This window comes from Streptomyces sp. NPDC107550 (assembly GCF_055639095.1).
On the sequence record NZ_JBVKBC010000017.1, the window covers coordinates 1 to 114,306 of the forward strand.

The 114,306-nt window shown below is 71.9% G+C and carries 101 protein-coding genes and 1 pseudogene (1 of these 102 only partly in view); 30 read left to right on the plus strand and 72 right to left on the minus strand.

The features are described from left to right. The 7 genes from ACZ7LY_RS21950 to ACZ7LY_RS21980 form a co-directional block, all read right to left on the minus strand. Positions 1-554 (minus strand): flavodoxin-dependent (E)-4-hydroxy-3-methylbut-2-enyl-diphosphate synthase (locus ACZ7LY_RS21950; protein WP_471626347.1); only part of this gene is annotated, 554 nt, incomplete at its 3' end. A gap of 159 nt (positions 555-713) precedes the next feature. Beyond that, on the minus strand, positions 714-2,015 hold the full coding sequence (locus ACZ7LY_RS21955) for a M50 family metallopeptidase (RefSeq protein WP_471626348.1): 1,302 nt from the start codon (positions 2,013-2,015) through the stop codon (positions 714-716). Beyond that, the gene (dxr, locus tag ACZ7LY_RS21960) at positions 2,012-3,298 is read right to left on the minus strand and encodes a 1-deoxy-D-xylulose-5-phosphate reductoisomerase (protein WP_471626349.1); all 1,287 of its coding nucleotides are present in this window, start codon (positions 3,296-3,298) and stop codon (positions 2,012-2,014) included. The genes ACZ7LY_RS21955 and dxr overlap by 4 nt, the downstream gene beginning before the upstream one ends. Before the next feature lie 64 nt (positions 3,299-3,362). After that, positions 3,363-5,303, minus strand: a complete 1,941-nt coding sequence (locus ACZ7LY_RS21965; RefSeq protein WP_471626350.1) for an acyl-CoA dehydrogenase family protein — start codon at positions 5,301-5,303, stop codon at positions 3,363-3,365. 212 nt (positions 5,304-5,515) lie between these two features. Next, on the minus strand, positions 5,516-6,961 hold the full coding sequence (locus tag ACZ7LY_RS21970) for an aldehyde dehydrogenase family protein (protein WP_471626351.1): 1,446 nt from the start codon (positions 6,959-6,961) through the stop codon (positions 5,516-5,518). Positions 6,962-7,168: 207 nt separating this feature from the next. Beyond that, the gene (locus ACZ7LY_RS21975) at positions 7,169-8,818 is read right to left on the minus strand and encodes a PucR family transcriptional regulator (RefSeq protein WP_471626352.1); all 1,650 of its coding nucleotides are present in this window, start codon (positions 8,816-8,818) and stop codon (positions 7,169-7,171) included. 565 nt (positions 8,819-9,383) lie between these two features. Further along, the gene (locus ACZ7LY_RS21980) at positions 9,384-11,513 is read right to left on the minus strand and encodes an ATP-binding protein (protein ID WP_471626353.1); all 2,130 of its coding nucleotides are present in this window, start codon (positions 11,511-11,513) and stop codon (positions 9,384-9,386) included. A 284-nt stretch (positions 11,514-11,797) separates the two neighbouring features. Between ACZ7LY_RS21980 and gabT the strand changes: the two genes are divergently transcribed. Together gabT and ACZ7LY_RS21990 are read left to right on the plus strand one after the other, a co-directional pair. Continuing rightward, positions 11,798-13,132, plus strand: a complete 1,335-nt coding sequence (gabT, locus tag ACZ7LY_RS21985) for a 4-aminobutyrate--2-oxoglutarate transaminase (RefSeq protein ID WP_471626354.1) — start codon at positions 11,798-11,800, stop codon at positions 13,130-13,132. A gap of 364 nt (positions 13,133-13,496) precedes the next feature. Further along, complete coding sequence (locus ACZ7LY_RS21990; RefSeq protein ID WP_471626355.1) at positions 13,497-14,078, plus strand: phosphatase PAP2 family protein; 582 nt, start codon at positions 13,497-13,499, stop codon at positions 14,076-14,078. On the opposite strand, the gene ACZ7LY_RS21995 is transcribed toward ACZ7LY_RS21990, so the two are convergent. The 8 genes and pseudogenes from ACZ7LY_RS21995 to ACZ7LY_RS22030 all read right to left on the minus strand — a co-directional run bounded on the left by ACZ7LY_RS21995 (position 14,066) and on the right by ACZ7LY_RS22030 (position 24,071). Beyond that, a complete protein-coding gene (locus ACZ7LY_RS21995) occupies positions 14,066-15,934 on the minus strand; it encodes a chitinase (protein ID WP_471626356.1) in 1,869 nt (622 codons plus the stop codon). The genes ACZ7LY_RS21990 and ACZ7LY_RS21995 overlap by 13 nt on opposite strands. Before the next feature lie 209 nt (positions 15,935-16,143). Beyond that, positions 16,144-16,601: pseudogene (locus ACZ7LY_RS22000) on the minus strand (hypothetical protein). A gap of 227 nt (positions 16,602-16,828) precedes the next feature. Beyond that, on the minus strand, positions 16,829-18,247 hold the full coding sequence (locus ACZ7LY_RS22005) for an NAD(P)/FAD-dependent oxidoreductase (protein ID WP_471626357.1): 1,419 nt from the start codon (positions 18,245-18,247) through the stop codon (positions 16,829-16,831). Between the two features lie 50 nt (positions 18,248-18,297). Next, positions 18,298-19,086, minus strand: a complete 789-nt coding sequence (locus tag ACZ7LY_RS22010; protein ID WP_471626358.1) for an ABC transporter permease — start codon at positions 19,084-19,086, stop codon at positions 18,298-18,300. Beyond that, a complete protein-coding gene (locus tag ACZ7LY_RS22015) occupies positions 19,086-20,027 on the minus strand; it encodes an ABC transporter permease (RefSeq protein ID WP_471626359.1) in 942 nt (313 codons plus the stop codon). Before ACZ7LY_RS22015 ends, ACZ7LY_RS22010 begins: the two co-directional genes overlap by 1 nt. Continuing rightward, positions 20,024-21,181 (minus strand): ABC transporter ATP-binding protein, encoded by a 1,158-nt coding sequence (locus ACZ7LY_RS22020; protein WP_471626360.1) that lies wholly within the window; start codon positions 21,179-21,181, stop codon positions 20,024-20,026. Before ACZ7LY_RS22020 ends, ACZ7LY_RS22015 begins: the two co-directional genes overlap by 4 nt. A 50-nt stretch (positions 21,182-21,231) precedes the next feature. Next, on the minus strand, positions 21,232-22,485 hold the full coding sequence (locus ACZ7LY_RS22025; RefSeq protein ID WP_471626361.1) for a polyamine ABC transporter substrate-binding protein: 1,254 nt from the start codon (positions 22,483-22,485) through the stop codon (positions 21,232-21,234). A 71-nt stretch (positions 22,486-22,556) separates the two neighbouring features. Next, positions 22,557-24,071 carry a gamma-aminobutyraldehyde dehydrogenase gene (locus ACZ7LY_RS22030; RefSeq protein ID WP_471626362.1) on the minus strand — a complete coding sequence of 505 codons (1,515 nt, stop codon included), beginning with the start codon at positions 24,069-24,071 and terminating at the stop codon, positions 22,557-22,559. A 217-nt stretch (positions 24,072-24,288) separates the two neighbouring features. Between ACZ7LY_RS22030 and ACZ7LY_RS22035 the strand changes: the two genes are divergently transcribed. Beyond that, entirely contained in the window at positions 24,289-24,867 is a 579-nt protein-coding gene (locus ACZ7LY_RS22035; protein WP_471626363.1) for an NADAR family protein, read from the plus strand. Positions 24,868-25,101: 234 nt separating this feature from the next. Here ACZ7LY_RS22035 and ACZ7LY_RS22040 read toward each other — a convergent pair whose 3' ends face one another. Further along, entirely contained in the window at positions 25,102-26,010 is a 909-nt protein-coding gene (locus tag ACZ7LY_RS22040) for an MBL fold metallo-hydrolase (RefSeq protein WP_471626364.1), read from the minus strand. A gap of 206 nt (positions 26,011-26,216) precedes the next feature. Here ACZ7LY_RS22040 and ACZ7LY_RS22045 point away from each other — a divergent pair, with 206 nt between their 5' ends. The 3 genes from ACZ7LY_RS22045 (at position 26,217) to ACZ7LY_RS22055 (ending at position 28,656) form a co-directional block, all read left to right on the plus strand. Further along, positions 26,217-27,281: an adenosine deaminase gene (locus ACZ7LY_RS22045; RefSeq protein WP_471626463.1), complete on the plus strand. Its 1,065-nt coding sequence runs from the start codon at positions 26,217-26,219 to the stop codon at positions 27,279-27,281. Between the two features lie 92 nt (positions 27,282-27,373). After that, positions 27,374-28,066, plus strand: a complete 693-nt coding sequence (locus tag ACZ7LY_RS22050) for a glycerophosphodiester phosphodiesterase (RefSeq protein WP_471626365.1) — start codon at positions 27,374-27,376, stop codon at positions 28,064-28,066. A gap of 29 nt (positions 28,067-28,095) precedes the next feature. Further along, positions 28,096-28,656 carry a YciI family protein gene (locus ACZ7LY_RS22055; RefSeq protein ID WP_471626366.1) on the plus strand — a complete coding sequence of 187 codons (561 nt, stop codon included), beginning with the start codon at positions 28,096-28,098 and terminating at the stop codon, positions 28,654-28,656. Here ACZ7LY_RS22055 and ACZ7LY_RS22060 read toward each other — a convergent pair. From ACZ7LY_RS22060 to ACZ7LY_RS22090, 7 genes are all read right to left on the minus strand, one after another. Continuing rightward, positions 28,595-28,798, minus strand: coding sequence for a DUF6308 family protein (locus tag ACZ7LY_RS22060; RefSeq protein ID WP_471626464.1), 204 nt, complete (start codon positions 28,796-28,798; stop codon positions 28,595-28,597). The genes ACZ7LY_RS22055 and ACZ7LY_RS22060 overlap by 62 nt on opposite strands. Continuing rightward, positions 28,708-28,986, minus strand: a complete 279-nt coding sequence (locus ACZ7LY_RS22065) for a DUF6308 family protein (RefSeq protein WP_471626465.1) — start codon at positions 28,984-28,986, stop codon at positions 28,708-28,710. Before ACZ7LY_RS22065 ends, ACZ7LY_RS22060 begins: the two co-directional genes overlap by 91 nt. Positions 28,987-29,119: 133 nt before the next feature. Next, positions 29,120-30,391 carry an MFS transporter gene (locus ACZ7LY_RS22070; protein WP_471626367.1) on the minus strand — a complete coding sequence of 424 codons (1,272 nt, stop codon included), beginning with the start codon at positions 30,389-30,391 and terminating at the stop codon, positions 29,120-29,122. 224 nt (positions 30,392-30,615) lie between these two features. Continuing rightward, positions 30,616-31,803 carry a polyamine ABC transporter substrate-binding protein gene (locus tag ACZ7LY_RS22075; protein ID WP_471626368.1) on the minus strand — a complete coding sequence of 396 codons (1,188 nt, stop codon included), beginning with the start codon at positions 31,801-31,803 and terminating at the stop codon, positions 30,616-30,618. 134 nt (positions 31,804-31,937) lie between these two features. Beyond that, positions 31,938-34,568 carry an MXAN_6230/SCO0854 family RING domain-containing protein gene (locus tag ACZ7LY_RS22080; RefSeq protein WP_471626369.1) on the minus strand — a complete coding sequence of 877 codons (2,631 nt, stop codon included), beginning with the start codon at positions 34,566-34,568 and terminating at the stop codon, positions 31,938-31,940. 661 nt (positions 34,569-35,229) lie between these two features. After that, the gene (locus ACZ7LY_RS22085) at positions 35,230-35,736 is read right to left on the minus strand and encodes a DUF1990 family protein (RefSeq protein WP_471626370.1); all 507 of its coding nucleotides are present in this window, start codon (positions 35,734-35,736) and stop codon (positions 35,230-35,232) included. Positions 35,737-35,745: 9 nt separating this feature from the next. Beyond that, on the minus strand, positions 35,746-37,188 hold the full coding sequence (locus ACZ7LY_RS22090) for a gamma-aminobutyraldehyde dehydrogenase (protein WP_471626371.1): 1,443 nt from the start codon (positions 37,186-37,188) through the stop codon (positions 35,746-35,748). A gap of 287 nt (positions 37,189-37,475) precedes the next feature. Here ACZ7LY_RS22090 and ACZ7LY_RS22095 point away from each other — a divergent pair, with 287 nt between their 5' ends. The 7 genes from ACZ7LY_RS22095 to ACZ7LY_RS22125 all read left to right on the plus strand — a co-directional run bounded on the left by ACZ7LY_RS22095 (position 37,476) and on the right by ACZ7LY_RS22125 (position 44,005). Then, positions 37,476-37,979 (plus strand): Lrp/AsnC family transcriptional regulator, encoded by a 504-nt coding sequence (locus ACZ7LY_RS22095; protein WP_471626372.1) that lies wholly within the window; start codon positions 37,476-37,478, stop codon positions 37,977-37,979. Next, positions 37,964-39,346, plus strand: coding sequence for an aspartate aminotransferase family protein (locus ACZ7LY_RS22100; protein WP_471626373.1), 1,383 nt, complete (start codon positions 37,964-37,966; stop codon positions 39,344-39,346). Before ACZ7LY_RS22095 ends, ACZ7LY_RS22100 begins: the two co-directional genes overlap by 16 nt. Positions 39,347-39,545: 199 nt before the next feature. Continuing rightward, on the plus strand, positions 39,546-40,289 hold the full coding sequence (locus tag ACZ7LY_RS22105; RefSeq protein ID WP_471626374.1) for an ABC transporter ATP-binding protein: 744 nt from the start codon (positions 39,546-39,548) through the stop codon (positions 40,287-40,289). After that, positions 40,271-41,464 carry a hypothetical protein gene (locus tag ACZ7LY_RS22110; RefSeq protein WP_471626375.1) on the plus strand — a complete coding sequence of 398 codons (1,194 nt, stop codon included), beginning with the start codon at positions 40,271-40,273 and terminating at the stop codon, positions 41,462-41,464. Before ACZ7LY_RS22105 ends, ACZ7LY_RS22110 begins: the two co-directional genes overlap by 19 nt. An 85-nt stretch (positions 41,465-41,549) precedes the next feature. Beyond that, on the plus strand, positions 41,550-41,960 hold the full coding sequence (locus ACZ7LY_RS22115; RefSeq protein WP_471626376.1) for a VOC family protein: 411 nt from the start codon (positions 41,550-41,552) through the stop codon (positions 41,958-41,960). Positions 41,961-41,998: 38 nt separating this feature from the next. Continuing rightward, positions 41,999-43,153 (plus strand): LOG family protein, encoded by a 1,155-nt coding sequence (locus ACZ7LY_RS22120; protein ID WP_471626377.1) that lies wholly within the window; start codon positions 41,999-42,001, stop codon positions 43,151-43,153. Positions 43,154-43,330: 177 nt separating this feature from the next. Next, positions 43,331-44,005 (plus strand): LAETG motif-containing sortase-dependent surface protein, encoded by a 675-nt coding sequence (locus ACZ7LY_RS22125; protein ID WP_471626378.1) that lies wholly within the window; start codon positions 43,331-43,333, stop codon positions 44,003-44,005. Positions 44,006-44,208: 203 nt separating this feature from the next. Here ACZ7LY_RS22125 and ACZ7LY_RS22130 read toward each other — a convergent pair whose 3' ends face one another. From ACZ7LY_RS22130 to rpsB, 10 genes are all read right to left on the minus strand, one after another. Then, positions 44,209-45,039, minus strand: coding sequence for a maleylpyruvate isomerase family mycothiol-dependent enzyme (locus ACZ7LY_RS22130; RefSeq protein WP_471626379.1), 831 nt, complete (start codon positions 45,037-45,039; stop codon positions 44,209-44,211). Positions 45,040-45,048: 9 nt separating this feature from the next. Then, positions 45,049-46,089 carry an ABC transporter ATP-binding protein gene (locus tag ACZ7LY_RS22135; protein ID WP_471626380.1) on the minus strand — a complete coding sequence of 347 codons (1,041 nt, stop codon included), beginning with the start codon at positions 46,087-46,089 and terminating at the stop codon, positions 45,049-45,051. Beyond that, positions 46,089-47,702, minus strand: coding sequence for an ABC transporter permease (locus tag ACZ7LY_RS22140; RefSeq protein WP_471626466.1), 1,614 nt, complete (start codon positions 47,700-47,702; stop codon positions 46,089-46,091). Before ACZ7LY_RS22140 ends, ACZ7LY_RS22135 begins: the two co-directional genes overlap by 1 nt. Before the next feature lie 167 nt (positions 47,703-47,869). Then, positions 47,870-48,949: a thiamine ABC transporter substrate-binding protein gene (locus ACZ7LY_RS22145; RefSeq protein ID WP_471626381.1), complete on the minus strand. Its 1,080-nt coding sequence runs from the start codon at positions 48,947-48,949 to the stop codon at positions 47,870-47,872. 244 nt (positions 48,950-49,193) lie between these two features. Then, positions 49,194-50,300, minus strand: coding sequence for a dual-specificity RNA methyltransferase RlmN (gene rlmN / locus ACZ7LY_RS22150; RefSeq protein ID WP_471626382.1), 1,107 nt, complete (start codon positions 50,298-50,300; stop codon positions 49,194-49,196). 195 nt (positions 50,301-50,495) lie between these two features. Then, the gene (locus tag ACZ7LY_RS22155; protein ID WP_471626467.1) at positions 50,496-51,494 is read right to left on the minus strand and encodes a phosphatidate cytidylyltransferase; all 999 of its coding nucleotides are present in this window, start codon (positions 51,492-51,494) and stop codon (positions 50,496-50,498) included. 647 nt (positions 51,495-52,141) lie between these two features. Then, positions 52,142-52,699, minus strand: a complete 558-nt coding sequence (frr, locus tag ACZ7LY_RS22160; RefSeq protein WP_471626383.1) for a ribosome recycling factor — start codon at positions 52,697-52,699, stop codon at positions 52,142-52,144. 133 nt (positions 52,700-52,832) lie between these two features. After that, positions 52,833-53,606 carry a UMP kinase gene (gene pyrH, locus ACZ7LY_RS22165; protein ID WP_471626384.1) on the minus strand — a complete coding sequence of 258 codons (774 nt, stop codon included), beginning with the start codon at positions 53,604-53,606 and terminating at the stop codon, positions 52,833-52,835. A 181-nt stretch (positions 53,607-53,787) separates the two neighbouring features. Next, the gene (gene tsf, locus ACZ7LY_RS22170; RefSeq protein ID WP_471626385.1) at positions 53,788-54,624 is read right to left on the minus strand and encodes a translation elongation factor Ts; all 837 of its coding nucleotides are present in this window, start codon (positions 54,622-54,624) and stop codon (positions 53,788-53,790) included. A gap of 123 nt (positions 54,625-54,747) precedes the next feature. After that, on the minus strand, positions 54,748-55,665 hold the full coding sequence (rpsB, locus tag ACZ7LY_RS22175; protein WP_471626386.1) for a 30S ribosomal protein S2: 918 nt from the start codon (positions 55,663-55,665) through the stop codon (positions 54,748-54,750). A 295-nt stretch (positions 55,666-55,960) separates the two neighbouring features. Between rpsB and ACZ7LY_RS22180 the strand changes: the two genes are divergently transcribed. Further along, positions 55,961-56,572: a M23 family metallopeptidase gene (locus ACZ7LY_RS22180; protein WP_471626387.1), complete on the plus strand. Its 612-nt coding sequence runs from the start codon at positions 55,961-55,963 to the stop codon at positions 56,570-56,572. A 100-nt stretch (positions 56,573-56,672) separates the two neighbouring features. Here ACZ7LY_RS22180 and ACZ7LY_RS22185 read toward each other — a convergent pair whose 3' ends face one another. The 18 genes from ACZ7LY_RS22185 to proS form a co-directional block, all read right to left on the minus strand. Beyond that, on the minus strand, positions 56,673-57,230 hold the full coding sequence (locus ACZ7LY_RS22185) for a TetR/AcrR family transcriptional regulator (RefSeq protein WP_471626388.1): 558 nt from the start codon (positions 57,228-57,230) through the stop codon (positions 56,673-56,675). A 202-nt stretch (positions 57,231-57,432) separates the two neighbouring features. Beyond that, positions 57,433-58,272, minus strand: a complete 840-nt coding sequence (gene whiG, locus ACZ7LY_RS22190; protein WP_471626389.1) for an RNA polymerase sigma factor WhiG — start codon at positions 58,270-58,272, stop codon at positions 57,433-57,435. Positions 58,273-58,627: 355 nt separating this feature from the next. Further along, the gene (dprA, locus tag ACZ7LY_RS22195) at positions 58,628-59,800 is read right to left on the minus strand and encodes a DNA-processing protein DprA (RefSeq protein ID WP_471626390.1); all 1,173 of its coding nucleotides are present in this window, start codon (positions 59,798-59,800) and stop codon (positions 58,628-58,630) included. Beyond that, a complete protein-coding gene (locus ACZ7LY_RS22200) occupies positions 59,797-61,410 on the minus strand; it encodes a YifB family Mg chelatase-like AAA ATPase (RefSeq protein WP_471626391.1) in 1,614 nt (537 codons plus the stop codon). Before ACZ7LY_RS22200 ends, dprA begins: the two co-directional genes overlap by 4 nt. A gap of 1 nt (position 61,411) precedes the next feature. Next, a complete protein-coding gene (locus ACZ7LY_RS22205; protein ID WP_471626392.1) occupies positions 61,412-61,870 on the minus strand; it encodes a YraN family protein in 459 nt (152 codons plus the stop codon). A 178-nt stretch (positions 61,871-62,048) separates the two neighbouring features. Further along, entirely contained in the window at positions 62,049-62,357 is a 309-nt protein-coding gene (locus ACZ7LY_RS22210; RefSeq protein ID WP_005311352.1) for a DUF2469 domain-containing protein, read from the minus strand. A 55-nt stretch (positions 62,358-62,412) separates the two neighbouring features. Next, positions 62,413-62,922, minus strand: coding sequence for an NUDIX hydrolase (locus ACZ7LY_RS22215; RefSeq protein WP_471626393.1), 510 nt, complete (start codon positions 62,920-62,922; stop codon positions 62,413-62,415). After that, positions 62,915-63,655: a signal peptidase I gene (lepB, locus tag ACZ7LY_RS22220; protein WP_471626394.1), complete on the minus strand. Its 741-nt coding sequence runs from the start codon at positions 63,653-63,655 to the stop codon at positions 62,915-62,917. The genes ACZ7LY_RS22215 and lepB (ACZ7LY_RS22220) overlap by 8 nt, the downstream gene beginning before the upstream one ends. A gap of 92 nt (positions 63,656-63,747) precedes the next feature. Continuing rightward, positions 63,748-64,737, minus strand: a complete 990-nt coding sequence (gene lepB / locus ACZ7LY_RS22225) for a signal peptidase I (RefSeq protein WP_471626395.1) — start codon at positions 64,735-64,737, stop codon at positions 63,748-63,750. Further along, the gene (gene lepB, locus ACZ7LY_RS22230) at positions 64,625-65,752 is read right to left on the minus strand and encodes a signal peptidase I (protein ID WP_471626396.1); all 1,128 of its coding nucleotides are present in this window, start codon (positions 65,750-65,752) and stop codon (positions 64,625-64,627) included. The genes lepB (ACZ7LY_RS22225) and lepB (ACZ7LY_RS22230) overlap by 113 nt, the downstream gene beginning before the upstream one ends. Continuing rightward, complete coding sequence (lepB, locus tag ACZ7LY_RS22235) at positions 65,745-66,476, minus strand: signal peptidase I (RefSeq protein WP_471626397.1); 732 nt, start codon at positions 66,474-66,476, stop codon at positions 65,745-65,747. Before lepB (ACZ7LY_RS22235) ends, lepB (ACZ7LY_RS22230) begins: the two co-directional genes overlap by 8 nt. A gap of 45 nt (positions 66,477-66,521) precedes the next feature. Beyond that, positions 66,522-66,872, minus strand: a complete 351-nt coding sequence (rplS, locus tag ACZ7LY_RS22240) for a 50S ribosomal protein L19 (protein ID WP_128435180.1) — start codon at positions 66,870-66,872, stop codon at positions 66,522-66,524. A gap of 132 nt (positions 66,873-67,004) precedes the next feature. Continuing rightward, positions 67,005-67,826: a tRNA (guanosine(37)-N1)-methyltransferase TrmD gene (trmD, locus tag ACZ7LY_RS22245; RefSeq protein WP_471626398.1), complete on the minus strand. Its 822-nt coding sequence runs from the start codon at positions 67,824-67,826 to the stop codon at positions 67,005-67,007. Continuing rightward, positions 67,826-68,452, minus strand: a complete 627-nt coding sequence (rimM, locus tag ACZ7LY_RS22250) for a ribosome maturation factor RimM (RefSeq protein ID WP_471626399.1) — start codon at positions 68,450-68,452, stop codon at positions 67,826-67,828. The genes trmD and rimM overlap by 1 nt, the downstream gene beginning before the upstream one ends. An 80-nt stretch (positions 68,453-68,532) precedes the next feature. Continuing rightward, positions 68,533-68,772 carry an RNA-binding protein gene (locus ACZ7LY_RS22255; protein WP_003980229.1) on the minus strand — a complete coding sequence of 80 codons (240 nt, stop codon included), beginning with the start codon at positions 68,770-68,772 and terminating at the stop codon, positions 68,533-68,535. Positions 68,773-68,774: 2 nt separating this feature from the next. Then, positions 68,775-69,197 carry a 30S ribosomal protein S16 gene (gene rpsP, locus ACZ7LY_RS22260; RefSeq protein ID WP_471626400.1) on the minus strand — a complete coding sequence of 141 codons (423 nt, stop codon included), beginning with the start codon at positions 69,195-69,197 and terminating at the stop codon, positions 68,775-68,777. A 254-nt stretch (positions 69,198-69,451) separates the two neighbouring features. Continuing rightward, complete coding sequence (locus ACZ7LY_RS22265; protein WP_471626401.1) at positions 69,452-70,048, minus strand: hypothetical protein; 597 nt, start codon at positions 70,046-70,048, stop codon at positions 69,452-69,454. Between the two features lie 309 nt (positions 70,049-70,357). Next, on the minus strand, positions 70,358-71,773 hold the full coding sequence (proS, locus tag ACZ7LY_RS22270; protein ID WP_471626402.1) for a proline--tRNA ligase: 1,416 nt from the start codon (positions 71,771-71,773) through the stop codon (positions 70,358-70,360). 283 nt (positions 71,774-72,056) lie between these two features. Between proS and ACZ7LY_RS22275 the strand changes: the two genes are divergently transcribed. Continuing rightward, positions 72,057-72,929, plus strand: coding sequence for a class I SAM-dependent methyltransferase (locus ACZ7LY_RS22275; RefSeq protein WP_471626403.1), 873 nt, complete (start codon positions 72,057-72,059; stop codon positions 72,927-72,929). 150 nt (positions 72,930-73,079) lie between these two features. Here the strand turns inward: ACZ7LY_RS22275 and ftsH are convergent, their stop codons facing one another. Then, on the minus strand, positions 73,080-75,017 hold the full coding sequence (ftsH, locus tag ACZ7LY_RS22280; RefSeq protein ID WP_471626404.1) for an ATP-dependent zinc metalloprotease FtsH: 1,938 nt from the start codon (positions 75,015-75,017) through the stop codon (positions 73,080-73,082). Positions 75,018-75,139: 122 nt separating this feature from the next. On the opposite strand from ftsH, the gene yhfZ reads away from it, so the two are divergent. The 9 genes from yhfZ to ACZ7LY_RS22325 all read left to right on the plus strand — a co-directional run bounded on the left by yhfZ (position 75,140) and on the right by ACZ7LY_RS22325 (position 84,109). Beyond that, on the plus strand, positions 75,140-76,084 hold the full coding sequence (gene yhfZ / locus ACZ7LY_RS22285) for a GntR family transcriptional regulator YhfZ (RefSeq protein WP_471626405.1): 945 nt from the start codon (positions 75,140-75,142) through the stop codon (positions 76,082-76,084). 88 nt (positions 76,085-76,172) lie between these two features. Then, a complete protein-coding gene (locus tag ACZ7LY_RS22290) occupies positions 76,173-76,547 on the plus strand; it encodes a PRD domain-containing protein (RefSeq protein ID WP_471626406.1) in 375 nt (124 codons plus the stop codon). A 32-nt stretch (positions 76,548-76,579) separates the two neighbouring features. Beyond that, entirely contained in the window at positions 76,580-76,936 is a 357-nt protein-coding gene (locus ACZ7LY_RS22295) for a DUF2620 domain-containing protein (RefSeq protein ID WP_471626407.1), read from the plus strand. Between the two features lie 15 nt (positions 76,937-76,951). After that, positions 76,952-78,298, plus strand: a complete 1,347-nt coding sequence (locus tag ACZ7LY_RS22300; protein ID WP_471626408.1) for a YhfT family protein — start codon at positions 76,952-76,954, stop codon at positions 78,296-78,298. 189 nt (positions 78,299-78,487) lie between these two features. Beyond that, positions 78,488-79,435, plus strand: a complete 948-nt coding sequence (locus tag ACZ7LY_RS22305) for a phosphotriesterase family protein (protein ID WP_471626409.1) — start codon at positions 78,488-78,490, stop codon at positions 79,433-79,435. A 2-nt stretch (positions 79,436-79,437) separates the two neighbouring features. Further along, positions 79,438-80,568, plus strand: a complete 1,131-nt coding sequence (locus ACZ7LY_RS22310; protein WP_471626410.1) for an aminotransferase class V-fold PLP-dependent enzyme — start codon at positions 79,438-79,440, stop codon at positions 80,566-80,568. A 6-nt stretch (positions 80,569-80,574) separates the two neighbouring features. Beyond that, positions 80,575-81,741 (plus strand): YhfX family PLP-dependent enzyme, encoded by a 1,167-nt coding sequence (locus tag ACZ7LY_RS22315; RefSeq protein ID WP_471626411.1) that lies wholly within the window; start codon positions 80,575-80,577, stop codon positions 81,739-81,741. Continuing rightward, on the plus strand, positions 81,738-82,973 hold the full coding sequence (locus ACZ7LY_RS22320) for a phosphopentomutase (RefSeq protein ID WP_471626412.1): 1,236 nt from the start codon (positions 81,738-81,740) through the stop codon (positions 82,971-82,973). The genes ACZ7LY_RS22315 and ACZ7LY_RS22320 overlap by 4 nt, the downstream gene beginning before the upstream one ends. A 185-nt stretch (positions 82,974-83,158) precedes the next feature. Further along, a complete protein-coding gene (locus tag ACZ7LY_RS22325) occupies positions 83,159-84,109 on the plus strand; it encodes an arsenic resistance protein (RefSeq protein WP_471626468.1) in 951 nt (316 codons plus the stop codon). 136 nt (positions 84,110-84,245) lie between these two features. On the opposite strand, the gene ffh is transcribed toward ACZ7LY_RS22325, so the two are convergent. The 6 genes from ffh to nsdA form a co-directional block, all read right to left on the minus strand. After that, positions 84,246-85,805 (minus strand): signal recognition particle protein, encoded by a 1,560-nt coding sequence (gene ffh, locus ACZ7LY_RS22330; protein WP_471626413.1) that lies wholly within the window; start codon positions 85,803-85,805, stop codon positions 84,246-84,248. 179 nt (positions 85,806-85,984) lie between these two features. Beyond that, a complete protein-coding gene (locus tag ACZ7LY_RS22335; protein WP_471626414.1) occupies positions 85,985-88,585 on the minus strand; it encodes a [protein-PII] uridylyltransferase in 2,601 nt (866 codons plus the stop codon). A gap of 23 nt (positions 88,586-88,608) precedes the next feature. Next, positions 88,609-88,776: a hypothetical protein gene (locus tag ACZ7LY_RS22340; protein WP_471626415.1), complete on the minus strand. Its 168-nt coding sequence runs from the start codon at positions 88,774-88,776 to the stop codon at positions 88,609-88,611. A 24-nt stretch (positions 88,777-88,800) separates the two neighbouring features. Then, a complete protein-coding gene (locus tag ACZ7LY_RS22345; protein ID WP_471626416.1) occupies positions 88,801-89,139 on the minus strand; it encodes a P-II family nitrogen regulator in 339 nt (112 codons plus the stop codon). Continuing rightward, entirely contained in the window at positions 89,136-90,512 is a 1,377-nt protein-coding gene (locus ACZ7LY_RS22350; RefSeq protein ID WP_471626417.1) for an ammonium transporter, read from the minus strand. The genes ACZ7LY_RS22345 and ACZ7LY_RS22350 overlap by 4 nt, the downstream gene beginning before the upstream one ends. A 290-nt stretch (positions 90,513-90,802) precedes the next feature. Then, the gene (gene nsdA, locus ACZ7LY_RS22355) at positions 90,803-92,284 is read right to left on the minus strand and encodes a transcriptional repressor NsdA (protein WP_471626418.1); all 1,482 of its coding nucleotides are present in this window, start codon (positions 92,282-92,284) and stop codon (positions 90,803-90,805) included. A 518-nt stretch (positions 92,285-92,802) separates the two neighbouring features. Between nsdA and ACZ7LY_RS22360 the strand changes: the two genes are divergently transcribed. Further along, the gene (locus tag ACZ7LY_RS22360; protein WP_471626419.1) at positions 92,803-93,471 is read left to right on the plus strand and encodes a bifunctional DNA primase/polymerase; all 669 of its coding nucleotides are present in this window, start codon (positions 92,803-92,805) and stop codon (positions 93,469-93,471) included. A gap of 130 nt (positions 93,472-93,601) precedes the next feature. Here the strand turns inward: ACZ7LY_RS22360 and ftsY are convergent, their stop codons facing one another. Then, positions 93,602-94,816, minus strand: a complete 1,215-nt coding sequence (gene ftsY, locus ACZ7LY_RS22365) for a signal recognition particle-docking protein FtsY (protein WP_471626420.1) — start codon at positions 94,814-94,816, stop codon at positions 93,602-93,604. A gap of 261 nt (positions 94,817-95,077) precedes the next feature. Between ftsY and ACZ7LY_RS22370 the strand changes: the two genes are divergently transcribed. Both ACZ7LY_RS22370 and ACZ7LY_RS22375 read left to right on the plus strand, forming a co-directional pair. Further along, the gene (locus tag ACZ7LY_RS22370) at positions 95,078-96,523 is read left to right on the plus strand and encodes a cytosine permease (RefSeq protein ID WP_471626421.1); all 1,446 of its coding nucleotides are present in this window, start codon (positions 95,078-95,080) and stop codon (positions 96,521-96,523) included. 64 nt (positions 96,524-96,587) lie between these two features. After that, positions 96,588-97,562, plus strand: coding sequence for an LLM class flavin-dependent oxidoreductase (locus tag ACZ7LY_RS22375; protein WP_471626422.1), 975 nt, complete (start codon positions 96,588-96,590; stop codon positions 97,560-97,562). A gap of 113 nt (positions 97,563-97,675) precedes the next feature. Here ACZ7LY_RS22375 and ACZ7LY_RS22380 read toward each other — a convergent pair whose 3' ends face one another. From ACZ7LY_RS22380 to ACZ7LY_RS22400, 5 genes are all read right to left on the minus strand, one after another. Then, the gene (locus ACZ7LY_RS22380) at positions 97,676-99,091 is read right to left on the minus strand and encodes a sugar porter family MFS transporter (RefSeq protein ID WP_471626423.1); all 1,416 of its coding nucleotides are present in this window, start codon (positions 99,089-99,091) and stop codon (positions 97,676-97,678) included. A 218-nt stretch (positions 99,092-99,309) separates the two neighbouring features. Continuing rightward, positions 99,310-102,942: a chromosome segregation protein SMC gene (smc, locus tag ACZ7LY_RS22385; RefSeq protein ID WP_471626424.1), complete on the minus strand. Its 3,633-nt coding sequence runs from the start codon at positions 102,940-102,942 to the stop codon at positions 99,310-99,312. 191 nt (positions 102,943-103,133) lie between these two features. Beyond that, positions 103,134-103,328, minus strand: coding sequence for a hypothetical protein (locus ACZ7LY_RS22390; protein WP_471626425.1), 195 nt, complete (start codon positions 103,326-103,328; stop codon positions 103,134-103,136). Positions 103,329-103,705: 377 nt separating this feature from the next. After that, positions 103,706-103,987 carry an acylphosphatase gene (locus ACZ7LY_RS22395; protein WP_471626426.1) on the minus strand — a complete coding sequence of 94 codons (282 nt, stop codon included), beginning with the start codon at positions 103,985-103,987 and terminating at the stop codon, positions 103,706-103,708. A 25-nt stretch (positions 103,988-104,012) separates the two neighbouring features. Further along, positions 104,013-104,243, minus strand: coding sequence for a hypothetical protein (locus ACZ7LY_RS22400; protein WP_471626427.1), 231 nt, complete (start codon positions 104,241-104,243; stop codon positions 104,013-104,015). Here ACZ7LY_RS22400 and ACZ7LY_RS22405 point away from each other — a divergent pair. Then, entirely contained in the window at positions 104,232-105,185 is a 954-nt protein-coding gene (locus tag ACZ7LY_RS22405) for a CAP domain-containing protein (RefSeq protein ID WP_471626428.1), read from the plus strand. The genes ACZ7LY_RS22400 and ACZ7LY_RS22405 overlap by 12 nt on opposite strands. 165 nt (positions 105,186-105,350) lie before the next feature. Then, the gene (locus tag ACZ7LY_RS22410; protein ID WP_471626469.1) at positions 105,351-105,767 is read left to right on the plus strand and encodes a winged helix-turn-helix transcriptional regulator; all 417 of its coding nucleotides are present in this window, start codon (positions 105,351-105,353) and stop codon (positions 105,765-105,767) included. Here the strand turns inward: ACZ7LY_RS22410 and mutM are convergent. The 8 genes from mutM to recG all read right to left on the minus strand — a co-directional run bounded on the left by mutM (position 105,740) and on the right by recG (position 113,239). Then, positions 105,740-106,600, minus strand: coding sequence for a bifunctional DNA-formamidopyrimidine glycosylase/DNA-(apurinic or apyrimidinic site) lyase (gene mutM / locus ACZ7LY_RS22415; protein ID WP_471626429.1), 861 nt, complete (start codon positions 106,598-106,600; stop codon positions 105,740-105,742). The two genes, ACZ7LY_RS22410 and mutM, sit on opposite strands and share 28 nt — an antisense overlap. A gap of 242 nt (positions 106,601-106,842) precedes the next feature. Continuing rightward, positions 106,843-107,649 (minus strand): ribonuclease III, encoded by an 807-nt coding sequence (gene rnc, locus ACZ7LY_RS22420; protein ID WP_471626430.1) that lies wholly within the window; start codon positions 107,647-107,649, stop codon positions 106,843-106,845. A 7-nt stretch (positions 107,650-107,656) separates the two neighbouring features. Further along, positions 107,657-107,830, minus strand: coding sequence for a 50S ribosomal protein L32 (gene rpmF / locus ACZ7LY_RS22425; RefSeq protein ID WP_030361955.1), 174 nt, complete (start codon positions 107,828-107,830; stop codon positions 107,657-107,659). 2 nt (positions 107,831-107,832) lie between these two features. Beyond that, positions 107,833-108,477, minus strand: coding sequence for a YceD family protein (locus tag ACZ7LY_RS22430; RefSeq protein WP_471626470.1), 645 nt, complete (start codon positions 108,475-108,477; stop codon positions 107,833-107,835). A gap of 156 nt (positions 108,478-108,633) precedes the next feature. Continuing rightward, positions 108,634-109,770 carry an ATP synthase F0 subunit B gene (locus ACZ7LY_RS22435; RefSeq protein ID WP_471626431.1) on the minus strand — a complete coding sequence of 379 codons (1,137 nt, stop codon included), beginning with the start codon at positions 109,768-109,770 and terminating at the stop codon, positions 108,634-108,636. 91 nt (positions 109,771-109,861) lie between these two features. Continuing rightward, complete coding sequence (coaD, locus tag ACZ7LY_RS22440; RefSeq protein ID WP_471626432.1) at positions 109,862-110,341, minus strand: pantetheine-phosphate adenylyltransferase; 480 nt, start codon at positions 110,339-110,341, stop codon at positions 109,862-109,864. Positions 110,342-110,367: 26 nt separating this feature from the next. Continuing rightward, a complete protein-coding gene (gene rsmD, locus ACZ7LY_RS22445; protein ID WP_471626433.1) occupies positions 110,368-110,964 on the minus strand; it encodes a 16S rRNA (guanine(966)-N(2))-methyltransferase RsmD in 597 nt (198 codons plus the stop codon). A gap of 64 nt (positions 110,965-111,028) precedes the next feature. Further along, positions 111,029-113,239 (minus strand): ATP-dependent DNA helicase RecG, encoded by a 2,211-nt coding sequence (gene recG / locus ACZ7LY_RS22450; protein WP_471626434.1) that lies wholly within the window; start codon positions 113,237-113,239, stop codon positions 111,029-111,031. A 173-nt stretch (positions 113,240-113,412) separates the two neighbouring features. Between recG and ACZ7LY_RS22455 the strand changes: the two genes are divergently transcribed. After that, on the plus strand, positions 113,413-114,306 hold the 5' portion of the coding sequence (locus tag ACZ7LY_RS22455) for an HSP90 family protein (RefSeq protein ID WP_471626435.1). 975 nt of this gene lie beyond the right edge of the window; only the first 894 of its 1,869 coding nucleotides appear in the window; the start codon lies at positions 113,413-113,415; its stop codon lies beyond the right edge, outside the window.

The window sequence follows — 114,306 nt, forward strand, 5'->3', positions numbered from 1 at the left end:
TCCCGGAAGCCGTGCTCCTCGAACAGGGACGCCTCCCACAGCGCCGACTCGACCAGCGCCTCCGGCGTCGCCTTGCCGTACTTCTGGAGCAGGCGGCGGTCCAGCGAGCCCGCGTTGACCCCGATACGGATCGGCGTGCCGTGGTCGTTCGCCGCCTGGGCGATCTCCTTGACCTTGTCGTCGAACTGCTTGATGTTGCCCGGGTTGACCCGGACAGCCGCACAGCCCGCCTCGATCGCGGCGAAGACGTACTTCGGCTGGAAGTGGATGTCCGCGATGACCGGGATCTGCGACTTCTTCGCGATCACCGGCAGCGCGTCCGCGTCGTCCTGCGTCGGGCAGGCGACGCGCACGATCTGGCAGCCGGACGCGGTCAGCTCCGCGATCTGCTGGAGCGTGGCCCCGATGTCCGACGTACGCGTCGTCGTCATCGACTGGACCGAGACGGGGGCGTCCCCACCGACCGCGACGGTACCGACCTGGATCTGACGGCTCTTGCGCCGCTCGGCGAGCTTGATCGGTACGTCCGGCATGCCGAGTGAAATCGCAGTCATCTGCTGTGCAACCCCAAGGTGTGGATCGAGTCCAGAGGCTTCCGAGATTACGTCACCGCCGCCCGGCACAGCACATCGCGCCCCGCAATCCCACCCGAAGGGTGACGGCCGGACGCCCTGGGCGCCCGGCCGTCCCGTACGCCGTCGCGGCGCCCGTGATCAGGTGATTTTCACCGGGTTCACGACGTCCGCGATGAGCACGAGGATCGTGAAGCAGACGAAGATCCCGGCGACGACGTAGGCGACCGGCATGAGCTTCGCCACGTCGAAGGGGCCGGGGTCGGGGCGGCGGAAGACCTTCGCCAGGTTCCGGCGCAGCGCCTCCCACAGCGCGCCCGCGATGTGTCCGCCGTCCAGCGGCAGCAGCGGCAGCATGTTGAACAGGAACAGCGACAGGTTGAAGCCGGCGACCAGCATCAGCGACATGGCCACCTTCTGGGTGGGCGGGATGTCGAGCGCCGCGATGTCCCCGCCGACGCGGGCCGCTCCGACCACGCCCATCGGGGAGTCCGCGGCGCGCGGGCCGTCGCCGAACGCCGCGTCCCACAGGGCCGGGATCTTCGCGGGGAGGGCGACGATGGAGTCGACGGCGTCGCCGACGCGGTCGGTCATCCAGGTCACCGAGTCACCGAAGTCCTGGTGGACGACGCCGGTGGCGGCGGTGAAGCCGAGGAAGCCGGCCTTCACGTACCCGTCGGTGATCTGCCCGCCCGCGTCCTTCTTGGCGACCTGGTTCGTGGCGATCTTCGCGGTGAGGGTCTGCCGCTTCCCGTCGCGCTCGACGACGATCGGGACCGTCTTGCCGGCGCTGCGGCGGATCTCGTCGGAGAGGGTGTTCCACTTCTCGGTGGTGACCCCGCCGAAGGAGATGATCTTGTCCTTCGGCTTCAGGCCCGCCGCCTCGGCCGGGGACCGCGGGTCGCCGGCCTTGCAGGAGTCGCGGTGGGCGCTGGCCTTGATGACGCAGGGCGAGACCGACTCGACCACGTTGGTCTGCTGGGTGATGCCGAAGCCCATGAGGACCGTGAAGAACAGGCCGATGGCCAGGATCAGGTTCATGAACGGGCCCGCGAACATCACGATGACGCGCTTCCAGGGCTTGCGCGTGTAGAAGAGGCGGGACTCGTCGCCGGGCTCCAGCTCCTCGAAGGCGGCGGCGCGCGCGTCCTCGACCATCGAGCGGAACGGCGAGGTGGCACGCGCCTCGATCCGGCCGTCGGGGCCGGGCGGGAACATGCCGATCATGCGGATGTAGCCGCCGAGCGGGACGGCCTTGACGCCGTACTCGGTCTCGCCCTTCTTGCGGGAGAAGAGCGTGGGCCCGAAGCCGACCATGTACTGCGGTACGCGGATGCCGAACAGCTTCGCCGTCGACAGGTGCCCCAGCTCGTGCCAGGCGATGGAGACGAGCAGACCCACCACGAAGACGACTACGCCGAGGATCATCATCAAGGTCGTCATGCACGAGCCTCCGCGGCCGTCCGGTCCGTCGCTGTCAGTTCCCGGGCCCGGGCGCGCGCCCAGGTCTCCGCTTCGAGGACGTCCGCGACCGTCAGGGAAGTTCCCGCTTCCGGTGTGCCGTGTTCCTCGACGACCCGTGTCACGGTGTCCATGATCCCGGTGAAGGGCAGGGCGCCCTTCAAAAACGCGTCCACACACTCCTCGTTGGCCGCATTGAACACCGCCGGGGCCGTCCCCGCGAGCCGCCCCACGTGCCGGGCGAGTCCCACGGCCGGGAACGCCTCGGTGTCCAGGGGGAAGAACTCCCAGCTCGACGCCTTGGTCCAGTCGAAGGCGGGGGCCGCGTCCGGGATGCGCTCGGGCCAGCCGAGGCCGATGGCGATGGGGCCGCGCATGTCGGGCGGGGTCGCCTGGAGGATCGACGACCCGTCGACGTACTCGACCATGGAGTGGACGTACGACTGGGGGTGGACGACGACCTCGATGCGTTCGAAGGGGATGTCGTACAGCAGGTGCGCCTCGATGACTTCGAGGCCCTTGTTGACGAGGGTCGCGGAGTTGACGGTGATGACCGGGCCCATCGCCCAGGTGGGGTGGGCGAGGGCGTCCTCGACGGTGACCTGGGCCAGCTCCGCCTTGGTCCGGCCGCGGAAGGGGCCGCCGGACGCGGTGACGACGAGCTTGCGGACGTCGGCGCGGGAGCCCGCCGCGAGCGCCTGGAACAGGGCCGCGTGCTCGGAGTCGACGGGGATGATCTGGCCGGGCGCGGCGAGGGCCTTGACGAGGGGGCCGCCGACGATCAGCGACTCCTTGTTGGCGAGGGCGAGCGTGCGGCCCGCCTTCAGCGCGGCGAGCGTCGGCGCGAGGCCGATGGAGCCGGTGATGCCGTTGAGCACGGTGTGGCAGTCGCCGCGTCCCGCGATCTCCGTTGCGGCGTCCGGTCCCGCGAGGAGTTCGGGCAGCGGCTCGCCGGGCCCGTACAGCGCGGTGAGCGCCTCGCGCAGCGCGGGCAGGGCGTCCTCGCGGGCCACGGCGACGGTGCGTACGCGCAGCCGGTGCGCCTGCTCGGCCAAGAGCCCGACCCGGCCGCCCGCTGCGCTGAGGGCGGTGACGCGGAACCGGTCCGGGTTGCGCAGCACCAGGTCGATGGCCTGGGTGCCGATCGAGCCGGTGGAGCCGAGGACGACGATGTCCCGGGGCGCGGCGCCGGCGTGCAGGGGCGCCGGGTCGAAGACGAGGTGCGGGTCCGCGAGGGGGGACGGGCTGACGGAGCTGTCGGTCATCCCCCCATTCTTGCGCGCGGCCGGGGCCGTACGTGACAGGGCCCGGGGAAGGAGAGGCCCTGGTTCAGCCGATCCGGCGGTGGACGTCGTCGCGGGTGCTCGGTCCCGGGGTGGCGTCGGCGATCCAGGGGCCGTCGCCGCTGGGGTCGACGACGCCGTCCTCCAGCCAGGTGTAGGCGCCGCCGATGACGCCCTTGACGACGCGGTTGTCGAGGTCGTCGGTGTTGGTCCACAGGCGTGCGAAGAGTTCGTCGGCGCGGATCCGGGCCTGGCGGCAGAAGGCGTCGGCGAGTTGGTAGCTCTCGCGCCCGTGGTCGCCGGTGGCGCGCAGGTGTTCGGCGCGGACGCAGGCGGCGCTCATGGCGAAGAGTTCGGCGCCGATGTCGACGACGCGGCCGAGGAAGCCCTGTTTGGTCTCCATGCGGCCCTGCCAGCGGGACATGGCGTAGAAGGTGGAGCGGGCGAGGCGGCGCGCGGAGCGTTCGACGTAGCGCAGGTGGGTGGCGAGGTCGGGGTGGCCCGCGGGGTGGAACTCGGCGTAGGAGCGCGGGAGTTGGCCCGGTCCCGCGACGAGTTTCGGGAGCCAGCGGGCGTAGAAGCCGCCGGCTTTCGCGCCGGCCCGCGCCTTGTCGGTGAGGGTCTTGTCGGGGTCGATGAGGTCGCCGGCGACGGAGAGGTGGGCGTCGACGGCCTCGCGGGCGATGAGCAGGTGCATGATCTCGGTGGAGCCCTCGAAGATGCGGTTGATGCGCAGGTCGCGCAGGAGCTGCTCGGCGGGGACGGCGCGCTCGCCCCGGGCGGCGAGGGAGGCGGCGGTCTCGAAGCCGCGTCCGCCGCGGATCTGGACGAGTTCGTCGGCGATGCGGCAGGCCATCTCGGAGCCGTAGAGCTTGGCGAGGGCGGCTTCGATGCGGATGTCGTTGCGGTTCTCGTCGGCCATCTGGGAGGCGAGGTCGACGACGGCCTCCAGGGCGAAGGTGGTCGCCGCGATGAAGCTGATCTTGGCGCCGACGGCCTCGTGGAAGGCGACGGGCCTGCCCCACTGCTCGCGGGCCGCCGACCACTCGCGGGCGATCTTCAGGCTCCACTTGCCGGCGCCGACGCACATCGCGGGCAGGGACAGGCGCCCGGTGTTGAGGGTGGTCAGGGCGATCTTGAGCCCGGCGCCCTCGGGTCCGACGCGGTTCGAGGCGGGGACGCGGACGCGGTGGAAGCGGGTCACGCCGTTCTCGATGCCGCGCAGGCCCATGAAGGCGTTGCGGTTCTCGACGGTGATGCCCTCGGAGCCGGCCTCGACGACGAACGCGGTGATGCCGCCCTTGTGGCCCTCGGACGCGGGCACGCGGGCCATGACGACGAGCAGGTCGGCGACGACGCCGTTGGTCGTCCACAGCTTCACGCCGTCGAGGACGTAGGAGTCGCCGTCGGGCACGGCGGTGGTGGCCAGGCGCGCCGGGTCGGAGCCGACGTCGGGCTCGGTGAGCAGGAAGGCGCTGATGTCGGTGCGGGCGCAGCGCGGCAGGAAGGCGTCCTTCTGCTCCTGGGTGCCGAAGGTCTTCACGGGCTGGGGTACGCCGATGGACTGGTGCGCGGAGAGCAGCGCGCCGATCGCGGGGGACGCCGAGCCGACGAGGGCGAGCGCCTTGTTGTAGTACACCTGGGTGAGGCCGAGGCCCCCGTACCGGGTGTCGATCTTCATGCCGAGCGCGCCGAGTTCCTTCAGGCCCCGGATCGTCTCGTCGGGGATGCGCGCCTCGCGTTCGATGCGGGCGGCGTCGACCTGGGTTTCGCAGAAGACGCGCAGGTCCGCGAGGAACTTCTCGCCGCGCCTGACGTCCTCGGCGGCCGGCTGGGGGTGGGGGTGGAGCAGATCGAGCCGGAAGCGGCCGAGGAAGAGTTCCTTGGCGAAGCTCGGCTTGTGCCAGTCCTGCTCACGGGCGGCCTCGGCGACCTGCCGGGCCTCCCGTTCGGAGACCTTCGCCGGGTGCTGGGGTGTTGCGGACATGAGGTTCACCTCGCCGCGAATCGGGGTCACCGGCCCGTCCCGCTGCCGACCGGTGCTACTCGATCGTATGTACCCGATCCGGGCGGCCTCGGCCAGTGCTGGGACGCCTCACATGCGAAGGCCGGAGCCCCCGCACAGTGGGCTCCGGCCTTCGCCGTGCGGCGCGCGGAACAGGCGCGCGCCGGGTCTCAGAGGCTCGTCTCAGAGGCTCGTCACAGGGCGAGGCCGGTGAGGACGAGGACGCGCTCGTAGGTGTAGTCGTCCATGGCGTAGCGCACGCCCTCGCGGCCGACGCCGGACTGCTTGGCACCGCCGTACGGCATCTGGTCGGCGCGGTAGGAGGGGACGTCGCCGACGACCACGCCGCCGACCTCCAGGGCGCGGTGGGCGCGGAAGGCCGTCTGGAGGTCGTGGGTGAACACGCCCGCCTGGAGGCCGTACTTGGAGTCGTTGACGGCGGCGAACGCCTCGGCCTCGCCGTCGACCTTCTTCACCGTGAGGACCGGGCCGAAGACCTCCTCGCAGGAGATCGTGACGTCGGCGGGTACGTCGGCGAGGACGGTCGGCGCGTAGGTGGCGCCGTCGCGCTTGCCGCCCGCGAGGAGCTTCGCGCCCGCGTCCACGGCCTCGGTGACCCAGGACTCGACGCGCTTGGCGGCGTCCTCGCTGACCAGCGGGCCCACCTCGGTGGCGTCGTCGGCCGGGTCGCCGGTGACCTGCGCCTCGACGGCGGCGACGATCTTCGGCAGCAGGCGGTCGTAGACGGCCGCGTCGGCGATGACGCGCTGCACGGAGATGCAGGACTGGCCGCCCTGGTAGTTGGAGAAGGTCGCGATGCGGGTCGCGGCCCAGTCCAGGTCCTGCTCGGAGGCGTAGTCGGCGAGGACGACGGCCGCGCCGTTGCCGCCCAGCTCCAGCGTGCAGTGCTTGCGCGGGACGCTGTCCATGATCGCGTAGCCGACCGGGCCGGAGCCGGTGAAGGAGATGACGGGCAGGCGCTCGTCCTGGACCAGGGCGGGCATCCGGTCGTTGGGCACGGTCAGGACCGACCAGGAGCCGGCGGGCAGGTCGGTCTCCGCGAGCAGCTCGCCGAGGATCAGCGAGGAGATCGGGGTGGCCGGGGCCGGCTTGAGGATGATCGGGGCGCCGACGGCGATGGCCGGGGCGACCTTGTGGGCGCTCAGGTTCAGCGGGAAGTTGAACGGCGCGATGCCGAGGACGACGCCCTTGGGGACGCGGCGGGTCAGCGCCAGGCGGCCCTGGCCGCCGAGGTCGGTGTCGAGGCGCTGGGCCTCGCCGCCGTTCCAGCGGCGGGCCTCCTCGGCGGCGAAGCGGAACACGGAGACGGCGCGGCCGACCTCGCCGCGCGCCCACTTGATGGGCTTGCCGTTCTCGGCCGAGATGAGCTGCGCGATCTCCTCGGTGCGCTCGGTCAGCCGGTCGGCCACGTGGTTGAGGGCCTTGGCCCGGACGTGCGCGGGCGTGGCGGCGAACTCGTCCACCACGGCGTGGGCGGCGGCGACGGCCTCCTCGACCTGGGCCTCGGTGGGGACGGCGACGGTGCCGACGAGACGGCCGTCGTAGGAGTTGTGGACCTCGAAGGTCTCGTCCCCGGTGGCCTGGCGGCCGGCGAGCCAGAAGGCGTGGGTGGCGGTCATGTTCGTGTACCGGCCTCTCCGTGTCGCGTGGTGGTGATGCGTGCTGGCACAAAGGTAGGGCGGGGTACAGGGCCGCGTGTTTGTCCAGGGTGGAGTGGTGGGGGGTACGGGTTTGTCCGCGGCGGAGTCCCAGGGCGCGTACGGGGGGGCCGGCCCCGGCGTTCCGCGGGTGCCGGGGCGGGGGTGCCGGGCCGGGGGCGCGGGTGCTCAGGCGCCGGTCGCCTTGAGGGCGAGCCACAGTTCCATGCGGACGTCCGGGTCGTCGAGGGAGCGGCCGAGGATCTCCTCGACGCGGCGCATGCGGTAGCGCAGGGTGTGGCGGTGGACGCCGAGGTCGGCGGCGGCGGCGTCCCACTGGCCGTGCCGCGACAGCCAGGCCCGCAGCGAGGCCACGAGGTCGCCGCGCCCGGTGGCGTCGTGGTCGCGCAGCGCCCGCAGCAGGCCGTCGGCGAAGGCCCGTACGGCGTCGTCGGCGAGGAGCGGCAGGACGGAACCGGCGACCACGTCCTCGTGCTCGACCAGGACCCGGCCGCGCCTGCGGGCCACGGACAGCGCCTGCTCGGCCTGTTTGAACGCGGTCGCCGCCGCGATCGGCCCGGCCGGCGCGGAGAACCCGATGACGAGTTCCTCGCCGGAGGAGCCTTCGGTGCGGGTCGCCTCCAGGGCCTCGGCGTACTGCTGGCAGGCGTCGACGGCGGCGCCGCCGTCCACGGCGAGCAGCACGAGCCGTTCGCCGTCGGGGACGACGAGGACGGCCTCGCCCGCGCGAGCGGCGGCGGACTCCACGAGGTCGGCGAGCGCGGACACGGGGTCCTCGCCCGCCGCGGCGACGGCCTCGGCGAGCAGCAGCGCGGTGCCGGCGGGGGCGCTCGCGGGCGTGGCGAGGGCGCGGGGCGGGGCGGCGACGGCCTCGGCGACGACCATCCGGAACGGCGCGTCGAGCAGCGCGCCGTACAGGTCGCCGGCGACGGCGCGGGCGTGGTCGGGCTCCCCCGCGAGCAGCATCCGCAGGACGGCGGCGCCGATGCGCTGTTCGGCGGCGTACAGGGCGCGGGAGCGTTCGGTGGTGAGGGTGAGCAGGGCGATGGCGGAGTGCAGGGCGTAGCGCTCGGCGGTGCCGAGGGCGGCGGCGGTGCCGACGGCGAGGGCGGCGCGCGGGCGGCGGCCGGTGCCGATGGAGTGCAGTTCGACGCGGTCGTCGCCGTCGTCGGAGTCGTCGCCGCCCGCGACGACGGAGCTGGCGGGCGCGGGGCGCTCGCGCAGGCGTTCGACGTCGGCGGTGAGGCGGGCGGCGCGGCGGCCCGCCCACTCGGGGGCGGTGGCGACGACGGCGCCCGACGCGTCGTACAGCGCGGCCCAGCCGTCGATCTGCGCGGCGAGTACGGAGAGCAGGCCCTCGGGGCCTTCGTTCAGCGCCTGCTTGGTCAGCTCGCGCTGGGCGGCGAAACCGGAGGTGACCGCGCGGTACTGGTCGGCGGCGATCGCGGCGGAGACGGCCTTGCTGATCGCCAGGAACGGGGTGCGGGGCGGCACCGCGAGCAGCGGCAGGCCCTCGGCGCGGGCCGCCTGGACGAGTGCGTCCGGTACGTCGTCGTAGTTGACGCCCACCGCGAAGCCGATGCCGACGACGCCGGCGCCGGCCAGCCGCTTCACGTAGCGGCGCATCGCTTCGGGGTCCTCGGCGTCCAGTTTGAGGGCGGTGATGAGCAGCAGCTCGCCGCCGTCCATGTAGGGCACGGGGTCGGCGAGTTCGCTCACGTGGGCCCAGCGGACGGGGGTGTCCAGGTGGTCCTCGCCCGCGCGCACGGTGAGTTTGAGTGCGGAGTGGTGGACGAGGGAGGCGAGCGTGGGCGGCATCGGGCCTTCAAGGTCGTATCGGGGTGGTGAAGCTTTTGAAGCTTTTGGCCGGTGCGTATGAACGACCAGTGCCGATTGTTCCTCACTGTACGGGAACTCTGTGCAGCGCCGGCTTCACCGTTCCCCGCGCCCTCGTGGGGCACGACCGGTGCGTGGTCATCTTTCGGCCGGTGGGGGCTGAGCGCGCAGTTCCCCGCGCCCCTGGAGGGGCGACTGCGTCGCCACCTCCCCCCTGGGGAAGCTGGGGCGAAGCCCCGCTTCCCTCCGGGGGAAGCTGCACGCAGTGCATGCTTCAGGGGCGCGGGGAACTGCGCGAGAAGCCCCACCGGCCCGCGGATGACCACGCACGGTAGTGCCCCGAAGGGGCGCGGGGAACTGCGCGCTCAGCCCCCACCGGCCCGCAGGTGACCACGCACAGGTCCACCCCGACAGGGGCGCGGGGAACTGCGCGACCAGCCCCCACCGGCCCGCAGGTGACCACGCACAGGTCCGCCCCGACAGGGGCGCGGGGAACTGCGCGAGTAACCACGGCGTGCCGTCAGACCAAGGACCCGCCCGCGAAGCGCTACCCCCGCAAGTTCACCAAGAGCGGCGGCGCATGCTCCCCCCGGACGCTGGTGAGCGAAAGCACCGCATGCCCCGGCGGCACCGCATGCGCGAGATCGGACGCCGACCACCTCTCCCGCTCAACCTTCCGCACCGTGACCGCCCGAGCCGTGGGCGCCCGCCCGGTGATCACCCTCCGCACGGCGTGCAACGCCTTCCCCGCCGGCGTCTCCGCGATGATCTGCCGGTCGGTGACGTCGCGCGTCTCCGTCCACTCCTTGCCCCAGACCTCGGCGAAGTCCTGCCCGTCCCAGGGCGTGAGCCCCGACAGCGCCATCCGGCACCCCACGGCCCCGAGCAGCGGCGAGCGCAACGGCCGGGGCACGTCGTCGAGGGTGCGCAGGGTGAGGACCGCGCCCGCGTTGGCCGAGCGCAGCCGCTGGATGCCGCGGACGGCCTGCGGGGTGACGGTGCCGGTGGCGTCGTCGAGGACGAGGCACGCGAACAGGGAGCGGTCCTCGCGCGCGGCGACCCCGGCGATGAACTGGGCGAGGACGAGCCGGGCCAGGATGCGGGACGCGTCGGCGTGTCCGCGTTCGGGCAGGTCCACGCGGACCCGTACGGGCCGGTCGAGCAGGGCGGGCGTGAAGGCGCTGGTACGGCCGGTGGTGTCGAAGAACGGGGCGAACGCGGGCCGGTCAAGGAGCGCGACCCGGTCGGCGAGGACGGCGCCCACGTCACCGGGGTGGCCGAGCTGACGCTCCCGCGCGTCGAGTTCGCGCAGCATCGCGTCGTGCCCGGACCCGGTGAGCGCCTCGCGCAGCGCGTCGAGCGCGGCGGGCGTCCCGTCGAGCAGCCGGCGCAGCTCGGGCACGGGCGGGAAGCGCCCGTGGACGGCGCGGTAGGGGCCGAGGAGCTGGGCGAGGACGGTGGTGGCGCGGCGGCTGTCGCTGCCGGGGTGCGGGTCGGCGAGGTCGCCGACGAGCGCCTCGGCGAGCACGGCGGCGGCCTCGTCGGGGTCGGTGCTGCCCCCGTACAGGTCGAGGTCGTAGGCGGAGTCGGGGCTGCCGACGCGGACGACGAGGTCGTAGGCGTCGGCGGCGCCGAGGCCCGCGCCGGCCGCGCCGACGACGACCACGGCGGCCCGCCCGGCGAGCGCGCCCAGGCACAGCGACTCGGCGAGCGGCCAGACGACGCTGCCGGTCTTGCCCGCGCCGGGCGGCCCCACGGCCAGCAGGGACGTACCGAGCAGGTCGGGTCCGACGCCGAGGCCGACGCCCCGGTAGCCGTACGGGTTGCGCTCGTCGTCGGCGGCCGTGCCGAGGCGGACCTGGGCGGTGGCGAGGTCGTGCGGGGCGGAGCGGTGCGGCAGGTCGCGGGCGCTGGAGGGGTGCGGGCAGGCGGCGGCGCCGTCCTGGGTGACGGCCGCGACGAACCCGGCGAGGGTGTGCCGGCCGCGCTTGACGCCCTGCCAGGCGCGGGTGATACGGGCGTGGTCGACGTCCCGCATCAGGCCGGCGCGGGCGTCGGCGGCGAGCCGTTCGGCGGCCTCGACGGCGCCCGCCTCGCGCAGCTGGGGCCAGCGCGCCGGGTCCTCCTCGGGCGCGGGCGGGCGCTCGACGGCGGCGGGGGCGGTGCCGCGCCAGGCGGGGTAGCCGAAGCGGCGCCAGATCTCGCCCCAGCGGCCGAGGCGCCCGACGCCGACCATGATGCCGACGGCGAAGATCGCGTAGTAGAGGTACACGACGACGACGGAGGCGAAGGAGTGCGGGGAGGCCCAGGAGTCCGGGACCATCGCGTACAGCGGCAGCAGCCACCAGCCGCCGAGGTAGCCGTTCCACAGGAGCGACCAGACGAGCCAGCCGACGAGGAAGGCGATCAGGGCGCCGCTGACGAGCTGCCGGGTGGGGGTGCGCTCGGGCTCGCGCTCGGGGCGCGGGCGGTGGCCGAAGCGCCACACGCCGGGCGCGGCGGCCGGGCGGGGGGTGCGCAGCCAGGTCAGGAAGGTGGTGCCGGCCCCGATCCCGCCGTCGTCGCCGTGCGCCTGCCCCGGGGCGTAGGAGGGCCTCGGCGGGGGTACGGCGGCTCCGGGACGCAAGCCCGGCTCCCCGGCGCCGCCGCCCGCGCTCTGCGTTCCCTCGGTGTCCATGACCTTGCCCCCTGCTCGGCGCGCTGCTCGTACGGCGGATCGGCCTCAATTTAATGCCCGCGCCAAGGGAGTTCACCGCATACGCGGCCCATCGGCCGGTCCTGGTCCCCGGCGTACCGCTCCCCCGATGTGTCCAAGTCGGACAACACTGGCCGGTAATCCCACCCCGATGGAGCATGACCGGCCCCCGACCCCGCACCTAACCTGCGAGGAAACCCCCGTACAACCCGGCGAAACCGGCACCGCACCGGTGTCCACGCCCATCCCGGAACCAGGAGCCCCGCATGAGCGACATCCCGCAGGAGCGCCGCGTCGTCACCGCCATCCCCGGCCCGAAGTCGCAGGAGCTGCAGCAGCGCCGCGTCGCCGCCGTGGCGGCCGGTGTGGGATCCACGCTGCCGGTCTTCACCGCCCGGGTGGACCGCGGCATCATCGAGGACGTCGACGGCAACCGTCTGATCGACTTCGGTTCCGGGATCGCCGTGACCTCCGTGGGCGCCTCCGCCGAGGCCGTGGTCCGCCGCGCCTCCGCGCAGCTCCAGGACTTCACGCACACCTGCTTCATGGTCACGCCGTACGAGGGGTACGTGGCCGTCGCCGAGGCGCTGGCGGAGCTGACGCCGGGCGACCACGCGAAGAAGTCGGCCCTGTTCAACTCGGGCGCCGAGGCCGTCGAGAACGCCGTCAAGATCGCCCGCGCGTACACCAAGCGCACCGCGGTCGTCGTCTTCGACCACGGCTACCACGGCCGCACCAACCTGACCATGGGCATGACCTCGAAGAACATGCCGTACAAGCAGGGCTTCGGCCCGTTCGCCCCCGAGGTCTACCGGGTGCCGGTGGCATACGGCTACCGCTGGCCGACCGGCGCCGAGAACGCGGGCCCCGAGGCCGCCGCGCAGGCGATCGACAACATCACGAAGCAGATCGGCGCCGAGAACGTCGCCGCGATCGTCATCGAGCCGGTGCTCGGCGAGGGCGGCTTCATCGAGCCGGCCAAGGGCTTCCTGCCGGCGATGGTGAAGTTCGCCAACGACAACGGCATCGTCTTCGTCGCGGACGAGATCCAGTCCGGCTTCTGCCGCACCGGCCAGTGGTTCGCGTGTGAGGACGAGGGCATCGTCCCGGACCTGATCACGACCGCCAAGGGCATCGCGGGCGGTCTCCCGCTCGCCGCCGTGACGGGCCGCGCCGAGATCATGGACTCCGCGCACGCGGGCGGCCTCGGCGGCACCTACGGCGGCAACCCGGTGGCCTGCGCCGGCGCGCTCGGCGCCATCGAGACGATGAAGGAGCTCGACCTCAACGCCAAGGCGAAGGAGATCGAGGCCACGATGAAGTCCCGCCTGTCGGCGATGCAGGAGAAGTTCTCCGTCATCGGTGACGTGCGCGGCCGCGGCGCGATGATCGCCATCGAGCTGGTGAAGGACCCGGAGACCAAGGAGCCGCACGCGCAGGCCGCCGCCGAGCTGGCCAAGGCGTGCCACGCGGAGGGCGTGCTGGTCCTCACCTGCGGCACCTACGGCAACGTGCTGCGCTTCCTGCCGCCGCTGGTGATCGGCCAGGACCTGCTCAACGAGGGCCTGGACGTCATCGAGAACGCGCTCGCCGCTCTCTGAGGGCGTCGGGCCGTGTGAAGAAGGTGTGCGGGGGCGATGGCGTGTTGGCCAAGCCGCTGTCCTCCCCGCACACCCTGCCGTACGGTTTTCGCAGATGAGAGAGACACCTCGCCCACGGGGGACTGTGGGCGACGCCGGGTCGGAGCCTCCCCAGCCCCGCCCTGGTCGTGCCCTCGCGCACACACCCGGAGCTTCACGTTCCGGAACTCCTCACCGATCGGACGGCCGCCCGCCCCACACCCCCCGGGGCGCGCGGTGCACCGATCCGTCCGGCCGGCCCGGAACCACCCCCCCTGTTCCGGGCCGGCCGGCCCTTCTTCTCGCCGCCTGTGCGGCTCTCGCGTTCGCCCTCCTCACCTGGCAGGTGGCGGCCGGCGGCGCGCTCCTCGGCCCCGACGAGCGCCTGGGCGACGCGGTCCGCGCCTCGTGGCTGCCCGCCGGGCCCGCCGAGTTCTTCGCCGACCTCGGGAACATGCCGGTCGCGCTGCCCGTCCTCGCCGCAACCCTCGCGTACACCTTCTGGCGCACCCGTGACCGGTGGGCGCTCGCGTGTGCCGTGCTCACCATGGCGCTGGTCCCGGCGCTCGTCGGACCGCTCCAGGCGCTGCTCGCCCGGCCGGGCCCGCCGCCGATGGCCCCGGCGACGGGCTTCTACCCCTCAGGACACGCGGCCACGGCGGCGGTGGCGTACGGACTGTGCGCGCTGCTGCTGCGCCGCCGCGCGCTGAGCGTGTGCTGCGTGGTGGTCAACGCGTGCGTGGGCGTCGGCCTCGTACGCCAGGGCTACCACTGGCCCCTCGACGTCGCCGGGAGCTGGTGCCTCTCGGCGGTCCTGCTGTACGGCTGCGCGTACGCCCACGCGCGCGTGGCCGCCCGCACGCCCCGGGAGCCCGGCGAGCCAGCTGAGCCCGCCGAGCCCGGTGCCTCGCGGCCTCAGCCGAAGTAGGCGTCGAAGTTCTTCTGGAACTCCCCGTTGTTGTAGCGGTCCCAGTTGATCGACCACGTCATCAGGCCGCGCAGCGCGGGCCAGGTGCCGTGCGGGGTGTAGGAGCCGCAGTCGGTCTTCTTCGTGAGGCAGTTGAGGGCTTTGGTGGTCTCGGCGGGGCTGACCCAGCCGTTGCCCGCGTTGGTGGAGGCAGGCATGCCGATGGCGACCTGGTCGGGGCGCAGCGGCGGGAAGACGTTGGCCGCGTCACCGGCGACGGGGAAGCCGGTCAGGAGCATGTCGGTCATGGCGATGTGGAAGTCGGCGCCGCCCATGGAGTGGTACTGGTTGTCGAGGCCCATGATCGAGCCCGAGTTGTAGTCCTGGACGTGCAGCAGGGTCAGGTCGTCGCGCAGGGCGTGGATGACGGGCAGATAGGCGCCGGCGCGCGGGTCCTGGCCGCCCCACTTGCCGGTGCCGTAGTACTGGTAGCCGAGCTGCACGAAGAACGTCTCGGGGGCCATCGTGAGGACGAACGAGGCGCCGTACTTGGCCTTGAGGGTCTTCACGGCGGAGATCAGGTTGACGACGACGGGCGTCTTCGGGTTCTTGAAGTCGGTGTCGTCGGCGTTCAGGGAGAGCGAGTGGCCCTCGAAGTCGATGTCGAGGCCGTCGAGCCCCCAGGTGTCGATGATCTTCGAGACGGAGGCGACGAACGCGTCGCGGGCGGCCGTGGTGGTGAGCTGCACCTGCCCGTTCTGGCCGCCGATGGAGATGAGGACCTTCTTGCCCGCGGCCTGCTTGGCCTTGATGGCGGCCTTGAAGTCGGCGTCGGACTCGACGCCGGGGCACTCGGTGACCGGGCAGCGGTTGAAGCGGATGTCGCCCGAGGTCGTCGAGGTGGGTTCGCCGAAGGCGAGGTCGATGACGTCCCAGCTGTCGGGCACGTCCGCGAGGCGGGTGTATCCGGCGCCGTTGGCGAAGCTCGCGTGGAGGTAGCCGACGAGCGCGTGCGCGGGCAGCCCCCCGGAGCCAGGCCCGGGCCCGGGGCCGCCGCCGGAGCCGGGGGCGGTGGTCGCGGTGACGGTGGCGGAGCGGGCGGACTCCCCCGCGTCGTTGACGGCGGAGACCTGGAAGGCGTACGCGGTGGCCGGGTCGAGGCCGGTGACCGTCGCCGAAGTGCCCGTGACGGTACGGGACTTGGTGCCATTCACGTAGACGTTGTAGCCGGTCGCCCCGGGTACCGCCGCCCACGACAGGGCCGCGCTCGAGGCGGTGACCGTGCCGGCGGCGAGGCCCGTGGGGGCGGCCGGGGGCGCGGGCGTGCCGGCGCCGGGTCCGGTGAGGGTGATGTCGTCGGCGCCGTAGGCGGGGGTGCCGTACCAGCCGTGGGTGTAGACGGTGACCTTGCTGGTGTTCGGGCCGGTGCGGAAGGTCGTCGACAGTTTCTGCCAGTCCGGCGCGGAGGGCGTCCAGGTGGAGACGTCGGTGGTGCCGGTGCCGCTCGCGCCGAGGTAGACGTACGAGCCGCGGACGTACCCGGAGAGCGTGTACGTGGAGTCGGGTTTGACGGTGACGGTCTGGGCGCACTGGGCGTTGTCGGCGGCGGTGGGGGTGGCCTGGAGGGCCGAAGTGCCGCTGTGGACGGGGGTGTTGACGGCCTTTGCGGTACCGGCGGTGCAGGTCCAGCCGTCGAGCCCGGACTCGAAGCCGCCGTTGCGGGCGAGGTCGGTGTCGGCGGCGCGGGCCGGGGCGGACAGGGCGGTCAGCCCGGTCGCGGCGAGCGCGGTCGCCGCGAGGGCGGTCACGAGGGTGCGGGGCCCGGTGCGGGATCTGGTGCGGGCGGGGGCGGTCAGGGGTGTGCGGGCAGGGGGCATGGGGGCCTCCGGGCGCGTCGGGGAGCGGGGCGGGAGAACTCAGGGGGAACGCGGGAGAGCACTGCGCAGCGCGCTCAACTTGGTCCAGACCAATCTGCTTGTCAAGGGTTCACGCACCGATCGGCCCCGGAGCCCGGCCCGCGTCGGTCCCCGAGACCGGCCCGCGCAACGGGGTCAGCCCGTCCCCCGCCTGTTCCGAAGGAGAGGCTCTACCCGCGCCCCTCCCCCGCGAGCCGCGCCGCCGCCTCGTGCATGGCCAGTTCGAGCAGGGCGGGGTCGGTGAGGGTGCCGGAGCCGTCGGGGGCAGCAGCCAGCGCACGTCGCCGCTCGCCCGGCCCGGGTAGGGCACCACGATCCAGGTCCCGCGCCCGGCGCAGCGCACCCCCGTGCCGAGCCAGCGCCCCGCCGTCCCCGCGGGCACGAAGAACCCCATGCGGGAATCGCCGAAGTCCGCGAGCACCGGCCCCGGGCGGTCGATCACGCGGGTGAGCACGTCGAGCGTGGGGTGGCCGAGGTCCCCCGGCAGGATCAGCACGTCCCAGCGCAGCCCGGCCGGCAGCAGCGTCACCCCGTGCGGGCTGCGCTCCCACTCCCAGCGGCACGCCCCCGGGTCGGGCGCCGCTCCCGCCAGCCACTCCACGGCCGCCTTGACCTCCGAGCCCGTCATGGCGGGTCCTCCCTGTCCGTCGCGTGTGTCGGTCACGCAGGCGAGAGGGGCGGGGGGCGGGAAGCATTACGCGACTTGGGCGCCCGACTTCCCGGCGCACCGGATCTACGGGCGCGGCGGGGGCGTACGCCGGGCGCATTCCATGTGCGGCGCCCGTACGCACCCGGACACGGCTCCGCCGCCGCGCGGGAGGTCCGGGCGGCGGCGGAGTCGGCGGGCTGCGGAGGTCAGCTGTCGAAGCCGAAGCCCATCCGGTCCATGGTGCGCAGCCACAGATTGCGGCGCCCGCCGTTGTCGTCGGCGCGGGCCAGCGACCACTTCGTCAGGCCGATACCGGTGGACGCGAACGGCTCGGGCGGGAACGGCAGCGGCTTGGAGCGGACCATCTCCAGCTCCGTACGCTCGGTGCGCTCCCCCGCCAGCAGGTCCAGCATCACGTCCGCGCCGAAGCGGGTGGCGCCGACGCCGAGCCCCGTGTACCCGGCGGCGTACGCGACACGGCCGGAGTGGGCCGTGCCGAAGAACGCCGAGAAACGGGTGCAGGTGTCGATGGCGCCGCCCCACGCGTGCGTGAAGCGCACCCCCTCAAGCTGCGGGAAGCAGGTGAAGAAGTGCCCGGCCAGCTTCGCGTACGTCTGCGGCCGGTGGTCGTACTCCTCGCGCACCCGCCCGCCGAACGGGTAGATCGCGTCGTAGCCGCCCCACAGGATGCGGTTGTCGGCGGAGAGCCGGAAGTAGTGGAACTGGTTGGCGGAGTCGCCGAGACCCTGCCGGTTCTTCCAGCCGATGGAGTCGAGCTGCTCGGCGGAGAGCGGCTCGGTCATCAGCGCGTAGTCGTAGACCGGCACGGTGTACGGGCGCATCCGCTTGACCAGCGACGGGAAGACGTTCGTGCCGAGCGCCGCGTGCCGCGCGAAGACCCGGCCGTACGGCGTGCGGACGGCGACGCCCGCGCCGTTGGAGGCGAGCTGCGTGGCCGGCGTGTTCTCGTACACGCGCACGCCGAGGTCGAGGCAGGCGCGCTTGAGGCCCCAGGCGAGCTTCGCCGGGTGGAGCATGGCGACGCCGTCGCGGTCGTAGAGCGCCCCGAGGAACGTCGGCGAGTCGACCTGCTCGCGCACCTGGTCGGCGTCCATCAGCTCGACGCCGTCGGCGAGCCCGGCCTCGGCCAGCTCGTCGTGGTACTCGCGCAGTTCGGTGACCTGGTGCGGCTGCGTCGCCACGTCCAGCTCGCCGGTGCGCTCGAACTCGCAGTCCAGGGAGTAGCGGGCGACGGCCTCCTCGATCGCGTCGAGGTTGGCGGCGCCCAGCTCCTCCAGCTTCTTGATCTCGCCGGGCCAGCGGGCCAGCCCGTTGGCCGTGCCGTGGGTGAGGGAGGCGGCGCAGAAGCCGCCGTTGCGCCCGGAGGCGGCCCAGCCGATCTCGCGGCCCTCGACGAGGACGACGTCGCGGCCCGGGTCGCGCTCCTTGGCGATCAGCGCGGTCCACAGACCGCTGTAGCCGCCGCCCACGACCAGCAGGTCGCACCGCTCGTCGCCGGTGAGGGCGGGGCGGGGCTCGGGGCGGGCCGGGTCGTCCAGCCAGAACGACACCGGCTTGGCGTCGGCGAGTGCGTGTGTCCAGCGATTCATGGCGCCAGCGGCCATGATTCCAACTCCCTCAAAAAAGGTGCGGGTGGTACCGGTCGCCCGGAGGTTCAGGCGACCTTGTTCTTGCGCTTGCCGGCCATCATCCCGGCAAGCACGCACAGGACGGCGACGAGGAACATGGCCGTACCGATGACGTTGATCTGTACGGGCGTACCGCGCTGCGCCGATCCCCATACGAACATGGGGAAGGTGACGGTCGAGCCCGCGTTGAAGTTCGTGATGATGAAGTCGTCGAAGGAGAGCGCGAAGGCGAGCAGGGCGCCGGCCGCGATGCCGGGCGCCGCGATCGGCAGCGTGACCCGCAGGAACGTCTGCACGGGACCGGCGTAGAGGTCCTGCGCGGCCTGTTCGAGCCGGGGGTCCATCGACATGACGCGCGCCTTGACGGCGGTCACCACGAAGCTGAGGCAGAACATGATGTGGGCGATCAGGATGGTCCAGAAGCCCAGGTGGGCGCCCATGTTCAGGAACAGGGTGAGCAGCGAGGCCGCCATGACGACCTCGGGCATCGCCATCGGCAGGAAGATCAGCGAGTTGACCGCGCCGCGCGCCCGGAAGCGGTAGCGCACCAGCGCGAAGGCGATCATCGTGCCGAGGACGGTCGAGCCGAGCGTCGCCCAGAAGGCGAGCTGGAGGCTGAGCGAGAGCGAGCCGCACATGTCGGCGACGCCGCACGGGTTCTTCCAGGCGTCAAGGGAGAACGCCTGCCACTCGTAGTTGAAGCGGCCCTTCGGCTTGTTGAAGGAGAACACCGTGACGATGACGTTCGGCAGCAGCAGGTAGGCGAGCGTGATCAGGCCCGCGATGACCACCAGGTTCTTACGGAGCCAGGCCATCAGACGAGATCCTCCGTTCCGGCACGGCGAATGTAGACGGTGACCATGACGAGGATGGCCGCCATGAGGATGAAGGAGAGCGCCGCCGCCGTCGGGTAGTCGAGGATGCGCAGGAACTGGGTCTGGATGACGTTGCCGACCATGCGGGTGTCGGTGGAGCCGAGCAGGTCCGCGTTGACGTAGTCGCCGGCCGCCGGGATGAACGTGAGGAGCGTGCCGGAGACGACGCCCGGCATCGACAGCGGGAACGTCACCTTGCGGAAGGTGGTCGACGGCGAGGCATACAGGTCGCCGGCCGCCTCGTGCAGCCGCCCGTCGATCCGCTCCAGCGAGGTGTACAGCGGCAGGATCATGAACGGCAGGAAGTTGTACGTCAGACCGCACACCACGGCGAGCGGGGTGGCGAGGACGCGGCTGCCCTCGGTCATGCCGAGCCAGCTCGTCACGTCGAGGACGTGCAGGGTGTTCAGCGCGCCGACGACCGGGCCGCCGTCCGCGAGGATCGTCTTCCAGGCGAGCGTGCGGATCAGGAAGCTGGTGAAGAACGGCGCGATGACGAGGACCAGGATGACGTTGCGCCAGCGGCCCGCGCGGAACGCGATGAGGTAGGCGAGCGGGTAGCCGAGCAGCAGGCACAGGATCGTGGCGCAGCCCGCGTACAGCACCGAGCGCAGGAACTGCGTGTAGTACTCGGACAGGGCGTCCCAGTACGTGGCGAAGTGCCAGGTGACCTTGAAGCCGTCCTCCAGTGAGCCCTGCTGCACCGAGGTCGACGCCTGGTAGATCATCGGCAGGGCGAAGAAGACGACCAGCCACAGGATGCCGGGCAGCAGCAGCCAGTACGGGACGAGCCGGCCGCGCTTGCGGGGCCTGGCCGGGGCCTCGGCGCCGGAGAGCGGCTGGACGGGGGCCGGGGGTGGCGCGTCGGTGACGGTGCTCATGCGGCGGCGTCCTCCGAGACCTTCTCGACGCCCGCGTCGACGTCCTGGGCGGCGTCGAGGCCGAAGGAGTGCGCGGGGTTCCAGTGCAGGACGACCTCGGCGCCGGGCACAAGGCGGGCGTCGCGCTCGACGTTCTGCACGTACACCTCGAAGGAGTCGCACAGCGGGCTGGCGACGACGAACTGGGTGGAGACGCCGATGAAGCTGGACTCGGTGACGCGGCCCGTGATGCGGTTGCGGCCCTCCGCTATCTCGCCCGCGTCGTCGGCGTGGGTGAGGGCGACCTTCTCGGGCCGCACGCCGAGCAGGAGCTTGTCGCCCGTGGAGGTCGCGGCGGAACATCGGGCAGTGGGCAGCACGAGCTTGCCGCCGCCCGCCTTCAGGGTGAGGTCGTCGCCCGCGCGGCCGGCGATCTCGGCCTCGATGAAGTTCGACGTGCCGAGGAAGTTGGCGACGAACGTGGAGGCGGGGTTCTCGTAGAGGTCGGTGGGGGCGCCGAGTTGCTCGACGCGGCCGGCGTTCATCACGGCGACGGTGTCGGCCATGGTCATGGCCTCCTCCTGGTCGTGCGTGACGTGGATGAAGGTGATGCCGACCTCGGTCTGGATGCGCTTGAGCTCCAGCTGCATCTGGCGGCGCAGCTTCAGGTCGAGGGCGCCGAGCGGCTCGTCGAGGAGGAGCACCTTCGGGTGGTTGATGAGGGCGCGGGCCACGGCGACGCGCTGCTGCTGGCCGCCGGAGAGCTGGTGCGGCTTCTTGCGGGCGTGCTCGCCGAGCTGCACGAGGTCGAGCATGTCGTCGACCTGCTTCTTCACGGACTTGATGCCGCGCCGGCGCAGGCCGAAGGCGACGTTCTCGAAGATGTCGAGGTGCGGGAAGAGGGCGTACGACTGGAAGACGGTGTTCACCGGCCGCTTGTAGGGCGGCAGGTTCGTGACGTCCTGGTCGCCGAGGCGGACGGAGCCGGTGGTGGGGTCCTCCAGGCCGGCGATCATGCGCAGGGTCGTGGTCTTGCCGCAGCCCGAGGCGCCGAGCAGGGCGAAGAAGGAGCCCTGCGGCACGGTGAGGTCGAGCGGGCGGACCGCGGTGAACCCGTTGTCGTACGTCTTGCTGATGCCGGTGAGACGGACGTCGCCGCCGTGATCGGTGGTCATGGTGAGTCCAGTGGGTGGGAAGGGAGGGGGTGGTGGCGCGGGACCGCTGCTCAGCCGCCGGTCAGGCGGGCGAACTTCTCCTCGAACGCGGTGTCTTCCTTCTCGCTGAGGGAGCGGAAACTGTGCGCCTTGGCGGCCTGGGCCTTGTCCGGGACGATCAGCGGGTTGTTCGCGGCGCCCTTGTCGATCTTGGCGAGTTCGGGTCTGACGACGGCCGTGTCGAGCGGCGTGACGTAGTTGATCCAGGCGGCGAGGCGGGCCGCGACGGGCGGCTCGTAGTAGTAGTCGATGAGCCGCTCGGCGTTCGCCTTGTGACGCGCCCTGTTGGGGACGAGCATGTTGTCCGTCGAGGAGATGTAACCGGCGTCCGGGATGGCGAACTTGACGTGCGGGTTGTCCGCCTGGAGCTGCACGATGTCGCCGGCCCAGGCCAGGCACGCGGCCAGGTCGCCCTTGGACAGGTCGGATATGTAGTCGTTGCCGGTGAAGCGGCGGACCTGCCCGCTGTCGACGGCCTTCTGTACGCGCGCGATGGCCGCGTCGAAGTCGTCGCTCTTGAAGTCGCGCGGGTCCTTGCCCATGTCGAGCAGGGTCATGCCGACGGTGTCGCGCATCTCGGACAGCAGGCCGACGCGGCCCTTGAGGCGGCGGTCGTCGAGGAGCTGGGAGACGGAGGTGACCGCACGGCCGCCGGTGGCCTTCGTGTTGTACGCGATGACCGTGGCGATGCCCTGCCAGGGGTAGGAGTAGGCGCGGCCGGGGTCCCAGTCGGGGTCGCGGAACTGGCCGGCCAGGTTGGTGTACGCGTGCGACAGGCGGGAGGCGTCGAGCTGCTGCACCCAGCCGTAGCGGATGAGGCGGGCGGCCAGCCAGTCGGTGAGCACGATGATGTCGCGCCCGGTGTCCTGCCCGGCGGCGAGCTGCGGCTTGATCTTCCCGAAGAACTCGACGTTGTCGTTGATGTCCTCGGTGTAGTCGACCTTGATGCCGGTGCGCCGGGTGAACGCGTCGAGCGACGGGCGGTGCTTGTTGTCGTCGCTCATGTCGATGTACTCGGTCCAGTTGGAGAAGTTGACCACCTTCTCCTTGGCCGAGTGGTCCTCGGACGAGACGCCGCCCTTCGAGGTGCTCGCGGCCGGGATGCCGCAGCCGGCGAGGGTGGAGAGCCCGCCGACGGCGAGCGCGCCGCCCGCGGAGGCGCGCAGCAGCGACCGGCGGGACATCGCTGCCCTGCCGCCCCGGAAGCTGCGCTGCATGGCGGCCAGTTGGGCCGGGGAGAGGCGGTCTGGCTCGTACTGCTCCATGCGCGTGGTGCCCTTTCGGGAGTCCCTTTTCGGGAGGGTGGTGGCGGCCGCCCCGGAGGGCGGCCTGGTTGCTATCGGTCCCCGAAGATCGTGCGGTGCCAGTCCTTGCGGGCGACCGCGGTGTTGTCGTACATGACGTGCTTGATCTGCGTGTACTCCTCGAAGGAGTAGGCGGACATGTCCTTGCCGAAGCCGGACGCCTTGTAGCCGCCGTGCGGCATCTCGCTCAGGATCGGGATGTGGTCGTTGACCCACACGCAGCCGGCCTTGATCTCGCGGGTGGCGCGGCCCGCGCGGAAGACGTCGGTCGTCCAGGCGGAGGCGGCGAGGCCGTAGGGCGTGTCGTTGGCGAGCGCGATGCCTTCCTCGTCGGTGTCGAAGGGCAGGACGACGAGGACCGGGCCGAAGATCTCGGACTGCACGATCTCGCTGTCCTGCGCGGCGTCCACGACGAGGGTGGGCCGGTAGTAGGCGCCGGCCGCCAGGTCGCCGCCGGGGGCCTCGCCGCCGGTGACCACGCGCGCGTAGCCGCGGGCGCGGTCGACGAAACCGGCGACGCGGTCGCGCTGGGCGTGGGAGATCAGCGGGCCGAGGTCGGTGTCGGCGGCGAACGGGTCGCCGAGGCGGACGCTCTCCATGAGGGCGGCGGTCCGCTCGACGAAGGCGTCGTACAGGGGGCGCTGCACGTACGCGCGCGTGGCGGCGGTGCAGTCCTGGCCGGTGTTGATGAGGGAGCCGGCGACGGCGCCGTTGGCGGCGGCCTCCAGGTCGGCGTCGTCGAAGACGAGGAAGGGGGCCTTGCCGCCCAGCTCCAGGTGGAGCCGCTTGACGGTGGCGGTGGCGATCTCGGCGACGCGCTTGCCGACGCCGGTGGAGCCGGTGAAGGAGGTCATGGCGACGTCCGGGTGGCCCACCAGGTGCTCGCCCGCGTCCTTGCCCGCGCCGGTGACGACGTTGATGACACCGTCGGGGATGCCGGCCTCCTTGGCTGCCTCGGCGAACAGCAGCGAGGTGAAGGGGGTCAGCTCGGCGGGCTTCAGGACGATCGTGTTGCCGGCGGCGACCGCCGGGAGGATCTTCCAGGCGGCCATCTGGAGGGGGTAGTTCCAGGGGGCGATGGACCCGACGACGCCGATCGGCTCACGGCGTACGTAGGAGGTGTGATCGGCGCTGTACTCCCCGGCGGACTGGCCCTGGAGGTGGCGGGCGGCGCCGGCGAAGAACGCGGCGTTGTCGACCGTGCCCGGTACGTCGAACTCGCGGCTCAGCTTGATCGGCTTGCCGCACTGCAACGACTCGGCCTGCGCGAACTCCTCCGCCCGCTCGGCGAGCACGCCCGCGAACCGGTGCAGGGCCTCGGAGCGCTCGCCCGGGGTCGCGCCCGCCCAGCCGGGGAAGGCGGCCTTGGCGGCGGCGACGGCGGCGTCCACGTCGGCGGTGCCGGCCAGTTCGTAGGTGAGGACGTCCTTGCCGGTCGCCGGGTCGACGACGGTGTGGGTACGTCCCGAGGTGCCCCGGGTCAGCTTGCCGCCGATGAAGTGGGCGCCGTCGGCGAAGCGGTCCTGCGCGGGGAAGGGGTTGTGCATGAAATTCTCGCTCTCGCTCTCCTCCGCCGACGTCCCGTCCCAGGGCTCCGGCGTGGCTCCAGCTCGATTTGAGTGCCGATCCTGACAGACGGCCACTACCCCAACAAGTGATTCCGTTGTTGCCTTTTGGTTACGCGACGGAATCTGTCGACCGAGTGTCGAGTCCCCCTGGAAAACCCAGGACGGAGTGTCAGTGGTGCGTGCCAGACTCGCGTGCATGGGGATCACGGGGGGCGAGATGAACATCGTGGACAAGGAGTCGCTGGTCACGGCCGTGGCGTCCGGGGCGAGAGTGCGCTATCTGCACTTTTGGGGGCACACCCCGCGCCGGGAGGGCGTGCTCGGGCCGGAGTGCCTGAGCCAGTGGTGGCCCTCGCCCTTCACGGTGGACGGCGTGCGGTACGCGACCGCCGAGCACTGGATGATGGCGGCGAAGGCCCGCCTGTTCGGCGACGCGGAGGCGCTGCGGCGGGCCCTGGAGGCGGGTCACCCGGCCGAGGCGAAGAAGGCGGGGCGGCTGGTGCGCGGCTTCGACGAGGCGGTCTGGGAGCGGGAGCGCTTCGGCGTGGTGGTGGAGGGCAGCGTCCACAAGTTCGCCTCGGACCCGGCGCTGCGGGCGTATCTGCTCGGCACCGGCGACCGCGTCCTGGTCGAGGCGAGCCCCGTGGACCGCGTCTGGGGCATCGGCCTGCCCGCGACGCACGAAGCGGCGGATGACCCGTCCCGCTGGCCCGGCCCCAACCTCCTGGGCTTCGCCCTCGTGCAAGCCAGAACCCACCTCAGCGCCGAGAAGTAACGCCCCCGATAAAGGGAGCGCACGAAGTGCGCCCCGCAGGGGCGCGGGGAACTGCGCGCCCAGCCCCCACGCACCGACACGAGACCACGCACAGGAAGCCCCCCGGATAAAGGCAGCGCACGAAGTGCGCACCGCAGGGGCGCGAGGAACTGCGCGCTCAACCCCCACCGCCCCGCACAGGGACCACGCGGGGAACTGCGCGATCACCCAGCCCCCCGCACGCATCCGCCCCTCTCAGACGACCCCGAACCGCCCAGGCCCCGCCTCCCTGACCACCCCGCAAGCAACCAACCGCTCCAGATGCCACCGCACCGTACGCCGCTCGACAGGCAAGACATGCGCCCCCTGGACATGCGCCCGATAGACAAGCCGGTGCGCGACCATCTCGTCGAGGGTGCGCGGCTCCCGCAAGAACTCCCGAAGCCGCTCCTCCCGCCGCCCGACCACCCCCGCATACGCGTCGAGCCGCCCGCGGAACTCCTCGGCGCCCTCCACGACGCCCTTCTGATGCGCGGTGCCGTACCAGCGCGCGTCGATCTCCCGCACCCGGCGCAGCGACGCCTCGAAGTCGGTCAGGCTGCTGCCGACGTCCCCGTAGTACGGGCCGAAGGAGGTCAGGTCGATGTCCGCGACGAAGAAGAATCCGTCCGGTTCGACGAGGAAGCCGCAGTGCCCGGCGGTGTGCCCCGGCAGATGCACGACGGTCACCGTCCGCCCGCCGAGGTCGAAGACGGCCCCGTCGGCGAACCCCCGCGCGTCCGGCCGCCCCCGCACCCCGAACCGCTCCCGCATGTGCCGGTCCGCCTCGGCCGCCGCCGCGTCCGGCAGCCCGGCCCCGGCGACGAGCGCGGCCCGCGACCGCACCGCGCCCAGGTCCTCGTGGTGGACGTGGACGGCCGCCTCGTAACGGTCGAGCCCGGCGATGTGGTCCTCGTGGGCGTGGCTGACGAGCACGAGATCGGCGGCCGGCGGCGCGGCGAGCAGCCCGAGGGACGGGTCGATGAGGAGCGTGGCGTCCCGGCCGTGCACGAGCACCGAGTTGGCGTACGGGTAGGCGCCCCGCTCGGGGCCGACGAGGACCCGTACCTGCCCGTACGCGACAGGGGTGGGCGGGGCCGGGGGTCCGGCGGGGTCTGCGGTCACGGTGCGGCCTTCCTTCGTTCGCTGGACAAAGCGCGGCTGAAGCACGTCTACCGCACGTGTAGGTACGGCAGTTGACCAGCCCCCCTCCCCTCACCGGACAGCCGCCCCCGAACCACCACCCCCAGGGCGCACGGCACCGGCCCCGCACCACGCCCCGCCGGCCCGGGCCGGCGCCCGCATACGATGACCCGGACCCCGATCAGCCGATCACCCAAGTTCCTGGGGAGGAATCCGTGAGCCAGAGCCTGCAGACCTTCATCGCCGGACTGCCCAAAGCCGAACTGCACGTCCACCATGTCGGCTCCGCCTCCCCGCGGATCGTCGCCGAGCTGGCCGCCCGGCACCCCGACTCGAAGGTGCCGACGGACGCGGAGGCGCTCGCGGACTTCTTCCAGTTCACGGACTTCGCGCACTTCATCGACGTGTATCTGTCGGTCGTGGACCTGATCCGCACCCCGGAGGACGTCCGTCTGCTCACCTTCGAGGTGGCCCGCGACATGGCCCGGCAGAACGTGCGGTACGCCGAGCTGACCCTCACCCCGTACTCCTCGACCCGGCGCGGTATCGACGCCCGCGCGTTCATGGACGCGATCGAGGACGCCCGCAAGGCGGCGGAGGCCGAGTTCGGCACCGTGCTGCGCTGGTGCTTCGACATCCCCGGCGAGGCGGGCCTGGAGTCGGCGCGCGAGACGGTACGGCTGGCGACGGACGACGCGCTGCGCCCCGAGGGCCTGGTCTCCTTCGGCCTCGGCGGGCCCGAGATCGGTGTGCCGCGCCCGCAGTTCAAGCCGTACTTCGACCGGGCCATCGCGGCGGGCCTGCGCTCGGTGCCGCACGCGGGCGAGACGACAGGACCGCAGACGGTGTGGGACGCGCTGGTCCACCTGGGCGCGGAGCGTATCGGGCACGGCACGTCCGCGGCGCAGGACCCCACGCTGCTGCGGCACCTCGCGGAGAACGGCATCCCGCTGGAGGTGTGCCCCACGTCGAACATCGCCACGCGCGCGGTCGCCACCCTGGAGGAGCACCCGCTCAAGCAGTTCGTGGACGCGGGCGTCATTGTCACGATCAACTCCGACGACCCGCCGATGTTCGCCACCGACCTCAACACGGAGTACGCGGTCGCCGCGCGCCTCCTCGGGCTCGACGAGCGGGGCGTGGCGGCGCTGGCGAAGAACGCGGTGCTGGCGTCCTTCCTGGACGGCGCGGGCAAGGCGCGGATCACGAAGGAGATCGACGCGTACACGGAGACGCACCTGTCGTCCCTGTGACGCCGTCGCCTCTGTGACCCGCGCCCGCCACGACCGCTGAGAGAAACCGAACCACAGCCGCCACAGTCACCACAGCCGCCACAATGGTCGCCATGCGTACCGTGACTGCCGTGGCCCACCGAGGCGACCCCTACCGCGTCCGCGAGAACACCCTGCCCTCCCTGCGTTCCGCGCTGGACCTGGGCGCGGACGCGGTGGAGATCGACGTCCGTCTGACCAGGGACGGCGTGCCGGTCCTGTTGCACGACGCCTCCCTGAAACGGCTGTGGGAGCACGACCGCCCGCTCTCCGCGCTCTCGGCCGACGAGGTGCGCGGCCTCACCGCGGGCGGCGTCCCGACGCTCGCCGAGGCGCTCGGCGTGCTGAGCGCGTACGGCGACGCCCGGGTGATGCTCGACCTGCCCGGCGCGGACGCCCGTACGGTCCGTACCGTCGTCGGTGTCGTCGCCGAGTGCGGCGCGGCGGAACGGGCGTACTACTGCGCGGGCGCCCAGACCATGCTGAAGGTGCGCGCCGCCGACCCCGCCGCCGAGATCGCGCTGACGTGGACGACGCTGGCCCCGCCACGCCCCGCGCTGCTCGACGCGGTCCGCCCGCGCTGGCTCAACTACCGCTTCCCGCTGCTGACCCGGGACCTCGTGGCCCGCGTCCACCGCGACGGACACCTCGTCTCCGCGTGGACGCCGGACACCCGGCGCGCGATGCGCCGCCTGCTCGACGCGGGCGTCGACTCGATCACCACGAACCGCGTCGACGCCCTCACGTCCCTGCGCCGCCCGGCCTGACCGCCTTCGACGGCGGCGAGAATACGGGCATGGAGTTCTTCTGCTATCACCGTGACCGGCCCGACTCCCTCGCTCTGCGCAGGGAGTTGCTGGAGGCGCACTGGTCGTACATGGACGGGTACGACAAGGAACTGATCGCCCGCGGACCGACGTTCACCTCGTACGAGGAAGGGGACGACGCGGCGCCGACAGGCAGTGTGCACATCGTGGACCTGCCGGACCCGGCGGCGGCGCGCGCGTTCGCGTTCGACGAGCCCGGTTATCAGGCCGGCGCCTACCGGGACGTGCTGCTGAGGCGCTGGCGCAATCTGCTGGGCCGCACGATGTGGGAGTTCCCCGGCGGGCGCACGGGCGACGCCGACCGCTTCCTCGTCCTCGGCCTGGCCCCGGCCGCCGCGGCGCCGGTGCTGCCTGACGCCCGCGAGGACCTGATCGCGTACGGCCCGCTGCTCTCCGACGACGGCACCCGCTGGCTGGGCACGGCCGCCCTCGTCCGCGCCCCCTCCCCGCAGGCGGCCCGGGACCTGCTCACGCCCGAGCGGCACGCCCATGTGGAGTCGCACGCCTGGGAGTTCGGCGGCCGCCGCTGACGGACGGCGCCGAGCCGGCACACTCCCCGGCCCGGTGCTCCGCGCGGTGCCTCATCCAGACGACCACGTCGAGGACCCGCAGCACCCCGACCCCCTCCGGCACCCCCGCGTCCCGCCGCAACCGCTCCAACTCCCGTTGCAGAGACCGGCCTTCGGCGCGCAGCGCGCTGTGCAGGGGACGCCAGTAGGACGCGGGGAGACCGGAAGGTCGCCTTCGAGCAGTCGCAGGGCGACCTTCACGGGCACGGTGACCGACAGCGTCTGGACGGCGACGAGGTCGTCGGCGGTCACCGTGTCCGCGACGCCCGCCCGGTCCCCTCCCCCGGCCAGCCGCTCGAACCGGGCACCGGTGTAGGGGGCGCCCGGTCGTCCTCGACCATGCTCGCCAGCCGCCGCGCGAACGCCGTATCGCTCATCGCCCCATCCTGCGCCACCCGGCCGAGTCGGGTCGGGTCGGGTCGGGTCAGGCGTCGTCCGGCCAGTTCAGGCGGCGCGCGCCCGGGAGCCGTACGGCGACGACCATGAGGGCGGCCGTCACGCCGCCCAGCGTCATGACCGTCGAGGGCGAGCTGACGTCGACGACGACTCCGCCGGCCAGGGCGCCGAGGGCGAACGTGGCCTGGAACGACGCGGTGAACAGGACGGAGGCGGCCTCGGGGGCGTCAGGACTCGCCTTCGTGAACCATGTCTGGGAGGCGACGGGCACCGCCCCGTACGCCACGCCCCAGACGGTCAGGAGGGCGACGGCACCGGCGTTCCACCGGCCCAGCACCGGCAGGAGCAGGGTCGCGGCGGCGATCATCCCGGCGGCGGTACCGAAGACGGCCCGCGGGTGGCGTGCGACCAGGGAGCCGCCCAGGAAGTTGCCGAGCACGCCCGCCACGCCGTAGACGAGCAGGAAGACGGTGACGAGCCCGGCACCCGCGCCGGTGACCCGCTCAAGGAACGGGGTGACGTAGGTGTACGTACCGAAGTGCGCCGACACCACCAGAACGGTCAGGAGCAGGGCGTACCGCGTGGCGGCGCGGTGGAGCGTGCCCCGCAGGACGCCCAGGCGGGTGGTCCGGCGCGGGGGCAGGGGCGGCATGACGGCCGGCAGCATGATGAGTACGCCTACGGTGAGGCCGCCCAGGGCGACGAACGCGGTCCGCCAGCCGGCCAGGTCGCCGAGGAGCGTGCCGGCCGGTACGCCGAGTACGGAGCCCAGAGGCACCGCCGAGAAGATCACCGCGGTGGCCCGGCCCACGGACGCGGCGGGGACCAGGCGCTGGGCCAGTGAGGCGCCGATGGACCAGAAGCCGCCGATGACGATGCCGACGAGGACGCGGGAGACCAGGACCAGCCAGTAGGCGGGGGCCGCCGCCGCCAGGAAGTTCGCCGCGGCGAGCAGGGCCATGAAGGCGCACAGCATAAGACGGCGGTCGATCCGCGCGGTCACGACGGTGACGAGGGGTGCGGCGAGCGCCGCGAGGAGTCCGGGCATGGTCATCATCAGTCCGGCCATGCCGTCGGAGACGGTGAAGCTCGCCCCGATCCGCGTCAGCAGGCCGATGGGAAGGATCTCCGTGGTGACGATGGAGAAGATGCCCAGCGTCACCGCGACGACGCCCGGCCAACCGGCCATCGGTGAGCGGGTCGCCGCGGAGCCGGCCGTAGCGGAGCTGGTCATCGGTGAGCCGGGCAGGGGATCGGTCCCGCCGGGATCGCGTGTGGTGCCGGTGGTGGATGCGGCCATGGATTCCGTCCCGTGACGACCTGTGAGGAGTGGGCTGGTGCCTGATCACTTCAACAGGAGCGGCGGGGCGGGGGCTGGCAGGTATGCGACATGAACGACGCCGCGAACGGTGACGTCGGAAATCCGCTCATCGCGCCGCCGCGGCCGTCGCAGGAGGCCGGTTCGAGAAAGGTTCGGGGAAGGAAGGCGGGGGCGGCCCGCGCTGAACGGGGCCGCCCGGTGTGTCACAGCCCGGCGATGGCGTTCCAGCGCTTGGCGAACTCCGTGCGCTCGTTCGGGCGGATGTCGCGGGCGATGGCGAGACGGGAGCGCATCGTGTCGTCCGGGAAGATCAGCGGGTCGGCGGCGAGAGCCGCGCGGTCCTTGTCCTTGGAGTCGGCGAGGATGTCGCGGGCGGCGGGCACAGGGCAGACGTAGTTGACCCACGCGGCGAGGTCGGCGGCGACCTCGGGCCGGTAGTAGTAGTCGATGAGCTGCTCGGCGTTGGCCTTGTGGTCCGCGAGGTCGGGGATCATCAGGGACTCGGCCCACAGCTCGGCGCCCTCCTCGGGCACGACGAACTCGATGTCGGGGTCGTCGGCCTTGAGCTGGATGACGTCGCCGCTGTACGCCTGGCAGGCGAGGACGTCGCCGCTGGAGAGGTCCTTGATGTAGTCGTTGCCGGTGAAGCGGCGGATGTGCTTGGTCTTGACGAGCTTCTCGACCTGGTCGCACACCTTGTGGAAGTCGTCGGGGGTCCATTTGGTGATGTCGACGCCGTTGCCCTGCATGAGCAGCGCGAAGGACTCGTCGAGCCCCGACAGCAGCGTGACGCGTCCGCGCAGATCGTCGGCCCACAGGTCGGACACGTGCTTGATCTCGCGGCCGAGGCGCCGCTTGTTGTACGCGATGCCGGTGATGCCCGACTGCCAGGGCACGGTGAAGCGGCGGCCCGGGTCGAAGGCGGGCTTGCGCAGCAGCGGGTCGAGGTACTTGGCGACGTGCGGCTGGCGGGCGCGGTCCATCTCCTGCACCCAGCCGAGGCGTACGAACCGCGAGCACATCCAGTCGGAGATGACGATGAGGTCGCGGCCGGTCTTCTGATGGTTCATCAGCGAGGGGCTGATCTTCCCGAAGAACTCGTCGTTGTCGTTGATCTCTTCGGTGTACTTGACCTGGATGCCGGAGTGCTTCTCGAACGCGTCCAGCGTCGGCCGCCGCGACGGGTTCTTGTCGTCCACGTCGATGTACAGGGGCCAGTTCGCCCAGGTCAGGCGCTTGTCGGAGGCGGAGGTGTCCTGGCCGGCACGGTCGCCGGGCGCCACGTACGCGGCGGGCACCCCGCAGCCGGTGGCGAGGGCGCCGACCGCCGCGGCCGTGGCGCCACCGCCCAGGGCGCGCAGCAGGGAACGGCGGGTCACACGGGGTGTCATCGGGTTCGCTCGCACGGACGCAGGATGCCCGGCCCCGGCGGCCCCCGACAATGGACGCTGCGTCGAGCCGGAGCCCCCAGCGCCTACCACCCTGTCGATCTTTCCCCCGCGAAAACCATGCCTCCGCCCCGCGTTCACACCGCCCCGAGCCAGCCCACCAGCTCCCCGGCCCGCACCCGGCGCAGCCCCTCGGCCGCGTCCGCGTCGCCCGGGAACAGCCGGTACAGGGTGCCGCCCGCCGCGTCACCGGCGCCCGGCAGGTCCCCGTACTCCAGGGCGGCGAAGACCCGGCGGCCGTCGAGCCGGGGCGTGGCGCACCGCGCCTCCGGCTCCCAGCCCTCGCGCACGCGCAGCGCGAAGTCGGCGCGCGGCTCGCCGGGCAGACGGCGGTGGACGTGGTGGGTGCCGTCGAGGTCGCGTACGAGGATGTCGCCGTCGGTGCGGGCGGCAGCGGCCCAGCAGGCGACGTCCCACAGGGTGGCCCGGTCACCGGCCTGGAACGCGTCGAGCAGGTCGCGGCCGAGGCGGCGCAGCCCGTCCTTGTGCCGCCACACGTGGTGGTTGCCGTCGCCGGCCGGCAGGGTCACGTCCGCCCACCAGGCGCGCAGGGTACGCAGATCGACGACGGCCGGGACCAGCGCCTTCGCGTCGGCGGCGAGGTCGAGGCGCTGACGCACGGCCCGCGCGTCGAACCGGCCGCGCGCGCCCCGGGCGACGTCCATGAACCCGGTGAAGGCGTCGGGCAGCTGGTCGAAGGGGATGTCGTTGTAGGCGAGGACGACGGGGACCACGAACCGCGCGCCGCCTTCGCGCAGCCGCCCGAGGTCCAGGTCGACGTACTCGGTGGCGCCGTGCGGCGCGGGCGCGGAGGTCAGGTCCCCGGAGTGCAGCGCGGCCCGGCCGCCCCACTCCAGGCAGGTGTAGTCGCACAGGCCGACGAAGCGCCACCGGTCGTCGTAGAGGGCGACGGACAGATCGAGGTCGACGCGCTGTCCCTTGGCCTGCATCCAGTGCAGGAACAGCCGCAGCACCCGCCCCTCGCCCGGGTCGGGCACACGCAGGGCGCTGCCGCGCGGCACGGCGACCAGCGACGCGGCGCCGGCACGCTCGGCGTAGGGCACGGGCAGGTCGGCGAGGCGGGCGTCGAGCACGGCGATGTCGTACCGCTCCCCGGGGACCTGTCCGGCGCCCGCCACCATGCGGCGCACGGCTTCCGCCTCGATGAGTTCGGCGGCGCGCTCGGCCGTCCGGCGCGGCAGCGGGGGCCTCGTGTCGTCGACGGCGTACGCCGTGGTGACCCGGCCGCGCGGGAAGAAGACGCGGCGGTGGCCGGGGGCGGCGCGCACGGCGAGGCGGCCCCAGGCGCCGAGCAGCGGGCCGGTCCCGGCGCCGGGCAGGGCGGTGCGCAGGGCGTCGCTGATGTGCGCGGGGACGTCGTCGCCGGCGCTGCGGGCCAGCAACACGTCGAGTCTGCGCAGGAGTTCGCCGGGCCGGTCGGCCAGCAGCTCGGCGGCCCGGCCGGTGTCCCAGGCGGCGAGCGCGGCCTCGACACGGGCGGCCCAGGTCGTCACGCGGACCCGGTCGCCGGTGAGACGGGCGGTGTTCTCGTGCCGGGCGAGTTCGCCGCGCAGGGCGTCAGCGAGGGGCCCTTGGCCGGGCAGGGGCAGGTCGCGCAGGGCGGCGAAGGCGAGCGCGGCGCGCGGGTGGTGGCGGGCATGGGCGGGCTCGAAGGGGTGCAGGAGTTCCCCGACGCGCTTGAACGCGGCGGGCCGCCGCCGCATGTCCTGGACGAGGTCCGCGAGGTCGAGCCGGTCGAGGACGGCGAGCAGGGCGCGGCGCAGCGGGCGCGGCGCCCCGCGCAGGCGTACCGGCGTGAGCAGGTCGGGGTCGCCGCCGGAGCGGACGGTGAGCAGCCGCAGGACGTCGGTGGCGGTGTCGGCGTACCGGGCGAGAGCGCTCGTGTCGTACTCGGCGAGCCGGGCGAGGACGAGGGCCTTGGACTCCCGTACGGGGATGTGCGGGGGCGCGATGCGCGCGAGGGCGCCGGGGTCGCGGGAGTCGAGGAGGAGGACGAGGTCGTCGCGGTCCTGGACGCCGAGCGGGGTCGTACGGGCGAGCAGGGCGCGCAGTTCGGCGTCGGTGTCGTCGGTGAGGGAGGTGCTGAGGCCGAGCACGCCGAGGGTGCGGGCCTCGCCGTCGACGGCGGGCACGGCGAGCCAGGGCCGGTCGTCGTCGCCCGCGAACGGGATGAGGCAGACCGGGCAGGCGTCGGCGTTCCAGCAGTCGGTGCAGCAGCCGGCGCCGGAGCCGAGGCAGGCGCCGCACACGAGGTGGGCGCAGGGGGCGAGGGCGCGTACGTCGCCGGGGGTGCCGCAGTTCATGCAGGGCTGGTGGGGCTGGGCGCCGAGCGCGGCGAGGATGTGCCCGGTGTAGAGGCGGTGGGCCCGCTCGTGGGGCACGTCCTGCGGGAAGCCGGCGAACAGGGGTGTGTGGCGGCGGTCGGCGCCGGTCAGCGCGGCGGTCTCGGCGAGCAGCCAGGTGCCGGCGGCGGCGAGGGCGGCCTCGGGGAGAGCGGCGAGGGCGGCGCGCAGCGGGGCGCTCACCACATGGCCGAGCGCGGCGAGTTCGGCTTCGAGGACGACGACACCGGCGGCGGTGGCGGCGGTCGGCCCGGGACCGGAGGGCAGGTGGACGCGTGCCCGGCGGCGCAGCAGCAGCGCGCTCAGCTCCCGGTCCCGCGCCGTGTCCTTCATGGCCTGCCCCATCCCCGTGTCCGTCCTCCCGCCGCCCGCCGAGCGCGATGGCTCGTACGGCATGAGGAAGCGGGGGCGGGAAGGGGGCGCACTACGGCTCTCTTCATGAGTAAGAAGAAGGAAGCACGCCGCGGAGCCGCCCCCGCGCGCCTCACTCTAGATCGGCGCCGCGACCCCCCGCACCCGGATATCGCCCCGCCGCCCCAAGCCCCGGCCCGCGCCTCTCCGGGGCCCCCGGTGCGTGGTCATCTGCGGCCCGGCGGAGGCTGATCGCGCAGTTCCCCGCGCCCCGATCGGGGCACAACCGTGCGCGGTCACCCGCGGCCCCGCGGGGGCTGATCGCGCAGTTCCCCGCGCCCCTACCGGGGCACAACCGTGCGTGGTCATCTTTCGGTCGGGGGTGGCTGAGCGCGCAGTTCCCCGCGCCCCTGGAGGGGCGACTGCGTCGCCGCCTCCCCCCGGGGAGCAGCGGGAGGGGCGACTTCGTCGCCGCCCCCGCCGGGGAGCTGGGGCGAAGCCCCGCTTCCCCAAGGGGAAGCTGCACGCAGTGCATGCTTCAGGGGCGCGGGGAACTGCGCGAGAAGCCCCACCCACCCGCAGACAACCGACTACCCAGGGGCGCGGGGAACTGCGCAAAAAACCAGAACGCCCCGCACCTGAGAAAGGGCGCCCACTACAACTCGCCGCCCGCAGCCCGCGCCACCGCCCGCAAATACCTCCGCGTCACCCAGAGTTGGACGCCCCGGGCGACGGGCCCGGCGGCGCGGGTGTACCAGCGGCCGGGACGGGAGAAGGCGCGGACGCGGAACCAGACGGTGCCGTCGGCGTCGCGGGTGACGACGAACGCCTCCTCACCGCACTCGGGATGCCCCCGCAGCGTCCCGTACGCGAACCCGGTGCGCTCCGGCTCCCGCACGACGCGGACGACCCGGCACGGGATGCGCGGGCCGGGCAGCAGCGGCGGGCGCAGGACGACGTCGGCGCCCGGCGTCACGTCCGCGGGCGGGGTGACACGCAGGCCGGCGCCGCGCTGGGCGCCCCACGCGAGGACCGCCGCGCCGGCCCGCTCGAAGCATCGCTGCCCCGAGCCGAGCCGGACACGGCGGTCCAGGTGGGCGTAGCCCGGCGGCAGTTCACGTGCCGCCAGACTCGCGCCGACTTCCTCGTAGGTGACCTCCACCTGGGCGGGTCAGCCTTCCAGGGACGTCATGACGTGCTTGATGCGCGTGTAGTCCTCGAAGCCGTAGCCGGAGAGGTCCTTGCCGTAGCCGGACTTCTTGAAGCCGCCGTGCGGCATCTCGGCGACGAGCGGGATGTGGGTGTTGATCCACACGCAGCCGAAGTCGAGGGCCTTGGACATGCGCATCGCGCGCGCGTGGTCCTTGGTCCACACCGAGGAGGCGAGGGCGTAGTCGACGCCGTTGGCGTACGAGAGGGCCTGCTCCTCGTCGGTGAAGGACTGGACGGTGATGACCGGGCCGAAGACCTCGTTCTGGATGATCTCGTCGTCCTGCTTGAGGCCGGAGACGACGGTCGGGGCGTAGAAGTAGCCCTTGTCGCCGACGCGGTGGCCGCCGGCCTCGACCTTGGCGTGGGCGGGGAGGCGCTCGATGAACCCGGTGACCTGCTTGAGCTGGTTGGGGTTGTTGAGCGGGCCGTACAGCACGTCCTCGTCGTCCGGCATGCCGGTCTTCGTCTCGGCGGCGATCTTGGCGAGCGCGGTGACGAACTCGTCGTGCACGGAGGCGTGGACGAGGACGCGGGTGGCGGCGGTGCAGTCCTGCCCGGCGTTGAAGTAGCCGGCCTCGGCGATGCCCGCGGCGGCCTTGGCGATGTCGGCGTCCTCGAAGACGACGACGGGTGCCTTGCCGCCCAGTTCCAGGTGGACGCGCTTGAGGTCCTTGGCGGCGGACTCGGCGACCTGCATGCCGGCGCGCACGGAGCCGGTGATGGAGGCCATCGCCGGGGTGGGGTGCTCGACCATCATGCGGCCGGTGTCACGGTCGCCGCACACCACGTTGAAGACGCCCTTGGGGACGATGGAGCCGATGATCTCGGCCATCAGGACCGTGGAGGCGGGGGTGGTGTCCGAGGGCTTGAGGACGACCGTGTTGCCCGCGGCGAGCGCCGGGGCGAACTTCCACACGCCCATCATCATCGGGTAGTTCCACGGCGCGACCTGCGCGCAGACGCCGATCGGCTCGCGGCGTACGAAGGAGGTGAGGCCCTCCATGTACTCGCCGCCGGAGCGGCCCTCCAGCATGCGCGCGGCGCCCGCGAAGAAGCGGATCTGGTCCACCATCGGCGGGATCTCTTCGCTGCGGGTCAGGCCGGTCGGCTTGCCGGTGTTCTCGACCTCGGCGGCGATCAGCTCCTCGGCGCGCTCCTCGAACGCGTCGGCGATCTTCAGGAGGTACTTCTGGCGCTCGCCCGGCACCAGGTCGCGCCAGGCGGGGAACGCGGCCTCGGCGGCGGCCATGGCGGCGTCCACGTCGTCCTGTCCGGACAGCGGCGCGGTCGCGTACGCCTCGCCGGTGGCGGGGTTGACCACCTCGGTGGTCCGTCCGTCGGCGGCGTCCCGGAACTCACCGTCGATGTAGTTACGCAGACGACGCAGCTCACTGGTGCTCACTGCCGGCCCTCCTGACTGTTCGGCCCTGTACGGCTCTGTACGGCTGACGCTCGGCTCCCGCTCGGCTCTCGCGGAGTGCGAGCCACCCCGGGCGTGCGGCTCGGGTGCGGTGGGGCTCGGCGCGGGATGTCCACAGCGTGAGAGCGACACCTTAAGCCGAGCACAGACGTTTTCGACACCCCCCACCCCTCGGTAACAACGGATTCCGTGATGTCGGATGCTCCAAACAACGAATTACATCGGTCTGGGGTTGCAAAACAGACGAGTCCTCGTGCACAGTGAGGTTTGTGGCCAGTCGCAGCGCAGACCCCAAGGGACCCGGTTCGAAGAACGGCGGATCGACTCCGTCGTTGGACGCGGTCTCCCTCGCCATTGTCGAACAGCTCCAGGAAGACGGCAGGCGCCCGTACGCCGCCATCGGCAAGGCCGTCGGCCTCTCCGAAGCGGCCGTGCGCCAGCGCGTGCAGAAGCTGCTCGACCAGGGCGTCATGCAGATCGTCGCCGTCACCGACCCGCTCACCGTGGGCTTCCGGCGCCAGGCGATGGTCGGCATCAACGTCGAGGGCGATCTGGACTCGGTGGCGGACGCGCTGACCGCCATGAACGAGTGCGAGTACGTCGTCATGACGGCCGGCTCGTTCGATCTGATGGTGGAGATCGTCTGCGAGGACGACGACCACCTTCTGAACGTGATCAACAAACGCATCCGGGCCCTTCCCGGCGTGCGCTCCACCGAGAGCTTCGTCTACCTCAAGCTCAAGAAGCAGACCTACATGTGGGGAACCCGATAGCCGTGACCACCCAGGACCTCAGCAAGAGCGCGTACGACCATCTGTGGATGCACTTCACCCGCATGTCGTCGTACGAGAACGCGCCCGTTCCCACCATCGTCCGTGGCGAGGGCACCTACATCTACGACGACAAGGGCAAGAAGTACCTCGACGGCCTCGCGGGCCTGTTCGTGGTCCAGGCCGGCCACGGCCGCCAGGAGCTTGCCGAGGTCGCCGCCAAGCAGGCCGCCGAGCTGGCCTTCTTCCCGATCTGGTCGTACGCCCACCCCAAGGCCGTGGAGCTGGCGGAGCGTCTCGCCCACTACGCGCCGGGCGACCTCAACAAGGTCTTCTTCACCACCGGTGGCGGCGAGGCCGTCGAGACCGCCTGGAAGCTTGCGAAGCAGTACCACAAGCTCACCGGCAACCACACGAAGTACAAGGTCATCTCGCGCGCGGTCGCCTACCACGGCACCCCGCAGGGCGCCCTGTCCATCACGGGTCTGCCGGCGCTCAAGGCCCCCTTCGAGCCGCTCGTCCCGGGCGCGCACAAGGTGCCGAACACGAACATCTACCGTGCCCCGATCCACGGTGACGACCCGGAGGCCTTCGGCCGCTGGGCCGCCGACCAGATCGAGCAGGAGATCCTGTTCGAGGGCCCCGAGACTGTCGCCGCCGTCTTCCTGGAGCCCGTGCAGAACGCCGGTGGCTGCTTCCCGCCGCCGCCCGGCTACTTCCAGCGCGTGCGCGAGATCTGCGACCAGTACGACGTGCTGCTCGTCTCCGACGAGGTCATCTGCGCCTTCGGCCGCCTCGGCACGATGTTCGCGTGCGACAAGTTCGGCTACGTACCGGACATCATCACCTGCGCCAAGGGCATGACCTCGGGCTACTCCCCGATCGGCGCCGCGATCGTCTCCGACCGCATCGCCGAGCCGTTCTACAAGGGTGACAACACCTTCCTGCACGGCTACACCTTCGGCGGTCACCCGGTCTCGGCCGCGGTCGGTCTCGCCAACCTCGACATCTTCGAGCGCGAGGGCCTCAACCAGCACGTCCTGGACAACGAGGCGAACTTCCTCAACACGCTGCAGAAGCTGAACGACCTGCCGATCGTCGGCGACGTCCGCGGCAACGGCTTCTTCTACGGCATCGAGCTCGTGAAGGACAAGGCCACCAAGGAGTCCTTCACCGACGAGGAGTCCGAGCGCGTCCTGTACGGCTACGTCTCGAAGAAGCTGTTCGAGTACGGCCTGTACTGCCGCGCCGACGACCGTGGCGACCCGGTCATCCAGCTCTCCCCGCCGCTGATCTCGGACCAGTCCACGTTCGACGAGATCGAGGGCATCATCCGCCAGGTGCTGACCGAGGCCTGGACGAAGATCTGATCCTCGCGCGCCCCAGCGGCCCGTTCGCGGCCCGGCCGCGCCCATCCGAGTGAGATGGGCGCGGCCGGGCCGCGTCCTTTTGTCCGGGTTCGCCCCCGGCTACCTAGCGTGCCCAGTGACCGATCGGCCCCTGCCTTCGTTCCCCCGGAAGGGGGACGGGAACTTCCCGGCAATACTGATCTGAACCGAGGTGTACGCCATGGTGGCCCCGCCGGACAACGACGTGCTCTGGGCACGCGCCCTGCACTTCTCCCACAACGGCTCCCCCGCCCTGACCGGAGTCTCGCTGGGCGTGCGCGAGGGCGAGATCCTCGCCGTCGGCGGCCCGCGCGGCGCCGGCAAGACGACCCTCCTGCGCTGCCTGTCCGGCGCGCTGCTGCCCGACAAGGGCGGCGAGGTCTGGTTCAACAGCACGCCCGTGCACGCCATGGGCCCCCTCGTGCGCGAGCGGCTGCGCCGGGACCGCTTCGGCTGGATCGACCCCGAGCCCGTCCTCGTACCCGAACTGAACGTGTGGGAGAACGCCGCCCTGCCGCTGATGCTGCGCGGCGCGGGACGCAAGGAGGCCAGGGCGACGGCCCAGGAGTGGCTGGAGCGGCTCGACGTCGGGCAGGCCGCCCGCAAGCGCCCGCACGCCCTGACCATGGCCGAGCGCCAGCGCGTCGCCATCGCCCGCGCCCTCGTGCACGCCCCGCGGCTCGTCTTCGCCGACGAGCCCACCGCGACCCTGCACCGCGCCGAGGGCACCCACATCCTGCGCACGCTCACCGCGGCGGCCCGCTCGCACGACATCACCGTCGTCCTCGCCACGCACGACTCCGCGGTCGCGGCCCTCGCCGACCGCACGGTCTCGCTGCTCGACGGGCGCCGCGTCAACACCGTGCACCTGCCCGCCGGGCTCACCGACACGGAAGGCCGGGCCGCGTGCTCGCTCTCCGTCTAGCCCGCGGCGGCCGTCCCCTGGTCCAGGTACGCCGGCTGCTGGTCGCCGCCGCGTCGGCGGGCACCGGCTTCCTGCTGCTGTGCACCCTGGGCTACGCGATGAGCCACCCCGAAGCCTCCCCGCACGCCCTGCTGCGGCTCGGCTGGTGCGTGGTGCCGCTCGCCGCCACCGTCCAGTTCGCCGTCGCCGTCGCCCGCTCCGACCCGGGTACGCGGCCCCGCTCGGGCCTGTCCGCCGTCGGCCTCGGCCCGGGCCGCCTCGCGCTGCTCTCGGCGATCTCCACCGCCATCGCCTGCACCCTCGGCTCGATGCTGGCGCTGCTGTTCTTCCTGCATCTGCGCGGCGATCTGTCCGGCCTGCCCTTCGACGGCGCGGCCCGGGACCTGCTCGGCGCCGGCCGCCCGCTGCCGCTGCCCGCCGCGCTGACCCTGCTGACGTTCGTGCCGCTCGCCGCGTCCGCCGCCAGCGCCCTCGCCCTGCGCCCGCGCCTGCTGCGGGCGGCACGCCCGGCCCGCGCCGACGAGGACGAGGCGGCCCGCGAACTCCAGGAGGCCGAGCCCCGGCTCGCCGCGCCCGCCGGCCTGCCGTGGGGCGTCGCGCTGGTCGCCGCCGGGCTCGCCGTGGAGACGTACGCGGAGCACGGCCACGGCAGCGGCGGTCCGCCCATGCCGGGCGGCCTCGCCGGAAGCTCCGCCGGGGTGCTCGCCGGCTGGGCGCTGACCGCGCTCGGCCTCGCCCTCGCCGGGCCCGGCCTCACCTTCTGGTGCGGGCGCGCGCTCCAGGCGGTGCGGCCCGGGGCGGTACGGCTGCTCGCGGGGCGCGTGCTGATGGAGGAGGCGGGCCGCATCGGGCGCCCCCTCGGCGTCGTGTGCGCCGTCGCCTCCGGCGCGTACGCCGCGAACACGCTGTACGGCGCGAGCCGCCCCGCGCTCGGCCCGCTGACGCTCCTCGGCGCGCTCCTCGTCACCGGCTGCACGCTCGCCACCCTCGCCACGGCCGCCGTGGAGGCCCGCCAGGACCGCCGTCCGACGACGACGGCGCTGCTGCGGCTCGGCGCGCCCGCCACGACGCTGCGCAGCGTGGCGCTGCTGCGGGCGGGGGCGCTGCTCGCCCTGTTCGGACCGCTGACCTGGGCGGTCGCAGAACTTTCGGCAATTCCGCTGCTGGGCCGATGAGTTTCGTGGGGTCCGGCTGTCTAAGAAGGCGTACGGAACGACGACGGCGGACCGGGCACCGGGCCCCCAGAGCGAAGGACCTTTCATGTACCAGCAGATGATCTTTGTGAACCTCGCGGTGAACGACCTCGACGCGTCGAAGAAGTTCTTCACCGAGCTGGGCTACTCGATCAACCAGCAGTTCACCGACGAGACCGCCTCCTCGATCGTGGTCAGCGACCACATCGTCATCATGGTCATGACGAAGGAGAAGTACGCGGGCTTCACGCAGAAGCAGATCATCGACTCGACGTCGCAGAGCGAGGTCCTGATCGCGCTGAGCGCGGAGAGCCGCGAGAAGGTCGACGAGCTGGTCGAGCGGGCCATCGCCGCCGGCGGCACCGAGCACGGCGAGGCCCAGGACCACGGCTTCATGTACGGCCGCTCCTTCGACGACATCGACGGCCACACCTTCGAGGTCGCGTGGATGGACCCGAGCGTCATCCAGGAGGGGTGACCGGCAGAACCGTTCCTCCCGGTGCCTAGCATGGCGGGATGCAGCCCACTCCCGAGCGTCCCGGACGTCCCGGTCAGCCCGCTGATCCCGCCCTGCCGGCCACCGCGCACGAGCGTGAGATCGAGTCGCTCGCCGAGTTCGACGAGGTCGCCGCGCGCGGCACGCTCGCCGGGCACCGGGTGCAGGCCGTCGATCTGACCGCGCGCACCGAGGAGTTGCTCACGACGGACGTCGCGGGCGCCATATTCCTCGGCTGCCCGATGGCCCCCGAGGCCGCCGTCCGCGTCCGCGCGCGCGGCGCCCTCGTCTTCCCGCCGGTCCCCGGCCTCCCCTTCGACCCCTACCGGGGCCGCCTGTACACACCGGACGAGCTGTACGCCTCGCTCGCCGAGGGCGGTTACGAGGCGACGCCGGACGCCCGCGCCTACGACTGGTTCCAGCGCACCAAGGCGGACGGTGACGTCTTCGCCTCGATGCTGCGCGCCGTGCACGACGACTCGATCTCCGACGCCCTCGACGAACTCCTCACGGGCAGAAGGGTCGTGGGCGTGATGGGCGGCCACGCGATGGCCCGGGGCACCGACGCGTACGCGGGCGCGGCCCGGCTCGGCAGGACGCTGGCCCGCGCGGGCCTCACCGTCGCCACGGGCGGCGGCCCCGGCGCGATGGAGGCGGCGAACCTCGGCGCGTATCTCGCGCCCGCCGCCGACGACGCCCTCGACCCGGCGCTGCGGCTGCTCGCCGCCGCGCCCTCGTTCACGCCGTCGGTGACGGAGTGGGCGCGCGCGGCCTTCGCCGTACGGGACCGCCATCCCGGGGGCGGCGAATCGGTCGGCATCCCGACGTGGTTCTACGGGCACGAGCCGCCCAACGCTTTCGCGTCACATCTGGGCAAGTACTTCGCCAACGCCACCCGCGAGGACGGTCTGCTCGCGCGCTCGAACGCGGGGGTGGTGTTCCTGCCGGGCGCGGCGGGCACGGTCCAGGAGATCTTCGACAACGCCACGCCCAACTACTACGGGTCGCGGGGCGAACCGACGCCGATGGTGCTGGTGGGGCGCGCGCACTGGACCGAGGAGCTGCCCGCGTGGCCGCTGCTGCGGGCGCTCGCGCGCGAGCGGTCGATGGAGGCGCGGATCGCGCTCGTGGACCGTGTCGAGGAGGCGGCCGAGGCCCTGTCCCGCATGGCGTGAACCGTACGGAGCCGGGCCAACGGCGGGTCAAGTATCAACTCCCGTTACTCACGGCGTATTGACGCTCCGTCACCGTGCGTTGTAAACGTGAGGGGACCGTGAGGGTGCTGAGGCAGGAGCCGTGGTGCTCCCTCACCGCACCCCCCTCATCTGCTCAAGATCCCGTGAAGGACAACCGTGTCCGTAACCCCCCGTATATCCGTACGCGCCGTGCGTCTGGCCGGTGTGGCGTGTGCCGCGACCGCGCTGACCCTCGGCGTCGCCGGCTCCGCGTCGGCGTGCAACATCAGCGAGTTCACCGCCGCCGCGGTCTGCGACGGCGCGCAGGGCGTCATCACCGTCACCGACAAGGACCCCTCGGGCGCCGAGGCGACCGTGACGGTCTTCTCCGGCGACAAGGAGATCGGCTCGCAGACGGTCAGGGGCACCCGCGAGGGCGTCACCGTCCGCTTCGAGGAGGACTGGCAGCCGAAGGCGACGTACCGCGTGCACGTCAAGGCCGGCGACCAGGTCGACGAGGACATCACGCCGGACCTGACGACGCCGGACAAGGGCTGCGGCAAGAAGCCGGGCCCGCCGCCGACCAAGACGCCGGCGCCGAAGCCGACGCCGACCGCGTCGAAGCCCCCGGCGGCGACCGCCACGCCGAGTCCGTCCGCCCCGGCGTCCACGTCGGCCGCGCCTGCCCCGGTGCCGAGCAACTCCGCGTCTCCCGCGGGCGGTTCGGACAACCTGGCCGAGACGGGCGCCAGTTCCAACACGGGCCTGATCGCGGGCATCGCGGCGGCGCTGGTCGTCGCGGGCGGCGCGGTCGTGTTCGCCCTGCGCAAGCGCGGCGGCGCGAAGGGCTGACCCCGGCCCAGCGTGCGTCAGGGGGCGGCCGTCCCGTACGGCCGCCCCCCTTTCGCGTGCGCCGGGGCGGGGGTGCGGGCGCTTGTGGGCGTGGGTGCGCGCGGGCGGGCGGTGCGGGTGCGCGCGGGCCGGGAAGCGGGGGCTGCACCCCGAGGGCGCGGGCGGGCGCGGGTGCACCCCCCGGGGGGGGTGTGCCGTGCCGGTCAGCCGAAGGTGGCCCGCTCCAGCCAGAAGTCCAGCACGTCCCGGTCGCCGAGCACCTCGACGCGGCCCGCGTCCACGGGCTCGCGCCGGTAGAACGCGAGGAGCAGCGCGGTCAGCGGCCCGCGCAGCGCCACATCGGCCTTCTCGTGTCCGCGCCGCCAGACCACGCCCTCGTCGGCGATCTCGATGAGCCACTCCGCGTCGAGGCCGGCCCCGGTGTCGGCGCCGGTGTCGGTGGCGTGCAGATGCAGGGTGCGGCCGGTACCGCGCAGCGCGCCCACCGCGGGGAAGTATCCGGCCTGCTGGACGAACACGACGATCTGGAGCCACTCGTCCACGGCGTCGGCGGCGAGGTCCTGCGGCACGTCGTAGTCGGCGCCCACCGTGAGGGCGGCGTCGGCGCGGTGGATCACCGTCTCGTGGGCCATGCGCCGCGCCCAGAACCCGGCGCTGTGCTCCCAGGCCCAGGACCAGCAGGCGGTGTCGGCGCCCGCGGCGCGCAGGGTGTCGGCGGTGCGCCGGGCACCGTCGGCCAGCCAGGCGTCCAGGGCGGCCGCGTCGTCGCTCTCGGGGCGCTGCGGGCTGAGGTCGACGTTGGCCTCGGCGCGGGTGCGGACGATCTCCTCGACCCAGCGGTGGGCGCCGCCGACGTGCACGGCGAGGTCGCGCAGCGTCCAGTCGGGGCAGGTGGGCACCCGGGTGTCGAGGTCGGCGCCCGCGAGGTGGCGGCGCAGCAGGTCGGTCTGGGCGATGATCTCGTCGCAGTAGCGGTCGTGGGAGAGCTGTCCTGACGTGGCGGGTTCGCCCTGTGGCGGCACGGATGTCGTCATGCGGCGACTCTACGGAGCGTCCGCTCCCGGCAGCATCACGATTTCGGCCGCGTCGAACCGTACCCCGACCTCGGCGCCCGTCTCCGGCGCGTCCCGCAGCGCGCAGGCCGCTTCCAGGCGCGGCGCGCCGGGGGCCTGGAGGTGCAGGGCGACATGGGTGCCGCGGAAGGTGCGGGCGGTGACCGTGCAGGTCAACTGGGCGTCGGCGGCGGGCACGAGCCGTACTCCTGCGGGCCGTACGAGGAGTCCGGCCGGGCCCTGCGCGCTGCCGGGCGGGACGGGCAGTTTGCCCCAGGGGGTGTCGGCGGCCTCGCCGGTGACGGTGGCGGGGACGACGTTGTCGAAGCCGAGGAAGCGGGCGACGAACGCGTCGGCGGGCCGCTGCCAGACGTCCAGGGGCGTGCCGGTCTGGGCGACGCGCCCGTCCCGCATGACGACGACCCGGTCCGCGAGCGCGAACGCCTCGCCCTGGTCGTGGGTGACGGCGAGCACGGTGGTGCCCAACCGGCCGAAGAGTTCCCGCAGTTCGACGACGAGCCGTTCGCGCAGGGAGCGGTCGAGCTGGCCGAGCGGTTCGTCCAGCATGAGCAGGCGGGGGCGGGGCGCGAGGGCGCGGGCGAGCGCGACGCGCTGCTGCTCACCCCCGGACAGCGCGGCGACGGCCCGGCGTTCGGCGCCGGGCAGCCCGACCAGGCGCAGCAACTCCCGTACCCGGTCGGCCTGTTCGGTGCGGGCCATGCCGCGCATGCGCAGTCCGAAGGCGACGTTGCCGCCGACGTCGCGCTGCGGGAACAACTGGTGGTCCTGGAACATCAGGCCGACCCCGCGCCGGTGCGCGGGCACCCCGTCCAGGTCGCGGCCCGCGAGCGAGACCCGGCCCGCGTCGAGGGGTTGCAGTCCGGCGACGGCCCGCAGCAGCGTGGACTTGCCGCTGCCGCTCGGGCCGAGGACGCACACGATCTCGTGCTCGGCGACGGCGAGGTCCACGCCGTCGAGTGCGGCGCGTCCGCCGAACCGTACGGTGGCGGCGTCGAGTTGGAGCAGCGACATCAGAACTCCCCGGTCGTGGCCTTGGCGGGCCGCAGGCGTTCGAGCAGGAGCAGGGCGGCGGCGCAGACGACCATGAGGACGGTCGACAGGGCCATCGCCTGCCCGTAGTTGAGGTCACCGGCCCGCCCGAGGAGGCGGGCGACGGCGACGGGCAGCGTCGGGTTGTCGGGCCGCGCGATGAACACGGTCGCGCCGAACTCACCGAGGGAGACGGCGAACGCGAATCCGGCCGCGACGAGCAGCGCCCTGCGCACCAGCGGCAGGTCCACCTCCCGCCAGGCCCGCCACGGCGACGCCCCAAGCACGGCGGCGGCCTCCCGCAGCCGTCCGTCGACCGCCCGCAGCACCGGCAGCATGGTCCGTACGACGAAGGGCACGCCGACCAGGGCCTGGGCGAGCGGGACGATGATCCAGGAGGCGCGCAGGTCGAGCGGCGGCCGGTCGAGCGTGATGAGGAAGCCGAACCCGACGGTCACGGCGGACACCCCGAGCGGCAGCATGAGCAGCGCGTCGAACCCTCGTACGAGACGGCCCGCGCGGCGGGTCAGGGCCGCGGCGGCGAGCCCGCCGACGACGAGAGCGATGGCGGTGGCGGCGAGGGCGTACTGGAGCGAGTTCCACACGGCGTTCACCGGCGGCACGAGGAAGGTGCCGCCGTCGGCGTCGCCGAGGGCGCGGAAGTAGCCGAGGCCCCAACCGCCGGGGGTGTCGAGGGAGCGCTGCACGAGGACGCCGAGCGGCAGCAGGATCAGTACGGCGATGCTGGCGAGGACCGCCCCGAGCAGGGTCCGCTGGGCGGCGCCGCGCGGCCGGCGCGCGGTGTGCGCGGCGTCGACGAGCCGCAGGGCGCTCTCGCGGCGGCGCACGGTCCAGGCGTGGACGAGCAGGATCAGGCCGACCGCGGCGAACTGGACGAGGGTGAGGACGGCGGCCGTGGACAGGTCGAAGATCTGGGCGGTCTGCCGGTAGATCTCGACTTCGAGGGTGGAGAAGCCGGGGCCGCCGAGGATCTGCACGACGCCGAAGGAGGTGAAGGTGAACAGGAAGACCATGAGCGCGGCGGCGGCGACCGCCGGGCCGAGCGCCGGCAGGGTGACCGTGCGCCAGGCGGTGAGCCGGGAGGCGCCGAGCATCCGCGCGGCTTCCTCCTGGCGGGGGTCGAGCTGGGCCCACAGGCCGCCGACGGTCCGTACGACGACGGCGTAGTTGAAGAAGACGTGCGCGAGCAGGATCGCCCACACGGTGGTGTCCAGGCGCAGCCCCCACAGCTCGTCGAGGAGCCCGCCGCGGCCGACGAGGGCGAGGAACGCGGTGCCGACGACGACGGTCGGCAGGACGAACGGCACGGTGACGACGGCCCGCAGCACGTTCTTGCCGGGGAAGTCGAGGCGGGCGAAGACGTAGGCGCCGGGCAGCGCGAGGAGCAGGGTCAGGGCGGTGGAGGCGAGCGCCTGCCACACCGTGAACCAGAGCACGTGCCGGATGTCGGGCTGGGCGAGCACGTCGGTGATCCGGCCGAGGTGCCAGGCGCCGCCGGTGACCAGCCCGCGCCGCACGATGGCGACGACGGGCCAGGCGAAGAACACGCCGAAGAAGGCGAGGGGCAGGGCCATGAGCGCGAGCCGCGTCAGGCTCCCCGCACGGCCGGCCCGCGTACGGGAAGCCGCGCGGACCGCGCCGCCGGCATCCATCGCCTCGGTCACTTCAGCCGCTTCGGTCACCTTGTTCACGTCAGCCGCTTCGATCCCCTCGGTCCCCCCGGCACTCTCGGCCACATCGGTCACTTCAGTACGAGAGCGGTCCATGCCTTGACCCAGTCGTCCCGGTGGTCGGCGATGGCGCGCGGGCTGAGGGTGCCCGGCTTGTCGACCTTGACGGCGTACTTGGTGTAGTCGGCGGGCGCGGTGGCGTTCTCGGTGACGGGGTCGACGAACATGTTGAGCGGCATGTCCTGCTGGAACTCCTTGGAGACCAGGAAGTCGATCAGCGCCTTGCCGCCCTTGGTGTTCTTCGCGCCGTCGAGCAGCCCGGCGAACTCGATCTGCCGGAAGCAGGTGCCGGTGGCGACGCCGACGGGCGAGGTCTTCGGCTGCGGGTCGGCGTAGATGGCCTCGGCGGGCGGGGAGGAGGCGTAGGAGACGACGAGCGGCCGGTCGCCGCCCGCCTTCCTGCCGCCGGCGCTGCCGCTGAACTCCTCGTTGTACGCCTGGTCCCAGCCGTCGACGACCTTGACGCCGTTGGCCTTCAGCTTCTTCCAGTAGCCCTGCCAGCCGTCGTCGCCGTAGCGGGCGGCGGAGCCGAGCAGGAAGCCGAGGCCGGGCGAGGACGTGGCGGCGTTCTCGGTGACGAGGAGGTCCTTGTACGCGGGCTTGGTGAGGTCCGCGAAGGAGGCGGGCGGGGCGATCTTGTGCTGCGCGAAGTACTTCTTGTCGTAGTTGACGCAGATGTCGCCGGTGTCGACGGGCGTGACGCGGTCCTTGCCGGCGTCGAGCCGGTAGGCGCCCTCGACCTGGTCGAGTCCGTGGGCGCGGTAGGGGGTGAACAGGCCGTTGTCGAGGGCGCGGGAGAGCAGGGTGTTGTCGATGCCGAAGAGGACGTCGCCCTGCGGGTTGCCCTTGGAGAGGATGGCCTTGTTGACGGTCTCGCCGGCGTCGCCGCCCTTGAGGACCTTGACCTGGTAGCCGGACCGCTTCTCGAAGTCCTTGAGGACGTTCTTCGAGACGGCCCACGAGTCGTGGCTGACGAGGGTGACGGTCTTGGAGTCGCCGCCGGAGGCGGAGCCGGTGGACGACCCGCACGCGGACAGCGTGACCAGGCCGAGGCCGACGGCCACGGCGATGTACGACGTCTTCTTGCTCACTGGAAATGTCCTCCTGGGGGTGGCCAGGAAGAGACGCGGCCCTGCCCGGGGCCTCGATGGACTCCGGGCAGGGCGCAACAGCTTGAGTGGTGACCGAACTTCCTACCCAGAATGACCTGGGCGAGGTTCAGAGGGTCTGCGGGCCTGTCCCCGCACTCTCAGCGCTGTGGCGCTCCCCTGTCGGAATATGTGGTTGTGGGTGTCCGTCTGTGGACGTCTGGCTGTGCTGTGCTACGAGCCCAGGCTACCGCTCGGTGGCGGCGAGCTGACCACACGCCCCGTCGATCTCCTGGCCACGGGTGTCGCGGATGGTGACGGGGACGCCGTGGGCGGCGATGGCGTCGACGAACGCCTTCTCGTCCTCGGGCCGCGACGCGGTCCACTTCGACCCGGGCGTCGGGTTCAGCGGGATGAGGTTGACGTGGACGGGCTTGCCGCGGAGCAGCCGCCCGAGCCGGTCACCGCGCCACGCCTGGTCGTTGATGTCCCGGATCAGCGCGTATTCGATGGACAGCCGGCGCCCGGACTTGGCCGCGTACTCCCAGCCGGCGTCGAGCACCTCCCGTACCTTCCACCGCGTGTTGACGGGGACGAGGGTGTCGCGCAGTTCGTCGTCGGGGGCGTGCAGCGAGATGGCGAGCCGGCACTTGAAGCCCTCGTCGGCGAACCGGTGGATGGCGGGCACGAGGCCGACCGTCGACACGGTGATCCCGCGCTGCGACAGCCCGAGACCGTCCGGCTCGGGGTCGGTGAGGGCGCGGATGGACTGGACGACCCGCTTGTAGTTGGCGAGCGGCTCCCCCATCCCCATGAAGACGATGTTGGACAGCCGCGCGGGCCCGCCCGGGATCTCCCCGTCGCGCAGCGCGCGCATCCCGTCGACGATCTGGTGGACGATCTCCCCGGTCGACAGGTTCCGGTCGAGCCCGGCCTGCCCGGTGGCACAGAACGGGCAGTTCATCCCGCACCCGGCCTGCGAGGAGATGCACATGGTGACCCGGTCGGGGTACCGCATGAGCACGGACTCGACGAGCGTCCCGTCGAACAGCCTCCACAGCGTCTTACGGGTCGTGTCGTTGTCGGTCGACAGGTGCCGTACGACGGTCATCAGCTCGGGCAGCAGCGCCTCCCGCAGCTTCTCGCGCGACCCGGCGGGGATGTCGGTCCACTCCGCGGGGTCGTGCGCGTACCGCGCGAAGTAGTGCGCGGAAAGCTGCTTGGCACGAAACGGCTTCTCCCCGATCGCGGCAACGGCCTCCTTCCGCTCGGCGGGCGTCAGATCGGCGAGATGCCGCGGCGGCTTCTTGGCTCCGCGCGGCGCGACAAAGGTAAGTTCTCCGGGCTTAGGCATGGCTGTACCAGTGTCGCAGATCCGGCGGGGTGCCCTCGGGTCGCGCTCCGCAGGCCCTGGACCGGCCCGATGACCGCCTCCGCGACGGTGAGGCCTTGTTCCGGGGCGCCCGCTCTCCCATGCGCGTGATCGGAGACGACGGCGGGCCCCCGCCGTAGTGGCGAGGGCCCGTCGAAGAGGGTACGTGGGGCAGGGTCAGCCCGTGCCGACGAAGGCGACGAGCAGCAGCCAGACCACGGGGGCCGTCGGCAGCAGGGAGTCCAGGCGGTCCATGATGCCGCCGTGGCCGGGCAGCAGCGTGCCCATGTCCTTGATGCCGAGGTCCCTCTTGATCATGGACTCGCCGAGGTCGCCGAGCGTGGCGCTCGCGGCGACGCAGGCCCCGATGACGAGCCCCTGCCACCAGGTGCCGTCGTCGATGAGGAACTGCATGCACAGCACGCCCGCCACCATGGCGAACGAGACCGCGCCGAGAAGTCCCTCGCGGGTCTTGCCGGGGCTGATGCGCGGCGCCAGCTTGTGCTTGCCGAACCGCCAGCCGATCGCGTACGCCCCGGTGTCGGAGACGACGGTGAGGATGAGGAACGTCAGCACGCGCCACGGCCCGTCGTCCGCCGTCAGCATGAGCGCCACGAACGTCGCCAGGAACGGCACGTAGAACGCGGCGAACACCCCGGCCGTGACGTCCTTGAGGTATCCCTCGGGCGGTTCCGTCATCCGCCAGACGAGTACCGCGAGGGCGGTCAGCGCCATCGCCACCCAGGCGCCCTCGGCTCCGCGCACGTACCCGGCGACGACCATCGCGGCGCCGCCCACGGCGAGCGGGACGAGCGGGGCCTTGATGCCCTTGCGTTCGTCGAGGCGGGAGGTCAGCTCCCACAGGCCCACGACGACGGCGAGCGCTATCACGCCGATGAAGACGGCCTTGACGATGAACAGGGACGCGATGATCACCGCGCCGAGGCCGACACCGACCCCTATGGCCGCACCGAGGTCGCGGCCCGCGCTCTTCTTCTGCTTCTGCGGCTCCGCCGGGGCGGGCTGCGGTGCTGCGCTGGGCATGGGCTCCTGCGGAGGCTGCGGCATGTTCGGGGGCGGGGTCGGGTCGTCGCGGAAGCGGGCACCGCTCGGCCGAGCAGCCCCCTGGTCGCCGTCCTGGTCCGCGTCACCGCCACCGGCGGGCACGTCGGGCATATCGGGCACGATGGGCATGGGCCGAGTCTCATCGACCGCGTGCTGTTCGTACGCGGGACCCGCCGGGGCGTGTCCCTGGTCGTACGCGGGGCCGCCATGACCGTACGAGGAGCCGTCACCGTAGGAAGGACTCTCGCCGGCGAACGCGGCACCCTCGCCATAGGCGGCACCCTCGCCGTACGCGGCACCCTCGCCATAGGCGGCCCGCCCACCGTGCGAAGCACCCCCGTACGAGGCACTCCCGTACGAGGCAGTCCCGTACGAGCCACCGCCGTGAGCGGCACCCCCGTACGCGACGTCACCGCTGTACGAGGCACCACCAGCGCCGTACGAAGCGTCGCCGCCGTACGGGCCCTGGCCGGGGCCCGGGCCAAAGCCCTGGCCCTGACCGGCGTCCTGACCCGGGCCGAAAGCCTGGTCCTGGCCCTGGCCCTGGCTCTGGCTCTGGCCGTGAACGGCGCTCTGGCCGTACGCGGCGTTCTGGCCGCCCTGCCCCTGCGCCTGGCTGTGGCCGGGGACCTGGCCGGGGGACGAGCCCTGACCGTATGCGGGCCCCTGCTCGGCGGGCCCGAACGGTCCGGGCCCGGCCGGCGCCCCCCAGGAAGAGTCGTTCACGGATTCCTCGTACCTCGATGTTCCGCGCTCGCTCAGACTTCGAGCAGCTCGGCTTCCTTGTGCTTGAGCAGCTCGTCGACCTGGGCCACGTACTTGGCGGTGGTGTCGTCGAGTTCCTTCTCGCCGCGACGGCCCTCGTCCTCGCCGATCTCGCCGTCCTTGACCGCCTTGTCGATGGCGTCCTTGGCCTTGCGGCGCACCGAGCGGATGGAGACCTTGCTGTCCTCGGCCTTGGACTTGGCGACCTTGATGTAGTCGCGGCGGCGCTCCTCGGTCAGCTCGGGGAACGTCACACGAATGATGCTGCCGTCGTTGCTCGGGTTGACGCCGAGGTCGGAGTCGCGGATCGCCTGCTCGATGTTGCGCAGCGCGGTCTTGTCGAACGGGGTCACCACGGCCATGCGCGGCTCGGGGACCGAGAACGACGCCAGCTGGTTGATCGGCGTCAGCGCGCCGTAGTAGTCGGCCACGATCTTGTTGAACATCGCCGGGTGCGCACGACCGGTACGGATCGCGGCGAAGTCCTCCTTGGCGACCACGACGGCCTTCTCCATCTTCTCCTCGGCCTCGAGGAGGGTCTCTTCGATCACCACTTGCTCCTGCGTGTCTTGAGTGAGGCCCGGCGTGCACGGGGGCGGCCGGCTGCGTCGCGTGTCTTTCCTGCACGGTGTCCGACCGGCAGGACATTGTCCATCCCTCGCGGGACGGGGCGGGGCCTGAGAGTCAGGCGCGGGTGCCCTGGTCGCCCACGAGCGTCCCGATCTTCTCACCCTTGACGGCGCGGGCGATATTGCCGGACGTCAGCAGCTCGAAGACGAGGATCGGGAGCTTGTTGTCGCGGCACAGGGTGATCGCGGTCATGTCGGCGACCTTGAGGTCGCGGGTGATGACCTCGCCGTAGCTGAGGGCGTCGAACTTGACGGCGGCGGGGTTGGTCTTCGGGTCCGAGTCGTAGACCCCGTCCACGCCGTTCTTGCCCATGAGCAGCGCCTCGGCGTCGATCTCCAGGGCGCGCTGCGCGGCGGTCGTGTCGGTGGAGAAGTACGGCATGCCCATGCCGGCGCCGAAGATCACGACGCGGCCCTTCTCCAGGTGCCGTACGGCGCGCAGCGGGATGTACGGCTCGGCGACCTGGCCCATGGTGATGGCGGTCTGGACGCGGCAGTCGATGCCCTCCTTCTCCAGGAAGTCCTGGAGGGCGAGGCAGTTCATGACGGTGCCGAGCATGCCCATGTAGTCGGAGCGGGCCCGGTCCATGCCGCGCTGCTGGAGCTCGGCGCCGCGGAAGAAGTTGCCGCCGCCGATGACGACGGCGATCTGCGCCCCGTCGCGGACGACGGCCGCGATCTCACGGGCGATGGCGTGCACCACGTCGGGGTCGACGCCCAGACCCCCGCCCCCGGCGAATGCCTCGCCGGACAGCTTCAGCAGAAAGCGCCCCGCGCCTTTGCCGTCGTCGCTCGTGTCGCCTTTGTCGGCTGCCTGGGTGGTGGTCATGGAAATCTCGCCTCTTCTTGCTCGGCACACATACGAGAAGGCCATTGCCGGTGGGGTGTTTCGCATCCCTGCGCGGCAATGGCCTCCTCGTCACATCTGCGGCCGCCCGGCGGGTGCGCGTGCGCGCGCCCGGACGGCTGCTGTCGACCCTAGCGGGTCCCGCTTCGGTCGCGGTACGGACTCAGATGCCGACCTTGATGCGCGAGAAGCGCTTCAGGGTGACACCGGCCTCCTGGAGGACCTTCTCGACGGACTTCTTGTTGTCGAGGGCGTACGGCTGGCCGAGCAGCGTGGCGTCCTTGAAGAAGCCGTTGAGGCGACCCTCGACGATCTTCGGCAGGGCGGCCTCGGGCTTGCCCTCGGCGCGGGTGGTCTCCTCGGCGACGCGGCGCTCGGACTCGACGACCTCGGCCGGGACGTCGTCCTTGGAGAGGTACTTCGGCGCGAAGGCGGCGATGTGCTGCGCGACGCCCTTGGCGACCTCGGCGTTCTCCTTGTCCAGCTCGACGAGGACACCGATCTGCGGGGGCAGGTCGGGCATCGTGCGGTGCATGTACGCGGTCACGTAGCCGCCGGAGAACTGCGCGAAGCGGTCCAGGACGATCTTCTCGCCGAGGTTGGCGTTGGCCTCGTCGACGTACGCCTGGACGGTCTTGCCGGCCTCGATCTCGGAGGCGAGCAGGGCCTCGATGTCGGCGGGCTGCGTCTTGGCGATGTGCGCGGCGATCTCGTTCGCCACGGCCTGGAACTTCTCGCCCTTGGCGACGAAGTCCGTCTCGCACTTCAGCTCGACGATGACACCGGAGGTGTTGTCGTCGGCGATGAGGGAGACGACGGCACCGTTCTCGGCGGAACGGCCCTCGCGCTTGGCGACGCCCTTCTGGCCCTTGATGCGCAGCGCCTCGACGGCCTTGTCGACGTTGCCCTCGGCCTCGTCGAGCGCCTTCTTGCAGTCCATCATGCCGGCGCCCGTGAGCTCACGGAGCTTCTTGACGTCAGCGGCGGTGTAGTTCGCCATGATCCTGTTTTTCTCTCTACGAAGTCTGAAGCAGTCTGAGAACGACAGTGGAGGCCACGGGTGAACGGCGGGGGCCGAAGCCGACCCCCGCCGTCACCTCATGCTTCCGGATTCCCGAACGGGTCAGGCCTGCTCGGTGTCCGCGGCCGGAGCCTCGGCCGGGGCCTCGGCGGGAGCGGCGGCAGCCTCGGCGGCCGGGGCCTCCTCAGCCTTCTCCTCAGCCTTGTCCTCGACCTTGTCGTCGGCCTTCTCGTCGGCCTTCTTCTCGCCCTCGAGCAGGTCGCGCTCCCACTCGGCGAGCGGCTCGCCCTGGGCCTTCTCGCCCGGCTTCTGGTCGCCCGCGGCCTGGCCGGAACGGGCGATGAGGCCCTCGGCGACGGCGTCGGCGATCACGCGGGTGAGCAGGGTGACGGAGCGGATCGCGTCGTCGTTGCCCGGGATCTTGTAGTCGACCTCGTCGGGGTCACAGTTCGTGTCGAGGATCGCGACGACCGGAATGTTGAGCTTCCGGGCCTCGCCGACAGCGATGTGCTCCTTCTTGGTGTCCACGATCCAGACGGCGCTGGGAACCTTGGACATCTCGCGGATACCGCCGAGGGTCTTCTCCAGCTTGGCCTTCTCGCGCGACAGCACGAGAAGCTCCTTCTTGGTCAGACCGGACGCGGCGACGTCCTCGAAGTCGATCTGCTCGAGCTCCTTGAGGCGCTGCAGACGCTTGTAGACGGTCGAGAAGTTGGTGAGCATGCCGCCCAGCCAGCGCTGGTTGACGTAGGGCATGCCGACGCGGGTGGCCTGCTCGGCGATGGCCTCCTGCGCCTGCTTCTTCGTACCGACGAACATGACCGTGCCGCCGTGGGCGACGGTCTCCTTGACGAACTCGTAGGCGCGGTCGATGTACGACAGCGACTGGAGCAGGTCGATGATGTAGATGCCGTTGCGCTCCGTGAAGATGAAGCGCTTCATCTTCGGGTTCCAACGACGGGTCTGGTGACCGAAGTGGACGCCGCTCTCCAGCAGCTCCCGCATCGTGACGACGGCCATGGCCGTACTCCTCATGTGTTCTCGGTTGTTTCCTGACGCCCCGGTGCGCGCTCGCCACGTACGTCGCTTTCGCTGGTACGGGACCGATGGGCGCTGCACCCGCTGGACTCGCGTCCGGTGTCGGGGCGTGCGAAGTCGATCCGGTGGCCCGGATCGCCACATGAAGTGTACGGGACCCGCGAGGTACCGGGTGACGCCGATGTCCACAACCGACCAGTAGTCCACCATTCCTCGCCATGATCCCCGCGCGGCGCCATCTCCGGGCACGCTCAGAGACATGCGAAAACTACTGTGCGTGACGAATCCCGGGCCACCCGGTCCACCCGGCCCGCCGTCTCCGGGGGCGGTGCGGGGGCCGGTCCGCCGGACGGCCCGGGCCTTCGCGCTCGGCGCCGCCTGCGCCCTCGGGCTCGCGGCGGCGCCCGCGACGGCCACGACACCCGCCGAGCCACCCGTCCCCCGCGCCCGCTACTGGCCGGTCGGCGAGGACCCGCCCCTGGTCCGCCCCTGGACCCCACCGGCGACGCCGTACGGTCCCGGACACCGCGGCGTCGACCTGGCGGCCCCCATCGGCGCACCGGTCCGCGCGGTCACGGACGGCCGGATCTCCTACGCGGGCCGGATCGCCGGACGCGGCGTGCTCGTCGTCGAACTGGCCGATACGGGAGATCCGCCGCTGCGCACCACCTACGAACCGGTGACGGCGACCCTGCCCCGCGGCGCCCCGGTCCACGCCGGCGACACCATCGGCACGCTGGAACTCCCCACAGGCCACTGCCCACCCACCACCCCGTCCTGCCTGCACTGGGGTCTGCTCCGCGGCGCCACTTATTTGGACCCGATGGCGCTTCTGCCGGTGCGGCGTTCCGTTGGGTACCGGCTGCTGCCTGTTTGGGGGGTGGGGTGAGTGGGGTGAGTGGGGTGAGTGGGGTGACTGGGGGCTGCCCGGGCGGGTGAGGCGGGTGGGGCTGGGCTGCGTGGGGCGGCGGGGGGGAGCCCCCCAAGGGTCAGCCTTGGACGCCCCGCAGGGCCATGGCCACGGCCGCTTCCACGATCGCCGTGTGGTCCTCGGCTACGCCCAGTTCGATGCGGCGGACGGCCGCGTCCACGACGCCCTGGAGGAGCATGGCCGCGAGCCGGGGCTGTTCGTGTCCCATCTCGCCGAGCGCTTCGACGATCATGGCGACGAGTCCGCCGTGCGCGGCCCGGATCTTCTCGCGGGCGCCGGCGTCGAGTTCGCTGGCGGAGATGGCGACGACGGCGCGGTGGCGCCGGTCCCCCACCAGCGCGAGTTGTTCGCGGACGTACGCCTCGACCTTGCCTTCGGGTGTCGTGGCGCGGGCCATGCCGGCTTCGACCTCGGCCGCCCAGACGGGGAAGTCGACCGCGCACAGTTCTTCGACGACCGCCGCGCGGGACTTGAAGTACTCGTACACGGAGGAGCGTGCGAGGCCCGTCCGTTCCGCCAGCGCGGGGAACGTCAGCGCGTCCGTCCCGCCCTCCGACAGCAGGGAGCGCGCCGCGTCCAGAAGGGCGGCCCGCTGCATCGTCCGGTGCTCGGCCACTGAGGCCGCTCGAATCCTTGGCACCTCTCCACTTTACGGATGTGCTGTGGCGGGCGGGAGTCGTCGCGGCGTCACCGCACCCGGTGCGCGGTGCGTGCGGGGCGGTTCGCGGGGTGGTGCCGCTCCCCCGCCGATCTCCCCTGCGACCAGGGGTGATCCTGTCGGCAGGGACGATTCGCCTACCGGTCGCGGCGGGGTGTGTTCACCGTCCGAAACTGGCCAGCTTCGCCCGGAGCTGGAGCACGGACTTGGTGTGGATCTGGCTGACGCGGCTCTCCGTGACGCCCAGGACGTTGCCGATCTCGGCCAGGGTGAGGCCTTCGTAGTAGTAGAGCGTCACGACGGTCTTCTCGCGGTCGGGCAGGGTGTTGATGGCGCGGGCCAGGTAGCGGCGCAGTTCCCGGTCCTCGGCGACCTCCACGGGGTTGTCCGCGTGGTGGTCCTCCAGGGTGTCCATGAGGCTGAGCCGGTCGCCGCTCTCGCCGCCGACGTGCAGCAGTTCCTCCAGGGCCACGACGTTGGCCAGGGACAACTGGCTGAACACGGCGTGCAGGTCCTCCAGCGGGACGCCCATCTCGTGGGCGACCTCGCTCTCGGAGGGGGTGCGCCGCAGCTTGGCTTCCAGGGTGGCGTAGGCCCGTTCGACGTTGCGTGCTTTCTGGCGTACGGAGCGTGGGATCCAGTCGAGGGCGCGCAGTTCGTCGATCATGGCCCCGCGGATGCGGGTGATGGCGTACGTCTCGAACTTGATCTCGCGCTCGATGTCGAACTTCTCGATGGCGTCGATCAGCCCGAAGACCCCGGACGACACGAAGTCGGCCTGTTCCACGTTGGGTGGCAGGCCCACGCTGACCCGGCCGGCGACGTACTTGACCAGGGGCGAGTAGTGCAGGATGAGCTGCTCGCGCAGCCGCTCGTCGCCGGTCGCCTTGTACGACCTCCACAGCTCCTCTAGGGAGGAGGGAGCCGGAGGCCGCACGCTGGAGCCGCGGGCCGCGGGAGGTACCGCCGCCCGGTCGGACCCGGAGGTGTGCTGTGGCATGCGCCGCCTTGTGCCGTTCTGCTGCGTACCTGGGGTGTCGGTCAGGGGGGAGGGGATGGGTGTGTGCGTGGTTCTGGGTGCTTTGCTGATGAAGATGCCGTCTTGCCCGTCTGGGAATGATCCGTACCGAACTACCTGCCTGATTCCGGATTGAGGGGACGAACCCGAATCCTGGTGAGCGTAGCGTGACTGTGGTGTCGCAGTGTGCGAAGGGTATGGGATCGTACGCGCGCAGATACGTTCCGTTGGGCGACTTGCGCGGGCGGTCCGCTCGCCGTCCGTGACCGGCCCGGAGCCTCAACTTCCGGAATTGCCAAGGTCATCGGGGGTCATCCGGACGGCGGAACACGCAGCGTCAGGGAACTTCAGGTTCCGGTAAGACCGGGTCCGTCGCCTGGCGTGTCAACTGCCAGCCGTCGCCGTGTCGTTCGACGTACCCCAACGAGCGCAGTTCGTACAACCTCCCGATGGTGTCGTCGATGCCGGCGCCGGCTCCGTGGGCGATCTTCGACGCGCTCCATGTCTCCCGCGCGGGGAGGGCCGCGAGTACGCGTGCGGTGTCGGGCGGGAGCAGGTCGCGGGGCAGGACCGGTCCGCGCCGCTCCGGTGCCAACTCCCCCATGGCTCCGACGAGCTCGACGACCTCTTCGGCGTCGGTGACGAGCGTCGCATCTTTACGCAGCAGTTCGTGGACGCCGGCGGAGACGGTGCTGGTCACGGGTCCAGGGACACCCATCGTGTGGCGGCCGAGGCGCGCCGCCCAGCGGGCGGTGCCGAGGGCGCCGCTGCGGTAGGCGGCTTCGACGACGACGGTGCCTCTGGTGAGGGCGGCGATGAGGCGGTTGCGGAGGATGAAACGGCTGGCGGTGGGGTGGTCGCCGGGTGGCAACTCTCCGATCACGAGCCCCTGTTCCGCGATCCTGTCGATCAACTGGGCGTGGCCGCGCGGGTAGACCCTGTCGACTCCGCAGGCCAGGACCGCGACGGTGGCCCCGGTCGCGCCGAGGGCTCCGCGGTGGGCGGCGGCGTCGACCCCGTACGCGCCGCCGGACACGACGACCCAGCCGCGCTCGGCGAGCCCTGCGCCCATGCCCGCGCCGACCCGGACCCCGTAGTCGGTGCAGGCTCTCGCGCCGACGACGGCCACCGAGCGCAGCGCCCACAGGCGAAGTGAGGGTGCTCCCCGTACCCACAGGCCGATGGGGCGCGCGTCCTTCAGGTCGTCGAGCTGGCCGGGCCACTCGGGGTCGCCGGGGCAGAGGAAGCGGGCGCCCGCCCGGTCGGCGCGGGCCAGGTCGTTCTCGGCGGGCGGGGCTTCCCTGGCCCGGGTCAGGAGTCCGGCCCAGCGTTCGGCCCGTACGCCGGGCAGGGGGTGGTCCTCGGCGTCGGGGGCGTCGAGGCGGCGGACCGTCTCGACGGCCCCGAACTCGCGCAGCCATTTGCCCGCCTGCTCCCAGCCGGGCTCCACGATCCGGGTGAGCCGGGCGCGTGCGTGCCGTACCTCCTCGGGGACGCCCGGGCCGCTCATGAGCCGGCTCCGATGGTCATGGGGACGCCGCGGGAGATGCCGGTGCGCAGTTGCAGGGCGAGGGCGACGTCCTGGGCGAAGGGGCGGTCGCGTCCGGCGAGGTCGGCGACGGTCCAGGCGACGCGCAGGACCCGGTCGAGGCCGCGGGCGGTGAGGAAGCCCCGCTCCAGGTCCAGCTCCGCTTCGTCGAGGGCGCCGGGGGCGGCGGGCCAGCGGGTGCGCAGGGCGTGGCCGGGCACTTCGCTGTTGGTGCGCCAGGGGGTGTCGGCGTAGCGGGCCGCCGCTCGTTCGCGTGCGGCGCGTACGCGGTCGGCGACGACCTGGGTGCTCTCGCCCCGGGGGCCGTATCCGGCGAGTTCGTTGCGGGTGACGGCGTCGACTTCGACGCGCAGGTCCACGCGGTCGAGCAGCGGCCCGGACAGGCGTGCCTGGTAGCGGCGCACGGTGGCGGGCGGGCAGTCGCACTCGCCGCCGAGTGCGCGGTACTGCCCGCAGGGGCAGGGGTTGGCAGCTAGCGCCATCAGGAAGCGGGCGGGGAGCCGTACGACGCCGGCGCTGCGGGCGATGACGACGTGTCCGGATTCGAGGGGCTGGCGCAGGGCGTCGAGGGCGCGGCTGCTGAATTCGGGCGCTTCGTCGAGAAAGAGAATTCCGCGGTGCGAGAGGGAGACGGCTCCGGGGCGTGCGACGCCGGGGCCGCCGCCGACGAGGGACTGCATGGTCGCGGAGTGGTGGGGTGCGCAGTAGGGCGGTGTGTCGATCATGGATTTGCCGGGTGGGAGCATGCCGGCCACGGAGTGGATGGCGGTGACTTCCAGGGCTTCGGGGCGGGTGAGGGGCGGCAGGATCGCGGGCAGGCGTTCGGCCAGCATGGTTTTGCCCGCGCCGGGCGGGCCGGACAGCATCACGTGGTGGCCGCCCGCCGCGGCGACCTCGATGGCGGTGCGGGCGGAGAGCTGTCCGACGACGTCGGCCAGGTCGAGTCCTTCGCCGGGGGTGCCGCCGAGGCCGGTGCCGGCGCCGCTGCCGGGCATGCTGAGGCCGGCGAGCATGGGGTCGGGCCTGCCGCGCTCGGTCGGTTCCTCATCGGGGACGGGTTCGTCGGTGAGGACGGCGATGAGCTGGCGCAGGCTGCGGACGCCGAGGACGGAGATCCCGGGGACGAGCGCGGCCTCGCCCGCGGTGCATTCGGGTACGACGACCTGTTCGTAGCCGGCGTCGGCGGCGGCCAGCACGGCCGGAAGGACTCCCCGTACGGGGCGGACCCGGCCGTCGAGTCCGAGTTCGCCGATCATCACGATGTCGGCGAGGACGCGCGGGTCGATCCGCTCGGACGCGCCGAGGATCGCGCAGGCGACGGCGAGATCGAAGCCCGAGCCGCCCTTGGGGACGGAGGCGGGGCTGAGGCCGACGGTGAGCTTCTTCTGCGGCCAGTCGGCGCCGGAATTGCTGACGGCCGCCCTGACGCGGTCCCGGCTCTCGACGAGGCTCTTGTCGGGCAGTCCGACGAGGGTGAAGGCGGCGACCCCTGGTTCGAGGTCGGCCTGTACTTCTACGACGACGCCTTCGACGCCTACCAGGGCCACGGAACACGTACGCGCGAATCCCATGTCAGGACACCCCCCGTACGTGCTCGACGCGGGGTGCTCCGCGGCTGGGGAGCAGGATGCCGATGACGTCGATGCGGACGCCGCCGGGCGGGGCTCCCCCGTGTTCCTGGACCCAGCGCTCGGCCAGGTGCCGTAGTCGCCGTGCTTTCAGCGGGGTGATCGCGGCCATCGGGTGCTCGAAGGGGCTTTCCCCGCGCCGGGTCCCCGGGGCGCTCTCCGCTCGCCCGTGGTCGTCGCCGCGCTCGTGCTCCCTGTCCGGGCCGGGGCGGGCGGCCGGTCCGCTGGCCCTGCGGGTCTTGACCTCGCAGACGACGATCGCGTCGCCGTCCCGCGCCACGATGTCGATCTCGCCGGTGCGGCCGGCCCGCCAGTTCCGTGCGAGCACGGTCATCCCGGCGTCCACCAGCAGCCTCGCGGCCAGGTCCTCGCCGTACTTTCCCATCGCGCCTCGTGCGTTCACGTCGGCATCACCTCCGACGACCACGCTGATGCCTGCGGCCGAAAGAAGTGGATCTTGGTGAACTACTGAGGCGTTGTGGAAAACTCCGTCACCCTCACGGGTGAGGACAACGGGCCGGGGCCCAAATCACGTCCCAGCCGCACCAGGCCCCAGGGACATCACGTCCCAGGGCCCCGGATCAGCTCCCCGGAAGCTCCAAGTCGCTCTTGTTCAGCTCCTCGATGTTCACGTCCTTGAACGTGAGCACCCGTACCTGCTTGACGAACCTGGCCGGCCGGTACATGTCCCAGACCCAGGCGTCCGCCATCGACACCTCGAAGAACACCTCACCCTGGACCGAGTGCACCTGCATCTCGTAGTCGTTGGTGAGGTAGAAGCGCCGCTCCGTCTCGATCACATATTTGAACAGCCCGACGACGTCGCGGTACTCCCGGTAGAGCTTCAGCTCCATCTCGGTCTCGTACTTCTCGAGGTCCTCGGCGCTCATGGCATGTTCCCCTTCAGCCGTGCGTCCCCCCATTGTGCGCCAGGCTCGGGGGCCTCTAGACGATTTCCGTGTCGAGGATCTCGGGCCGGCTCGGGGGACCTTCGTCGAGCAGCCGCCTCAGCAGCTCGGCGAGTCTGGTCGGGTACACCGTCTCATGCCCCTCGGCCAGTTCCTGGCACGTCCACCAGCGCGCTCCCGCGACCGAGCGGCGTTCCAGGTCGGTCAGCCCCTCCCCGTTGATCGCCGCGACGGTGCCCGTGGAGCTCGTACGGGCCAGGTAGTACCACTCGTCCTGGTCCCAGCGGCGCCCGGCGAACGGGAACGAGCAGAACCGCTGCCACAGCACCGGGCCCAGTTCCACGTCGGTGATGCCGGTCTCCTCGGCGAGCTCGCGCAGGGCCGCCGCCGCGTGCGTCTCGTCGCCCTCCAGGCCGCCGCCCGGGGTGAACCACCAGCCGTTCGCCCGGTCGTCCGGCTCGTGCCCGTGCAGCAGGAGGACGCGGTCGTCCTGGTCGAGGAGCAGGACCCGGGCCACCTTGCGCGGCGCGGCGCCCGGCTCAGACACGGACCGGCTCCGGTGCCGAGGCACGTGAGCGCCGGGAGCGCTTGGCGATCGGCCCGTACGCGGCGCCGCCGAGGACGAGGACCGCGCCCGCGATGACGGCGGCGACGATCAGGCGCAGGGGGCCGGGCCGCGAGATCCCGCCGGGCATGGCGGCGAAGCCGGTGGGCTTGGCCAGCATCCCGTCCAGGGGCCATGCGACGGCGTCCACCCGGCCCTGTACGGCGCCGCGCTCCACCGAGCCATGGGTGGAGTCGCCGAGGTGCACGCTGGAGTCCAGGGAGCCGCTGCGCTCGTCGCCGAGCAGGAAGAGGCGGCCCTTGGGGACGGTGGTGGTCTTGATGCCGGAGAGCGAGGCGGACTTGCCGGACGGCAGATACGGTTCTTCGACCTTCTTGCCGTTGACGGTCAGCTTGCCGTCGGTGCAGCAGGCGACCGTGTCGCCGCCGATGCCGACGACGCGCTTGACCATCGGCATGTCGCCCCAGGTCGCCTCCTTGAAGACGACCACGTCACCGCGCTTGACCGCGCTGCCGTCGATGCGCTGCGCGAGCACCCGGTCGCCCGCGCCGATGGTGGGCGTCATCGAGTCGGTGGGCACGGTGTAGGGCTGGTAGACGACCGCGCCCCAGACGAATCCGCCGAGGAAGAGCACACAGCCGAGGGCCACGGCGATGCCGGACAGCACGCTGCCGACCTTGCCGTGACCCTCGTCCGTACGTCGTGTCCTGCTCATCCCAGTTGCTCCCCAGCGTCGGAGAAATCGACCTCGCGCCCCGGCCGGACAGCGGCACGGAGCGCGGAAGATCGGCGATCTGGGACGGCACCCTACCCGGCGGTACCGGTCGCAGAAACCCTGGTGTTCCCCTCGGTAAGACGCTTGTTGATCTTGCGCCTGCGCCACAGCACGAGCGGGACGGCACCCGCGACACCGAGGGCGCCCGGGGCGACGTTCGCCGCCGCGTTGATGCCCGGCTGGCTGAAGGTGTCCGGGACGGGCAGCGACGACCAGTGCGTGGGCGGCCAGGCGACGACGATGGCGCGGCCCACGACGTTGTCGACGGGGACGAAGCCGCTGTTCTTGTCGTTCTGGTGGTACCGGGAGTCCATCGAGTCCTGCCGGTGATCACCCATGACCCAGATTTTGCCCGCGGGTACCTTCACCTTGAAGGTCCCGCCGCCGTTGTCGGCGGTGCACGGGGTGTTGCCCGGGAAGACGTACGGCTCGCTGAGCGCCTTGCCGTTGACCTTGAGCGGGCCCGTGCCGTTGCACTCGACGGTGTCGCCGCCGACGCCGACGACGCGCTTGATGAGGTCGCGCTCGTCGGCCGAGGGCATCAGGCCGACCCAGCCGAGGACCTTCTGGATGGCGTTCGGCTTGGCGGCCGGCTCGCCCTCCAGCCAGTTGTCCGGGTCGTTGAAGACGATGACCTCGCCGCGCTCGGGCTTGGACCCGAACCAGGGCGTGAGTTTGTCGACCAGGACGCGGTCGCCGACCTTCAGCGTGTTCTCCATCGAGGCCGACGGGATCGAGAACGCCTGCACCAGGAACGTCTTGATGATCAGCGCCAGGACCAGCGCGATCACGATGAGGAGCGGCAACTCCTTCCAGAAGGAGCGCTGCTTCTTCGGCTGCTTGCCGCGTGTGCCGGAGGCGGGGCTGCCGCCTGCCGTGGAGCCGCCTCCGGGGGCCGTCTCCATCCTGTCACCGTCCCCGGGCGCGCGGCCCGCCGCGTCCGGACTCGCTACGTCGTCGGGCCGCTCGGGCTGCTCCTCCGGACCATGCCCGGACCGTGCGCCGACCGCCAAGTCCCCCACATCCACTCCTCACTCCGTGCCGCTGCCTGATCCCTACGTGATGCAGGCCCACCACTCCCATAACGAGCGGGAGTTCCGCAGGGCTCGGGAGGGGGATCAATCCGTCCGAATCCGATGCGCTCGAACCCGGTCCGGCGCTGTTCGTGAGGGCCACCCTATGCGACGTGCCGGGGGCCGCGGACGACCCCGACCCGTGCGCGTCGGCCACCGCCGTGAAGGTCTCGGGCTCTTTCAGTGACGCCCAGTGCCCGACCGGCCACAGGATCCAGCGGGCGCGCCCGACGACGGAGTCCTCGGAGACCGTGCCCTGGAAGCCGTCGGTCAAGTGGTAGCGGGAATCAGCCGAGTTGGCGCGGTGGTCGCCCATCACGAACAGCCGGCCCTCGGGCACCTTCACCGAGAATTCGAACTTGGAGGGGGCGTTGCCCGGGTGGATGTAGGAACGCTCGTTCAGGGGCGTGCCGTTCACCGTGACGCGGCCCCGGTCGTCACAACACTTCACCGTGTCGCCGCCTACGGCGACGACCCGCTTGATCAAGTCACGTTCGCTGTCGGACGGGAGCAGCCCGATCCACGTCAACCCGGCCTTGATCTGTTTGACCCCCACGGGGTCGTCCTTGGCCGGTCCTGTCTCCTGTTCCAGCCACTTGCCGGGGTCCTTGAAGACGACGACGTCGCCCCGGTGCACCTTCGCCCCGAACCAGGGCGTGAGCTTGTCGACGACGACCCGGTCGCCGATGCGGATCGTCTGTTCCATGGAGCCCGAGGGGATCACGAAGGCCTGGACGAGGAACGTCTTGAGGACCAGGGCGATGAGCAGTGCCACGCCTATGAGGAGGGGTATCTCCTTGAGGGCGGAGCGCCTGCGGCGGCGTTTCACCTTGCGGGCGAGTCTGCGCCGTTCCGCGCGGCCCGCGCGCGGGGGTGCGGAGGGGGGCGCGGAGGTGGGTCTGCTCCCGGTGGGCAGCGCCTCCCCGGACGCGTCGCCGGCCCGCCCTCTGCCCCGCCTACCCATGGCCACCGCCGGGTGCGGGCACGCGCGCGTAGACGTCCGTACGCGACAAGGAGTGCCAGTGTCCGGCGGGCCAGGCGATCCACTGCGCCTTGCCGATGACCTGGTCGACGGGGACGAAGCCGCCGCCGGGTGCGCCCAGGTAGTCGCGGGAGTCGCGGGAGTCGGCGCGGTGGTCGCCGAGCAGGAAGAGGGAGTCCTCGGGCACCTTGATGTCGAAGCGCACTTCGCTGGGTCTGTCCTTGGCGTACAGGACAGCGCGTTCGTCCACGGACTGCCCGTTCACCTGGAGCCTCCCCCGGCTGTCGCAGCAGACCACATGGTCGCCGCCCACGCCCACGACGCGCTTGACGTAGTCCGCGTCACCGAAGTACCCGCTGCCGTCGAAGACGACCACGTCTCCGCGCCTCGGTTCGGCACCGAAACGGTACGCCAGTTTGTTCACCAGGACCCGGTCTCTGACCTGGAGGGTGCTCTCCATGGACCGGCTCGGGATCTGGAAGGGCTGCATCACGAAGACGCCGAAGGCGAGCAGCAGCGCGAGGAAGCACAGCAGCGCGAGCGTGATCCGGCCGCCGGGCAGCCATGCGGCGAGGGCGCCGACGACGCGGGAGGGCAGGGCCCGGGAACGCGAAGAGGAGCGCGACCGGTTCTCCTCGCCCGCTGAGGTGTGCTCGGGGGGCTGGGAGGAGCGGTCGCGCTCCACAGGCTGTGCTTCGGTGTCCATCGAGGCCAGATGCTATCCGGCGACGCTGTGACCCCGAACGCGAGATCAGTTCTCGCGCTTCTCCTTGATCTTCGCGGCCTTGCCGCGCAGGTCGCGCAGGTAGTACAGCTTGGCGCGGCGGACGTCACCCTTGGTGACGAGCTCGATCTTCTCGACGATCGGCGTGTGCACCGGGAAGGTGCGCTCGACGCCGACGGAGAAGGAGACCTTGCGGACCGTGAAGGTCTCGCGGACACCGGCGCCCTGGCGGCGGATGACGACGCCCTTGAACTGCTGCACGCGGGAGCGGTTGCCCTCGATGACGCGGACGTGCACGTTGACCGTGTCGCCCGGGCGGAAGGCGGGGACGTCGCTGCGCAGCGACGCGGAGTCGACGGAGTCGAGCAGGTGAGACATGATCGTCTGCTTTCTTCGCCGATGCCACAGGTCATCGACGGGAGGTATGCGATGGGTTTCGGTAGCTGTTCTCGTCGGGCTCCGCGTCGTTCCCCCTGTGGCAGGGGCGCGGGCTGGACGTACAGCAGCGGCCTATTCTTCCACGGCCTCGGGCGTTGGCCCAAATCGTCCGTCGGGGCCGGGGCCCCAGCCGAGGATGGAGAGCATCTCGCGGTCCTTCTTGTCGAAGGCCGCGGAGTCGGTACGGGCGATCAGATCGGGCCTGTTGCGCACGGTACGGCGCAGTGCCTCGTCCCGGCGCCAGCGGGCGATCTTGCCGTGGTGGCCGCTGAGCAGCACCTCGGGGATGTCCCGGCCGCGCCACTCGGGCGGCTTGGTGTAGACGGGGCCCTCCAGGAGGTTGGCCATGGCGCCGGGCGCGAAGGAGTCGTCCTGGTGGGAGGCGGCGTTGCCGAGGACGCCGGGGAGCAGGCGGGCGACGGCCTCGGTGATGACGAGGACGGCGGCCTCCCCGCCGGCGAGCACGTAGTCGCCGATGGAGACCTCGTAGACGGGCATGCGGGTGGCGTACTCGTCGATGACGCGGCGGTCGATGCCCTCGTAGCGGGCGGGCGTGAAGACGAGCCAGGGCCGCTCGGAGAGCTCCACCGCGAGTTCCTGGGTGAAGGGGCGCCCGGAGGGGGTGGGGACGACGAGGGCGGGGCCGTGGGCGCCCCGCTCGTAGCCGTCGGCGAGCACGTCGTCGAGGCAGTCGCCCCACGGCTCGGTCTTCATGACCATGCCGGGTCCGCCGCCGTACGGAGTGTCGTCGACGGTGTTGTGGCGGTCGTACGTCCACTGCCGCAGGTCGTGCGCGTGGACGTCGAGCTGTCCACGCGCGCGTGCCTTGCCGACGAGGGAGACGTTCAGCGGTTCGAGGTACTCGGGGAAGATCGTGACGACGTCGAGCCGCATCAGCCGCCGGCCTTCCCGGAACCCTCGTCCTGCCCGGCGTCTTCAGCGCCCTCGGCGTCGACCGTACCCTCAGCGTCCGCCGAGGTCTCGGCGTCGCGCGTGGAGGCGATCTCGGCGTGGTCGTCGATCAGGCCGGGCGGCGGCGTGATGACGGCCTTCTGCTCCTCCAGGTCGATCTCGGCGACGATCTCCTCGACGAAGGGGATCATGACCTCGCTGCCGTCGGGCCGCTCGACGATGAACAGGTCCTGCGAGGGCAGGTGCGAGATCTCCGTGATGCGTCCGACCTCGGTGCCGTCGGCGGTGACGACGTCGAGGTCCATGAGCTGGTGGTCGTAGAACTCGTCCTCGTCCTCGGGGAGTTCCTCGGGGTCCACCTCGGCGATCAGCAGGGTGTTGCGCAGCGCCTCGGCGCCGGTGCGGTCGCGTACGCCTTCGAAGCGCAGCAGCAGGCGCCCGCTGTGCACCCGGCCGGACTCGATGGTGAGCGGCCCTGTGGACGCGGGGTCGGTGGCGAGGACGGCGCCCGGGCCGAGCCGCAGCTCGGGCTCGTCGGTGCGCACCTCGATGGTGACTTCACCCTTGATGCCGTGGGCGCGGCCGATGCGCCCGACTACAAGCTGCACGTTGAGCTATCTCCTGTCATACGACTAGGGCCGGGGACGGCCCGTAAGCCCTCCCCGGCCCGAGCCGGTGTTCAACTTTGTCAGCGAACCTGATCGACGTCGACGAGGTCGACGCGGATGCCGCGGCCGCCGATGGCACCCACGACAGTACGCAGAGCGCGGGCGGTACGGCCGTTACGGCCGATCACCTTGCCGAGGTCGTCGGGGTGGACCCGGACCTCCAGCACGCGCCCGCGGCGCAGGGTGCGCGAGGCCACCTGCACGTCGTCGGGGTTGTCGACAATGCCCTTCACGAGGTGCTCAAGAGCCTCCTCGAGCATGCTCAGGCCTCGGTCGACTCGGACGCAGCCTCAGCGGCCTCGTCCTTCTTCTCAGCCTTCTTCTTCTGGGTGATGGCCTCACCCTTGGGCTCGTCGGCCGTGGCCAGCGCCTCGAAGGAGGGGCGGGCGGCCTTCGGCTCGGCGACCTTCAGCGGCTCGGGGGCGGGCAGACCCTTGTGCTTCTGCCAGTCGCCGGTGAGCTTCAGGATGGCGAGGACGGGCTCGGTCGGCTGCGCGCCGACGCTCAGCCAGTACTGCGCGCGCTCCGAGTCGACCTCGATGCGCGAGGGGTTCTGCACCGGGTGGTACAGGCCGATCTCCTCGATGGCCCGGCCGTCACGGCGGGTACGGGAGTCGGCGACGACGATGCGGTAGTGAGGCGAACGGATCTTGCCCAGACGCTTCAGCTTGATCTTGACTGCCACGGGAGTGGGTTCTCCTGGATTGACGTGGGTGGGCACAACGAGATGCCGCGTGGGGTTGCGGTACCCGATGGCCCGATGGACGCGTCAGCCGTAGGAGAGAGGGGTCCTGTTCGACTGTCGAGTACAGCTTGCCATTCTGCCATACGTGGGACGCCCCCCTCGACCGAGGCCGGGCAGGGGCGTCTGCGGACCCCGGCGTCCGGGCTCGGGGACGGCCGCGCCCGCGTACGGCCGTCCCACCAGGGCCGGGGCGGTCAGCCCGCGGCGGCGACGACCGCCTCGGGGATGCGGAACGGCTTGCCGCAGCCGCCGCACACGATGGGGGCCTGCGCCAGCACGGAGGGCACGACGCGGACATTGCGCCCGCAGTCACACACCGCCTTGACGCGGACGCCGCCGCCGGAGGAGCCGTGGCGCGCGGCCGGCCCCCGGAAGCTGCGCTTGGTGTCCGCCGCGGTGGCGACGGTGTGCGCCTTGAGGGCGCGCTGGAGGCGCTCGATGGTCTGGCGGTAGCGCTGCTTCGCCTCGGAGTTGAGCGTGACCAGGGAGAAGCCGCTGCTGGGGTGCGGCTCCTCGGGGTGGTCGAGGCCCAGTTCCTCGGCGATGGCCAGGAATCTGCGGTTGTGGTACCGGCCGGCGCGGGAGGTGTCGCGGATTCCGCGCGCGGCTGCGATGCCGTGGACTGCCTCGTGGAGGAGTCGCTCGAAGGAGAGCTCGTGCCCGCAGGCGGACGACGACTCGCCGATCAGGGATTCGGGCGCGGCAAGATCCGGCAGTTCGGGGTGGTGCCGCTGAATGTCGGCCCACGCCCCTGCCAGCTCTGCGGCGAGAACAGGTGGTGTCGTGCTCACGTCGTGACAACGAGCCGGGGTGCCTCTGTGTTCCTATTCCGGGGCATCCCAAATAATTTGCACGTACCAGTCAGTTGCCGCCCATGCGTCCTGACGAGGGCGGGTGCGCTGATCTGCGGAGAAGGCGCACAGCTCACGCCAAGGTGGTGCGTAGCAACACGTACGCCCCGGCGCGTACGCGGGGTCGCGCGCCGGGGCGTCGGTTGCGCAAGAGCGGTTTCGGCCCAAGTGCCGTTCGGCCCGGATGCCGGCTCGGCTCACGGGCCGTCGCGACTCGCGTGCCGTTGCGGCTCGCGTGCCGTCGCGGCCTCAGTAGGCGCGGGCGACCACCGCGACGTTACCCGGTGCGTCGTCGGCGTCCGGCACCGACCCGTCGGCGGCGAGCAGGCACCGTACGGTGACGCCGTGCTCGGCGAGCCGTTCCTCGCCCTCGGGGCCGAGGGCGGCCCACGGGATGCGGGCCCAGCCGCCGGCCGTGGCCGCTTCGACGGCGTCCTCGAAGCGGGTGACGTCGGTAGTGCGCAGGCGCCGCCGCTCCCGGGACTGGGCCAGCAGGAGCGCCTGGTCCTCCTCCAGGATGCGCGGCAGGACGTCGGGGAGGGTCTCGACGGCGACGGAGGTCTTGCCGCCGGGGATGCGGCGGGCGAGCATCACCGTGCCGTTCTCCAGGTCGCGGGGCCCGACCTCGACGCGGACCGGGACGCCCTTGAGCTCCCAGTCGACGGCGCGGCGCCCGAAGGGGGTGTCGGTGCGGTCGTCGACGTGGACGCGGACGCCGGCCGCTTCGAGGGCGGCGGCGATGGCGCGGACCTGTGCGACGACGGCGTCGTCGCCCTTGATGGCGAGCACGACGGCCTGGACGGGCGCGAGGCGGGGCGGTACGCGCAGGCCGTTGTCGTCGCCGTGCATCATCACGAGCGCGCCGATCATGCGGGTGGTGGAGCCCCAGGAGGTCTGCCACACGAGTTCCTGTGTGCCGTCCTTCGACAGGTACTGCGTGTGGAACGCCTTGGCGAAGTTCTGGCCCAGTTCGTGGCTGGTGCCCATCTGGAGGGCCTTGCCGTCGCCCATCATCCCTTCGAGGGTGAGGGTGTTGATGGCGCCGGCGAAGCGTTCCCTGGCGGTCTTGCGGCCGAGGACGACATCCATGGCGAGGATGTTCTCCATGAAGTCGGCGTACACGTGCCGGTGGATACGGGCGGCGAAATCACGCGCCTCTTCATAGGTCGCGTGTGCCGTGTGTCCCTCCTGCCACAGGAATTCAGTCGTACGGAGGAACAGGCGGGGCCGCAGTTCCCAACGGACGACGTTGGCCCACTGGTTGATCAGCAGGGGCAGATCGCGGTAGCTCTGGATCCACTTGGCGAAATACTCGTTGACGATCATTTCGGAGGTGGGGCGGACGACTGCGGGTTCTTCGAGTTCCTTGCCGCCTCCGTGGGTGACCACGGCGAGTTCGGGTGCGAAGCCCTCGACGTGGTCGGCCTCCTTGGCCAGGTAGGACTGCGGGATCAGGAGCGGGAAGTACGCGTTCTGCGTGCCGGTCTGCTTGATGCGCGCGTCCATCTCCTGCTGCATCCGCTCCCACAGGCCGTAGCCGTACGGTCGGATGACCATCGTGCCGCGCACCGGCCCGTTGTCGGCCAGTTCGGCCTTGGCGATCAGGTCCTGGTACCAGCGCGGGAAGTCGTCCGCCTGGGGCGTGAGCACGGGGGGTTTGGCCATGGCGCGCATGCTACGGCGCTCTACGCGCGCGGGGGAATTCGTTTTTCGCCCGGTTGCCGTATGCCTCGGGCAAGCCCCTTTCGCATGCGCGTGGCGTGTCGTCCGCGCATTGTCGGCCAGGGTGCCCGACGCCCCCTAGACGCGGGAGTCGATGCGGAGTTCTCTGGCCTGTGGGGGGATTGCGAGCGACGCGCGAACCAGAGCCGGCCTGCCCGGGTGACACGGGCGGCGACATGTCGGCATCGACAACTCTCGGCATCTCTCGGTGATTGGGGCATTTTCGATGACACCTACGCTCGTGCGGCGACAGCGCCTCGGGGCGATGGCGGCGCCGCGTGTGGATCTGAGCGCACGCGCGCGTGACTGGGCGGAGATCCAGGAGCGGATGCTGGTCCCGCTCTATGAGGCGGTGTACGGGCGCCTGGAGGTGGGCCCGCGTTCGCGGGTGCTCGGCCTGGAGTGCGGTTCGGGGCTGGCCGTGCTCATGGCGGCCTCGCGGGGCGCGGCCGTGACAGGTGTGGAGCCCGGCGAGCCGGAGCGGCTGGCGCTGGCCCGGCAGAGGCTGTCGGCGGACCCCGGCGAGGCCCGGCGGCGGGTCTCCGTGCGGCTGACGGAGCGGCTGGCGGACGACTTCGGCCTGGGCGCCGGGCCCGCCGCGGGAGAGCCCCCGTACGACGTGGTGACGGCGTTCTCGCCGATCGGCTGTGTGGCCGGGGACGCGGAGGGCCTGTCGGCCGAGTTGGAGCAGGCGGCTCCGCTGGCGCGGCGGGGCGCGGCGGTGGTGCTGGTGGGCTGGGGCCCGCCGGAGCGCTGTGCGACGTCCACGGTGCTGCGGGTGGCGACGAAGCTCGCCGATCCGCTGCGCAGTGCGCGCAGTTGGCGGCCTGCGCTGCGGGACGACCTGGAGGAGGTCGCGCAGCGGGCGGGCCTGCGCCCGGACGGTTCGGGCCGGGTGGCGTGTCCGTTCGGGTACGCGGACACGGACAGCGCGGTACGGGGGCTGCTGTCGACGGGTCTGTTCGACGCGGCGGTCGAGGCCACGGACGGCGCGCAGGTCGACAAGGAGGTCACCGAGTCCTTGCAGCCCTATGTGCGGGAGGACGGCACGGTGTGGATGCCGAACGTGTTCCGCTATCTGATCGCCCGGACGACGTAGACCGGACGACAGGGAACGCAGACCGGACGGCATAGAGACGCGCGTACGACATAAGGGCGCACGTACGGCATGGAGGCGTGCGTACGGCATAGGGGCCGTACGTACGCCTCAGAGTCGCGCGTACGACATTGAGGCGGCACGCCCGACGCGTCACTCCTTGGTGAGTCGGGTGATGCCGGCGATGCGGTAGGCGTCGGTCTCTTCGAGGGTCTCGTTCTCCAGGAGCGCGTGGGCGAGGGCGTCGAGCTTGTCGCGGTTCTCGCGCAGCTTGCGGCACGCCTCCTCGTAGCACTCGTCCACGATGCGGCGCATCTCGGCGTCGATGGTGTCGAGGGTCTCGGGGGCGGCGGCGAGGCCGTACGCCTGCTGCGCGTCGTTGGGGAGTGCGGAGAGGCGGCCGACCTTCTCGCTCATGCCCCAGCGGGCCACCATGCCGCGGGCGAGGTTGGTGACCTGTTCGAGGTCGTTCTCGGCTCCGGTGGTGATGACGCCGTAGACGACCTGCTCGGCCGCCATGCCGCCGAGTGCGCCGATGATGCGTCCGCGCAGGTACTCCTCGGTGTACGCGTATTTGTCGGCGTCCGGGGTGGACAGGGTGACGCCGAGGGCGCGTCCGCGCGGCACGATGGTGATCTTGCGGACGGGGTCGGCGCCGGGCTGGAGCATGCCGAGGAGGGCGTGGCCGCTCTCGTGGTAGGCGGTGCGGCGGCGTTCCTCGTCGGGCATGACCAGGGGGCGTTCGGCGCCGAGCTGGACCTTCTCCAGGGCTTCGGAGAGGTCGGACTGGGTGACTTCGCGTTGCTTGCGCTTGACGGCGAGCAGGGCGGCTTCGTTGGTGAGGTTGGCGAGTTCGGCGCCGGTCATGCCGGGGGTGGTACGGGCGACCTGCGCGAGGTCGACGTCGGGGGCCATGGGGATGCCCCGGGTGTGGATCTTGAGGATGGCCTCGCGTCCGCCCCGGTCGGGCGGGGAGACGTTGACGATGCGGTCGAAGCGGCCGGGGCGGGTGAGGGCGGGGTCGAGGACGTCGGCGCGGTTGGTGGCGGCGATGACGATGACGCCTTCGGAGCCGGAGAAGCCGTCCATCTCGGTGAGGATCTGGTTGAGGGTCTGCTCGCGTTCGTCGTGGCCGCCCATGCCGCTGCCGCCGCCCCGGGCGCGGCCGATGGTGTCGATCTCGTCGATGAAGATGATCGAGGGGGCGACCTTGCGGGCCTCGGCGAACAGTTCCCGTACGCGGGAGGCGCCGACGCCGACGATCATCTCGATGAACTCGGAGGCGGACGCGGAGAAGAACGGCACACCGGCCTCACCGGCGACCGCGCGCGCGAGGAGCGTCTTTCCGGTTCCCGGCGGACCCGCGAGGAGGACGCCGCGGGGCATCTTGGCGCCCATCTCGCGGTAGGCGTCGGGGTTCTTGAGGAAGTCGACGACGTCGTTGAGTTCGCCTTCGACCTCGTCGATGCCGGCGACGTCCTCGAAGGTGGTGCGTTTCTTGCCGGGTTCCAGTTCGACGGGCTTGGGCGGCTGTTTGCGGCCGAGCATGCCGCCCGCGCCGCCCATGCCCTGGCTCATCCGGCGGGCGATGAAGATCCACAGGAAGACGAGGAGCAGCATCGGGGCGAGGGAGATCAGCAGGTTGGACAGGAAGCTGCGTTCCTGGACGACCGGTTCGGCCGTCACGGTGACCTTGTGCTTCTCCAGGTCGGCCCAGAGGTTGTCGTCGGCGAAGGAGGGGCGCTGGGTGGTGAACTTGGTGTAGTTCTTCGCGCGGCTGTCGCTGCCGTCCGGAGTGGGCTGCTCCTTCTTGAGCTGGCCCTGGATGGCGTCGCCCTTGGCGTAGATCTTGCTGACGTTGTTGTCGGCGACCTGCTTGCTGAACTCGGTGTACGAGATCGTGGGCTCGTCGCCCTCGCCGAAGAAGGACAGCACCAGGTTGGCGATGAGGTAGACGATCAGGGCCGTCAGGATGAGTCCGCCCCAGCCGCCGGGCATCCGGCGTTTGGGGGGCTGCGGTGGCGGCGGGGGCGCGCCCTCGGAGCGCCAGGGCTGATCGGTCCGATCGCGCGGGGGTACCGGGTTCGCCACGCCTTCTCTCCTCCTGCCGCGTGCCGCTGTCGTAGCGCCATGCCGGCTCTTGGCCTTGGGCCCATCAGCGCACACATCCCGACCCCTTGCCAGTATCCAGAATCCTGGTTACTGTCTGGAACGTGAACGGTTTCGACGATCGCTTCCTGACCCGCAACGGGCTGGCCGCCCGGCAGCTCGCGGTGCTCCTGATGGGCCACGAGCCGGAGACGCGCCTGCCCCGCGTGAAGGACTTCGCGCAGGAGCTGGGCTGCGGGAACGGGACGGTCCAGGCCGCCCTGCGCCTCCTCGAAGAGGCCGGCGCCATCGAGACGGCCGCCCGGGGCCACCTCGGCACCTTCCTGGTCCGCTCCGACCGCGCCGTGCTGTGGCGGCTGTCCGGCCTCGGCACCCTGCTCGCCGCGATGCCGCTCCCCTACTCGCGCCGCTACGAGGGCCTGGCGACGGGCCTGCGGGCCGCCTTCGAGGCCGCCGGAACCCCCTTCGCCATCACCTTCATGAGAGGCGCGGCCGCGCGTACGGCCGCCCTGCTGGAAGGGAAGGTCGATCTGGTGGTGCTCTCCCGGCTCGCGGCCGACGGCCTGGTCGCGGAGCACAAGGACGACCTGGCACTCGTCGCCGATCTCGGGCCCGCCACCTATGTGGGCGCGCACGGCTTCCTCGTACGCGACGGAGTGTCCCTGGACAAGCCCGGGCTGCGGGTCGCGGTCGACCACGCCTCCGAGGACCAGCGACTGCTGGCGGAGCGCGCCTTCTCGGGGCGTGACGACATCCAGTGGGTGGAGTCCTCGTACATGCAACTGCGCGACCTGTTCGCACAGGACCAGGCCGACGCCACCGTCTGGAACCTCGACGAGGTGCAGGGGCGGCTCGGCATGGAGATCGAGGTCCTGCCGCTCGGCGACGAGGTCACCCGCGACCTCGCGCTGCGCAACTCCAGCGCGGCCGTCATCGGCAGGACCGAGGGCGCCAAGGCCCTGTCCGCCGTGCGCGACGCGCTGGACCTGACGCGGGTGGCAGAGCTTCAGGCCGAGGTGCTGCGGGGCGACCGCATCCCCTCGTACTGAACGGCCGAACAGGAAAGCCCCGAGATCGGGTCTTTCGTACGGCCTCAAAATCCAGAATCCCGGTTACTGTCTCACTTGGGAGGACCGCATGGACGACCAACTAGCCCTACGCATCGAGCTGTTCCGTGAGGGCGGCCAGGTCAGGCCGGAGGTCGCCGACTTCGTGACCGCCGAACTGGCCGCCCTGCAGGCCGAGGGCCATTCCGTCACCGAGGAGAGCGCCGGGATGCTCACCAGCCATCTGATGATGGCGCTCACCCGGCTCCTGGACGGCGCCCCCGTCGAGCAGTTCCTGACCGACGAGCAGGTCGCCGCCGAACTGGCGGACCACCCGCGCGCGGTCGAGCGAGCCCGCCGCGTGTCGGCACGCGCGCGTGAAGAACTGGGCGCGACGCTTCCCGAGTCCGAGATCAACTTCCTCGCCATGCACCTCGCCGTGCTGGCGCAGCAGCCCACCGGCTGACCTATCTGACCTACCGAAAGAAGGAACCAGTCATGACGAAAATCCTCACCGGCGGCGTCGGCAAGGTCGAAGCGGCGAACGCCGTGAAGGAGCTGGGTCTCGACGGCGTCGAGGTGGTCGTCTCCAGCGACATGGACGCGGCGATGAAGCTGCGCGCGGGGCAGGCCGACTACTTCCTCGGCACCTGTCACACCGGCGCGGGCGCCTCGCTCGGCGTCCTGGTCGGCCTGATGGGGCAGCCGCTGTGCCACACCTTCGGGCGTTCCGTTCCCCAGCAGGAAGAGGTCGAGGCACTGCTTGCCCAGGGCAAGAAGGTGTTCGGCTTCTCCATGGACCAGATCGACACGATCGCGCCGCTGCTCGCGCGCGCCATCGCCGCTCGCTCCTGAGCCGTAGGACCCATCATGATCACCTCCTCGGGCACCGTCCTCGCGGCCGGCGTGAGCCTCGACTTCACGCTGGCCCAGCAGCTCACCGTCATAGCTCTGTGCGCGCTGACCGCGTTCATCTCGCACATGGCCCTGGCCGTCTTCAACGACGGCGTACGCCCCTTCATGCTCGACTTCATCCAGGGGCGGACCACCCGCAGCGCCACCACGGCGGTCTCCTTCGGCCTGTCCGCCGGGTTCATCTTCGGCCTCGGCGCGCCGATGGCCCTGTCCACGGGCGTCCTGAACCCGTGGCTGGTGTTCCTGCCGACCGACATCCTCGGCCTTCTGTCGCCCAAGAAGTGGCTCGCGCCGATCCTGGGCGCGGCCTGGGGCGCGGTCGTCGTCTTCGGCCTGAACGGCGCGAACAACCTGGCGCACGACCTGCCCGTCGACTTCCTGACCGCGATGCAGCAGATGTCGACGCCGATCCTCTTCCTGTTCACGCTGTTCCCGGTGCTGGCCATCACCAAGCAGTTCGGGCGCAAGTGGGGCGCGATCGCGGGCGTCGCCGAACTGGCCCTGGTCGTCATGACGATGAAGCTGTGGCCCAAGGTCTTCGCGGGCGCCATCGCCATGGCCGTCGGCGTCCTCATGCTGATCGCGCTGGCGGTCGCCAAGGACCTCAAGCAGCGCAGGGCCGACCGGGCGAACGGGGTCGAGGAGGTCGTCCTCGCCGACGACCCGATGGCGTCCCTGTTCAGCGCGAGCGCCGCGCGGCTGCGCCGGTATCTGCCGCTGTTCATGGTGCTGGGCGCGGGGGTGTGCGTGCTGGCGCAGATGCACATATTCGGCGGCGGCGAAGCCACCAGCTTCCTGATCGCCAAGGGGCAGTACGGGGAGGCCGCACAGGTCGACTTCTACCGCGTGTTCGGCTTCATCCCGCTGATCGCCACGACGGCGCTGGCGTCCGGCGCGTACGGCATCGCCGGCTTCACGCTCGTCTACCCCATCGGATATCTGCTGCCGAACCCGTTCCTCGCGGCGGTCTGCGGTGCGCTGGTCTTCGCGGCGGAGGTGCTGGCCCTCTCCTACATCGGGCGCTTCCTCGGCAAGCTGCCGAGCGTGCGCGACTCCTCGGAGCATCTGCGCAGCGCGATCACGGACACGCTCCAACTGGCCATCCTGTTCGGCTCGCTGATGGCGGCGAACGCGATGGGCGCGGGTCTCGGCATCATGATCGTGGGCGGGCTGTATCTGCTCAACGAGGCGATGGGCCGGCCGATCGTGCGGATGGCGGCGGCTCCGGCGGCCGTGATCGTCGGCGGCATCCTCCTCAACGTCCTGTACTGGCTCGACCTGTTCACCCCGATCAAGGGGTGACCCAAGAGCCGATGTGACGCTCTGTGAAAATCTCCCTCAACTTCGTCACTCTGCGTGGAACTTCTGCGGAGAGCGGCCCGTTGAGGGAGTGAGCGGCCGGGACTTCCGACCGCTCGCCACAGACCGATCGGCGCCGCAGCGGCCGGCGCGGGCAGCCGATCGGACCGCAGGAAAGGAACACCCCCCACCATGCAGAACCCCACCCTCCACACCGTCAAGGGCCCCCTTTCCCCCGACGCCGTCCGCGGCCCCGTCCTCCCCCACGAGCACCTCGTCCTCGACCTGGACCTCAAGGGGGACGGCGGCGCCGTCCTCGACGCGGGACGCCACGGACCGGCGGTCGCCGCCGAACTGGCGGGGCTGCGCGACACGTTCGGCCTCTCCCTCGTCGTGGAGCTGACCTGCCGCGGCATGGGCCGCGACCCGGCCGCGCTCACGGCGCTCTCGCAGGAGAGCGGAGTCGCGGTGATCGCCGCCACCGGCTGGTACTACGAGCCCTTCCACACCACGGAGCTGGCGGACGCGAGCGTCGAGCAGCTGACCACGGTCCTCGTGCGCGACATCGAGGAAGGCATCGACGCGACGGGGACCCGCGCGGGCGTCCTCGGCGAGGTCGGCAGCCACGGCGAGGTGCCGAGCGAGCCCGAGTCCCGGTCCCTGCGCGCCGCCGCGCGGGCCGCGCTCGCCACCGGACTGTCCGTCGCCACCCACGCCCAGCTCGGGCACGGCGGCCTCGCCCAGCTCGACCTGCTCACCGGCGAAGGACTGCCCGCCCACCGCGTCTGCGTCGGCCACCAAGACCTCCTCGACGACCCGGCCGTCCACAAGGAGCTGGCGTCGAGCGGCGCGTACGTCGCCTTCGACACCGTCGGCAAGGAGAGCTACCAGAGCGACGACACCCGGCTGCGGCTGCTGCTCGCCCTCATCGAGGCGGGCCACGCCGACCGGGCGCTGCTGAGCTGCGACATCTCCCGCCACGCCTATCTCCTCGCGGAGGGCGGACACGGATACGGGCACCTCTTCCGTACGTTCCTGCCGAGACTCCGGGCGGCGGGCGTGGACGACGACCTGATCGACCTGATGACCCGGCGCAACCCGCTGCGGTTCCTGACCGGCGCGAGCGTGGAGGAGATCTGACCATGAGCACCAGCACCGGCGCCCCGACGCCTCCCTCGCTGCCCGCCACCCATCCGCTGGCCACGGTGACCGTGGAGGCCGCCGCCGAGCGCCAGTTCCGTCTCCTCGCCTGCACCGCCGCGCACTTCCAGGGCACCGAGCTGTTCAGCGCGGACGCGGGCGTGGTGCCCGGGCTCGGCCGGCCGCGGACCACCGCCCAGGTCGAGGCCGTGCTCGCCGACTACTTCGGCGCCGAGGACGCGGCGCTCGTCCAGGGCGCGGGCACCGGCGCCATCCGCGCCGCGCTGAACGCGGCGGTGAGCGCCGGCGACCCGCTCCTCATCCACCGGGCCCCCGTCTACCGCACCACCGAAGTCACCCTGCGCGGCATCGGCGTGCAGACCCACGAGGTCGATTTCAACGACATGGGGGCGCTGCGCGAGGCACTCGCCTCGGGCCGCTTCCGCTGGGCGTACGTGCAGCACACCCGCCAGCGCCTCGCGGACTCCTACGACCCGGGCGACGTGCTCGCCGCGTGCGCGGCAGCCGGGGTACGCACGATCGTCGACGACAACTACGCGGTGATGCGGGTCCCGTCCGCCGGCGTCGAGCTGGGCGCGGACGCCTCCTGCTTCTCCCTGTTCAAACTGCACGGGCCCGAGGGGGTCGGCGTCGTCGTCGGCGCCCGCGACCTCGTCGCACACGTGCGGCGGGACAACTACTCGGGCGGCGGGCAGGTGCAGGGCCATCAGGCGCTGGACGCACTGCGCGCGCTCACCCACGTGCCGGTGATGTGGGCGTTGCAGTCCCGGGTGGGCGCGGAGGTGGCCGAGCGGCTGGCGGCCGGGGAGGTGCCCGGGGTGGCGGAGGTCCGCGTGGCCAACGCGCAGGACCGCTGCCTGCTCGTCCGCCTCGACCGGCCGGTGGCCAGAGAGCTTCCGGCGGTCGCGGCGCGGTTCGGGGCCGCCCCTTACCCGGTGGGCTCCAACTCGCGGTACGAGATAGCGCCGCTGTTCTACCGCATGTCCAGCTCCTCGCTCGACGACTCCCCCGAGCTGGCCGACTGGACGGTGCGGATCAATCCCATGCGGGCCGGCGCCGATCTCGTCGTCGACATCCTGCGCCGCTCACTGAACGAACTCAGCAAGGACTGACCGACCGTGTTCCTCGACAGTCTGCTCACCCGCAACCCCGAGCTGGCCGACGCAGCGACCGCACTGCACCGGCGCGGGGAGATCCCACCGGACACCTATGTGATGGACCTCGACGCGATCGAGTCGAACGCGGAGCTGCTGGCCCGCGAGGCCGACCGGCTCGGCCTGACCCTGTGGTTCGTCGTCAAGCAGATCGGCCGCAACCCCGAGTTGATCAAGGCCATCGCCCGGCACATCCCCCGGTACGCGGCCATCGACCCGCCCGAGGCCCGCACCCTGCACGCCGCCGGCGCCCGGGCCGGAAACCTCGGGCACCTCGTCCAGATCCCGCGCCGGGAGCTGCCCGGCATGCTCGCCTGGCACCCCGAGACGGTCACCGTCTACGACCTGGACAACGCGCGGGCCGTGGCGGAAGCCGCCCGCGGGCTCGGCATGGTGCAGGACCTGCTGATCCGCCTCGAAGGGGCGCCGGGGTCCGTGTACCCGGGGCAGGAGGGCGGGGTTCCGCTCGCGGGGCTCGACGCGTTCGCGGAGGCGGTGGAGAAGCTGGAGGGGGTGCGGATCGCGGGCGTGACGGCGTTCCCCTGCGTGCTGTGCGACCCCGCGACCGGGGCGCCCACTCCCACGCCCAATTTCGAACTCGCCCTCAAGGCCCGCCAGGCGCTGGCGGCGCGCGGACACACCGGCCTCAAGCTCAGCGCCCCGAGCGCCACGTCGATGGCGTCGCTGCCGCTGCTCGCCGAGTCCGGCGCCACGCACGGCGAGCCCGGACACGCCCTCACCGGTACGACGCCGCTGCACGCGCGCGACCTGAGCCAGCCGGAGAAGCCCGCGTACGTGTACGTCACCGAGGTCGCCCACACGCTGGCCGACGGCAGGCCCGCGGTGTTCGGCGGCGGCTTCTACCCGCGCTCCCACATCCGCTCCGCGCTGCTCCCCCGCACCGGACTGCGCCTGCCGGTGCAGGACGCGCCGCCCGAGAACATCGACTACTACCGCCTGCTCGACGCGCCCGCGCCGGGTGCGGACGTCCGCGTCGGGGACACCGCGCTGCTGGCGTTCCGCACGCAGGTCTTCGTGACGCGTTCGACGGTCGCGGTGGTGGCGGGCCTGGCCGACGGGGCACCGCGCCTGGTCGGGCTGTACGACGCACAAGGAAAGGCCGTGTCATGAGCAAGACCGTGATCGTGGTGGTGGACGGCTTCGGGATCGGCGCGATGCCCGACGCGGGGGCGCTGCGCCCCGGCGACCTGACCGCCGACACCTGTGGGCATGTGCTGGACGAGGGCCGGCGGGCGTTCGGCCGGCCGTTGCGGCTCCCGGTGCTCGGGGCGCTGGGCCTCGGCCTCGTCCACCCGCACCCCGACCTGGCGCGGCGCAAGCACCTTCCCGTGGCGGTGGGGCGGGCGGCGCTCGGCTACCCGGGGGCGGACACGTTCGCCGGGCATCAGACGATGATGGGCGCCGACTTCAGCAGGGTGACGGTGGCGCGGCTCGCCGAGCACCTGGACGAGGTGACGCGGGCCCTCACGGACGCGGGCCACCGGGTCGAACCGCTCGACGGGAAGCCGCTGCTCGTGGTCGACGGCGCCGTCCTCGTCCACGACAACCTGGAAGCGGACCCCGGGATCAACTGGAACGCGTCGGGCCGGCTCAGCGACCTCGGCTTCGACGCCGTCCTGGACGTGGCGCGGACGGTGCGGGCGGTCGCGCCGGTCGCCCGGGTCATCGCGGTCGGCGGCCGGGCGGACGGGCCGCTGCCGCAGTTCGTGCGGGACGGGGACGCGGGCACGGTCGGCCTGGACACCCCGGCGACCGGCTTCTACCGCAACGGCGGACTCCAGGTGCAGCACCTGGGCGCGCCCTCGGACCACACACGGCAGTTGCCCGATCTGGCGGCGCGGGCCGGAGTGCCGGTGACGCTCGTCGGCAAGGCGGCGGACATCCTGGAGTGCGAGGCGGCGGTGCGCCGGCCGGCGGTCGACACGGGCGAGGTGTTCGCGCACACCCTGGAGGCGGTACGGGCGGAGGGTGACGCGCTGGTCGTCGCCAATGTGCAGGAGTCGGACCTCGCCGGGCACCAGCAGGACGTCCCGCGGTACGGGCGGATCCTGGAACAGGTCGACGCGGGGCTCGCGGCCCTGCTCTCCCTGCTCACGACACCCGGCGACCGGCTCATCGTCACCGGCGACCATGGCAACGATCCGACGATCGGCCACGCCTTCCACACCCGGGAGTATGTGCCGGTGCTGATCCACCGCCCGGAGGCGGCCGGGGTCGAGCGGCTGCCGGACGCCGCGAGCCTCGCGGACGTGGGCGCCACGGCGGCGGCCTCCCTCGGCCTCGACCCCCACGCCCTGGCCAACGGCACGGAGATACGGGCGGCGGCCGGCAGAGCGGCCTGACACCGCCCGCGATTACCCTCCTCGCGCCGGCGCGGTCTACGGTCGGCGTCGGGCGCGCGCCTGACGTGCGGGGACGCGCGGGTGGGCGGGGTCGCGCGGGCACGTTCGGGCGGGCGGGGCGTGGGGGTCGGTTCTCGGTGCAAGGAGTTCATGCGGTGTCGTCGTCATCGGGTCTGGTCGCGGGGATGGAGCGCCATCAGGTCCCCCTCTATCTCGGGGCCCTGGCGGTGGGCGGCCTGGTGGGCTGGGCCGTGCCAGGGATCGGCCCGGGGCTCGGGCACGCGATCAATCCGGTGCTGGCGGCACTCCTGTACGTGACGTTCCTTCAGGTGCCGGCGGCGGAGTTGGTGCGGGCGCTGCGGGCGGGACGGTTCCTGGCTGCGGTGCTGGTGGTGAACTTCGTGGTGGTGCCGCTGGTCGTCGCCGCGCTGTTCACGTTCCTGCCCGACCAGCAGGCCGTGCGGGTCGGCGTGCTCCTTGTGCTGCTGGCCCCCTGCGTCGACTACGTGATCGTCTTCTCCGGGCTCGCGGGCGGCAGCAGTGGGCGGTTGCTCGCGGCGACGCCGTTGCTGCTGATGGCGCAGATGGTGTTGCTGCCGGTGTTCCTGTACGCGTTCCTGGGGGCGGAGTTGGCGGACGTGGTGGACGTCGGACCGTTCGTGGAGGCGTTCGTCGTCCTGATCGTGGTGCCGCTGGCGCTGGCGTGGCTGACCCAGGCATGGGCGGACAGGAGGCCGGCCGGGCAGCGGGTGGCGGAGGCGGCGGGCGCGGCGATGGTGCCGTTGATGTGCGCGACGCTGTTCGCGGTGGTGGCGTCGCAGGTGCCCGGGCTGATCGACCGGGGGAACCTGTCGGACGTGCTGGGCGTGGTGCCGTTCTACGTGGTGTTCTTGCTGGTCATGGCGTTCGCCGGGTACGGGGTCGCGCGGCTGTTCCGGCTGGGGGCGCGTGAGGGCAGAGCGGTCGTGTTCAGCGGGGCGACGCGCAATTCGCTGGTGGTGCTGCCGCTGGCGCTCGCCCTGCCGGACCGGCTGGCCGTGGCGGCGGTCGTCGTCGTGACGCAGACCCTGGTGGAGGTGGTGGGGATGCTGGTCTACGTCCGGGCCGTGCCGCGCCTGCTGCCCCTGCCGGAATGAGCGGCGCACGATGCGGCTTCCCCCCACCCGGTGGTACGGCTCCCGCACCACGCGAACCGGCCCGGACGGCTTCCTCGTAACGAAGGAGAGGCGTCCGGGCCGGTGCGGGGCGGGCCGGGAGCGTGGGGCCGGTGGGTCAGCCCATGAACTTCTTGAACTCGTCGGGGAGTTCGAAGTCCTTGGCGGCCTGCTGGTCGCCGCCGGGCAGGCCGAGCGCCCCGCCCGCCTCGGCCGCCGCGGCGCGCCGGGCGGCCTCCTCCTGCTCCTGCTGCTTGCGCTTCATCGGGTTGCCGGAGCGCTGCTTGCCCTTGGCCTTCTTCGCCTGCTTCTTCTGCCGGCCGGGGCCGCCACCCATGCCGGGCATCCCCGGCATTCCGGGCATGCCGCCGCCCTGGGCCATGCGGGACATCATCTTGCGGGCCTCGAAGAAGCGCTCCACGAGGTTCTTCACCGCGCTGACCTCGACGCCGGAGCCCTTGGCGATACGGGCGCGGCGCGAGCCGTTGATGATCGTCGGCTCCTGGCGCTCGGCCGGGGTCATCGACTTGATGATGGCGGCCGTGCGGTCGACGTCGCGCTCGTCGAGGTTGTTGATCTGGTCCTTGATCTGGTTCATCCCCGGCAGCATGCCGAGCAGCTTGGAGATGGAGCCCATCTTCCTGACCTGCTCCATCTGGGCCAGGAAGTCGTCGAGTGTGAAGTCCTGGCCCTTCTTGGAGGCCAGCTTCGAGGCCATCTTCTCGGCCTCTTGCTGCGAGAAGGTCTGCTCGGCCTTCTCGATCAGCGTGAGCATGTCGCCCATGCCGAGGATGCGCGACGCCATGCGATCCGGGTGGAACGCGTCGAAGTCGTCCATCTTCTCGCCGTTGGAGGCGAACATGATCTGCTTGCCGGTGACGTGCGCGATGGAGAGCGCGGCACCACCGCGGGCGTCGCCGTCGAGCTTGGAGAGCACGACGCCGTCGAAGCCGACGCCGTCGCGGAACGCCTCGGCCGTGTTGACCGCGTCCTGACCGATCATGGCGTCGACGACGAAGAGGACCTCGTCGGGGCTGACGGCGTCGCGGATGTCCGCGGCCTGCTGCATCAGCTCCTGGTCGATGCCGAGGCGGCCGGCGGTGTCGACGATGACGACGTCGTAGACCTTGGACTTGGCGAACTCGATGGAGTCCTTGGCGACCTGGACCGGGTCGCCCACCCCGTTGCCCGGCTGGGGGGCGTAGATGCCGACGCCGGCGCGCTCGGCGACGACCGTCAACTGGTTGACGGCGTTGGGGCGCTGGAGGTCACAGGCGACGAGCAGCGGCGAGTGGCCCTGCGCCTTGAGCCAGTGGCCGAGCTTGCCCGCGAGGGTCGTCTTACCGGCACCCTGGAGACCCGCGAGCATGATCACGGTCGGCGGGTTCTTGGCGAACCGCAGCCGGCGCGTCTCGCCGCCGAGGACCGCGATCAGTTCCTCGTTGACGATCTTGATGACCTGCTGGGCGGGGTTCAGCGCCTGGGAGACCTCGGCACCGAGGGACCTCTCCTTGACCTTCTTGATGAACGCCCGGACGACCGGCAGCGCGACGTCGGCCTCAAGGAGGGCGATACGGATCTCGCGCGCGGTCGCGTCGATGTCCGCCTCGGAAAGGCGGCCTTTGCCCCGGAGGGATTTGAAGGTATTCGCCAAGCGGTCGGAGAGAGTATCGAACACGGCGCTCGTCGGTCCTTGGGGTCGGGGACGGAGAATCGCCCTCCAGGGTATCCGCCCCGGCGGCGGAATCCTCCCCGCCCACCGGATCGGGGCGGACCGGACCCGGCCGCGCCCGGTGCCGGGGGCCGTGCGGCGACGCGCGCGAGACTGCCGACCCGCCACCGACCCAGCACCCGGCGTCACCCCCGCAGCGCCGCCTCCACGTGCTCCGCGACCGTCGGTCCCTGTCCCGTCGGCAGCGGAGCGCCCTGGGCGTCGGTGACGTAGAAGGCGTCGACCGCGCTCGCGCCCAGTGTCGAGACGTGCGCCGAGCGCACCCGCACGCCCGCCGTTTCGAACGCGCGTCCGATGCGGTGCAGCAGCCCGGGCGCGTCCTGGGCCCGCACCTCGATGACCGTGGCGAGGCGGGAGCCGGCCGGCGCGACCCGCACCCGGGGCGGCGGTGCGAGGACCCCGCGCCGCCTCGGGTACGCGGCGTCGCGTTCCGCGAGGCGGGCCGCGATGTCGAGCGAGCCGTCGAGGGCGCGGACGAGGTCGGCGCGCAATCGTGCAGCCTGTGGCAGCGACCCGTACTCGGCGGCGACCCGCCAGTCGAGCAGCAGCACCGCGCCGGGCATGCCGTCCGGCAGCGGGACGGTCCGCAGTTCGGCCGTCCGCACCGTCAGCCGGTGCAGGGCCAGCACCCCGGCGACGGCGGGCAGCACGCCGGGCTGGTCGGGGACGGCGATCAGCAGCTCCACCCCGACCGCCTCCCCCGTGTCCTCCGCGTCCTCGCCCACCGGTGGCTCCACGCGCGCGTGGAGGGCGAGGACGGGCGCGCCGGTGCGGTGCGCCTCGACGGCGAGCCGTTCCTGCTCGGCGGTGGGTTCGGCGGTGTCGGGGGCCTCGGGGTCGTCCCCGGCGAGCAGCGCGGCGACCCGCCCGACGAGGTCGTCGACGAGCGAGGCCCGCCACGCCGACCAGGCGGCGGGCCCGGTGGCGAGGGCGTCGGCCTCGGTGAGCGCGTGCAGCAGTTCGAGCGTGGCGGGCGTGCGGACGGCGTCGGCGACGGCGCGTACGGTCGCCGGATCGTCGAGGTCGCGCCGCGTCGCCGTCTCGACGAGCAACAGGTGGTGCCGTACGAGGGTGCCGAGCACGGCCATGTCGGCGGCGCCGAAGCCGAGCCGGGCGGCGGCCGCGCGCGCGAGGGGCTCACCGGCGGCGCTGTGGTCCCCGGGCAGCCCCTTGCCGATGTCGTGCAGCAGCGCGGCGACCAGGAGCAGGTCGGGGCGGCCGACGCGGCGGGCGAGCGCGGCGGCGCGCACGGCGGTCTCCACGAGGTGCCGGTCGACGGTCCAGGTGTGCACGGCGTTGCGCTGGGGGCGGCAGCGGACGCGTTCCCAGTCGGGCAGCAGCCGCGTGATCAGCCCTTCGGCCTCCAGCGCCTCCCACACCTGGACGGTGGGGCGGCCCGCGCCGAGGAGGGTGACGAACTCGTCGCGGGCCTCGGCCGGCCAGGGCACCGGCAGCGGGCAGGCCGCGGACGCCAGGCGGCGCACGGCGTGCGGGGAGAGCGGCAGTCCGGCCTGGGCCGCTGCCGCCGCCGCGCGCAGCGGCAGCACCGGGTCGTGGTCGGGGCGCGCGGCGCGGGCGAGCACGGCCTCGCCGTCCATCTCGACGACGCCCTCGGCGAGCGGCGAGCGCACCACGGGCGCGGGCCGCCGGCTGCCGAGCAGGCCGCGCAGGCGGGGCCGTACGGAGCGGGCGCGCAGCACGCGGCCCACGTCCCGCCAGGTGACGTCGGCGGCGTAAGCGAGGGTGCGGGCGGCCTCGGAGACCTCGCGCAGCAGCGCGTCCGCGTCGGGCAGGCCGAGGTACGCGGCGACCTGGTCCTGTTCCTGGAGGGCGAGGCGGTCGGTGGCGCGGCCGGTGGACAAATGGAGGGCGTCGCGTACGTCGAGCAGGCGGCGGCGCGCGTCGTCGAGGCCCGCGCGGGGCGCGTCGGCGAGCCAGGACGCGGCGACGGCTCGCAGCGCGGTGGCGTCCCGCAGGCCGCCGTGCGCTTCTTTGAGGTCGGGTTCGAGGAGGAAGGGGAGTTCGCCGTGGCGGGCGGCCCGCTCCTCGCACAGTTCGCGCAGCTCGGGCAGCTTGCGGACCGCTTGCTCGCGCCAGTCGGTGAGGGCCGTGGTGCGCAGGGCGGCGGTCAGGGCCGGGTCTCCGGCGATGTGCCGGGCGTCGAGGAGCCCGAGGTGCGCCTTGAGGTCGCCGGCGGCGGTCTTGCGGGCCTCGGCAAGGGTGCGGACGGAGTGGTCGAGGGCGAGGCCGAGGTCCCACACCGGGTACCAGAGGCGGTCCGCGAGCGCGGCGATCTCGTCGGGGGCAGCGGCGCCGTCGTGCAGGAGGAGCAGGTCGAGGTCGCTGCGCGGGGACAACTCGCCGCGCCCGTACCCGCCGACCGCGACGAGGGAGACGCCGGGGCGGGTGCCGGTGCCCGTGCCGGGGGCGGCGCCGGTGCCTGTGCTGCGGGCGGCGCCCGTGCCCGGGGCGGAACCCGTGTCCGGGGCGGAACCCGTGTCCGGGGCTGAGCCGGTGCCCGGCGCGGAACCTGTGCCCGGGGTGGAACCCGTGCCCGGCGCGGAGCCGGTGCCCGGGGCGGAGCCGACGCCCAGCTCGGAGCCGGTGCCTGGCGCGGAACCCGTGCCCGGGGCGCCGAACAGGCCGGCGAGCCAGTCGTCGGTGAGCCGGGCGAGCGCGGTGCGCCGGGCGGGACCCGCCGGCTCGGCGCCCTGGAGCAGCCGCAACCGCTCGGCCGCGTACCCGGCTCCTACGACACCGCCGACACCACCGGCGCCCCGGCCATCGCCCGCACCTTGGCCCCCGCCAGTGCCCCGGCCACCACCGGCACCGCCCGCACCCCGGACCCCGCTGACACCACCCGCACCCCGGGCACCACCGGCACCGCCGGCACCGCCGACACCCCCGCCCCCGGCACCGCCCTCCTCCACGAACCGCCCGCTCACAGCGCGTCCGGTCCGCGCTCCCCCGTACGGACGCGGACCGCCGTGTCCACGGGTACCGCCCATACCTTCCCGTCGCCGATCTTCCCGGTGCGGGCGGCCTGGACGACGACGTCGATGAGCTGTTCGGCGTCCTCGTCCTCGACCAGCACCTCGATACGGATCTTGGGGACGAGGTCGACGGTGTACTCGGCGCCCCGGTAGACCTCGGTGTGCCCGCGCTGACGGCCGTAGCCGCTGGCCTCGGTGACCGTCAGGCCCTGCACGCCGAACGCCTGGAGGGCTTCCTTGATCTCGTCGAGCCGGTGCGGTTTGACGACCGCGGTGATGAGCTTCATGCGTCCACCTTCTTCGTGCCGGGAGCGCTGCCGGAACCGGTGCCGGCGGCGAGCGTGCTGACGGGGGCGGGTACGGCGCCGCGCGCCACCGAGCCCCCGCCGGCGCCGCTGAAGTCGTAGGCGGTCTCGGCGTGTTCGACCTGGTCGATGCCGGAGACCTCGTCGTCCTCGCTGACGCGCATGCCCATGGTGCGGTCGAGGACGAAGGCGAGGGCGGCGGAGACGACGAGCGAGTAGGCGAGGACCCCGCCGACGCCGGCGCACTGCTTCCAGAACTGGTCGAGGCCGCCGCCGTAGAAGAGGCCCTTGGCGTCGGACTGGCCGCCGCCGGTGGCGAAGAGGCCCACGAGGAGCGAGCCGATGATCCCGCCGACGAGGTGGACGCCGACGACGTCGAGGGAGTCGTCGTAGCCGAAGCGGTACTTGAGGCCCACAGCGAGGGCGCAGACCACGCCCGCGACGGCCCCGATGGCGATGGCGCCGAGCGGCGAGCAGGAGCCGCCGGAGGGGGTGATGGCGACGAGGCCGGCGACGGCTCCGGAGGCGGCGCCGAGGGAGGTGCAGGCGCCGTGCCGCAGTTTCTCGTAGGCGAGCCAGGCCAGCATCGCGGCGGCGGTGGCGACCTGCGTGTTGACGAACATGAGGGCGCCGACGCCGTCGTCGTTGCCGAGCCAGGACCCGGCGTTGAACCCGAACCAGCCGAACCAGAGCAGCCCCGCGCCGAGCATCGTCCACGGCAGGGAGTGCGGGCGCATGGGGTCCTTCTTGAAGCCGACGCGCTTGCCGATGACGAGGATGACGCCGAGGGCGGCGGCGCCCGCGTTGATGTGGACGGCGGTGCCGCCGGCGAAGTCGATGACGCCGAGGTCGAAGGCCCAGCCGCCGCTGCCCCACACCCAGTGCGCGACGGGGAAGTAGACGAGGGTGACCCACAGGGTGATGAACAGGGCCCAGGCGCTGAACTTCACGCGGTCCGCGAGGGCGCCGCTGATCAGGGCGGGCGTGAGGACGGCGAACATGAGCTGGAAGACGGCGAAGACGTAGACGGGGATGTGGTAGCCGTCCCAGAGCTGGGTGAGGCCGATCCCGCTGAGGCCGACGTAGTCGCTGTTCCAGCCGATGAGGGAGCCCTTGTCGGTGCCGAACGCGACGGAGAATCCGTACAGGACCCACAGGAGGGTGACGATCCCGAGGCTGATGAAGCTCATCATCAGCATGTTGAGGGTGGACTTGACGCGGACCATGCCGCCGTAGAAGAAGGCGAGGCCCGGCGTCATGAGCATCACCAGGGCGGAGCAGATCAGCATGAAGCCGGTGTCGGCGGACGACAGTGCGGGCGCGTGTGCCGCGAGCGGGATGGCTGAGGCTGCCATCGGCGTCTCCTCGTCGTTGGGCGGCCCCGAGCGGACGAAGCCTGAAGGCGGGCGGTGAGGGGTGGGCCGGTTATGCGCCAGAGACTCGCGCAGCGCGGTTTCGGCGGGCGCCCCTCGGTGTTTCGCCGCGGTGACGAAGAGGTCGTGGGTGTTACGCGTGGGTGACATGCCGGTACGGCGACCGGCCGCGGCGGCCGTCCTAGGTGACCTGGCGGGGGAGCCGAGTCGGGCGGTACGGGACGGCCGGCCGCGGCCGGGATCGGTGGCGGGGGAAGCGGCTCCCCCGGAGGTCAGACCGCTGCTTCGGCGGTCTCGGGCAGGTGGACGGCGAGCTGGTCGGTGAGGTGGATGACCTCGGCGACGTCACCGAAGTCGCGCACGGCCGTGTCGACGGTCTTGCGGATACGGGTGTTGACGCGCTCGGAGCGGACCTTGCGCGCGATGCCGAGCGCTTCCTCGGCGAGGACGGTGGCCTGCACGGGCTCCTTCTGGAGCAGGTGCACGGTGGCCATGCCGATCAGGTTGAGCGCGTAGGAGCGCTGGTGCTCGGGGTCCTTGCCGAAGAGGTCGACGGCCTTGCTCATCAGCGGTTCGGCCATGGACGCGTAGGTGGGGCTGCGGCCGGCGACGTAGGCGAGGTCGCGGAAGGAGTGGCTGTTCTCGCCGTGGAGTTCGGCCATGGAGAAGAAGCGGATCCAGTCGGGGTCCGGCTCGTCCCAGTCGTCGGCGTCGGTGAAGGTGTCCTCGGCCATGCGCACGGCCCGCTTGCATTTGCCGGGCTGGCCCATGTTGGCGTAGGCGCGGGCCTCCATCGCATACAGCATGGACTGGGTGCGGGGACTGGCGCAGTCCCGACTGCCGTACTGCGCGAGGTGGATGAGCTCCAGGGCGTCCTCGGGGCGGCCGAGGTGGATCATCTGGCGGCTCATGCTGCTGAGGATGTACGAGCCGAGGGGGCGGTCGCCGGCTTCCTTCGCGGCGTGCAGGGCGAGGACGAAGTACTTCTGGGCGGTGGGCTGGAGTCCTACGTCGTAGCTCATCCAGCCGGCCAGCTCCGCCAGTTCGGCGGCGACCTTGAACAGGCGCTTGGTGGTGGCCTCGGGCTGGGGCTCCTGGAGCAGGTCGGTGACCTCGTGGAGCTGGCCGACGACGGCTTTGCGGCGCAGGCCGCCGCCGCACTGGGCGTCCCACTGGCGGAACATGACGGTCGTGGACTCCAGCAGATCCAGCTCGGGCTTGGAGAGCCGGCCGCGGCGCTGGGCGGCGGCGTCGCTCTCGTGGCGGGCGACGGCGCCCGTGCCGGGGGTGGGTACGAGCCAGCGCTGCATGGGCTCGATGAGGGAGGGCCCGGCGGCGAGGGCGAGGGAGCTGCCGAGGAAGCCCCGGCGGGCGAGCATCAGGTCGCTGCGGGAGAACTCGCCGATGAGCGCGACGGTCTGCGGTCCCGTCCACGGCAGGTCGACGCCGGAGACGGACGGCGCCTGGTGCGCGGCGCGCAGGCCGAGGTCCTCGACGGCGACGACGCAGCCGAAGCGCTCGGAGAACAGCTCGCTGAGGATGCGCGGGATCGGCTCGCGCGGGTTCTCCCCGTCGAGCCAGCGCCGTACGCGCGAGGTGTCGGTCGAGATGTGATTGGCGCCCAACTGGCGTGCCCGCCGGTTGACCTGACGGGCCAGCTCGCCCTTCGACCAGCCGCTGCGCACGAACCACGAGCCGAGTAGTTCGTTCGGGCGCTTCTCAGCGTTCGCCACGCCTCCGCCGCTGCCGCCCACTGGAACGCCCCCATCCCTGAAGCCACTGATGCCGCTCACCCGATGCTCGTCCGACGCCCGTCCGTAGCCCGACCGGCGTCCGGCCGATGCCCGACCACGCGTCCCGTCGGCTTACTTCTTGTCAGCAAGCACTACCAGCATGCCCTCGACCACGGCCTCCCGTCCGGCAGTTGTCACTCCTCGAACAGGAAACCGACTTGCCTGAGGCATACCCACGGGTGCACATACCCCGAAGGGCCATGCACTGAAAGTAATCCTACGATCACCCCTCCGGCGAGGGCGAACACGGAAACGCCACCATTCGCCACCCCTTCGAATGAACTCAGGTGCGGCCCCGCACGATTCACTTGACATAGGACAGCCGGAAGTGGGCGGAGCGGTGTGCGCCGGGGCGCGCGGCCCGTGCCGCACCACCCCCGTCACCCCGGTGCGCCGCCGACGACCGGGCGACGCGCACGGCGGGTAACGATCCGATTCCGTCACGTAACCACCGGTGCGCAGGACCCGTTGGAGGGGGCATGGGCTTCACGATCGGCGGCATTCTTGAGATCCGTTCCGGCTCACGTCGCCGCGGCCGGACGGCCGGCCGGGCGTCGGACCGCACGACGGTGGCGGAGTTCACCGGCCTGTGGGGATGGGACGTGGTTCCCGGCGCGCGCGCCCTGGACGGCGCCTGCTCCTGCGGCAAGGCGGACTGCGCGGCGCCCGGCGCCCATCCCCTCGACGCGGCGGCCGTGGTGCCGGCGGGCGCCACGCTGGACGAGGTGACGCGGGCGTGGAGCGGGTTCCCGGGAGCGGCGGTGCTACTTGTGGCGGGGCGCGCCTTCGACGTGCTCGACGTGCCCGAGGCGGCGGGGCGGCGCGCGCTGGTCCGCCTGGAGCGGATGGGCCTGCCGCTCGGCCCGGTCATCGTCACGCCCGAGGGCCGCGTGCAGTTCTTCGTGGCGCCCGGCGCCGCCGCCGAACTCCCGCTGCTGCTGTACCGGATGGGCTGGGACGACGCCGCCCTCGACCTGCACGCCCTCGGCCCCGGCAGCTACGTCACAGCCCCGCCCTCCGACCGCGCGGGCCTCGGCCCCGCGTCCTGGCTGCGCGCCCCCCGCCTGGACACCGCCACGCGCCCACCGCAGGCACGCCTGCTGCTCGGCACGCTGGCGTACGTGGCACACCGCTCGGCCTGCGCCTGACGCTCCGCGCCGCGCGGGCACGCCCCACCCCGTAAGACATGACCCCGTAAGACATGCGTGCGGGGAACCGCGTGCCCCCGTAAGGGCTCACGGTTCCCCGCGTGGACGGCGCCTCTCGGCTCCGGCTCCGCTACTCGCCGATGAGCGCGTCGACGAACGCCTCCGGCTCGAACGGCGCCAGGTCGTCCGGGCCCTCGCCGAGCCCGACGAGCTTGACCGGGACGCCCAGCTCGCGCTGGACCGCGATGACGATGCCGCCCTTGGCGGTGCCGTCCAGCTTGGTCAGGACGATGCCGCTGATGTCGACGACCTCGGCGAAGACGCGGGCCTGGACCAGCCCGTTCTGCCCGGTCGTCGCGTCGAGGACGAGCAGCACCTCGTCCAGCGGCGCGTGCTTCTCGACGACGCGCTTGACCTTGCCCAGCTCGTCCATGAGGCCGGTCTTGGTGTGCAGCCGGCCGGCGGTGTCGATGAGGACGACGTCCGCGCCCTCCTCGATGCCCTCCTTGACGGCGTCGAAGGCGATGGACGCCGGGTCGCCGCCCTCGGGGCCGCGCACGGTACGGGCGCCGACGCGCTCGCCCCAGGTCTGGAGCTGGTCGGCGGCGGCGGCACGGAAGGTGTCGGCCGCGCCCAGCACGACGTTCTTGCCGTCGGCGACCAGGACGCGGGCGAGCTTGCCGGTGGTGGTGGTCTTGCCGGTGCCGTTGACGCCGACGACCATCACGATGCCGGGCGTGTCCAGGTTCGAGTCCGTCTTCACGGAGCGGTCGAACTCGGGGACCAGCAGCTTGAGGAGTTCCTCGCGCAGCAGGGCGCGCAGCTCCTCGGGCGTACGGGTGCCGAGCACCTTCACGCGCTCGCGCAGGCTTTCGACCAGCTCCTGGGTGGGCTGCACGCCGACGTCGGCGGTGAGCAGCGTGTCCTCGATCTCCTCCCAGGTGTCTTCGTCGAGGTGCTCGCGCGACAGCAGGGTGAGCAGACCCTTGCCGAGCGCGTTCTGCGACCGGGAGAGCCGGGCGCGCAGGCGCACCAGGCGGCCGGCGGTCGGCTCGGGCACCTCGATCTCGGGGGCCGCGGGGGCGGCGGGCGCCTCCTCCACGGCCGGTTCGGGAGCCGCCTCCGTGACCGGGAGGTCGACCTCCTCGATCGTGCGCCGCGCTTCGTCGCGCGGCGTTTCGGCCTCGTCGCCGACGCGCGGCTCGGTCGGCGGGGCGGCGGTGATGTCGGGCGCCGAGGGCGGGGGCGGGGGCAGCGACTTCTTCTTGCGGCTGCCGACCACGAGCCCGCCGAGCGCGCCGATCACGACCACGGCGATGACTACAGCAAGGATGACGATTTCCATAACCCGTCCAGTATCAGCCATGACCGCTCCCCCACCACAGAGGCCGCGAGCCCGTCACCGTACGCGCACGACCGGCCTCCCGCCCGTCCCGCTTGGAGTTTGCTCCAAGAGACAAAGGCCACCGGAGGGAACTACTCGGACTAAAGTACGATGGAAGAGGGGCGTCAACGCGCGTAGAGTCCATCGCAACCGCCACCGGAGCCGGTTCGTCCGGTCGCGGCTGCCCCCGTCCCACCCCACAGAGGCACGGAACCCCACCGCATGAGCAAGACCGCCGAATCCGAAGGCGCACTGGAAACGCGCGGGATCGAACCCGTCCCCGATTCCGAGCGCACCGCCAAGACCCGCGAACTGTTCCCCACCTGGGTCGCCGCCAACATCAGCGTGCTGCTGCTCACGATGGGCGCGAGCCTCGTCGTGGCGTACAAGCTCAACTTCTGGCAGGCGATCGTGGTCGCCGTCGCGGCGCCGATCGTGTCGTACGGCCTGGTCGGGCTCATCGGCATCGCGGGCAAGCGCGGCGGCGCCCCGGGCATGGCCCTCTCCCGCGCGGTCTTCGGCCAGCGCGGCAATCTGCTGCCGGGTTCGCTGATCTGGATCGCGCGCTGGGGCTGGGAGACGATCAACGCGGTGACGGGCGCCTACGCGGTGCTCACCGTGCTCGACATCCTGTTCGGCATCAAGCAGAACAATGTGCTGGTCATCATCACGCTGCTGCTGTTCGTCGTGGCCACGTTCGCCATCTCCGGCCTCGGCATCAACGCCGTGCAGAAGTGCAACAAGTACGCGACGTACCTCTTCGGCCTCTTCTCCGTCCTGGTGCTGATCTTCCTGATCATCGACACGGACTGGTCCCGGGTCTTCGACCGGCCCGCCGGCTCGACCTCGCTCATGGTCGCGGGCATCGGCATGATCGCCGCGGGCGGCGTGAGCTGGATCCCGACCTCCCCCGACTTCACGCGCTACCTGCCGCGCACCGCCTCCTCCAAGGCCATCGTGCGCAACTCCATCGGCGGCGCCGGCATCGTCGTCCTGCCGATGGTCCTGATGGGCGCGGTCATGGCGGTCTCCACGCCCGATCTGGCCTCGGCCTCGGACCCGGTCTCCTTCCTCGGCGAGATCCTGCCGATGTGGATCGCGGTGCCGTATCTGCTGATCGCCCTGGTCGGCATGCTCCTGATCAACGCGATGTCGATGTACTCGGCCGGCTTCACCGCGCAGACGCTCGGCTTCAAGGTGCCGCGCCACTGGGCGGTCTCGGTGAACGCGGTGATCTCGCTGATCTTCGGCGGCATCCTCATGCTCGTCGCCACCAGCTTCATGGGCTCCTTCATCGCCTTCCTGTCGCTGCTCGCGGTCGCGTTCTCCGCGTGGGTCGGCGTCTTCGGCGCGGACATGTTCACGCGCAGGCACTACGACGCGGCCGCCCTCATCGACACCTCCCGCGCCAGCGCCTACTGGTACAAGGGCGGCTTCTCCCCCGCCGCCGTCGCCTCCTGGGCGCTCGGGCTCGTCGCGGGGCTGCTGTTCACGTCGTCGGACTGGTTCACGGGCCCGCTCGCCTCGAACAACTTCCTGGGCGAGTACGGCCTCGGCTGGGTCGTCACCATCGTCGTCTCGGGCCTGCTCTACGTGGCCCTGCCCAAGCCCGCGGACACCACCACGGCGCCGGAGGAGCCCGAGGAGGCCGCGGCCCTGGCTGTCTGACGCTCCGTCAGCTACCGTCCCCCTTCACCGAGCCGCACCGAGCCCGCGTGAAGGGGGACTTCGCATGCCCGTCTCCGTCGTACGGTTCAACCTGGTCGACCCCGACGGCACACCCGAGTCGCTGAGCGCCCGCTACCGCGCCGCCGTGGAGATGGCCGCGTACGCCGACGAGCACGGCGTGGACACCGTGCAGACCGAGGAACACCACGGCGTGGCGAACAACTGGCTGCCCTCGCCCTTCACCTTCGCCGGCGCGGTCCTCGGCGCCACCCGCCGCATCGCCGTCACCGTCTCCGCGATCATCGGGCCGCTGCACGATCCGCTGCGGCTCGCCGAGGACATCGCCGTCCTCGATCTGATCGGCGGCGGGCGTCTCGTCACGGTCGCGGGGATCGGCTACCGGCCCGAGGAGTACGAGCAGTTCGGCGTGGAGTGGAAGCGGCGCGGCCGGCTCCAGGACGAACTGCTGGAGACACTGCTGCTGGCCTGGACCGGCGAGGAGTTCACCTACCGGGGCCGGCGGGTGCGGGTGACGCCCCGCCCGTTCACGCGGCCGCATCCGCTGCTGCTGGTCGGCGGCTCCTCGCGGGCGGCGGCGCGCAGGGCGGCCCGGCTCGGCCTGCCGCTGTTCCCGAGCGCGCACCTGCCCGAGCTGGAGACGTACTACAAGGAGCAGCTCGCCGCGTACGGCACCGAGGGCTGGACCATGATGCCCGCCGCGACGACGCCCCTGCTGCACGTCGCGGAGGACCCGGACCGCACCTGGGCCGAGCACGGGGAGCGCTTCCTGCACGAGGCACGGACGTACGCCTCCTGGCAGTCGCAGGACATCAAGTCGGCGGTGCGCTCGGCGGCGGGCACGGTCGCGGAGCTGCGCGCCGAGGGCGTGTACCGGGTGCTGACGCCCGAGCAGTGCGTCGCGCAGGCCCTCGACTCGTACGTGCTGCATCCGCTGGTCGGGGGGATGCCGGTCGAGGAGGGGTGGAACAGTCTGCGGCTGTTCTGCGAGCGGGTGGTGCCCCGGCTCGCCGCCGCCTGACGCACGGCGCCCGCCGGCCGGAGCGTGCTCCGGGCGCGGCGGGCGGCGGGCTGACGGGGAGATGGCAGCGGGGACTTGGTCCATCTCCCCGAGTCGGGGGCCTGATGCGGGCGTCAGCCCATCTCCTCCAGCGCCTTGCCCTTGGTCTCCTTCACGAACTTGAGCACGAAGGGGATCGAGAGCGCGGCGAAGACGGTGTAGATGATGTACGTGCCCGACAGGTTCCAGTCGGCCAGCGACGGGAAGCTCGCGGTGATGGCCCAGTTGGCGATCCACTGCGCGGAGGCGGCGACACCGAGGGCGGCGGCGCGGATGCGGTTGGGGAACATCTCGCCGAGGAAGACCCAGACGACGACACCCCACGACATGGCGAAGAAGAACACGAAGCCGTGCGCGGCGATCAGCGCGACCCAGCCCTGCGTGGTCGGCAGCTTGCCGTCCACGAGGTCGTAGCTGAACGCCCATGCCTCCAGGGCCAGACCGATCACCATGCCGACCGAACCGACGAGTGCGAGCGGCTTACGGCCGACGCGGTCGACGAAGATCATCGCCACGACGGTACCGATGATGTTGATGATCGACGTGGTGAACGAGTAGAAGAACGAGTTCGTCGGGTCGACACCGACCGACTGCCACAGCGTCGAGGAGTAGTAGAACGCGACGTTGATGCCGACGAACTGCTGGAAGACCGAGAGGCCGATGCCGATCCAGACGATCGGCTTGAAGAAGAAGCCGCCGCCCAGCAGGTCCTTGAAGGAGGACTTGTGCTCGCTGCGCATCGCGTTCTCGATCTCGACGATACGGGCGTCGAGGTCGACGCCGTTGCCCTCGACCTCTTCGAGGACCTTCTTCGCCTTGTCCCGCTTGCCGGCCGAGATCAGCCAGCGCGGCGACTCGGGGATGGCGAAGGAGAGCATCCCGTACAGGACGGCCGGGATCACCATGACGCCGAGCATGACCTGCCACGCCTCAAGGCCCATCAGCTTGCCGCGCTGGTCGCCGCCCGCGGCGTTCAGCAGGCCCCAGTTGACGAGCTGGGAGATGGCGATGCCGACGACGATGGCCGCCTGCTGGAAGGAGCCGAGCCGGCCGCGGTAGGCGGGCGGGGCGACCTCGGCGATGTAGGCCGGGCCGATCACGGACGCCATGCCGATGGCGAAACCGCCGATGATCCGCCACAGGGCGAGGTCCCACAGCGCGAACGGCAGCGCCGAGCCGATGGCGCTGATGGTGAACAGGACCGACGCGATCTGCATGCACCGGATGCGGCCGATGCGGTCGGCGATCCGGCCCGCGGTCGCGGCGCCGATGGCGCAGCCGATCAGGGCGATGGCGATGACCTGGGCGAGCGCGGCCGAGCCGATGTCGTACCGGTCGCGGATGGCCTCGACGGCGCCGTTGATGACGGAGCTGTCGTAGCCGAAGAGGAAGCCGCCCATCGCGGCGGCGGCAGCGATGAAGATGACATGTCCGAGGTGCTCTGGCTGAGCGTCCCGGGCTCCGGATTGGGGTGCCGCAGTGCTGGTCACGTGTACTCCTCGGGCCACCGGCTGCGCTGCCGGGGGTGGGGGCGAGCCCTTCAGTAGTGGTACCAGTGGCGCACAACTTCGCGCCGCTCACCACCTGAAGGTAAAAGCAACGGTGCAGAGACTATGCCTTCAACTATCGAAGCCAACAGGCCGGGGTGTCTGGAATTCCCTCGGAGGTGCGGGCACCTTGTGTTCACTGCTTGAACACAAGGTTCGCGCTAGCGCAGCCGCTGGCTGATCACCTTCGAGACGCCGTCCCCCTGCATCGAGACGCCGTACAGCGCGTCGGCGACCTCCATCGTGCGCTTCTGGTGCGTGATCACGATGAGCTGCGACGCCTCCTGGAGCTCCTGCATGATGCGGATGAGCCGCTGGAGGTTGGTGTCGTCGAGAGCCGCCTCGACCTCGTCCATCACGTAGAACGGACTCGGCCGCGCCTTGAAGATGGAGACCAGCAACGCCACGGCCGTCAGCGACCGCTCGCCGCCCGACAGCAGGCTCAGCCGCTTGACCTTCTTGCCCGGCGGGCGGGCCTCGACGTCCACGCCCGTGGTGAGCATGTTGTCGGGGTCGGTCAGGATCAGCCGGCCGTCGCCGCCCGGGAACAGTCGACTGAAGACACCTTCGAACTCACGTGCGGTGTCCCGGTACGCCTCCGTGAAGACCTGCTCGACCCGCTCGTCGACCTCCTTCACCACCTGAAGGAGGTCGGCCCGGGTCTTCTTCAGGTCCTCCAACTGCTCGCTGAGGAACTTGTGGCGCTCCTCCAGCGCCGCGAACTCCTCAAGTGCGAGCGGATTGACCTTGCCGAGCTGCTGGTAGGCGCGCTCCGCCGACTTCAGCCGCTTCTCCTGCTCCGAACGGACGAACGGACGGGGCTTGTTGCGCGGGTGCTCCGGATCCTCCGGCAACTCCTCGCCCTCGGCGGGGAGCGAGGCCGGCACGAGCTGGTCAGGACCGTAGTCCGCGACGAGCCCGGCCGGTTCGACACCCAGTTCCTCCAGCGCCTTGGTCTCCAGCTGCTCGATCCGCAGCCTCTTCTCCGCTCCTAGTACCTCGCCTTTGTGGACCGAATCCGTCAACTTGTCGAGTTCCGCCTTCAGATCGCGGCCCCGGGCCCGCTCCGCGACCAGCTCCCGCTCCCGCTCGGCCTTGGCGCGCTCGGCGAGGGCCCGCTCCGCCTCGGCACGGGTGACGGACACCTCGACGTGCGCGAGGAGTTGCCGGGCGCCCGACGCGACGGCCTCGGCGACGGCCGCCTCGTGGCGCAGCCGGGCCCGCTGCCGCTCCGCACGCGCGCGTGCCTCGCGTTCGGCGCGGGCCGCCCGGTCCAGCGAGTCGGCGCGGCCCGCGAGCCCCTTGACCCGTTCCTCGTGCGTACGGACCTGGAGGCGGGCCTCCATCTCGGTCTGGCGGGCGTTGGCCCCGTCGGCGGAGAGCCGGTCGCGCACCGAGGTGTCCGGCTCCTCGTCGGCCGGCGTCTCCTCCGCCACCGCCAGCCGCTCGGCCAGCTCCTCGGCCTCCGCCGTCGCCCTCTCCAGCGCCTCCTGGGCCTTGGCGGCGGCCGCCTCGCTCCGCTCTGCCTCACCGGCCGCGCCGCGCGCCTGCCCGGCAAGCCGGCCGAGCTGCTGCGCCCGCCCGGACCGTTCGCGCTCGGTGGCCCGCTGCCGCTGCCCCAGCTCCTCCACCAGCGCCGCGCACTCCGCGCGCCGCTCCCCCGCCTCGTGCTGCGCCCGCGCCAGCTCCTCGCAGCGGGCGGCCAGTTCCTGGAGTTCGGCGGCGGCCTCGTCGACGGACGCCTGCACCTCAAGGAGGCTCGGCGCCCCGGCGGAGCCGCCGTGCGCGAAGTGGGCGCCGAGCAGATCGCCCTCGGCGGTGACGGCGGTCAGCTCGGGGCGGGCGTAGACCAGGTCCTCGGCGTCCTCCAGGGTGCCGACGACGACGATGTCGCGCAGCAGGTGCCGCACGGCCGCCATCAGCTCCTCGGGACCCCGGACCAGCTCGACGGCGTACGGGGGGTGGGTGCGGGGGGTCTGGGGGGCGGGGGCGCTGCCGGGGGCGGTGGGGGCGTGGGGGGCGGGTGTGTCAGAGGGGGCGTGCGTGGTTTCGCCGGTGGCGCCGGTTTCGCCGGTGGCGCCGGTCAGGAGGAGCGCCGCGCGTCCGGCGTCCTGTTTGCGCAGCAGGCGAATCGCTTCGGCAGCGGAGGCGGGCGTGGTCACGGCGATGGCGTCGGCGGCGGCGCCGAACGCGGCGGCGACCGCGACCTCGTACCCCGGTGTCACGGTCAGCAGTTCGGCGGCGGGCCCGAGCAGTCCGGTCAGCCGCTCCTTGGCGCCGAGCAGGGCGCCGCTGCCGTCCTTGCGGCGCAGCCCGAGGGCCAGCGCCTCATGGCGGGCGGCGACGGCGGCGCGCTTGCGTTCGGCGGCGGTGACGGCCTCGCGGGCGGCGTTGTGGGCGGACTCCGCCTGCGCCAGCGCCTCCTTCGCCTCGGCGAGCCGTGCGCCGAGTTCCTCGTCGCCGGCGTCGAGGCCGTCGACCTCGGCCCGCAGCTCCTCGTACTCCTCCTGCGCGGTCACGGCCCGCTGCCGCGCCTCGTCGCGGGCTGCGGCGAGCCGGTCGATCTCGGCCTGCGCGGAGGCGGCGCGGGAGCGGGCGGCGCCGGCCTGGCCCTGGAGGCGGGCGAGTCCCTCGCGGCGGTCGGCGATGGCGCGGGCCGCGTCCCTGAGCCGGCGTTCCTCGACGGCCAGTTCCCGTTCCAGTTCGGCGCGGTGGGCGACCGTCTCGTCGAGGGCGATCTGCGCGGCTTCGAGGGCGGCGGTCAGTTCGGCCTCCTGCTCGCGCACCCGGGCGGCCTCGCGCTCCAGGTCCTCGGGCTCACGGCCGCGCCGTTCCTCGGTGGGCGCGGACGTGGCGCTCTTGACGCGGGCGTCGGCCAGGGAGATCGTGCCGCGCACCCGCTCGGCCAGCTGCGACAGCTCGTAGAAGCTGCGCTGGGCCCGCTCCAGGCGCGGGGTGAGGCGGCGGACCTCGTCCTCCAGGTGCCCTTCGCGCTGGAGAGCCTTCTTCAGCTCCTGTTCGGCCGTCTCCTTGCGGCGCTTCAGCTCGGCCTCGTCGGCGACCTCCGCGTTCAACGCCTCGCGCAGCCGTACGAGGTCGTCGGCGAGCAGGCGCAGCCGGGTGTCGCGCAGGTCGGCCTGGATGACGGCGGCGCGGCGGGCGACGGCGGCCTGCCGGCCGAGCGGCTTGAGCTGGCGGCGCAGTTCGTCGGTGAGGTCCTGCACGCGCGCGAGGTTGGCCTGCATCGCGTCGAGCTTGCGCAGCGCCTTCTCCTTGCGCTTGCGGTGCTTGAGGACGCCGGCGGCCTCCTCGATGAAGGCGCGGCGCCCCATCGGGTCGGCGTGCAGCACGGAGTCGAGCTGGCCCTGGCCGACGATGACGTGCATCTCGCGGCCGATGCCGGAGTCGGAGAGGAGTTCCTGGATGTCGAGGAGGCGGCAGGTGTCGCCGTTGATCTGGTACTCGCTGCCGCCGTTGCGGAACATGATCCGCGTGATGGTGACCTCGGCGTACTCGATGGGCAGCGCGCCGTCGCTGTTGTCGATGGTGAGGGAGACCTCGGCCCGGCCGAGCGGCGGGCGGCCGGTGGTGCCGGCGAAGATGACGTCCTCCATCTTGCCGCCGCGCAGCGACTTGGCGCCCTGTTCGCCCATGACCCAGCTCAGCGCGTCCACGACGTTGGACTTTCCGGAGCCGTTGGGGCCGACGACGCAGGTGATGCCCGGCTCGAAGCGCAGGGTGGTGGCCGAGGCGAACGATTTGAACCCGCGCAGGGTCAGGGCCTTGAGGTGCACGCCGTCGGACTTTACCGGGCGGCCTTGTCTCACTCCATGAACCCGCGGTTTCGCCTCTTGAGGCGCAGGGCACATCAGACGTGAGAAAGCGAAGAACAACGACAAGAAAGAAGGGACGCCGAAGCGTCCCTTGCGTATCTCTGGTCAAGCGGCTGACACGGGCATCCCGACCACTGATTCCTGGGGCGTGGTCAGGTGAGCGCAGGCTCCGCCTGGGGTACGTCGACCTCGATGTCGTGAGAAGCGGCAGCCGCGAGCGCGTCGTTCTCGGCCTGGATCCGAACCAGCTCGGATTCGAGGTCCTGGACGCGCTGCTGGAGCCGTCGCATCTCGGCGAGGAGTCGCGGGTCGCTGCCGCCGACGTAACCGAGAAGCGCCTTTGCCATGATGGATGGTCCTCCACAATGAGTGACGACCGTAGCGGTGTGGGTCGTGAGGGAATTCGCACCCGCGGTGCTTGGCACTACTTGTTTTTGCTGCCGTTCTCACATGCCAAACAGCTAAGGTGCGCGGGGCTTCCAGAGTCTCACCAAAAAGTTTGACGGTCAACACGATCACGCCCCGTATCAGCGGGCACCCGGGGGCTCTGCGCCGTCGGACGTGCGGCGCGGCCTGACCGTCGGGGCCCGGGGGCGTGGAGATCATCCGTACGCGGGAGCCTCCCATGAGCGCCCCGAATTGGCAACCACCAGGGACTTTCCTCCGCGGGCGGTCGCACGGACCGCCGCGCGGGGGCACGGAAGGCGCCTCGCGCGCGTGGCCGTCAGCGGATGGCGAAGCCCTCGTAGCCGCCCCGGGGCGTGTCCCAGATCTCAGTCACACCGTCCACGCGGCCGGGCGTGTCGCCCTCGTGGAGCCAGTCGAGGAGCTGTTGGCACGCCTCGCGCGGCCCTTCGGCGACGACCTGTACGCGTCCGTCGTCCAGATTGAGAGCAAAACCACTCAGGCCGCCGATCTCCAGTGCCCTCGCGCGCGTGAACCAGCGGAATCCCACGCGCTGGACGCGTCCGCGCACCCATGCGGTGAGCCGTACGTCTTCGTTCATGGGTGCACGCTAACCGGCCAATTGCTCATGGAGCACTTCGTCCCCTTCCGTTCTGCGGTACCGTCGCGGACCGATGAGCCTCACTCGTACGAGTGAGGCGATCGAGGACCACGAGCGCGTCGCTTGACGACCGCGCGCGGACGACCGAGACGGCGGCCGATTCGATGGCCGAACCGACGACCGCGTCGACGACCACGGCGACGGCCGCGAGGAAGACCGCCGCGAGGACGAGGAAGGCCAGGACATGGGACGCCACCGACGCTCCGCCGCCGGCGGTGCCGCGGACCCCGCCGCGACCCCCGCGCTCAGCTACGCGGACGACCCCTACGCCACGGGACGCGCCGCCGCCCCCGCCGATGGCCCGCGCGGCGGCTCCCACCGCCGTAAGAAGCGGGACGGCGTGCCGCTGCGCACGGGCCTGCTCGGGGTCTCCGCCGCTGTCGCCATGGGCGCGGTCGCCATGACCTCCGGCCTGATACCGGGCACCGACTCCTACAAGCTCGGCGGCGGCCACGACGGCGACAAGGTCCGGGCCGTCGACGCCTCGCCGTCCGTCGCGGCGCAGGGCGGCACGGGCGGCTCCCTCACCGAGCGCGAACCGTCCGCCGCGAGCCGGGGCACGGACCGTACCGCCCCGTCGGCCCAGCCCTCGGCGCCCGCTTCGAAGACCCCGGCGGCGAAACCGTCCAAGGCGCCCTCCAGCGCGCCCGCCGCCCCGCGCACGCACGCCCCGGCGAAGCCCGCGTCGCCCTCCCCCGAGGCGCCCCGGGCGACGCACGCCCCGGCCGCGCGGTCCGGTGCCGCGAGCGCGGCCGTCACGGAGCGGTCCGCCGCCGCGCAGGTTCTCGCCCTGGTCAACCAGGAGCGCGCCAAGGCCGGCTGCTCCCCCGTCACGGCGGACGCCGGGCTCGCCTCGCTGGCCCGGGCGTTCAGCGAGGACATGGCCGCGCGCAACTTCTTCGACCACACGGACCCCGACGGGGCGAGCCCGTGGGACCGCGCCAAGAAGGCGGGCATCACCGACCTCGGCGGCGAGAACATCGCCCGGGGGCAGGCGAACGCCCGGTCCGTCATGGACGCCTGGATGAAGAGCCCCGGCCACCGCGCCAACATCCTGAACTGCGACTACAAGACCCTCGGCGTCGGCGTCCACTTCGGCTCGGGCGGCCCGTGGTGGACCCAGGACTTCGGGTTCTGAGTACTCCGGGGCCTCAGCACTCCGGGTTCTGGTCATGTCAGGTTCCGGCCAGTCGGACGCACCGCACCGCACCGCAGGGCACTTTCCCTCAGTAAGCGCCCTCTTCCGGAGCGCGCCACCCCGGCGTAAGCTGCCGCTATGAGCACGCCCGACGCCTCCCCCGTCATGGACACCGCCACCGAGCCCGGCGCCCCGCGGCCGGAGGACGCCGCCGCGCTCCCCTTCGACGTGTTCTCCAAGCTCTGCCCCTCGCGCGGCACCCTGGAGCACGTCACCGGCCGCTGGGGCGCGCTGACCCTGGGGGCTCTGCACGAGGGCTCCCTGCGGTTCAACGCGCTGCGGCGCCGCGTGGACGGCGTCAGCGAGAAGATGCTGTCACAGACGCTGCACGCCCTGGAGCGGGACGGCCTGGTGCACCGCGAGGCGCAGCCGACGAACCCGCCCCGCGTGGACTACGAGCTGACGCCCCTCGGCCATGAGGTCGCCGCGCGGCTGCTCGCGCTCATCCACTGCGTGGAGGGCCGTATGGAGGACGTCCTCGCGGCCCGAGAGCGTTACGACGAGGCGCGCGGCGGGCGCTGACAGCGCGGGCAGTAGTAGCTGGACCGGTTCATCCAGGGCCGCCGCCGCATGGGCGTGGCGCAGCGCCGGCACGGCAGGCCCTCACGCCCGTACGCGTCGAGGGAGCGGTCGAAGTAGCCCGACTCGCCGTTGACGTTGACGTAGAGCGAGTCGAAGCTCGTGCCGCCGACGGCGAGCGCCGCGTTCATGACGTCCCGTACATGCCCGAGGAGTTCGTTCGTACGGGGGCGGGTGAGGGTGGCGGTGGGGCGCTCGTAGTGCAGCCTGGCGCGCCACAGGGCCTCGTCGGCGTAGATGTTGCCGACGCCGCTGATCAGCGACTGGTCGAGCAGCGCGCGCTTGATGGTGGTGCGCTTGCGGCGCAGCGCGGTGTGGAACGCGGCGTCGTCGAACAGCGGGTCGAGCGGGTCGCGCGCGATGTGGGCGATGACGTCGGGCAGCCCGTCCGGGGTGGTGTCGTGCAGGGAGAGGCCGCCGAAGGTGCGCTGGTCGACGAAGCGGAGTTCGGTGCCGAGGCCGTCGTCGAAGCGGACGCGGACCCGCAGGTGCTTCTCGTCGGGCGCGTCGTGCGGCTGGACGAGGAGCTGTCCGCTCATGCCGAGGTGCGCGAGGATCGAACTGTTCGTCGTCTCCAGCGGCAGCCACAGGTACTTGCCGCGCCGGCTGGGCTCCCCGACGCGCTGCCCCTTGAGCCGCTGCGCGAAGTCGTCGCCGCCCGCGATGTGCCGGCGTACCGCGCGCGCGTGCAGCACCTCGGCGTCGGCGACGGTGCGGTGCGCGACCCAGCGGGCCAACCCGCGCCGTACGACCTCGACTTCGGGCAGCTCGGGCACGGGGTCCTCCGGACGGGGTGAAGCGGTGAACCCCGCGAGCCTACCGCGCCGCCCGTGACACGCGGCGGGCCCCGAAAGGCGCACCCCGGGACACCTCCGAAGCGCGCCCCGAAGACACACCCCCAAGACGCACTCCGAAGGCACATCCCGAAGGCTTTCCGAAGGCGCTGCTCGCCCATGCGAAACGCCCGCCCCCTCCGGTGCGGGACCGGTGGGGACGGGCGTCCCAGGAAGCGGTGGAGCTATACGCCAGGGGCGGGGTCGGCGACCGCCCCTTCGCTCTGCGCGGCCTTGGCACGCTCGTCCGCGGCGGCGCGAATCGCACGCCACGCGGACTCAGCGGCCTGCTGCTCCGCTTCCTTCTTGCTGCGGCCGGTGCCGGTGCCGTACGAGACGCCTCCGACGCGGGCGGCAGCAGTGAAGGTCTTCTCGTGGTCCGGGCCCGTCTCGGTCACGAGGTACTCGGGCACGCCGAGCCCCTCGGTCGCCGTGAGCTCCTGGAGACTGGTCTTCCAGTCCAGGCCGGCGCCCAGGTTCGAGGACTTCTCGATCAGCGGGTCGAAGAGGCGGTGGACGAGTTCGCCCGCCGCGTCCAGACCCTGGTCCAGATACACCGCACCGATCACCGCTTCGAGGGTGTCGGCGAGGATCGACGCCTTGTCCCGGCCGCCCGTACCTTCTTCACCGCGGCCGAGCCGGATGAAGGAACCGAGGTCGAGCCCGCGGCTGACCTCCGCAAGCGCACGCGAGTTGACCACCGCGGCCCGCAACTTGGCCAGTTGGCCTTCGGGCAGGTCGGGGTGGGTGCGGTAGAGCGTGTCGGTGACGACGAGACCGAGCACGGAGTCCCCGAGGAACTCGAGGCGCTCATTGGTCGGCAGGCCACCGTTCTCGTACGCGTACGAACGATGCGTCAGCGCACGCACCAGAAGGGCGGACTCGAGCTTGTACCCGAGCCGCCCTTCCAGAAGCGTGTGGGACGAGGCTGTGGTGTCGGCCTTTTTCTTGGCGTCATCCGCCGGTTTATGGCTAGCCACTGTGCCTCTCACCAGCCGCTCAGACCTCGAGGACCTGGCGCTTGTTGTAGGTGCCGCAAGCGGGGCACGCGATGTGCTGCAGCTTGGGCTCCTGGCAACGCTCACACGAAACCAGGGTGGGGACCGCAGCCTTCCACTGCGACCGGCGGTGGCGCGTGTTGCTGCGCGACATCTTCCGCTTCGGAACAGCCACGGCTACTTCTCCTGCTTCTCGTCGACGCCCGCTTCCGCTTCGGCGCCGCTCATCTCGTCCTTCTCGCCGTCCTGGATGGTGCCAGCGAGTCCCTGCAATGCCGCCCAACGGATGTCGACGGCGTCGTGATGGTGGTCCGGGTCGTCGTTCAGGGGTACGCCGCACTCGGCGCACAGTCCCTGGCAGTCCTCCCGGCACACCGGCTGCATCGGCAGTGCGAGCACCACCGCATCACGCAGCACAGGCTCGAGGTCGAACAGGCCGTCCTCGAGAAAGAGCCTGTCCTCGTCGTCCTCGGCGTCGTCGCCGGCGTCGTCCTTGGGACGGCCCCGGTCGTCGGCGTCAGGGTACGAGAACATCTCCTGGAAGTCCGCTTCGACCTCTTGGTCGAGCGGCTCCAGACACCTTACGCACTCCCCCTTGGCCGATGCACGGGCGGTGCCTGTGACAAGCACCCCTTCCATGACCGACTCCAAGCGGAGGTCGAGCTCCACCGGGGCGCCTTCCGGCACCTCGATGACTCCCTGGAGACCGAGGTCCTTGGGAGCGTCGATCGTGCGGGACAGCCGCTGCATGGCACCAGGACGCCGCCCCAGCTCGTGCGTGTCGAACACGAGGGGGTTCCGGTGGTCGAGGCGGGTGTTCAGGGCTGGTCCTGCTTTCGTTCTTCGGAGCTCATGAGGGGCGCCGCCCGCGATCTTCCGGGCAGCTCGGAACGCACGTGTACGCGCGGCCGAACGCCCAGGATACTGGACCTTTCGCTCTCGGCCCAATCCGGTCCCCGGCACCCCCGGAGCCCGGGGTCAGCGGCCCTGGCCGTACTGCCTCTCGTACTCCCGCACCTGCTCCATGTCGATCATGCTGGTGTCGAAGAGGCTGGTCTCGTCGAGCGCCCCGGCCTGCGCCTGCTGCCGGCCGTGCTGGTCCTGGGGGTCCTGCTGGGCCTGCTGCCCCGCCTGGTCCTGGTGGCCCTGCTGCTCGTAGCCGCCGTAGTAGCCGCCCTGCTGCTGCGCCGCGTACGGGTCCTGCTGTTGCTGCTGATAGCCGTACGGGTCCTGCTGGTACACCGCGTAGGGGTCCTGCTGTCCGTAGGGCTGCTGCTGGTAGGCGTACGCGTCCTGCTGCTGACCGTAGGAAGCGGCGGCGGGCTGCTGCGCGGGGATCTGCGGGGCCTGGCTCTCCGGGGCGTCCTGCGTGCCGCCCTGGAAGCCCTGGCCGCCGATCTCGGCGAGGCCCGCGAGGTAGTCGGCGTCGCTGGTGTGGGCCTGGGCGCCGCCCTCGCCGTCCAGGCCGAGGGTGCCGAGGTCGTCCTGCGCGATGCGGCCGTGCAGCTTCTGACGGCCCTTGCCGACGGCCTCCAGGGTCTTGGCGAGCACCGCCTCGAACGCGCCGAGCTTGACGTCCACGTACGCGTCGGCGTCGCGGCGCAGCGTCTCGGGGTCGTGGCTGCGCTCGGGGGCGTCCTCGTCCTCGTAGCCGGCCTCGTCGGTGCCGGGTCCGGTGCCGAGCAGCTTCTCGCGGCCGCGGCCTACGGAGCCGAGCGTCTTGTTGAGGACGACCTCGAAGTTGGCGAGCTTGGAGTCGACGTAGTCGTCGGCCTCCGCGCGGATCTCCTCGGCCTCCTGGCGGGCCTCGGCGAGGATGCGGTCGGCCTCGTCCTGGGAGCGGCGGGCGATCTCGGTGTCGGCGATGAGGGTGCCGCGCTCGGCGTGCGCGCTCTCGATGATCCGCTCGGCCTCGGCACGGGCCTGCTCGACCAGCTGCTCGCGCCCGCCGATCAGCTCCTGGGCCTGCGCCAGGGAGCCGGGCAGCGCCTGGCGCACCTCTTCGAGCATCGTGAGCAGGTCGGCGCGGTTGACCACGCACGACGCCGACATGGGCATGGACCTGGCGCCTGCGACCGCGGCGACGATCTCGTCGAGCTTCTTCTGCACGTCCACCGTGTGCTCGCCACTCTCTCGTCAGCTCACAGGGGTGTGAGGGGTTGTGGAGACGGACGAGTCGACTGTATGCCCAACTGGCGCGTGCGTGTCACCTCTTGGGGAGGCGCTCGGTGAGGGCCTCGTGGACGACCGGCGGGACGAGGTGGGACACGTCACCGCCCCAGGCCGCGACCTCCTTGACCAGCGAGGAGGACAGGAAGCTGTAGGTGGGGTTGGTGGGGACGAAGAGGGTCTCGACACCGGAGAGGCCGTTGTTCATCTGGGCCATCTGCAACTCGTAGTCGAAGTCGCTGACCGCGCGCAGGCCCTTGACGATCGCGGGGATGTCGCGCTGCTTGCAGAAGTCGACGAGCAGGCCGTGGAAGGCCTCCACCTGTACGTTGCCGAACTCGGCCGTGACCTCGCGGATCAGGTCGATCCGCTCGTCCACCTCGAACAGGCCCTTCTTCGACTGGTTGATCATCACCGCGACGTGCACGACGTCGTACAGCTTGGAGGCTCGGGCGATGATGTCGAGGTGGCCGTTGGTGATGGGGTCGAACGACCCCGGACAGACTGCGCGGCGCACGGGAAGTCCCTCGCTCTCCGGTCCGGTCATCGTGCGTCGTCGCACGTGAGGGTGGTGTTCAAGGCGGCGCGACCGTACCAGAACGTGCCTTCGCCGTAGCGCCGGGACCGCAGGGGCTCGAAGCCCTCCGGCCACCGGAACTCGCCGCCTCTAGTGCTGCGTTCCACGGTGACGAGCGCGTCGTCCGTGAGCCAGCCCTGGGCACGGAGTGTGAGCAGTATCTCTCGAAGATCGTCGTCGGAGACGGCGTAGGGCGGATCGAGGAAGACCAGGTCGTAGGGGGTTTCCGGAGGTTCGCCCGCGGCGACTTGTTCCGCTTTGCCGGTACGGGCCTCGGCGCCGGGCAGGCCGAGCGCCTTGATGTTCTCGCGGACGGTGCGGGCGGCGCGGGCGTCGGCCTCCACGAGCAGCGCGTGGGCGGCGCCGCGCGAGAGGGCTTCCAGGCCGACGGCTCCGGAGCCCGCGTAGAGGTCGGCGACGCGGGCGCCGTCGAGGGTGCCGAGGAGCGCCTGCCAGGTGGAGAAGAGGCCCTCGCGCGCCCGGTCGGAGGTGGGGCGGGTGCCGGTACCCGGCGGTACGGCCAGGCGGCGTCCGCCGGCGCGTCCGGCGATCACGCGGGTCATCTCGGGGTCCTTGTCGGTGTCGGTGGCAGGTGTCCGGGGCGGGCCCGCGGGCCCCTCCAGTGTCTCAGCCCTTGTCGAGGTACTGCTCGCGCTCCTCGTCGAGCAGGGCGTCCAGGGCCGTGCGCAGACCGGGCAGGCGCGCGAGGTCCGGGTCGGCGGCGACGACCTGCGTGGCCTCCTGGCGGGCCTGCTCGATGATCTCCTCGTCCTCGATGACGGCGAGCATCCGCAGCGAGGAGCGCACCCCGGACTGGGCCTGGCCGAGCACGTCGCCCTCGCGGCGCTGCTCCAGGTCGATACGGGACAGCTCGAACCCGTCGAGGGTCGAGGCGACGGCGCCGAGGCGGGCGCGCGCGGGGCTGGCCTCCGGCATCTCGGTGACCAGCAGGCACAGCCCGGCCGCGGAGCCGCGCCCGACGCGGCCGCGCAACTGGTGGAGCTGGGAGACGCCGAACCGGTCGGCGTCCATGATCACCATGGCGGTCGCGTTCGGCACGTTCACCCCGACCTCGATGACCGTCGTGGCGACCAGGACGTCCGTCTCGCCGGCGGCGAAGCGGCGCATGACGGCGTCCTTGTCGTCGGGGTGCATCCGGCCGTGCAGGACCTCCACGCTCAGCCCGCGCAGCGGGCCCTGGGCCAGTTCCTCGGCGACGTCGAGGACGGCGAGCGGCGGGCGCTTCTCCGCCTCGTCCTCGGCGGACTTCTTCGCGCCCTTGCCCTTCTTCGGCTTGTCGTCCTCGTCGTCGCCGATGCGGGGGCAGACCACGTACGCCTGGTGCCCCTTGCCGACCTCCTCGCGCACGCGCTCCCACGCGCGTGCGAGGAAGTGCGGTTTGTCGGCGGCGGGGACGACATGGCTGGCGATGGGCGAGCGGCCGGCGGGGAGCTGGTCGAGGACGGAGGTCTCCAGGTCGCCGAAGACCGTCATGGCGACCGTGCGCGGGATCGGGGTCGCCGTCATCACGAGCAGGTGCGGCGGCTGCTTGCCCTTGGAGCGCAGCGCGTCGCGCTGCTCGACGCCGAAGCGGTGCTGCTCGTCGACGACGACGAGGCCGAGGTCGTGGAACTGGACCTTGTCCTCGATCAGCGCGTGCGTGCCGATGACGATGCCGGCCTCTCCGGTGACGAGGTCGAGCAGGGCCTGCTTGCGGGCGGCGGTGCCCATGGAGCCGGTGAGCAGGACGACCTTGGTGGAGTGCTCGGCGCCGCCGAGCATGCCGCCCTCGGCCAGCTCGCCCATCATCTCGGTGATGGAGCGGTGGTGCTGCTGGGCGAGGACCTCGGTCGGCGCGAGCATCGCGGCCTGTCCCCCGGCGTCGACGACGGCGAGCATGGCGCGCAGCGCGACCATCGTCTTGCCGGAGCCGACCTCGCCCTGCAGGAGCCGGTGCATCGGGTGTTCGGTGGCGAGGTCGTCGAAGATCTCCCGGGAGACCTTCTGCTGGCCGTCGGTGAGGGTGAAGGGCAGCTTCGCGTCGAAGGCGGTCAGCAGGCCGTCCGGCTTCGGTACGCGCGCGACGGCGGTGAGCTGGGTGTCGGCGAAGCGGCGGCGGGCGAGGGCGACCTGGAGGACGAACGCCTCGTCCCATTTCAGGCGGGCCCGGGCGTCCGCGATGTCGGCCTTGGTGTGCGGGCGGTGGATCTTGAGCAGGGCCTCCGGGAGAGGGAGGAGGCCGCGGCCCTCACGCAGCGCCTCGGGCAGCGGGTCGAGCGCCTCGGTGGCGCTGGGCAGGACGAGGTCGACGGCCTTGGAGATCTTCCAGGACTCCAGCTTGGCGGTGGCCGGGTAGAGCGGCAGCAGGGCGCCCGCCCAGGAGCCGACCGCCTCGGCTGCGTCCTCGGAGGAGTCGGCGCGCAGCAACTGGTAGGCGGGGTGGGCGAGCTGCATCTTGCGGTTGAAGACGCCGACCTTGCCGGCGAACATCGCGCGCGTGCCGGGCAGCAGGTCCTTGTGCGGCTTGTGGATGCCGCGGCCGAAGAAGACGAGCTGGAGCTGGCCGCTGCCGTCGGTGATGGTGACTTCCAGGCGCTGCCCGCTGCCGCCGTTGAACCGCAGGACGCGGGCGGAGGCGACCTGGGCGACGACGGTGACGTGCTCGTCGAGCGGCAGGTCCGACAGGCGCGTCAGCTCGCCCCGCTCGGCGTATCTGCGCGGGTAGTGGTGGAGCAGGTCGCCGACGGTGTGCAGACCTAGGTGCTCGGCCATCACCTTCGCGGTGGCGGGACCGAGCGCTTTCTTCAGCGGTTCTTCGAGCGCGGGCACGAGATCCATTGCACACCACACCACCGACAATCACCCACGACCCCGCTGCCGACCGCCGAAAACCCCTGGTCGGCACGGGGGCGGCGGCTCTAGGATGACGGGCTCCACACGTGATCGCGGCCACCTCTCGCGGGGCCGCCCGACCCCGCGCCGTCGTCCGTCCCCCCACCGGCGCAGCGACGATGGATTCCCAGACTTCTCCAGACTCCCCGCGCCCGGGAAGCCCCGGGGCTTCGTCCGGTGCTCAGACACCGCACACGTTCCAGGTCGATCTGCGTGGCCTGGTCGATCTGCTCTCCCATCACCTGTACTCCAGTCCGAAGGTCTATCTGCGCGAACTGCTGCAGAACGCCGTGGACGCGATCACCGCCCGCCGCGCCGAACAGCCGGACTGCCCGGCCGCCGTACGGCTGTGGGCCGAGGGCGGCTCGCTGCGCGTGGAGGACTCGGGCATCGGTCTGACCGAGGCCGACGTGCACGGCCTGCTGGCGACGATCGGCCGCAGTTCCAAGCGCGGTGACGGCCTGGAGGCGGCGCGGGCCGACTTCCTCGGCCAGTTCGGCATCGGCCTGCTGGCGTGTTTCGTCGTGGCCGAGCGCATCAGGGTCGTCAGCCGCAGCGCGCGGGCGCCGCAGGAGCCGCCGGTTGAGTGGACGGCCCGCGACGACGGCTCGTACACGGTCCGTACGCTGCCGGACGCGGCCCGCCCCGAGCCCGGCACGACGGTGTATCTCCAGGCCCGCGCGGACGCCTCGGAGTGGCTGGCGCCGGAGCGGGTGCGGGCGCTGGCCCGGGACTTCGGCTCGCTGCTGCCGTACGACGTGCGGGTGGACGGCGAGGCCGTCACCGAGCTGCCCGCCGTGTGGGAGCGCCCGTTCCCGAGTCCGGCCGCGCGGCGCGTGGCGCTGGCCCGCCACTGCCACGACCTGTTCGGGTTCACGCCGCTGGACTCCATCGAACTGGACGTGCCCGTCGCGGGCGTCAGGGGGGTCGCGTACGTGCTGCCCCAGGCGATCAGCCCGGCGCAGCGCGCGGGGCACCGCGTGCACCTGAAGGGCATGCTGCTGACCGACCGG

Excerpts from the sequence above, each read along its gene's own strand:
- ACZ7LY_RS21955 (WP_471626348.1), bottom strand. The coding sequence starts at position 2,015 with ATGACGACCTTGATGATGATCCTCGGCGTAGTCGTCTTCGTGGTGGGT.
- dxr (WP_471626349.1), bottom strand. The coding sequence starts at position 3,298 with ATGACCGACAGCTCCGTCAGCCCGTCCCCCCTCGCGGACCCGCACCTC.
- ACZ7LY_RS21965 (WP_471626350.1), bottom strand. The coding sequence starts at position 5,303 with ATGTCCGCAACACCCCAGCACCCGGCGAAGGTCTCCGAACGGGAGGCC.
- ACZ7LY_RS21970 (WP_471626351.1), bottom strand. The coding sequence starts at position 6,961 with ATGACCGCCACCCACGCCTTCTGGCTCGCCGGCCGCCAGGCCACCGGG.
- ACZ7LY_RS21975 (WP_471626352.1), bottom strand. The coding sequence starts at position 8,818 with ATGCCGCCCACGCTCGCCTCCCTCGTCCACCACTCCGCACTCAAACTC.
- ACZ7LY_RS21980 (WP_471626353.1), bottom strand. The coding sequence starts at position 11,513 with ATGGACACCGAGGGAACGCAGAGCGCGGGCGGCGGCGCCGGGGAGCCG.
- gabT (WP_471626354.1), top strand. The coding sequence starts at position 11,798 with ATGAGCGACATCCCGCAGGAGCGCCGCGTCGTCACCGCCATCCCCGGC.
- ACZ7LY_RS21995 (WP_471626356.1), bottom strand. The coding sequence starts at position 15,934 with ATGCCCCCTGCCCGCACACCCCTGACCGCCCCCGCCCGCACCAGATCC.
- ACZ7LY_RS22005 (WP_471626357.1), bottom strand. The coding sequence starts at position 18,247 with ATGGCCGCTGGCGCCATGAATCGCTGGACACACGCACTCGCCGACGCC.
- ACZ7LY_RS22010 (WP_471626358.1), bottom strand. The coding sequence starts at position 19,086 with ATGGCCTGGCTCCGTAAGAACCTGGTGGTCATCGCGGGCCTGATCACG.
- ACZ7LY_RS22015 (WP_471626359.1), bottom strand. The coding sequence starts at position 20,027 with ATGAGCACCGTCACCGACGCGCCACCCCCGGCCCCCGTCCAGCCGCTC.
- ACZ7LY_RS22020 (WP_471626360.1), bottom strand. The coding sequence starts at position 21,181 with ATGACCACCGATCACGGCGGCGACGTCCGTCTCACCGGCATCAGCAAG.
- ACZ7LY_RS22025 (WP_471626361.1), bottom strand. The coding sequence starts at position 22,485 with ATGGAGCAGTACGAGCCAGACCGCCTCTCCCCGGCCCAACTGGCCGCC.
- ACZ7LY_RS22030 (WP_471626362.1), bottom strand. The coding sequence starts at position 24,071 with ATGCACAACCCCTTCCCCGCGCAGGACCGCTTCGCCGACGGCGCCCAC.
- ACZ7LY_RS22035 (WP_471626363.1), top strand. The coding sequence starts at position 24,289 with ATGGGGATCACGGGGGGCGAGATGAACATCGTGGACAAGGAGTCGCTG.
- ACZ7LY_RS22050 (WP_471626365.1), top strand. The coding sequence starts at position 27,374 with ATGCGTACCGTGACTGCCGTGGCCCACCGAGGCGACCCCTACCGCGTC.
- ACZ7LY_RS22055 (WP_471626366.1), top strand. The coding sequence starts at position 28,096 with ATGGAGTTCTTCTGCTATCACCGTGACCGGCCCGACTCCCTCGCTCTG.
- ACZ7LY_RS22070 (WP_471626367.1), bottom strand. The coding sequence starts at position 30,391 with ATGGCCGCATCCACCACCGGCACCACACGCGATCCCGGCGGGACCGAT.
- ACZ7LY_RS22075 (WP_471626368.1), bottom strand. The coding sequence starts at position 31,803 with ATGACACCCCGTGTGACCCGCCGTTCCCTGCTGCGCGCCCTGGGCGGT.
- ACZ7LY_RS22080 (WP_471626369.1), bottom strand. The coding sequence starts at position 34,568 with ATGGGGCAGGCCATGAAGGACACGGCGCGGGACCGGGAGCTGAGCGCG.
- ACZ7LY_RS22105 (WP_471626374.1), top strand. The coding sequence starts at position 39,546 with ATGGTGGCCCCGCCGGACAACGACGTGCTCTGGGCACGCGCCCTGCAC.
- ACZ7LY_RS22115 (WP_471626376.1), top strand. The coding sequence starts at position 41,550 with ATGTACCAGCAGATGATCTTTGTGAACCTCGCGGTGAACGACCTCGAC.
- ACZ7LY_RS22120 (WP_471626377.1), top strand. The coding sequence starts at position 41,999 with ATGCAGCCCACTCCCGAGCGTCCCGGACGTCCCGGTCAGCCCGCTGAT.
- ACZ7LY_RS22130 (WP_471626379.1), bottom strand. The coding sequence starts at position 45,039 with ATGACGACATCCGTGCCGCCACAGGGCGAACCCGCCACGTCAGGACAG.
- ACZ7LY_RS22135 (WP_471626380.1), bottom strand. The coding sequence starts at position 46,089 with ATGTCGCTGCTCCAACTCGACGCCGCCACCGTACGGTTCGGCGGACGC.
- ACZ7LY_RS22140 (WP_471626466.1), bottom strand. The coding sequence starts at position 47,702 with ATGGCCCTGCCCCTCGCCTTCTTCGGCGTGTTCTTCGCCTGGCCCGTC.
- rlmN (WP_471626382.1), bottom strand. The coding sequence starts at position 50,300 with ATGCCTAAGCCCGGAGAACTTACCTTTGTCGCGCCGCGCGGAGCCAAG.
- ACZ7LY_RS22155 (WP_471626467.1), bottom strand. The coding sequence starts at position 51,494 with ATGCCCGACGTGCCCGCCGGTGGCGGTGACGCGGACCAGGACGGCGAC.
- pyrH (WP_471626384.1), bottom strand. The coding sequence starts at position 53,606 with ATGACCACCACCCAGGCAGCCGACAAAGGCGACACGAGCGACGACGGC.
- tsf (WP_471626385.1), bottom strand. The coding sequence starts at position 54,624 with ATGGCGAACTACACCGCCGCTGACGTCAAGAAGCTCCGTGAGCTCACG.
- rpsB (WP_471626386.1), bottom strand. The coding sequence starts at position 55,665 with ATGGCCGTCGTCACGATGCGGGAGCTGCTGGAGAGCGGCGTCCACTTC.
- whiG (WP_471626389.1), bottom strand. The coding sequence starts at position 58,272 with ATGCCACAGCACACCTCCGGGTCCGACCGGGCGGCGGTACCTCCCGCG.
- dprA (WP_471626390.1), bottom strand. The coding sequence starts at position 59,800 with ATGAGCGGCCCGGGCGTCCCCGAGGAGGTACGGCACGCACGCGCCCGG.
- ACZ7LY_RS22200 (WP_471626391.1), bottom strand. The coding sequence starts at position 61,410 with ATGGGATTCGCGCGTACGTGTTCCGTGGCCCTGGTAGGCGTCGAAGGC.
- ACZ7LY_RS22210 (WP_005311352.1), bottom strand. The coding sequence starts at position 62,357 with ATGAGCGCCGAGGACCTCGAGAAGTACGAGACCGAGATGGAGCTGAAG.
- lepB (WP_471626394.1), bottom strand. The coding sequence starts at position 63,655 with ATGAGCAGGACACGACGTACGGACGAGGGTCACGGCAAGGTCGGCAGC.
- lepB (WP_471626396.1), bottom strand. The coding sequence starts at position 65,752 with ATGGGTAGGCGGGGCAGAGGGCGGGCCGGCGACGCGTCCGGGGAGGCG.
- lepB (WP_471626397.1), bottom strand. The coding sequence starts at position 66,476 with ATGGACACCGAAGCACAGCCTGTGGAGCGCGACCGCTCCTCCCAGCCC.
- rplS (WP_128435180.1), bottom strand. The coding sequence starts at position 66,872 with ATGTCTCACCTGCTCGACTCCGTCGACTCCGCGTCGCTGCGCAGCGAC.
- trmD (WP_471626398.1), bottom strand. The coding sequence starts at position 67,826 with ATGCGGCTCGACGTCGTCACGATCTTCCCCGAGTACCTCGAACCGCTG.
- ACZ7LY_RS22255 (WP_003980229.1), bottom strand. The coding sequence starts at position 68,772 with ATGCTCGAGGAGGCTCTTGAGCACCTCGTGAAGGGCATTGTCGACAAC.
- proS (WP_471626402.1), bottom strand. The coding sequence starts at position 71,773 with ATGGCCAAACCCCCCGTGCTCACGCCCCAGGCGGACGACTTCCCGCGC.
- ACZ7LY_RS22275 (WP_471626403.1), top strand. The coding sequence starts at position 72,057 with ATGACACCTACGCTCGTGCGGCGACAGCGCCTCGGGGCGATGGCGGCG.
- ACZ7LY_RS22290 (WP_471626406.1), top strand. The coding sequence starts at position 76,173 with ATGGACGACCAACTAGCCCTACGCATCGAGCTGTTCCGTGAGGGCGGC.
- ACZ7LY_RS22295 (WP_471626407.1), top strand. The coding sequence starts at position 76,580 with ATGACGAAAATCCTCACCGGCGGCGTCGGCAAGGTCGAAGCGGCGAAC.
- ACZ7LY_RS22300 (WP_471626408.1), top strand. The coding sequence starts at position 76,952 with ATGATCACCTCCTCGGGCACCGTCCTCGCGGCCGGCGTGAGCCTCGAC.
- ACZ7LY_RS22305 (WP_471626409.1), top strand. The coding sequence starts at position 78,488 with ATGCAGAACCCCACCCTCCACACCGTCAAGGGCCCCCTTTCCCCCGAC.
- ACZ7LY_RS22310 (WP_471626410.1), top strand. The coding sequence starts at position 79,438 with ATGAGCACCAGCACCGGCGCCCCGACGCCTCCCTCGCTGCCCGCCACC.
- ACZ7LY_RS22320 (WP_471626412.1), top strand. The coding sequence starts at position 81,738 with ATGAGCAAGACCGTGATCGTGGTGGTGGACGGCTTCGGGATCGGCGCG.
- ACZ7LY_RS22325 (WP_471626468.1), top strand. The coding sequence starts at position 83,159 with ATGGAGCGCCATCAGGTCCCCCTCTATCTCGGGGCCCTGGCGGTGGGC.
- ACZ7LY_RS22345 (WP_471626416.1), bottom strand. The coding sequence starts at position 89,139 with ATGAAGCTCATCACCGCGGTCGTCAAACCGCACCGGCTCGACGAGATC.
- ACZ7LY_RS22350 (WP_471626417.1), bottom strand. The coding sequence starts at position 90,512 with ATGGCAGCCTCAGCCATCCCGCTCGCGGCACACGCGCCCGCACTGTCG.
- ACZ7LY_RS22360 (WP_471626419.1), top strand. The coding sequence starts at position 92,803 with ATGGGCTTCACGATCGGCGGCATTCTTGAGATCCGTTCCGGCTCACGT.
- ftsY (WP_471626420.1), bottom strand. The coding sequence starts at position 94,816 with ATGGAAATCGTCATCCTTGCTGTAGTCATCGCCGTGGTCGTGATCGGC.
- ACZ7LY_RS22370 (WP_471626421.1), top strand. The coding sequence starts at position 95,078 with ATGAGCAAGACCGCCGAATCCGAAGGCGCACTGGAAACGCGCGGGATC.
- ACZ7LY_RS22375 (WP_471626422.1), top strand. The coding sequence starts at position 96,588 with ATGCCCGTCTCCGTCGTACGGTTCAACCTGGTCGACCCCGACGGCACA.
- ACZ7LY_RS22390 (WP_471626425.1), bottom strand. The coding sequence starts at position 103,328 with ATGGCAAAGGCGCTTCTCGGTTACGTCGGCGGCAGCGACCCGCGACTC.
- ACZ7LY_RS22395 (WP_471626426.1), bottom strand. The coding sequence starts at position 103,987 with ATGAACGAAGACGTACGGCTCACCGCATGGGTGCGCGGACGCGTCCAG.
- ACZ7LY_RS22405 (WP_471626428.1), top strand. The coding sequence starts at position 104,232 with ATGGGACGCCACCGACGCTCCGCCGCCGGCGGTGCCGCGGACCCCGCC.
- ACZ7LY_RS22410 (WP_471626469.1), top strand. The coding sequence starts at position 105,351 with ATGGACACCGCCACCGAGCCCGGCGCCCCGCGGCCGGAGGACGCCGCC.
- rsmD (WP_471626433.1), bottom strand. The coding sequence starts at position 110,964 with ATGACCCGCGTGATCGCCGGACGCGCCGGCGGACGCCGCCTGGCCGTA.
- recG (WP_471626434.1), bottom strand. The coding sequence starts at position 113,239 with ATGGATCTCGTGCCCGCGCTCGAAGAACCGCTGAAGAAAGCGCTCGGT.